Consider the following 110,278-nt stretch of genomic DNA (forward strand, 5'->3'; position numbering starts at 1 on the left):
TTTATTTCCGCGTTTTTCAATATCCGCCAGAATAAGCTCCACCGTTTCCCTTATTTGTCGCTGTGCATCCTGACGTTCCTGAACCGGTTTACTGGTTTTAAGCATATAAGCCACAATATCGTCCTCGCATAGTTAAGATGATGACTGTCCTCCCGGCAGGCCGGGATAAATGTATGGGTGTTTAAAAATTACTGGTCGCGCGCGGGCGCGAGTGGACCGTTAATAGATAATTCCGCAGACGCAGGCATTTTACGGTTATTCACCCAGCGCACGGAGAGCGGGGTGACAATCGCCGCCACAACCGACAGGCCAGCAATAAACAGATAGCCGGACGAGAGGTTAATGTGCTGCATCATCACCCCCATGATCACCGGCCCGGCAAACATCCCGCAGGAGTAGATGGTCTGGAACAGACCCATGCGCGTGGATTGCTCATCGGAGGTGGTGTTGACCACGCTCAGGGACATAAAGGCCGCAAACGCCATCCCGAAGGAGAAGCCGGCCAGCGCCTGCAGCAGATAGATGACATACAGATTGCTGGTGAAGGGGATGCCAAAGGTCGACACCACCTGCAGCACAATGCCCAGCACCGCCGTCTTCAACAGCCCCAGGCGCGGGTAAAAGAGGCTGCTGCACAGGGCGATGGCCAGGGCGTAGAAGATGAGATGGATGTTGCTCAGCAACGTTAAGATCCCGGCACGCCCGCCTAACTGCTCGGCGTAGATCGGCGTCAGCGTATCGCGGGTGGCAAAAGGCACCAGGATGACGAGGGTCGCCAGAATACCAATCAGCCACACCGAGCGGTCGGCCAACTGCTGGCGGGCCCCGGCGATACAGGCTTTCAGGGTCGGGGCTTTCACCGGGTCATGCACATCCCGGATGCGGGTGGTGAGGAACAGCGCCACCAGCGCCGAGACGCAGGAGACGAAAAATGCGATGTTGTTCTCAAAATAGTGAATCAACAGACCGCCGATGCAGTTGCCGAGAAATACCCCAAGCGGGCCCGCCAGCGCCAGGAAGGCCACCGCGGCTGGGGCGTCTTTGCGGTCAAAGTAGCGCATAAACAGGATGTTGTAGAGCACCCAGGTGGCGGCGGTGACGCCGTCAGCCGCTTTGGCCAGGTACAGGGTGATGGCATTCGGCTCCAGCCAGGCCAGCGGCCAGGCGATAATCGGCAGCACCAGCGCGGCCTGGATAAAGATTTTTCGACTCTTCACCACGTCGGAAATAATCCCCAGCGGGAAGCGGATCAGCAGGGTGGCGAGGCCGCTGGCCCCCATGATGATCCCCATCACCTGCGGCTCCATCCCCTGATTGATCATCATCGGGGCCAGAAACGCATCAATGCTGTGAATACAGATAAAAAACAACACGCTGATGATAAAAAACAGCCGGGCTTCAGGTCGGCGTAACAGTGCTCGAAACATGGTTGTGAACCTCTTAAGAATTAATGGGTTATAACCAGCCAAGTACAACGTTTACCGGCTCAATCCTTTTGGATACTGCCCAATCTGCCCGGTACAATTGACGGTGTGAAAACTGCGCTGCATACGTATTCAAAAATTGAAGTTACGAAAAGGTTTCAATTTTGTAAAGGTCGTTTGTCACCATTGTGAAAAAAATAATTTAGGCTGTTGCATACGCATGCAAACATGGTGTAAGTATAAAAAGTACCCGCTTCCTGCGGCGCGGTGACAGGGGAATGACCTGCCACAGACGCCGGTTCGGGAAGCGTCAGGGATAAGGAACACGGGTAATGAAACGTAAGACTTTTACAGCGGTGACCTCGCAACAGGTGGCACAGCTGGCGGGAGTATCACAGTCGGCGGTGTCCCGCACCTTCACGCCGGGCGCCAGCATCTCACCGGCAACGCGTGAGAAGGTGCTGAAGGCTGCGCGGGAGCTGGGCTACCGACCCAACGCCATCGCCCGCTCGCTCAACACGGCCCGATCCCGCATCATCGGGGTGGTGATCTCCTATTTTGATAACCAGTTTTACCCGCAGGTGCTTGAGGCGCTGGCGCAAAAGCTGGATACCCTTAACTATCACCTGCTGCTGTTCGTGGGCGATCGTGACGGCAATGTGGATCGCATTTTCGACCAGATCATGCAGTACCGGGTGGACGGCATCGTGCTTGCCTCGGTCACGCTGTCGCTGGATCTCTCCCAGGAGTGCCTGGCCGCCGGGATCCCGGTGGTGCTGTTTAACCGCAGCGAAGAGAGCGGAATGGCCTCGAGCGTCAACAGCAATAACGAAGCGGCCTCCCGCCAGATTGCCGAGTTTTTACTGGCGGCAGGGCATAAGCGTTTTGCCTACGTGGGCGGCGTGGCGGACTCGTCGGTGAATATTGCCCGCCAGCGCGGGTATCAGCAGGCCCTGCAGGAGCAGGGGATCGACGATATTCGGGTGGTGAACGGCAACTACGATGCCCAGGAAACTGCCCGCGCGGCCTACGCGCTCTTCTCCACGTCGCCCGCGCCGGACGCCATTTTTGTCGCCAATGACCATATGGCGGTGATCGTTATGGACGTGGCGCGCTACGAGTTTGGCCTGCGCATCCCGGAGGATGTCTCGGTGGTGGGATACGACGATATCGGCCCGTCCGGCTGGGCCTCCTACGCCCTAACCTCCGCGTCGCAGCCGGTTGAAGAGATGGTCAGCGCTACGGTGGAGTTACTGATGAAGCAGATCGACAGCGGCACTATCGAACCTGAACAAATTACCGTGCCGGGCAAGCTGGTGGTACGCCACTCTGCGCGCCGACCGCATACGGGTGCCCTCGACGCAGAGGGTTATGACATGTTCCAGACGCAGGAGGACAAATGAGCAGATTGCCGGGCTTCAGCCCCCAGTTCGATTCCATTCAACAGTTTATTCTCACCCTGACTCATGTGGTCTGGGAGCAAAAAGATATCGGCCAGCTCGCCGACTTTTACGCCTCGCCGGTGGTCTTTATCACCCCGGAAAAGCAACTGACCGACCTGCAGCAGTTTATGCGCCTGACCCTCGAGGCGATGCACAGCTTTCCCCAGCGCACCGTGCTGACGGAAGACATTCTGGCGACCGAGAATCCAGGCAATGAGTACTACGCCGCCCAGCGCACCATCGCCTGCATCCGCCACATGGGCGAAGGCTTTTTCGGTGCCCCCAGCGGCAAAACCCTCTGGGTGCGCACCTGGGCCGACCGCATCTGCGCCGACGGCGCGGTGCGCCAGGAGTGGCTCCTGCAGGACCGGGCGGCGATTGTCGCCCAGCTCGGCTTAAACGTGCAGGCGTTCGCGCGCAATCTGGCGGTGATGCAGGAGCAGCTCGGCATTACCCCTGCCACCGCAGAAACGCTCGACGCCCGCTGGGCGGGTGGCCCGGACGGGGATGACGTTGAGGGGCCGATTGCCGGGGTGGTGGAGCGCTATCTGACCATGTGGGCCGGGGGCAACAGCGGCACCGTGCCGGGGCTGTACCATCCTGCCGCCACCCTCTATGCTCCGGGCCACTGCAGCGGCACGGGAGAGCAGGAGATCGCCGCGCTGCTGTCGGGCTACCGGGCGTCATTCGCCGACAGCGAAGTGCAGCTGCACCACCTGATCGTGCGTCGGGATCCTGGCGAGCCGGTGCGCATCTCCCTGCGCTGGTCGCTCCTGACCTGGCACGACGGCTACGGTAAATTTGGCGTGCCGACCCGTAAACCGGTGTCGATTACCGGTATCAGCCAGCTTGAACTGCGCGATGGGTTAATTATTCGCGAATATCTTGGTATTGATGAATTAGCTATCTGGTCGCAAATCGTGAATTAAGCGGAGGTTCGCCTCCGTTATATTTTTTCTCTGAAACGTTTTTAAATCCGCCGCAATAAATATTGCGGCTCCATTCTCCATCCATTCCGGGTGCGGGATCGTATTGTCTGAAAACAGAAGCAGGGGTTCATATGTCTTCCACTGAAGCAACGAATAAAGCACCAGCCGTACCTGAAAAAAACAATAAGCCCACCCGTGATGAACCGGTATTACAGGTTGAACGTCGCGACTTTATTGATTTAGTGCCGGAGAAACGTCCCCGCGCGCAATCATTACGCGGGTTCGATGAGTGTTATACCGATATTGTCGATTATATCGTTCGCTGCACCCATAAAATATGGGATGAACGCGACGTGGGATTAATTTACACCCACTATACCCACAACTGCGTTTTATATAACGCGCTCGGCACGCTCTATACCCGCGAGCAGGTGGTGCAGGATACGCTCCAGCGTCTGGTGGCCTTCCCGGAACGTCGCGGCATGGCAACGCAGGTGATCTGGAACGGTAACGACGTGGACGGTTTCTATACCTCGCACCTGGTGACCGGCAGCGGGCGTCACACCCAGTTCAGCCACCTTGGCAAACCGACCAACCGCACCTTTGTCACCCGCACCGTGGCTGACTGCATGATCCACGAGAACAAGATCTACCGTGAGTGGGTGGTGAGCGACAACATGTCCCTGATGAAGCAGCTGGGGCTGAACACCGACGAAATCGCTTACAACATGGCGAAAGAGCAGTTCGACAAGGGTTTTCGCGTCACCGACATCGGCGAAAACGGCCGCATGCTGGGCCAGTATCCGCCGGAGATGGTCTGCGATGTCTCCATTGCCCATACCGACACCGAAGAGCAGTGCCTGCGCTGGATGCACGAAATCTACAACCGCCGCATGCTCGGCAAAATCAAGGAAGTGTACGCGCCAAACGTCCAGTGGCACGGTCCGCTGATGAAAGAGCTGTACGGCACGGCGTCGGTGACCCACCAGACGCTGGCCCTGATCGGCATGATCCCCGATGGCGCCTGGCTGCCGCAGCATATCTGCTCCAATCCGTGCGAGGAAGGCGGCACCAAGGTGGCGATTCGCTGGATCATCGAGGGCCATCATCTGGGCTACGGCGAGCTGGGTAAACCGACCGGGGAACGCCTGTTCGTGATGGGGATGTCTCACTACCACATTATCAACGGCAAAATTGTCGACGAGTGGGTGATTTACGATCATCTGGCGCTGCTGGCACAAATCAAACTGGGTCAAATGGAGGAAGCATAATGTCTGTACAGTCAATCGTGGACCAGGTGAGCTGGATCAAACGTCCCCAGGGGCAGAACGCGCAGGCCGACAAATCGTTAACCGATAAGGTCAGCGCCATTATCGAGCGCGTGAAGGGCGAGGGCGATGCCGCCCTGAGAGACTTCTCGCAGCAGTTTGATAAGGTGGTCCCGGCGCAGTTCGAAGTCACCCCTGAGGAGATCGAAACCGCGCTGCGCGAGATGGACCCGCAGACCCGCCGCGACAGCGAGTTTGCCATCGCTCAGGTGCGTCGCTTTGCCGAAGCCCAGCTCGCCACCATGCAGCCGCTGGAGGTGGAAACCCTGCCTGGCGTGCATCTGGGGCACCGGATCATTCCGGTCCAGACGGTGGGCTGCTACGTCCCGGGCGGGCGCTACCCGATCCTCTCCGCGCCGGTGATGTCCATCGTGCCCGCCACGGTGGCCGGATGCGAACAGATTATCGCCTGCCTGCCGCCCGCGGCGCACCCGTCGATGATTGCGGTCTGTCACCTGGCCGGGGCCCATCGCATCTTTAAAATCGGCGGCGCTCAGGCGGTGGCGGCGATGGCCTGGGGCACTGAGAGCGTCCCGGCGGTGGATAAAATTGTCGGGCCGGGCAACGCCTTTGTGAACGAGGCCAAGCGCCAGGTGTTCGGCAAGGTGGGGATTGACGCCCTGGCGGGACCGAGCGAAATCTTCACCATCGCCGACGACAGCGCCGATGCGCGCATTATTGCCGCCGACCTGCTGGCGCAGGCCGAACATGACGTTCATACCCGCGTCGGGCTGGCGACCACCAGCCGGGCGATTGCCGAGGGAACCCTGGCCGAGATCGAACGCCAGCTGACCACGCTGCCGACCGCCGCGACGGCGGGTGAAGCCTGGCGTCGCCAGGGGGAGATCGTGGTGTGCGACAGCGAAGAGCAGCTGATCGCCTTCGCTGATTACATGGCCACCGAGCATCTGCAGGTCCATACCCGGGATCCGCACGGCACCGCGGCGAAAATTCGCAATTACGGCTCGCTGTTTATCGGCCAGAACGCCAGCGTGGTGTTCTCGGATAAATGCTGCGGCACCAACCACACCCTGCCCACCATGGCGGCGGCGCGCTACACCGGCGGGCTGTGGGTGGGAGCCTACGTTAAAATCTGTACCCATCAGTGGATCGACGAGCAGGGCATCGCCGCCATTGCGGAACCGGCGATCCGCCAGAGCCGTACCGAGGGGATGCAGGGCCACCGCCGTGCGGCGGAGATCCGTCTGCGCCCGGAAGCGCTGGACGCCATCACCTCCGGGCTGCGCGACTAACGGCGACGGGAGGCCGGGCGCAGGCCTGGCCTCCGGCATGATAAGGGATGGTATGAAAAAACAACGGCTGATTCCCCCCAGGGACTGCGTTGAGGAAATAGCCCGGCGGCTGGCGATTATCGCTGCCCAGCCGCAGCTGAACGCCATACTTGGGGTAAACCCGGACGCGCTGGCCGAGGCGGAACAGTGCCAGGCGCTGCGCCGTCGCGGCCAGCTGCTGGGGCCCCTGCACGGCGTGCCGCTGATCGTCAAAGATAATATTGCCTGCGCCGGACAACCGCTCACGGCAGGGTGCGAGGCGCTGGCCGCGCTTCGACCTACCACCGACGCGCTGGTGGTGCAAAGATTACGCGCCGCCGGGGCGATTATTCTGGCCCGGGCCAATATGTCCGAGTTTGCTTTTGACGTCCGCTCCCGCAGCTCACTCGGCGGGGACGTGCATCACCCATTGTTTCCGGGCATCACCGCGGGCGGCTCCAGCGGGGGCAGCGCGGCGGCGGTGGCTGCCGGTATGGCGGAAGGCGCCCTCGGCACTGATACCGGCGGCTCGATCCGCATCCCGTGCAGCTACACCGGGCTGGTGGGGCTAAGACCCCGCCTGCGCCGGGCCATGATGGAGGGGATTGCGCCGCTCTCCCTGAGTAAAGATACGGTGGGACCGATGGTCCACAGCGTGCAGGATGCGGCTCTGCTGCACGGGATACTCCACGGCCACAGGCCGCGCGCCGTTGAGCCGGTGTCGCTGAAAGGGGTGCGCTTTGGAACAATCCGCGCCCTGGAGGGCGTTGATGCTCAGCAGCATGAGGTGTGGCACGCCGCCCTTGCGCGGCTGACGCGTCACGGCGCGACGCTTGTTGAAACAGACCTGCCGATCCTGGGGGAAATTGAGGTGGCAACCTGCCTGAGCCTGTATGAATTTCGGGTGGGGTTGGACGCCTGGCTAAAACAGCATCCGGGCGCGCCCGGCGATCTGCGGGGGATTGTCGCTTCAGGACGATTTTTGCCAGAGTTTTTACCGTTGCTGACGCAGATGCTCGCCAGCGACAGGCTGAAAACTCCGGCATGGCTCGCCGGACGGCAGCTGCGTCGTCGGCTGCGTCAGGCTCTGGCACAACGAGCGGAGCAGGAACGTTTAGACGGTTTTCTTTACCCGACGGTGAGCCGGATCCCGGAGAGCCTGGAGAAAATGCCCCCCGGCTGCGCGCCGGAGCTTGCAGCAATCAGCGGATTCGCCGCCATCACGCTGCCCTGCGGCAGAACGCGGAGCGGCTTTCCGGTGGGGCTGGAAATTCTTTCGCCAGCGGCGGATGAAGCCCCGCTGCTGGCGCTGGCCGCCGCCTGCGAAACCGCGTTTACTCGTCCGTAAACTCCAGCCGTCTGCGCACCCGCGAGGCGGGCTGGACGGCGGCTTTCGCTATCGCCTCGCCGATCTCGGCACAGACCACCAGACCCTGGACAAAGGGGCGATCGTGCATCAGATACGGCAGCGCGCCGAAGGCGATGCGCCCGCGCAGATACTCCGGTGCCAGCAGGGTGTAATCGTCCCCCACGTCGGGGATCTCCTCTCCGGCGGATTCCAGCTGGTGGCGCAGCACCGGGAACGGCAGGTCTTTGGTCTTGAGCGGTTTCTGCCCGCGCGCATCGATAAAGACATCGAAATACGCGACCTCGCCCCGGGCCTCGATCACCGTCCGGTCCTCTTTTACCGCCATCTCATAGTCGTCACCCAGCGTCAGAATGCTGATGATGCCCGCCTCGCGCAGGGCCAGCAGTCGGCGGATGGACTGAGACGGGATCGCCGCATAGTTGTCGATAAAAACGCGCGCCAGCCCGACCTTAAAGCGCTCCCGGTCCTTTTTCGTCAGATGGGGAACAATCTTCTCAACGGCCTCGTGCAGCCGCAGGATCGTATAGCGCCACGGCACCGTGCGTTTGTCGCGCTTGTTGCGTTCCACTTCATTAAGGTTAGAGACCGCCCAACGGAACGGGCCATGTTTCTCGCGGTCGGCAAACCAAGCGTCGCGAATGGTGTCGGCCGTCAGGGTCTCTAACGCTACCGCGTCACTCCACTGGGGATCGGCATGCTTGAGCTCGGCAACGACAAGTTCAAAGATGCGGTCGAGCAAGCCCTCTGAACCCTGCTCGATGGCCGCGTCAATCGCCTGTTCCGTGGCGATAGTTAACGGCTCATAGGGGATCGGACAATAAAAATCGGCTTCGGGAAGGATGCCCGAGCGGGACATCAGCACAATCTTCAGCGTCTCGCTGTCCTCATCCAGTTGGAAATGAATCTGTTCATCATCGGTCTCGATAAACTTGCCATGCTGAATGGCCACGGCCATCGCCGCATCCAGCCCGCTTAACGATGTGCCAAGAATGCCGACGTTACAGGCCGGGATTTTGGCCTCCATCAGCCCGGACCAGGGGCTCGGGAAGAAGGAGCGCGAGGCGGCATCTTCGTCAGGCCAGACGTGTCCGGTGGCGATAACGGCCAGATCGAACGGCTCAGGCTCGATTTCACCCTCGGCCCATACATTGACCCCGTCAGGCGTAGCCTCCACGTCGGTGACCTGACAGGACTCGAGGACGTTAACCTCAAAGCCCTGTTTTCTTGCCTGCCCGATAAGCGCCAGGAACTGATCGCGGAAATACTGGCCCAGCAGAATACGCGGCAGGAACTGCCGGTCGTGCAGGGCGGATTTTTGCACGCCGTAGCGCGCCAGATGGGCGTCGCTCTGGGTGCGCAGCCACTCGAGATAGGTCGAAAACAGGGGCGGGATCTCGATGCTGGCGATATTGGCCAGCATCATGCGCGAGTTATCTTCATCGCTGTAGGGCATCCCGACGCCTGCCTCTTCGGCCTGCTCATAGACGTTGACGCAGAGCGGTGTGTTCAGTTTCAGAAGCGAGAAGAGGGTATAAATACCGGTGGGGCCAGCCCCGACAATGGCGATCTTTTTCATTGTGTCCACCTGCTGTTTTTTACCGAATCCATGGGAATAATGCCATGCAGGATAAGTGTGGTAGAAAACGGGTGATGAGCAACTCAGAAACGAGGCTGAAAGCGATAAATCAGATAAGAAGAGGAGTTGCACCATTTCAGGACTGAAATGGTGCGTCCGAGTGGACTCGAACCACCGACCCCCACCATGTCAAGGTGGTGCTCTAACCAACTGAGCTACGGACGCAGAATGGTGCGTTCAATTGGACTCGAACCAACGACCCCCACCATGTCAAGGTGGTGCTCTAACCAACTGAGCTATGAACGCAATGTTGTGTGTGACAACGGGGACGGATATTAGCGGCAGTGGCCGCACGAGGCAAGAGGCAAACTGCAAATTTCTTTCAGATTTCACGCGATTGCTGTATTCCCGCGCAAAATGAAGAGAAAGTAGCCGCCCGCAGGCGGCTGGTGGGTATTTAACGCGCGGCGCGTTGCAATATCACGCTGGAGGGCTGGCGCTGCAAATACCGCATGCGCAGCATCATCATGATCGCGGCAGAGGTTAAGCCGATAATAAAGCCCATCCAGAAACCGGCCGGGCCCATGCGATCCACCACCAGATCGGTGAGCGCCAGGATATAACCGCTCGGCAGGCCCAGCACCCAGTAGGCGATAAAGGTAATAAAGAAGATCGAACGCGTATCTTTATAGCCACGCAGCACGCCGCTGCCGATCACCTGGATGGAGTCGGAGATCTGATACACCGCCGCCAGCATCATCAGCTGGGAGGCGAGGAGCACCACCTCCGGGTTGTCGTTATAGAGCAGGGCGATCTGCTCCCGCAGCGTGACGGTAAACAGCGCGGTGCAGACCGCCATGCAGATCCCTACGCCAATCCCGGTGCGGGCCGCGATCTGCGCTTCCAGCGTGGAGCCCTGACCGAGGCGATAGCCCACGCGAATGGTTACCGCGGCGGCGAGCGACAGCGGCAGAACGAACATCAGCGAGCTGAAGTTCAGGGCGATCTGGTGCCCGGCCACGTTCACGATCCCCAGCGGTGAGACCAGCAGCGCGACCACGGCGAACAGCGTCACTTCGAAGAACAGCGCCAGGGCAATAGGCAGGCCGAGCTGCACCAGGCGTTTCACCACCTCCATGTCCGGCTTGTTGAAACCCGGCTCGCTGCGGATATCGCGCATCGAGCGGGCGCGCTTCACGTAAGAGAGCATGCCGAAGAACATCACCCAGTAGACCGCCGCGGTAGCGACGCCGCAGCCGACACCGCCGAGTTCCGGCATGCCGAAATGACCATAAATAAAGATGTAGTTCACCGGAATATTGACCAGCAGGCCGATAAAGCCCATCACCATGCCCGGTTTGGTTTTCGCCAGGCCTTCACACTGATTACGCATCACCTGGAAGAATAAATATCCCGGCGTACCCCAGAGCAGGGCGCGTAAATAGCCGACGGCGGTATCCGCCAGGGCCGGATCGATATTGTGCATGGCGTGAATAATATAGCCGGCGTTCCACAGCACGATCATGATTAACACCGAAACAAAGCCTGCCAGCCAGAAGCCCTGGCGGATCTGATGGGCGATACGTTCGCGACGCCCGGAGCCGTTCAACTGGGCGATAACCGGCGTCAGCGCCAGCAGCAGGCCGTGGCCGAAGAGAATAGCCGGGAGCCAGATAGAGGTGCCGATAGCCACCGCCGCCATGTCGGTGGCGCTGTAGCCACCCGCCATTACGGTATCAACGAATCCCATTGCGGTCTGGGCGATTTGCGCGAGTATCACCGGGATTGCCAGAGCTAATAACTGACGCGCTTCACTCATGTACTTCTGCACGTGAACACCTTTGATATTGTTGTTATTTGAAAGAATAAAAGTCGCTGTGAGAAAACAGCAAAAAGAAGATGCGGGGAAGTCCAGCTATTGTAGCGGGGATAAGCTATTTATCTAGTGAAAAAATCGCCAGAAAAGGTGGGTACTGGCAACCTCTTTTTTCAACTGTTATTGTGGTGGGATTAAACGGTGTTATCACCGAAAGAACAAACAGGAGTCGTAAGCATGTTTACTGGTATTGTGCAGGGCACCGCGAAGCTGGTGTCCATTGATGAAAAACCCAACTTCCGCACCCACGTCGTCGCCCTGCCGGATGAGATGCTCGATGGGCTGGAGACCGGGGCATCGGTTGCGCACAACGGCTGTTGCCTGACGGTAACCGAAATTAACGGTAACTTGATCAGCTTCGATTTGATGAAAGAGACGCTGCGTATCACCAATCTTGGTGACCTGGCTGAAGGCGATATTGTTAACGTTGAGCGCGCCGCGAAATTCAGCGACGAAATTGGCGGACATTTAATGTCGGGCCATATTATGACTACCGCAGAAATTGCCAAAATCCTGACTTCGGAAAATAACCGCCAGATCTGGTTTAAGGTTCAGGATCCGTCATTAATGAAATACATCCTTTATAAAGGCTTTATTGGCGTGGACGGCATCAGCCTGACCGTCGGTGAAGTGACGCCGACCCGCTTCTGCGTGCACCTGATCCCGGAGACGCTGCAGCGCACGACGCTCGGCAGCAAAAAACTGGGTCACAGGGTGAATATCGAAATCGATCCGCAAACCCAGGCGGTGGTGGATACCGTCGAGCGCGTGCTGGCGGCAAAAGAGGCCGCCGCCATCCAGCAGACGCTCAACGACGCGTGATAATAAAATACCCCGGCATGCCGGGGTATTTTATTTAGCGGGCTACCCGCAGGCCGTGCTCCACGCCGCGGCTGAATACCACCTGCCACAGCTGAATATCACGGGCGCGAAACGCCCCGGCGCAGGCGTTCAGATAGTAGCTGAACATCCGTTTAAATCGTTCAGAATAGTTGTCGGCGATCTCCGGCCAGCTGGCAATAAAGCGCTCATGCCAGGCCATCAGCGTCGTATCGTAGTCAGCGCCAAAGTTATGCCAGTCCTCCATCACAAAATGGGGTTCGCTGGCATTCGCAATCTGGCGTACTGACGGTAAACAGCCATTCGGAAAGATGTACTTATCTATCCAGGGATCGACGCGATGGTCGGTTTTTCGGGAGCCGATGGTGTGCAGCAGGAACAGGCCGTCGGGCTTCAGGTTGCGATCCACCACCTCAAAGTAGGTCGGGTAGTTTTTCGGCCCCACGTGTTCGAACATCCCCACCGAGACAATGCGATCGAACTGGTCGTTGAGATCCCGGTAATCCTGCAACAGAATAGCGACATCCAGACTGGCGCAGCGCGCCTGCGCCATGCGCTGCTGTTCCGCTGAAATGGTAACGCCCACCACGCTGACGCCATAGTGCCGTGCCATAAACTCCGCCAGACCACCCCAGCCGCAGCCGATATCCAGTACCCTCATGCCGGGTTCCAGCTGCAGTTTTTCGCAGATAAGGCGCAGTTTATCCTGCTGCGCCTGCTCAAGGCTGGTCGCCTGTTTCCAGTAACCGCAGGAGTACTGCATGGCCGGGTCGAGCATGCGGCTGAACAGATCGTTGCCGAGATCGTAATGCTCTTTGCCGACAATCCAGGCGCGCTTTTTACTTTGCAGATTGAACAGGCGGGCAGCGGCAATACGCAGGGTATCCTTCAGGTGGTTGGGCAGTTGCTGCTCCAGGCCCGCCCGCAGGACGTTATTGAAAAAAATATCGAGGCGCTCGCACTCCCACCAGCCGTCCATATAGCTTTCGCCAAGGCCAAGCGACCCTTCCTGCAGGACGCGTTTAAAAAAGTCGGGGTGTTTGACCTGCAAATCGAAGGATGCCGGGCCGTTGATGGTGATCCCTGCACGGCTCAGCATTTCATTGATTATCCGGTACCAGTTATCTTTGCGAACGCTGACTTCTTCCAGACACGATGAACTCATAGCTTCTCCACCACATGATGTGATCAGAACCCTTAAACAGCGTAGCCGCTCTTTATGGTTTGTGAGAAATCTCACGGTGTGACCCGCGAGGCTAATATCCGACGTAGAACAGAGGAAGGGAGATAACCCTTGCCGAAAGGCCATCCATGCTAAAACGGGAGCACTCCGGCTCCCGTTAATACTTAATAATTTTCGTATTTATCAGAATGCGCTAATAAGTATAGGCCTGATAAATGGGTGCTTCAACAGAAAATCGTTAGCACCCTAATCAGTTACGCCATCAGGCGCGAGAGGACTCCGCCTGCATCTCGTCATGCTGCTGGCGGGCAGGGAGGTACTGCATCCGGTAGCCCAGCGCGGCCAGTATCACGGTGGCGACCATCACGCTGGTGGTGGTCAGCAGCGGGGTGGCAATCAGCCATGAGACCAGCAGGCTGGCAAGGAAGCAGAGGCCCAGCTGCAGGGTGTTCTGCAACGCGGCCGCGCTGCCGGTGGCCTGCGGGAAGGGACGCAGCGCCTGCGCGACGACGATAGGGTAGATCGCGCCGTTCGCCACCGCCATCAGGCAGAAGGGTATCAGCAGCTCCGCCAGGCTCACGCCCGGAATAAACCCTACCGCCCAGGTGCCTATCACGCTGAGCGCAAACAGGCCCAGCAGCCACGGCAGCATCTGGTGACCCTGCCATTTTTGCAGCGCAGCGCGACAGCCGTAGCCACCAATCAGGAAGGCGATGGTCTGCGGCACGTAGCTCAGGCCGATCGCTGCCGGGCTGTAGCCCATCTCGCTGAGGATAAACGGCGAGCCGGTCAGCCAGGCGAAGAAGCTGGCGGAACAGGCGGCGTAGATCAGCACGTTACCGCGATAAACACGCGAGCGGAGCAGGGTGAAGAAGGTGACGCGGGACTCAGGCCGATCCGCTTTTGCCGCGACCGGTTTCAGGAAAAAGGCCGGGATCATCAGCACCAGGGTGATGGCAAACAGCACGGCAAAAATGGCCTGCCAGCTGAAATGGGCGAGGATCCAGCTGCCGAGCAGCGGTGCCAGGGCCGGTGACAGCCCCACCAGCGGCATGATGGTGGCGAAAATCCGGTTGGTCCGCGTCGCCGGGTAGTAGTCCGTCACCAGCGCCTGCCAGGTGACCGCCGCCGCGCAGACGCCTACCGCCTGGATAAAGCGCAGCACCAGCAGCCAGGTGGCATCGCGTACCCACAGCATGCCCAGACAGCCCAGCGCGAAGATGGCTAAACCGGTCAGCAGAACCGGCTTACGCCCGAAGCGGTCGGACATCGGTCCCCACAGCAGCTGCGCGAAAGCAAAGCCCGCAAGGAAGAGGCTCAGGCTGGCGCTGATGGCGGCCGCCGGGGTTTGCAGATCTTCCTGCATGATCGAGAAGGCAGGCAGATACATATCGGTGGCGAGGAAGCCCAGTACGCTCAGGCCGCCAAGCCAGACTAAAAATCCTTTCCTGGGTTGCATTGTTTTATTGTCCTTATGGGTGCAGGTTTAGGTAGCCGCTGAGTGTAGGCAGTGCAATCCCGCTTGTGAAACGCTAATATTTGGCGGTTGCATTCAAATTTTTTGCAGGCAGAAAATGTGGTCTGAATATTCCCTTGAAGTGGTGGACGCCGTGGCGCGTAACGGCAGTTTCAGCGGCGCGGCCCAGGAGCTGCACCGCGTTCCCTCGGCGATCAGCTATACGGTGCGTCAGCTTGAGGAGTGGCTGGCGGTGCCGCTGTTTGAACGGCGCCATCGCGACGTGGAGCTCACCCCGGCCGGCATGTGGTTTCTGAAGGAGGGGCGCTCTGTTATCAAAAAAATGCAGATCACCCGCGAACAGTGCCAGCAGATCGCCAACGGCTGGCGCGGGCACATCTCCATTGCGGTGGACAACATCGTTCGCCCCGAGCGCACCCGCCAGATGATTGTCGATTTTTACCGTCACTTCTCTGACGTCGAGCTGCGGGTCTCCCAGGAGGTCTTTAACGGCGTGTGGGATGCGCTGGCGGACGGCAGGGTGGAGATGGCCATCGGCGCGACCCAGGCGATCCCGGTGGGGGGACGCTACGCTTTTCGCGATATGGGCATGCTGAGCTGGATCTGCGTGGTGGCGAGCCATCATCCGCTGGCCGCGCTTCCCGACCCGCTCAGCGATGATACCCTGCGCAACTGGCCGTCGCTGGTGCGGGAAGACACCTCCCGCTCGCTGCCAAAACGCATCACCTGGCTGCTGGACAACCAGCGGCGGATCGTCACCCCGGACTGGGAGTCGGCGGCAACCTGCCTCTCGGCCGGACTGTGCGTGGGGATGGTGCCGGTGCATTTTGCCCGCCCGTGGATCGACAGCGGCAAATGGGTGGAACTGACGCTGGAGAACCCGTTCCCGGATGCGGCCTGCTGCCTGACCTGGCAACAAAACGATATGTCACCGGCGCTGGCGTGGCTGCTGGATTATCTGGGGGACAGTGAAACGATGAACAGGGAGTGGCTGCGGGAGCCAGAGGTGCTGGCTCCCTGAGGGGATCAACGGCGGTAGTCGCGGAACGGGCCATCGGCGACGGAGCGGCGTTCGATCAAACGCGGATGCACTTCAATGGACTGCGACTCTTCGCGCTTGTTGACGATACGGTCGAGCAGCATGTTGAAGGCCGTCTCCCCCAGCGAATCTTTTGGCTGGTGGATAGTGGTCAGCGCCGGGGTGAAGAACCGGGCGTTGCGCACGTTATCATAGCCGATCAGCGAAACGTCCTGCGGCACGCGCAGACCCATTTCATCGGCGGCGCACAGGGCGCCCATCGCCATAATGTCGCCGCCGCAGAAAATAGCGGTCGGACGCGGGCTCTGGGAGAGGATCTGCTGCATGGCGCGATAGCCGGACTCTGGCTCAAAGTCGCCCTGCACGATCCAGTTTTCCGGCACCGTGATTAACGCTTCTTCCATCGCTTTCATAAAACCGGCCAGACGCCCGGCACCGGTATTGCGCTCCAGCGCCCCCGGAATAACGCCGATGTCGCGGTGACCGCGTTCAATCAGATAACGTCCGGCCATATAGCCGCCTTCAAAGGCGTTATCGATCACCGAGTCGGTGAAGTCGGCTTTCGCTTCGCCCCAGTCCATCACCACCATCGGAATATTGCGATACTCTTCCAGCATCGTCAGCAGGGGCTCCGGATATTCGGAGCACATCACCAGCAGGCCGTCGACACGCTTTTGCGCCATCATTGACAGGTAGGCCCGCTGCTTCTCGAGGCTGTTCCAGGCGTTGCCGAGGATCAGGGTATAGCCTTTCTGGAAGCAGTTTTTCTCTACCGCTTCAATAATTTCTGCGAAGTAGGGGGCTTCGCTGCTGGTCGCCAGCAGGCCGATCGATTTGGTGTGATTCACCTTCAGACTGCGGGCCACGGCGCTGGGAGAGTAGTGCAGCTCTTTGATCGCTGCCCAGACGTTGTTACGCGTCTCTTCCGCCACAAAGCGGGTTTTGTTAATAACATGTGATACGGTTGTAGTGGAAACGTTTGCGCGTTTCGCTACGTCTTTAATTGTTGCCATCAGATGTCACTCCAGACCATATCTAAGCTCCTGAAAAACCAATAGGTAAACGTTTGCCTTCACTCGCCCTAATTGCGCAATTTGAATTGCGGTACGCCGGGAAAACGACACAGGACGTCAGGAGGGGGTCAATGGCCGGTACGCTAATAAATTTAGCGTGGAATTTTGTCTGATCTTGACCAAAAGGGGAAGAGTAAAAATGGATATCAACCTAATTCCCGCAAGATTTTTACCCTGAACTGTGCAAAAATGAGCAAGCTCACTCTTCATGGGGTGATTAAAAGGAGAAAAATTGATGAGTACCGATCTTAAGTTTTCGCTGGTTACCACCATTATTGTTCTGGGTCTGATCGTAGCAAGCGGTCTGACTGCTGCGCTGCACTGATCCTCGCGAGGGAGTCACCGCTCCCTCGTCTCCCTTCCTTTATTGTTACGCTCCCTGCAAAAATCTTTTGCCAAATTGTTAACTTCTCATTTTTTGTGATTGATGTCATGCTTTCGCCTTCATTGTTCTGTGTCGCCTGACGACACGGTGTCTGGAGTTGAAGTATGAGAATCAATTTTCCGCTGCTGGCCCTGGCCATTGGTGCGTTTGGTATCGGCACCACCGAGTTTTCCCCGATGGGGCTGTTACCGGTGATTGCCCGGGGTGTGGATGTTTCTATTCCCGCGGCAGGCATGCTGATCAGCGCCTACGCCATCGGCGTGATGGTGGGGGCGCCGCTGATGACCCTGCTGCTGTCGCACCGCGGTCGCCGTAACGCGCTGATCTTCCTGATGGCGATCTTTACCGTCGGTAACGTTCTCTCGGCGCTCTCCCCGGATTACACCACCCTGCTGCTGTCGCGCATTCTGACCAGCCTCAACCACGGCGCCTTCTTTGGCCTCGGGTCTGTGGTGGCCGCAAGCGTGGTGCCGAAGCACAAACAGGCCAGCGCCGTGGCAACCATGTTTATGGGGCTGACCATCGCCAACATCGGCGGCGTCCCTGCCGCGACCTGGATGGGCGAAGCGATCGGCTGGCGCATGTCATTCCTCGCAACCGCGCTGCTCGGCGTGGTCTCGATGATCGCACTGTTCTTCTCTCTGCCAGCGGGCGGGGCGGGCGAAAAGCCGGAAGTGCGCAAAGAGCTGGCGGTGCTGATGCGCCCGCAGGTGCTCTCGGCCTTGCTGACTACCGTGCTCGGTGCCGGGGCGATGTTTACGCTCTACACCTACATTGCACCGGTCCTGCATGACATTAACAACGCCACGCCTGCCTTTGTCACCGCGATGCTGGTGCTGATTGGCGTCGGTTTCTCGCTTGGCAACTTCCTCGGCGGCAAGCTGGCGGACCGCTCCGTGAGCGGCACCCTGAAGGGGTTTTTACTGCTGCTGATCGTCATCATGCTGGCGATCCCGTGGCTGGCGCGTAACGAAGTGGGCGCGGCATTTGCGATGGTGGTGTGGGGAATGGCGACCTTTGCGGTAGTACCACCGCTGCAGATGCGCGTGATGCGTGTAGCGAGCGATGCGCCGGGGTTATCCTCTTCCGTGAATATCGGGGCGTTTAACCTCGGGAATGCGCTGGGGGCGGCGGCCGGTGGGGCGGTGATCTCGGGCGGACTGGGTTACAGCTTCGTTCCGGTGATGGGGGCCATCATTGCGGCGCTGGGGCTTCTGCTGGTGCTGACTGCTGACAGAAAACAACCTGATCCGGTGTGTGCTACCGAATAAAACAGAAAAGCAGAAGGCCGGGCCTTCTGCTTTTTTTGTTACGCCGCGAAGTTCTTCGCAACAAACGCCCAGTTTACCAGCGCCCAGAAGTGCTCAAGATAGTTCGGGCGCGCATTGCGGTAATCGATGTAGTACGCGTGCTCCCAAACATCCACCGTTAACAGCGGGGTGGCGTTGCTGGTCAACGGCGTGCCCGCGTTGGAAGTAGAAACGATGGCCAGTTTGCCGTCCGCCTCTTTTACCAGCCAGGTCCAGCCTGCGCCAAAGTTCTTCACCGCCGCGTCGGTAAACTTCGCCTTAAACTCTGCAAAGCTGCCGAAGGTAGCGGTGATGGCATCTGCCAGTTCACCGGTCGGTTCGCCACCGGCCTGTGGTGCCAGGCAGTGCCAGTAGAAGGTGTGGTTCCATACCTGTGCGGCGTTGTTGAATACGCCGCCCTCGGAGCTGCGCACGATCTCTTCCAGGGTTTTCCCTTCAAAGGCGGTACCGGCGATAAGGTTGTTCAGGTTGGTAACGTAGGTCTGGTGGTGTTTGCCGTAGTGGTATTCCAGGGTCTCCGCAGAAATATGCGGGGCCAGGGCGTCTTTTGCATACGGTAATGCAGGTAATTCAAACGACATTGCTTCTCTCCTTATTATAGTGATCCATTCAATAACCATATTGAATGTAAGGGTAGAGTAGCAAATTGAAAGGGTATGCAAAAGAGGAACTTACCCCGCTGGCGTGCCAGCGGGGTAGGGGAGATTAACGCAGGGTGTTGGCCTTCATCACGCGGCGCGCGCCGACGTAATGGCGCTGCCAGTAGTCTTCGCTCAGGGAGGTGATCTGAATGTCCTGGCCGGTACGCGGGGACTGGATAAATTTGCCGTTGCCCACGTAAACGCCCACGTGGTCGGCGGTGCCGCGCCCACGGGTGCGGAAGAACACCAGATCGCCGCTTTCGAGCTCGCCGCGATCGACCGGAGAGGCGTCACGCAGGTGGTACATTTCGTTCGCGGTGCGCGGAATACGGAATTTAACCAGGTCTTTATAGGCGTAATAAACCAGGCCGCTGCAGTCGAAACCGGTACGCGGCGAGGAACCGCCCCAGCGATAGGGTTTACCAATCTGGCCCATTAGTTTATTTAACGCCGTTTTTTGCGCCTTTTGCACCCGGACTTTATGCGCTTCAGCAAGGGTCGTGGTTTTGCTGGTTTTGACGCACTGCGTTTTGCGTCCTTTACGGGTGGTGCATTTTTCTGTCACAACGCGGGAGGCGGTTTGCGTGGTGCGGGTCGCGCTGCGGGAGGAAGTTTTGCTTTTCTTGCTGGAGGTGGCTGGCTGTGTTTTAGCGAGGCTACTTTTTTTGCTGCTGCTCTTTTTGCTGGTAGTGCTTTTTTTCGTGCTCTCTTTTTTGCTGGTTTTACTGGTGCTGCTTTTTTTCTTAGGTTCGGTTGCTTTCGCCAGATGCGTTTTATGGGCGGCAGAAGGCCGCGCCTGCTCTGAGGCGTTTGCCACCGGCGTGAAGGTGAGAGATGAAAACAGCAAAGCACAGAGCGTGATCGAGAATTTATTTATTCGCGCCACTGGGCATTCCCCTGGTAATCGCAGGATATAAATAACCCTGCGTATGATTTACAAAACTCGTCGATTCTAATCTATAAAAAGGCCCGACGTTAATAAACTTTTTGCATCTAAAACTGTGTTTCGTTAGCAAGTGCAAAAATATCAGAATTTCACAGGGGCATTCTGTACATTAGCTGTGCAAAACCGCAGCTAATCTCGCGATAAGGTATGTTGTGAATGCATCTTTAAAGGACGCGCGGTAAAATCATAAAGGTGACGAAAATGTTATTTTCCGTAGTCGGCCTGAAACGCTACAATGTCAGACTATTGCCGTAACAGAAGTAAAAGGAAGCAAAACATGAGCACTACTATTGAAAAAATTCAGCAACAAATCGCTGAAAACCCGATCCTGCTGTACATGAAAGGTTCTCCGAAACTGCCAAGCTGTGGTTTCTCCGCTCAGGCGGTCCAGGCGCTGTCTGCCTGTGGCGAACGTTTTGCTTACGTTGATATTCTGCAGAACCCGGATATCCGCGCTGAGCTGCCAAAATACGCTAACTGGCCGACCTTCCCGCAGCTGTGGGTTGACGGTGAACTGGTTGGCGGTTGCGACATCCTGATTGAGATGTATCAGCGTGGCGAACTGCAACAGCTGATCAAAGAGACGGCTGCGAAATACAAATCAGAAGAGCCAGGCGCCGAATAATTCCGCGTCCCGGTAAATAAAAAAGCGACCCTGAGGTCGCTTTTTTTATGCGTTGTTCTCGGCGTCCGGCAGCGGCCAGCCGCCGAGGCGTTTCCAGCGGTTAACGATTTCACAAAACAACTCCGCCGTGCGCTCGGTGTCATAAAGCGCCGAATGCGCCTGGGTACCGTCAAAATCGATACCGGCGGTAATACAGGCTTTAGAGAGGACGGTCTGCCCCAGCGCCAGTCCGCTTAAGGCGGCGGTATCGAAGGTCACAAACGGATGGAACGGGTTGCGCTTGAGCGATGCGCGCTCGGCGGCAGCCATCATAAAACTGTGATCGAAGGTAGCATTGTGCGCCACCATGATCGCGCGGTTACAGTTCTGGTCTTTCATTCCCTTGCGCACCATTTTGAAGATGGCATGCAGCGCGTCATATTCACTCACTGCCCCACGCAGCGGGTTATGGGGATCGATGCCATTAAACGCCAGCGCCTCAGGCTGCAGGTTCGCCCCTTCGAAAGGTTCGACGTGAAAGTGCAGCGTGGAGTCCTGCAGCAAATTGCCCTGTTCATCCATTTTCAACGTGATGGCGGCAATTTCCAGCAGCGCATCGGTTTTGGCATTAAATCCAGCGGTTTCGACATCTATCACAACAGGATAAAAACCACGAAAACGGTCGCACAGACCGGTAAGTTGAGCGTTATCGGACATCTGGATCTCTTACAAGGGGAAAAAAGCAGTGCGCATTATGGCAAATTTCGCAATGAGATGCAGTAAAACAACGGGCGCATTGCGCGCCCGTTACAATCAGTTGCCCAGACCGCGACCGGCGTCTTTGGCTTCAATCAGTTCGATTTTGTAACCGTCCGGATCTTCAACGAAGGCAATCACCGTGGTGCCGCCCTTAACCGGACCCGCTTCACGGGTGACGTTGCCGCCGTTGCTGCGAATGCGCTCGCAGGCTTCTGCGGCGTTATCCACTTCCAGCGCAATGTGACCGTAGGCGGTACCCAGCTCGTAGCTATCCACACCCCAGTTGTAGGTGAGTTCGATAACCGCTTCTTCGCTCTCTTCGCCGTAACCCACGAAGGCGAGGGAGTATTTGTACTCCGGGTTTTCGCTGGTGCGCAGCAGGGACATGCCCAGCACGTTGGTGTAAAACTCGATGGAACGTTGCAGATCGCCAACGCGCAGCATGGTGTGAAGTAGGCGCATATTATCCTCTTAGCTTTTTATCATCTTGAACAGAAACGATGTTTTAGTATAGCGGCGAATTGTCGCCGCTATCAATGAAGGGATTATAAAGAGGGATAATCGGTATAACCTTCTGCGCCGCCACCGTAGAAGCTCTCCGGACGCTGCGGGTTCAGCTCGGCTTTGTGCTTCAGGCGGGCCACCAGATCCGGGTTGGCGATGTAGGCGCGGCCAAAGGCCACGGCATCAATCAGCCCTTTGTTGATCAGATCTTCGGCTTTCTCCGGCGTGTACGCGCCCGCGCCGATAATCACGCCCGGGAAGCGGTCACGCACTTTCTGACGGAAGGCATCAGAATACGGTTCACCGCCGGCCCAGTCTGGCTCGGACATGTGCAGATAGGCGATGCCGCGTTTGGCCAGCTCTTCGATCAGGTACAGGGCGTCGGCTTCTTCGTTCGGGCCGTTATCCACGTTCTGGAAAGAGCCAATCGGCGAGACGCGGATCCCGATGCGATCTGCGCTCCACTCTTTCGAGACGGCATCAACCACTTCCAGCACCAGACGGGCGCGGTTCTCAACGCTGCCGCCGTACTGGTCGTTACGCTGGTTAGAAGACGGCGACAGGAACTGGTGCAGCAGATAGCCGTGGGCAGAGTGCAGCTCAACCAGGTCGAAACCGGCTTCGCGGGCATTGGCTACCGCCTGGCGGAAATCGTTAACGATCCCCGGGATTTCGTCCAGCTCCAGTGCGCGCGGGGTGGTGGTATCCGCACGGGTCGCATTGCCGTTTTCGTCACGCAGAGAGGTGCGGGTACCGGCGTTCAGGGCAGAGGCAGACACCGGCGCCTGACCGCCAGGCTGAAGGCTGCTGTGGGAGATGCGGCCGGTGTGCCACAGTTGCACCGCGATGCGGCCATCTTCGGCATGCACGCCGTCGGTAATTTTCTTCCAGGCGGCGATCTGCTCCGGGCTGTGCAGACCAGGTGCGCCAGCATAGCCTTTGGCCTGGGCAGAGATCTGCGTGGCTTCAGAGATGATCAGGCCCGCGCTGACGCGCTGACGATAGTATTCACCCATCAGCGGGGTCGGGATATCGCCCGGCTCAATGCTGCGCAGACGGGTGAGGGGGGCCATAAAGACACGGTTGGGTGCTTCGATCGCGCCCACTTTGAGCGAGGTAAATAATTTTTCGGCTGACATAGTGACTCCTGAGTAGACCGGTCGTCTAGTGATTCGATAAATAAAAACGCCTGTTAATTGCCAGGCGTAGCAATGATGTTCTTAACATGATCCAGCGCGCTCTCCAGCGGCAGCGCGCTGCGGGACATTTTGGCCTGCAGGTTGGCGCCCAGCCACAGGGAATAAAGTACCTGCGCCTGGGTGAGCGGTTCGCCGATGAAGGTCAGGGATTTTTCTTCCCGCCCCTTCGCCAGCGCCTGCGCCAGCAGGGTGATAACACCCGTGGCCCCTTTATCCATCGCCGTGCGCATATCTTCAGAGAGATCGCACACTTCGGCAGAAAGTTTTACCGTCAGGCAGCCGCTGATAATGCCCTGCGCGCAGAACTGGGTCAGCGTCTCCTGATAATAAGCCAGAACACGATCGCGACAGTTGCCCTTGCCGCTGGCGAAATGGCTGGCCAGACGCTGATGGTAGCCCGCATAGTGGCGCTCCAGCAGGGCCACGCCAAACGCCTCTTTGGAGCGGAAGTAGTGATAAAACGACCCCTTCGGCACATCGGCGGTTTTCAGCAGCTCGCTCAGACCCATCCCGGTAAACCCGCGGTGCATGCAAAGACGCTCGCCGGTCGCAAGGAGATGTTCGCGTGTATCGTGTTCAGTATGCTTGTTCATGTCGTCAATGTAGTAGACCAATCGGTCTAATGCAAGCCTTATGTTCGACGACAGTGGGTAAGCAGATCCATTTGCGACTGATAAACCGAGGTCTGGATATTCATCATCCCCAGCACCGTGGAGAAGAGGTTGTCCTGCGACACCGCCTCTTTCGCCGCCTGGTCGCGCAGGCACTGCTCGTCCACGCCAAAGTTCTTTTTATAATCCTGCGACAGCCAGAACATAAACGGAATGTGCGTCTGCTGTTCCGGGGCCAGCATGTACGGCGTGCCGTGCAGATAGAGTCCGTTTTCCCCCAGCGATTCGCCGTGATCCGAGAGATAGACCAGCGCCGTATTCATCGTCGCCTGACGCGCTTTCAGGGCGTCGATGGTTTTACTCAGCACGCTGTCGGTGTACAGAATGGTGTTGTCATAGGTGTTTATTAGCGCCTGATGATCGCAGTCCTGGATCTGGTTTGTGTCGCAGGTTGGGGTGAATTTGCGGTACTGCTCCGGATAGCGCTCGTAGTAGGCCGGACCGTGGCTGCCCATCAGGTGGATCACCAGCACCGTATCCTGCTTCAGGCCATCAAGCGTGTCGTTCAGCCGATAGAGGTTAACGTCGTCAATGCAGGATTTGTCCTTACAGAACTGATCCAGCTTCCACTGCGTCATGTCGGTGTGCGGGATGCGGTTGCAGGCACCTTTACACCCGCCGTCGTTATCCCGCCACAGCAGGTTGACCCCGGCGTGGCCCAGCACATCCAGCAGCCCTTCCTGATGATGGGCAAGGTCGGCATCGTATTTTTTGCGCGGCATGCCCGAGAACATGCAGGGCACGGAGACGGCGGTTTCGGTACCGCAGGAGGAGGCCTGCGGGAAGTTAATCACGTTCTGCTTTTCAAGTTCAGGATTGGTATCGCGACCATAGCCGTTAAGGGAGTAGTTTTCCGCCCTGGAGGCTTCACCGACCACCAGCACCAGCACGGTCTTTTTCTGCTGCGCCATCAGCACCGGGCCTTTACGCGCGTCTTCACCGAGACGGATTAAGGTCTGGTCGCCTGCGAACCAGCGCGCCTTGCTGTACTTGGCGATGGCGCTGACGTAGTTGGCTGGCGTCACCATTTTGACGATGCCTTTGTTATTGCGAAACAGCGAGGCGTAGTCTTTATAGAAGACCGCCGCCACCAGAATAATCACCACCAGGCTTGCGAGGATAGCCGCCACGCGCATCAACAACGTCTGCCACCACTTACCTGGACGGATGCGGATCATCGCCAGCACGACGGCAGGCACCAGACCGGCGACGGCCAGCCACAGCAGCAGCTGAGGCGTGATCAGCGCCGTCGCTTCCTGGGAGTTGGTCTCGAAGACGTTGACCATCATATTCTGGTCAATCACCGCCCCGTAGGTAAACATAAACCAGGTCGCCGCCGCGCAGCCGAGGGTAAGCACCACCAGCAGCGGTTTGCGGATCAACGGGATGTTCAGAATGCTGAAAACGATAACCCAGCCGCAGAACAGCACCAGCGGCACGGTAAGGGCGAAAAGAAAATCATGCAGCCGGGCCGGGGAGATCACCTGCCAGCTGCGGTGAATAAAGAGGGCGTTTAACAGGGTAAACAGCAGTGCGCAGCCCAGCGTAAATTTCGTGTCGTTACACTGTAACTTTTTGAGGGTCAGCATCATCATTAAAACCAGGGATTATTTTGATGAGGCGAGTATAAAGAGCGAAGATTAGTGAAACCTTAATGCCACAATTCTGTGGTTGACCTCTTGCGTAACCCCGGCTTAAGGTCTTCACTTTACTAAATCTTGGGTCCGGGGAGGTACGTGTGGCTGAACAACTGGAGTTCTTTCCTGTCCAGAGCCCGTGCCGGGGTATTTGCCAGTCGGACGAGCGCGGATTTTGTCGCGGCTGTATGCGCAGCCGGGAAGAGCGCTTTAACTGGCAGTCCATGAGCGACGCCCAGAAACAGGAGATCCTGCGCCTGTGCCGCCAGCGTCTTTTGCGCAAATTGCGCGCAAACAAGCCCCCCGAAGCCGAAGAACCGCAGCAGCCCTCACTGTTTTAGCCCCGTAAACGCGTATACTCTCCGCAGATTTTTTTAAAGGAAATAACTATGGTTCAGCGTATTACCCTTGCCCCGCAGGGCCCGGAGTTTTCCCGTTTTGTGATGGGCTACTGGCGTCTGATGGACTGGAACATGTCCGCCCAACAGCTGGCGAGCTTTATTGAAGAGCATCTGGATCTGGGGATCACTACCGTCGATCACGCCGATATTTATGGCGGCTACCAGTGTGAAGCGGCCTTCGGCGAGGCGATGAAGCTCTCCCCGGCGCTGCGCCAGCGGATGGAGATCGTCACCAAGTGCGGGATCGCCACCACCGCGAAGTCAGAGCATGCCCTCGGCCACTATATTACCGACCGCGACCACATTGTTCGCAGCGCCGAGCAGTCTCTCACCCATCTGGCGACCGATTACCTTGACCTGCTGCTGATCCACCGTCCCGACCCGCTGATGGATGCCGATGAGGTTGCTGAAGCCTTCCTCGCCCTGCATCAGAGCGGCAAGGTGCGCCACTTTGGCGTTTCTAACTTTACCCCGGCCCAGTTCGCGCTGCTGCAGTCGCGTCTGCCGTTTACGCTCGCGACCAACCAGGTTGAGATTTCGCCGGTTTATCAGCCGCTGCTGCTGGACGGCACCCTCGATCAGCTGCAGCAGCTGCGCATCCGCCCGATGGCCTGGTCCTGCCTCGGCGGTGGACGTCTGTTCAACGATGAATCCTTCCAGCCGCTGCGCGATGAGCTGGCGCAGGTGGCTCAGGAGCTGAACGCCGAAACCATCGAGCAGGTGGTATATGCGTGGATTTTACGCCTGCCATCCCAGCCGCTGCCGATCATCGGTTCCGGCAAAATCGAGCGCGTGCGTTCGGCGCTGGCGGCAGAGCAGCTGAACATGACCCGTCAGCAGTGGTTCCGCATCCGTAAAGCCGCGCTGGGTTACGACGTGCCGTAATTCTCTATTTATCTGACTTTCCGGTTAAAACCTTGCCCCTGGTATAAACTTAAGGGGCAAAAAATAACCAAGGAGGTCATATGAAGCGATTTACTCTGGCAGTGTTGACGCTGGTGGTGTGCGCAGGTGCGCAGGCCGCCAGCGAAGAAGTCAAGATGAACCTCGTCACCTCTCAGGGGATCGGCCAGTCCATCGGGACGGTGAAAATCACCGAAACCGATAAAGGCCTGGAGTTTTCCCCGGATCTCAAAGCCCTCCCGCCGGGCGAACACGGTTATCACGTTCACGCCAAAGGCTCCTGCGAACCCGCCATGAAGGACGGCAAACCCTCCGCCGCTGAGGCCGCAGGCGGCCACCTCGATCCTCATAACACCGGTAAACATGAAGGGCCGGAGGGCATGGGCCACTTAGGCGATCTCCCCGCGCTGGTGGTGAATAACGACGGTAAAGCCACCGACCCGGTCGTCGCCCCGCGCCTCAAAAAGCTGGATGAGGTGAAGGGCAAGGCACTGATGATCCACGTCGGCGGCGATAATATGTCGGATCAGCCAAAACCGCTTGGCGGTGGCGGGGCGCGTTACGCCTGCGGGGTGATCTGATCGCTCAGGGTGCCCGGCGCGGGCGCCTGTTCCAGCTGGGATAGCGAGCAGTGCAGTCGCCAGATCAGGGCTGCCAGCTCCTGCCCGGCCGGTTGCGGATGATGGGCCAGGGCATCACAGATGCGCTGAAGCTCGTCCAGGGTGGTGGCAAGGGGGCGCTGCTGGACGCCGCGCTCGCTCATGATGTCACGCAGCAGCGATACCGCGACGTCACGCACCCGGGAGAGCGGATCTGAGCGTGTCTCCCAGTCGCGAAGCTGCCAGACCACGTGGCTGCAGTTGAGCAATACCACGCCCCAGCGCAGCAGCCAGCGTCGCGCGAGCGCATCCTGGCTGCTGTTCAGCTGGTTCACATGGTGATAGACCAGCGATTCGTATCCATTCTCGCTCAGCCGCGGCCTGCGGCTGAGCTGATCGACAAATCCCCGCCGCAGCTCCCGGATGTGACGACGGCTTTTCCGCGCGTCCGATCCCGGGCGCAGCACCGCAAAGGCCAGCCACGTCAGCCCCACGCCCAGAATTTTTGCCAGATCGTCATTGAGGAAATCGGCAAAGTCATACACCGGCGGGTTGGTCACCGAAATAAATGACCCCATAAACACAATCAGCTGACCCCACAGACCGGCCATGGCGGGCATCTGCTGCTTCAGCAGCTGCATGGTGGTCAGGAGCGGGAACAGAAACAGCAGGAACAGCCACAGATCCGAGATCTGCACCATCAGGCCAAACTTAACCACAAAGCTGAACAGCGACAGCAGAACCAGGGTACGCAGCAGCAGGGTGAGCGAGTTAAACGGCGAGGCCGCCACCGAATAGAGCACGCTGCTGATCGCCGCCAGGGTCAGAGCCGCTCCCCCGGCATCCCACTGGGCGGCAATGGTCCAGGCCCCCACCAGACTCAGGGCGCAGAAGGTGCGAAAGCCACTCCACAGCGCTTCAAGATTATCGGTATGGCGCGCCAGCGCCGGACTGCGGGGCACCGCAAACTCGGTAATCGGGGTGGCCATTTCCACAGCTTTAATCCAGCGGCTGCTGCGCAAATAGAGGCGGCTAAAGTAAATCAACCGCTGCCAGAAGGCGCGATGGCGATAATCGGCGCTATTTTCCGGCCTGAGCGGGGCGATAATCCGCGCCACGGTATAGAAGTCGGACTCTGGTCGGGCAAGGGCGGCGAGCAGCTGGTCGATGACCTCACGGGTGTGGGCGGGCGGGTTGGGCCAGTTCAACAGCATGCGGCGCAGGCTTGAGATGGCGCTGGTCATCCGCAGCTGCTGGTGAAGAAGATAGTTGAGCAGGGCATTCTGGCGGCGAAAACGGTAGTGGCTCCAGAAGGCCTGAATGCGCAGCAGGTTCATGGTCAGGATCTGGGCGATCACCTTCTCATGGGCCAGGCGAATGGCATCGTTGCTCTCGGGCTGCCACAGCAGGCTGGCGTGCTCCAGAAGCCTGCTGTGCATGGTTTTCAGCGCGGTAATCAGGGCGGTGCCGTCGGAGGTGCTGGGGAGGATCATCATCATCACCCCGCCGCTGAGAATACCGATAATAACTTCGCACACCCGGGCCTGGGCGATATCCCACAGCTGGGTGGTGTCGAGGATATCGATGACCGGGAAGGCGATGATCGCCGCGGTATAACCGGCAAGCTGGAAGGCGTAGGCGACGTTGTTGGTGAAATGGGCGCAGGCCCAGGTACAGACGGCGAGCCAGGCAGCCATGCTGAACAGAAACAGCCAGGGATCGTTGAGCGTATGCCCGGCAATAATCAGCGCCGCCGTTGCGCCAAGCAGGCTGCCCGCCACGCGGCCGAGACTTTTACTGATTACGCCGCCCACGGTCGGGAAGCTGACCACCGCCGCCGAGGTCATCGCCCAGTAGGGTTCATCCAGGTTGAGACAGTAGGCGACGGTCAGGGCCAGGCACATCGCTATCCCGTTGCGCAGGGCATAGCGCCACTGCGCCGGGGACGCTTTAATCCACGGCAGGTTGTGCCAGTTCACGGCGCGGTGCCGATGGAAACGGTGCAGGTGGTGCCGGAGACCAGGTTCAGGTCCGCTGGCAGCTGGTCAAAAGCGATGCGCACCGGGATGCGCTGCGCCAGCCGCACCCACGGGATATTAGGCTTAACGTCCGGCACCAGGCCAGAGTCGGTCTCCACGCTCTGATCGTAGATGGCGCGACCGATACTGGATACGTGACCCTGTAACCTTTGCGAACCGCTGTAGAGGACAATCTGCGCTGGCGCACCCTCACGGATATGCCGGAGCTTGGTCTCTTCGAAATAGCCCACCACGTAAAAGGAGTGGCTATCGACCAGGGCAAACACCGGCTAGCCGGTGGTGGCATAATCGCCCACGCGGGTGGAGAGATTGGTCACCCAGCCGTCTACCGGGGCTTTAACCACCGTCTGGGTCAGCTGCCACTGGGCCTGTTTGAGGGTTGCTTCGGCTACCGCCACGCTGGCCTGCATCGCCTTGACGTTAATGTTGGCGGTATCCAGATCTTCTGCGGAGATATACTTTTGCGACAGATGGCGGCGACGGTTGGCTTCGTTATTGGCTTTTGCCAGGTCGGACTGGGCTTTTGCCAGCTGGGCTTCGGCGTTCAGCACCGCAATATGGTAAGGCGTCTCATCAATCTGAAACAGCACCTCACCCGCATGCACAAACTGATTATCTTTAATCTTAAGAGTGGTAATGGTGCCGGAGACCTGGGGCGTTACGCTGACCTGTTCGGCGCGCACTTTTCCGTCCCGGGTCCAGGGTGACTGCATGTAATAGTTCCAGAGCCACCAGCCGGCAATCAGCGCCAGGGCCAGAACCAGCAATGATGAAAAATACTTAATTGTTTTCATAATGTTAGTCACCACACAATCAACAGAACCAGTCCCAGGCATACTGCCAGGACAAACAGTGAAAGATCCATCAGCATGGGATGCCAGATTTCACCGGAATAGATCCAGTCGCGCAGCAAGCGGTGGGTGACAAGCCAGAGAACAAAACCCAGCATCACCGCTTTAAACAGGGGAGGAAAGTAAACCGAGGCACCCACTATCAGATCCTGAAGCGGTAACCCCGTGGCGTTAAGCGTGAAATTCACGTGCCGGTTCCTTTGCAAATGGGGTAGTGGCCAAAAAGCGCGGCCGCATAACGCGCTGGGGCGTCATAACAAAGTGTAAAACAGACTGTCGTCAAGGTTGAATGCAGTATTGCATTTGTTTTGGCAATATAAATGCTGCACACTATTCTAAAATCAGTATAATAACTTAGCAAGCTAATTATAAGGAGATGAAATTGGAATCGCCATTAGGTTCTGATCTGGCCAGGTTAGTACGCATCTGGCGTGCTCTGATTGACCATCGCCTGAAACCTCTGGAATTGACACAGACGCATTGGGTCACGCTGCATAACATTCATCAGCTGCCGCCCGACCAGTCACAGATCCAACTGGCAAAAGCGATAGGCATCGAGCAGCCTTCACTGGTACGTACGCTCGATCAACTGGAAGAGAAGGGGCTGATTTCACGCCAGACCTGTGCCAGCGATCGTCGTGCCAAGCGGATTAAACTCACTGAAAAAGCGACCCCCATCATCACAGAGATGGAGGCGGTCATCAGCAAAACGCGCAGTGAAATCCTCAGTGGGATCTCACCTGCTGAACTGGAACTGCTGATCGCGCTGGTTGCCCGGCTCGAGCACAATATCAATGAGCTACAGTCCCGCGACTGACCTTTAAAAAAGCCTTGCTGATGCAAGGCTTTTTCTTTACCCAAACACCACCACCCGGTTACGCCCGGTCTCTTTCGCCTCGTACATCGCCTTGTCTGCGTACCCGACGCACTCTTCAGCGCTGATTTTCGACGTGGCGGTAAACACCCCCATACTGATGGTGATGGGCTCGGGAAGCTGCCCGTCGGTACTGGCTTTATCAAAGCTGCTCAGTTTTAAGCGGATCCGCTCTGCCACCTGGCGTGCCGCCTCGGGAGGCGTATGGGTTAACAGCAGGACAAACTCCTCTCCGCCGATGCGTGCCGCAACGTCCTGCGGCCGAACCGAATCCATCAGCAGCTGGGCGACAAACTGCAACACCTTATCTCCCTGCAGATGCCCGTAGCAGTCGTTGATGCGCTTAAAACGATCGAGATCGCTGACGATAACCGAGACCGGCTCCGTCGGTTTTACCGTGCGCAGGGCATGATTGAGGGTGTCATAAAAATAGCTGCGATTATAAAGCCGCGTCAGCGGATCGCGAATGGAGTTCTGATAAGACTGCTGATACTTCAGATGCGACTCGCGATAAAGATTAAAGACGTCATACAGCAGAACGAAAATAATCAGCAGCGTGGCGACGGCTTCAAATAACCGGGCGCGATACCAGGAGAGATCTTCCGCGTGCCCACCTAAAAACAGCATCGCAAGCGTGGCGATATAACAGATACATAAGAAGTTACCGCCAATCCAGAACAGGTTACGCACCCGCGTAATACTCATCAGAGTTGCTAATGAAATAACCCAGAGCGCAATAAGCGTGATGTTCGTTGGCTTTTTCCACAGCAACATATATTGCCGGGTTTCATTGTCAACCAGGTCTAATGTTAATAAAGGCGAGTTGCTGGAATAGAGCCAGGCCAGGATCAATATCAGAGCCGTGAAAATAAACATCCCGGAAATGACTGCCACATGGAAAGTGCGTGACAGCGAACGGTTGCGGAGAGCGAAAAGCACGGCCGAGACGATAAACAGCACGGCCATCAGCAGATGGCGGAACGTAAAGTAGATCATGGCGTCGTTGTAGTTAACGACGTCAAACTGATATAGATCCAGCCAGGCCGGGTAGCTGGAGAGTGTGCCCACCATCAGCAGAGCCGAACCGGCGAAGGCGAATGAAAAGGCCATCAGATATAACCGCATCCTGTCACACCAGTATTTCATCGCCATAAAACTGGCAATGAAAAGGTGGAACACCAGTAAAAAGATGGTGAGCATGGGAAACAAAAGCGGTGAAAACGAGGGGATCTTTTCCACCAGTTCATTAAACAGAGAATGTAAGATCCCGATGACAATAAAACAGCCCACAAAGAACTGAACATACTTGTTCTTAATATAATGATTTATCGCAAGCATATATAACTTTAAAATTAAAAATATCGAAGGATTTGCGAATAGTCTCATATGCGCAGGTGTAATACTTTGCGCAGGAACAAGAGATGGAAGTATTAAATATAAGTGCGGTGAATGTATTAAGTGAATATATTCACGTGAGTGCTACTAGAAGAGAACGGACGTGGTCAGGAGACCACGTCCATAACGTTATTAACGCGGAGAAACGGTAACCTGGCTGCCGTTGCTGGCCAGGACTACGCGTTGACCTGCCGCGAATCGGGTGTTGCCCTGCTTCTGGACCACCATAATGGTGCTACCGTCGTCCTTGCGGATCTCCAGCTCAACGCCCTGGGATTTGTTCATCGCACCCTGGACGCCCTGACCTGCAACACCACCGGCTACGGCACCCGCAGCGGTTGCCAGAGAACGGCCTGTGCCGCCACCGACGGTGTTACCGAGGAAACCACCCAGTACCGCACCACCCAGTGCGCCGATCACGTTGTTCTCGTCACCGCCCTGAATCTGTACCGGGCGCGTGTTCACGATGGTGCCATAAGTGACATTCTGAACCTGTTTCGCCTCAGAGGCACTGTACACATCCCCGGAAAGGGAACTGTCATTCACACAGCCAGCCAGAGTAAATCCAACCAACGAAACGGCCAGTACACGTAAAATCATTTGAATCTCCTGTTCACCAAAAACGCTCTTTGAGCATCCGTTATGGCTAAATTATATGGCATCAATAGCCATAAATCCTATCTTTGCTCAAACACAATCAGAATGATACTCGAAACTCAATCAACCATAGCTATACAAGCGACGATATCACCCTGCGGGCGATGCGGATAATTCCTGGAATGATGCCCGGCGCCAGCTATTGTTAAAAAGTATTAGTCCGCCGTAGCATTGATAATCGGTTTATGGTGGAGTGAGTCATCAGCCCATACGGATAAAGGAAAACGGATGAAATCGGGTCGCTACATTGGCGTAATGTCAGGAACCAGTCTGGATGGTGTGGATGTCGTTCTTGCGGCAATAGATGAGAATATGGTGGCGCAGCAGGCAAGCCTCAGCTGGCCTATTCCTCAGCACATGAAACAAGCGATCCTGAATATCTGTCAGGGCCAACAGCTGACGCTGTCGCAGCTGGGGCAGCTGGATACGCAGCTGGGACGCCTGTTCGGTGATGCCGTGCAGGCGTTGATGGATCAGGAGAACCTGCGCCCTCAGGATGTCGTGGCGATCGGCTGTCACGGGCAAACGGTCTGGCATGAGCCGGGCGGCGAGGCCCCGCATACCCTGCAGATTGGCGATAACAACCAGATCGTCGCCAAAACCGGCGTCACGGTGGTAGGGGATTTCCGCCGCCGCGACATCGCGCTTGGCGGGCAGGGCGCACCGCTGGTTCCCGCGTTCCACCATGCGCTGCTGGCGCATCCGACGGAGCGCCGCATGGTGCTGAACATCGGCGGCATCGCCAATCTCTCCTTATTGATCCCCGGCCAGCCGGTGCGCGGTTTCGACACCGGGCCGGGCAATATGCTGATGGACGCCTGGATCTGGCGTCAGGCGGGCAAACCCTACGATAAAGATGCCCAGTGGGCCTGCAGTGGCAAGGTCATTATCCCGCTGCTGCAAAGCATGCTGTGCGATCCCTATTTTGCCGCACCGGCGCCGAAAAGCACCGGCCGCGAATACTTCAACTACGGCTGGCTCGAACGTCAGCTGGCGAACTTCCCGGGCCTGGCTCCTGAGGACGTGCAGGCCACGCTGGCGGAGCTCACTGCCGTTTCGGTGTCGGAACAGGTGTTGCTCAGCGGTGGCTGCGAGCGTCTGCTGGTGTGCGGCGGCGGCGGTCGTAACCCACTGGTGATGACGCGCCTCGCCGGTCTGCTGCCGGGTACGGAAGTGACCACCACCGACAAGGCGGGGATCAGCGGTGACGATATGGAAGCGCTGGCCTTCGCCTGGCTGGCGTGGCGCACGGTGGCGGGCCTGCCGGGAAACTTACCCTCAGTGACCGGTGCCCGTGAAGCCAGCGTCTTAGGTGCTGTTTTTCCAGCGAATCCGCGGCAAAATCAGAGTTAACCGAATTTCGCTTAAGCACGCCGTGGGTAAAAATACCGAAAAAAACGGGAGGGCGTTCGCGCTCTCCGGGACCAAAAAGTCTTCGGAATTTACCCATGAAAAAACTGCTTCTTGCTTTTACCCCCTTCCTGCTGGCGAGCTGTAGCGTCTACAACCAGTTCGTCGAGCGCATGCAAACCGACACCCTGGCCTATCAGTGTGAAGAAAAACCGCTCACCGTTAAGCTCAATAATCCGCGCCAGGAAGTCAGCTTCGTCTATGACAATAAGCTGCTGACGCTGAAGCAGGGGATGTCGGCCTCCGGTACCCGTTACAGCGACGGCGTGTATGTCTTCTGGTCGAAAGGTGACAGTGCGACGGTTTACAAGCGCGATCGCATTGTGCTGAACAATTGTCAGATCGAAAATCCGAAGCGTTGAGATTTTGCAGGGGGCGGCGCACAATAGCGTCACCCATTGTCAACGTCAGCTAACGCCATGTCAGATAACGATGAATTGCAGAAAATCGCGCACCTCCGGCGCGAATACACCAAAGGCGGCCTGCGTCGCCAGGATCTCCCCGCCGAGCCGCTGGTGCTGTTTGAACACTGGCTGAAACAGGCCTGTGAAGCAAAACTGGCCGATCCGACCGCCATGGTGGTCGCCACCGTCGATGAAAAGGGTCAACCCTACCAGCGCATTGTCCTGCTCAAGCATTACGACGATAAAGGACTGGTGTTTTACACCAACCTCGGCAGCCGCAAAGCGCAGCACCTCGAACACAACCCGCGTATCAGTCTGCTCTTCCCGTGGCATATGCTGGAGCGCCAGGTGATGGTCACTGGCACCGTTGAGCGTCTCTCCACGCTTGAGGTGGTGAAGTATTTCCACAGCCGACCGCGCGACAGCCAGATTGGCGCCTGGGTCTCTAAACAGTCCAGCCGCATCTCTGCCCGCGGCGTGCTGGAAAGCAAGTTCCTCGAGCTGAAACAGAAATTCCAGCAGGGCGAAGTGCCGCTGCCGAGCTTCTGGGGCGGTTTCCGCGTCCAGGTCCAGCAGATGGAGTTCTGGCAGGGCGGTGAACATCGACTCCACGACCGCTTTTTATACCAGCGCGATAACGATGCCTGGAAAATCGATCGACTGGCACCTTAATCCCCGAAATTTGTTCTCTTAAGCGCTGGTACAACGAGTGTCAGCGCTTTATTCTATGTACCTTTCGCGTCTGGCGAAAAGTCGTGTACCGGCAAAGGTGCAGTCGTTTTATACATGGAGAATTTGATGGCAAGCAGTAACTTGATTAAACAATTGCAAGAGCGGGGGCTGGTAGCCCAGGTGACGGACGAGGAAGCGTTAGCAGAGCGACTGGCGCAAGGCCCGATCGCGCTCTATTGCGGCTTCGATCCTACCGCTGACAGCTTGCATTTGGGGCATCTGGTTCCTTTGTTATGCCTGAAACGCTTCCAGCTGGCAGGCCATAAGCCTGTGGCACTGGTCGGCGGCGCAACGGGTCTGATTGGCGACCCGAGCTTCAAAGCCGCTGAGCGTAAACTGAATACGGCAGACACCGTGCAGGAGTGGGTGGCAAAAATCCGCAAACAGGTTGCCCCATTCCTCGACTTCGACTGTGGTGAGAACTCAGCGATTGCCGCGAACAACTACGACTGGTTTGGCGGCATGAACGTGCTGACCTTCCTGCGTGATATCGGCAAGCACTTCTCCGTTAACCAGATGATCAACAAAGAAGCGGTGAAGCAGCGTCTGAACCGTGACGATCAGGGCATCTCCTTTACCGAGTTCTCCTACAACCTGCTGCAGGGTTATGACTTCGCCTGCCTGAACGAGCTGCACGGCGTTGCCCTGCAGATTGGCGGCTCTGACCAGTGGGGTAACATCACCTCCGGTATCGATCTGACCCGTCGTCTGCACCAGAATCAGGTCTTTGGTCTCACCGTTCCGCTGATCACCAAAGCAGACGGCACCAAATTCGGTAAAACTGAAGGCGGCGCGGTATGGCTCGATCCGAAGAAAACCAGCCCGTACAAGTTCTACCAGTTCTGGATCAACACCGCGGATGCTGACGTCTATCGCTTCCTGAAGTTCTTCACCTTTATGGACATCGACGCGATCAATGCCCTGGAAGAAGAAGACAAGAACAGCGGCAAAGCCCCACGCGCCCAGTACGTGCTGGCAGATGAAGTGACGAAGCTGGTTCACGGTGAAGAGGGCCTGGCAGCGGCGAAGCGTATCACTGCCAGCCTGTTTAACGGCACCTTAAGCGATCTGAGCGAAGAAGACTTCGAACAGCTGGCGCAGGATGGTGTGCCGATGGTTGAGATGGACAAAGGCGCCGATCTGATGCAGGCCCTGGTGGATTCTGAGCTGCAGCCGTCCCGCGGTCAGGCACGTAAAACCATCGCCTCGAACGCCATCACCATTAACGGTGAAAAACAGTCTGACCCGGAGTACATCTTCACCGACAGTGATCGTCTGTTTGGTCTTTATACCTTACTGCGTCGCGGCAAGAAGAATTACTGTCTGGTTTGCTGGAAATAATCATAAAAGCACAGGGGCGTGGGAAACCACGCCCCTTTATTTTTTCAGGGTTGTGGTAAGAACATGAAGAATATCCTCGCCATCCAGTCCCACGTTGTCTTTGGGCATGCTGGCAACAGCGCCGCTGAGTTTCCGATGCGTCGTCTCGGGGCCAACGTCTGGCCGTTAAACACCGTTCAGTTTTCCAACCATACGCAATACGGCAAGTGGACCGGTTGCGTGATGCCGCCCGCTCATCTTACGGAGATTGTTCAGGGCATCGCCGATATCGACAAACTGAAAACCTGCGATGCCGTGCTGAGCGGCTACCTGGGTTCTGCAGAGCAGGGCGAGCATATTCTCGGTATCGTCCGCCAGGTGAAGGCGGCGAACCCGGCGGCGAAATACTTCTGTGACCCGGTGATGGGCCATCCGGAAAAGGGCTGTATCGTGGCGCCGGGCGTGGCGGAGTTCCACGTGCGTCACGCTTTACCGGCCAGCGACATTATCGCCCCGAACCTTATCGAGCTGGAGATCCTCTGCGAGCACCCGGTGAACAGCGTGGAAGAGGCCGTGGCGGCGTCCCGCGAACTGATTGCGATGGGGCCTGAGATCGTGCTGGTGAAGCATCTGGCCCGCGCCGGATTAAGCCCGGATCGCTTTGAAATGCTGCTGGTAACCAAAGATGAAGCCTGGCACATCAGCCGTCCGCTGGTGGATTTCGGCAGCCGCCAGCCGGTAGGCGTAGGCGATGTCACCAGCGGTCTGCTGCTGGTGAAACTGCTGCAGGGTGCAACGGTGCGTGATGCGCTGGAGCACGTCACGGCGGCGGTGTATGAGATTATGATCGCCACAAAAGAGATGCAGGAGTACGAACTGCAGGTGGTGGCCGCCCAGGATCGTATCGCGAAGCCAGAACACGTCTTTAGCGCGACCCAGCTCTGACAAAAAAAGCCGGGTGGCGCTTCGCTAACCCGGCCTACGGAATCTGTAGGCCCGGCAAGCGAAGCGCCGCCGGGCAAAAAAATCCTCTTACTTCAACCCTTCCGCTTCCAGCGCTGCCGCCACGGCAGGACGCTCCGCCATACGCTGCATATAAGCGTCAATATGGCTTAACCCTTCCATGTTCAGCTTCACGGCGCGTGCCCAGCGCAGGACGGTAAACAGATACGCATCGGCGATGGTAAAGCGCTGACCGCAGATCCACTGCTCATCTTTCAGTGATTCGTTGACGTACTGCAGCTTTTTCTCCAGCAGGGCGCGGACGGTCGGCTTGTACTCTTCCGGAGTATCCGGGCGGAACAGCGGGGTAAAGCCCTTGTGCAGTTCGGTGGCGATGTAGTTCATCCACTCGATGGTCTTATAGCGGGCAATGCTGCCGGTAGGGGCCAGCAGCTGGCGGTCTGCCACGCTGTCGGCGAGGTATTGCATGATGGCAACCCCTTCGGTCAGCAGGGTACCGTCTTCCAGCAGCAGGGCCGGAACCTGGCCTTTAGGATTCACCGCGAAAAAATCATCGCCGTTTTCCAGACGCTTTTTCATCAGATCAACACCGTTAAGGGTGAAGTCTTTACCGCTCTCGCGCAGCGTAATGTGGGAGGCAAGAGAGCAGGCGCCTGGTTTATAGAACAGTTTCATCGGTCACTCCTGTTTACGTAGGTTTACTCTATGTTAGTGCGCCACAAGGTAAAAAAAAAGCCGCTAACGCACAGTTAGCGGCTTCCGTTCAGTCGTTTCCCGATGACATTACGCGGTGGCGGTTTTGCTCGCTTTAGCGGTAGTGTCGTCGTCCTGAGTCATGCGGTTCAGTTTCGGCGCAGTCAGCATCATCAGCGCAGCGATGACCGCGGTGGCGATACCAATCTGCAGGAACACGTCGCCGTAGACATGCAGGGACTGCAGCGGATCGGTCACGTCAGATGGCACGGCCATCAGGTTCGCGATTTTACCGGCGATGATGGCAGCACCGGCAGTGGTCAGGAACCAGCTACCCATGATGAAGCCCATCAGACGCTGTGGAACCAGCTGTGCAACCATCGCGAGGCCCAGACCGGAGATCATCAGCTCACCGATAGACTGCAGCGCGTAGCTCAGGATCAGCCAGTTAACGGAGACGATACCCGCGTCGCTGGCGAACTTCGCACCCAGCGGCAGCACGAGGAACGCACCAGAGCACAGCACCATACCGACAGCAAACTTGTGCGGCATTGGCAGGCGGTCGCCCATCTTGTTGTAGATAGCAGCCAGAATCGGGCTACCAATCATGATCCAGAACGGGTTCAGGGCCTGGAACTGCTCAGGTTCGAACGCGATACCCAGGATAGAGTGCTCAACGTTACGGATCGCGAAGAAGTTCAGAGAAGTCGGCATCTGGCTGTAGAGCACGAAGAAGACAATGGCTTCAACCATCAGGATGAAGGCAACGATCATCTTACGGCGCGCTGCGCCCTGCATAGAGAAAGCTTCTTTCGCGAAGATGCAGACGATACCCAGCGCAACCACGCCCAGCACCGCACGGGCGATACCCTGGTTGTGCAGCAGCCAGGTCGCAATAGCAACCAGCACCACAACACCGACGATAGTTGCCAGCAGTTTGCCTTTCTGCACCGGGGCAAAGTCAGGTTTTGAACCGTAGTCTTTAACCCAGCTGCGGCAGAACAGGAAGTTCACCACGGTAATCAGCATACCGACGAAGCTCAGGGCAAACGCCACGCTCCAGCCGAATTTCGCTGCCAGCCACGGGGTTGCCAGCATAGAGAAGAAGGAACCGATGTTGATGGACATGTAGTACATGGTGAATGCACCGTCCAGACGTGGGTCATCTTTCTTATAGCAGGTAGAAAGCAGGGAAGACGGGTTCGCTTTGAACAGGCCGTTACCGACCGCGATGGTCGCCATACCCATATACACTACGCCGGCATCGTGACCGGACCATGCCACCAGACCATAACCGATAGCCAGAACGATGGCGCCCAGCAGGATGACACGTTTGGTACCCAGCACTTTATCGCCCAGCCAGCCGCCAATCGCGACCAGACCGTACACCAGAGCACTGAAGGAAGAGAACAGCGTGATGGAATCGGCTTCGGACATACCCAGTTGTTTAACCAGGTAAACCGCCATGATCCCTTGCAGACCGTAGTAACCAAAACGCTCCCACAGCTCAATAGAGAAAATGAGATAGAACGATTTCGGTTGTTTGAAAGCGTTAAGACTTACGCTCTCTTCAGCTGGTTTATTGTTTGCAGTAGACACATATACCTCTTTTTTTACATCCCATATTAACGGGGGTGTTCACAGCGTGATGACCGTAGTCCATCCGCTTTATAGTTATAGTGGGAGGGGAAACGGCGGGTAATGTTCACTATCCTGACCCATCTGGCAAGGTGTTTGTAATAGTCTGTTACATTTAACTCTTGCCCTATAATGCGCCAGAAACCTAAATGTTATTTAGCGTTAAATTTTACCGTTGCGTTGAAACTGGTTTTTTTCACTGTCAGTAAGGGGAAAAAATCGCCATGTGGCGATATGTTCTGCTGTAAAAGGTGTTAAGCAGTGATATGGCCTGCATTCTGAAAAATACCCGGACATATCTACGGGCATAAAGGGGATAATTATTGATGCTGTAAGGCCTTGATAGCCTTTTTGACACATAAAATTAACAGCGTGTGAACAGGGTGATCTCGATCACATTTATATAGAAAATTTCGCTGACGAAAAAACAATTAACCTGTTTGATTGTTATATAGCCGCACAATGCGCGAAGCATGCACTTTAGCTCAGCTGGAAAAACTGCAAAAGGCGAGGGAAAAAGATAGTCATGCTTAGTGTAAGGGATTTACATCATGAAAAAACCGTCGGATGACGGTTTCAGGCATCGGTTTTCTCTTTATATTCACAGAGATCTTCAATAATACAGGAGCCGCAGCGGGGCTTACGCGCAATGCAGGTGTAACGCCCGTGCAGGATCAGCCAGTGGTGGCAGTCGACCTTAAACTCCGCCGGAACCACCTTCAGCAGCTTATCTTCAACCTGCTCCACGTTTTTGCCCGGGGCGAAATTCGTCCGGTTGCAGACGCGGAAGATGTGGGTATCCACGGCAATGGTCGGCCAGCCAAAGGCGGTATTCAGCACCACGTTGGCGGTTTTGCGGCCCACGCCGGGCAGGGCTTCCAGCGCAGCGCGATCTTCCGGTACTTCGCCACCGTGCAGTTCTATCAGCATCCGGCAGGTTTTAATCACGTTCTCGGCTTTGCTGTTAAACAGGCCGATGGTCTTGATGTACGACTTTACCCCCTCGACGCCCAGCTCCAGCATCGCCTGGGGCGTGTTGGCTACGGGATAGAGCTTGGCGGTGGCTTTGTTCACGCTCACGTCCGTAGCCTGCGCGGAGAGCAGGACCGCGATCAGCAGCTCAAACGGCGAGGTGAAGTTCAGTTCGGTCGTCGGGTGCGGGTTGTTATCCCGCAGGCGCTGCAAAATAGTTAAACGCTTCTCTTTGTTCATCAGGCCTTCTCAGGGATCCCTTCCTCTGCGCTGCGAGCGGCAGCGCGGCGTTTGCGCTTCTCATCAATCAGGTATTTCACCGCCAGCATCATGCCGAGGCCAATAAACGCGCCAGGGGGCAGCATCGCCAGCAGGAACGGCGTATCGGTGTGGAACACTTCAATGCGCAGGGCTTTGGCCCAGCCGCCCAGCAGCGCGTCCGCGCCGTCGAACAGGGTGCCGTTGCCGAGGATTTCGCGCATCGAGCCCAGCACGAACATCGCTCCGGTTGCCCCCATCCCGATGGCAAAGCCATCAAGGGCGGAAATGAGCGGATCGTTTTTCACCGCAAAGGCTTCGGCGCGTCCCACCACAATACAGTTGGTCACGATCAGCGGGATAAAAATCCCCAGCGACTGATAAAGACCAAAGGCGTAAGCGTTGATCAGCATCTGCACGACGCTTACCACCGAGGCGATGATCATCACGTAGATCGGAATACGAATTTCTGACGGCGTCCAGCGACGCAGGGCAGAGATCGACAGATTGGTCAGGGTCAGCACCAGCGTAGTGGCAAGGCCCAGACCCAGGGCGTTGGTGGCGGTCGAAGTGACGGCCAGCAGCGGACACATCCCCAGCAGCTGCACCAGGGCGGAGTTGTTCTTCCACAGCCCCTGGACAATAACCTCTTTAACCTGGCTCATGATCACTCCTCACAGGCGGGCAGATTGTTAATTTGCGCAGGCAGCGTTTGCGCGTAGACGCCCGCGCGCTTAACGGCATTCACCACCGCTCGCGGGGTGATGGTCGCACCGGTAAACTGATCGAATTCGCCGCCATCTTTTTTCACTGCAAACGCCGGATCGTCAATACCGTGGATGGTTTTACCAGCGAAATGCAAAATCCAGTCGCTTAAGCGGGTTTCGATTTTATCCCCAAGCCCTGGCGTTTCGTGATGCTGAGTCACGCGCGTGCCCAGCACGGTGCCGGAGAAATCGGTGCCGACCAGCAGTTGAATAGCGCCAGAGTAACCGTCCGGGGCCGTCGCTTCCATCACCACGCCGACCGGGGTATCGCCTTTACGGGCAATATAGATACGGTGAGTACCTTTGCCCAGCGCCGGAGCCTGAACAAGGTAGCAGCTCTTCTGCAGTTCGTTGTCGTACAAATCGGCCGGAATAACCTGGTCAAACAGTGCCTTCTGCTGACGGGCCGCCTGTTCATCAATGGTGGATTTGGTTAACCCGTTGACCAGTGCGGTCAGGCCGGTCAGCACAGCGGCAAAGAGCGCCAGGGTCATGCCGTGTTTTTGCATCGTTTTTAACATGACGTATTCCTTAGCGATGGCCGTACACGCGCGGACGAGTGTAGTAGTCGATGAGCGGTACGGTAATGTTCGCCAGCAGCACGGCGAAGGCCACGCCGTCCGGATAACCGCCAAAGCTGCGGATCAGCCATACCAGCAGACCGGCCAGCGCACCAAAAATCAGGCGACCACGGTTCGTGGTGGAGGCCGTCACCGGGTCGGTCAGAATAAAGAATGCGCCCAGCATGGTGGCACCAGAGAGCAGATGGATCTGCGGCGATGCCAGCGACTCCGGCGAGAACGCCCAGCCCAGCCCGGAACAGACCGCCAGAGTGACCAGGAAGCTCACCGGGATATGCCAGCGGATTGCTTTCTGCCACAGCAGAAACAGCCCGCCCGCCAGATAAGCGAGGTTAACCCACTGCCAGCCTGCGCCCGCCAGCACACCGCTGTAAATCGGGTACTGCAGGATCTGCTCCACGCTATGACCCGCGTGCAGGGAGGTTTTGAAGGTATCGAGCGGTGTTGCCTGGCTGATGCCGTCCACGCCCATGCGCAGGCTGTTCATATCAGCGCCGCTGGCGGTATGGCCAGAGAAGATCACCTGCACGGCATCCAGTAAACCTGGCACCGTTGCGGCGATGTCATGCGGCGGCAGCCAACTGGTCATCTGCACCGGGAAGGAGATCAGCAGCACCACGTAGCCAATCATCGCCGGGTTAAAGGGGTTGTGCCCCAGGCCGCCATACAGCTGCTTGGCGATGATCACCGCAAATACGGTGCCGAGCACCACCATCCACCAGGGGGCGAAGGGGGGAATACTGATAGCCAGCAGCAGACCGGTAAGCAGGGCGGAGTTGTCCGCCAGAATTTTGCTTACCGCCATTTTACGCAGCTTAAGCACCAGCGCTTCAGCCGCCAGGGCGCTGACACAGCCGAGGATAATTTGCAGCAGCGTACCCCAGCCGAAAAACCAGAACTGAACGGCAATGCCCGGCAGCGCGGCCAGGCAAACCAGCATCATAATGCGCGATGTCTGGCGCTGGTTATGGGTATAAGGGGAGCTTGCGATTCTGAAAACCATTTAATCCTCGTTAACTGCCTGCTGTGCGGCTTTCTTCGCCTGAACGCGCGCGATGGCGGCAGCAACTGCCGCCTTGCGTGGATCGTCATTGGCTGCCGGTTCTTCTTCCTGCTGCGCCGCCTTGCGTGCTTTGGCACGAGCGATGGCCGCCTCGACCGCGGCTTTACGCGGATCGACAGGGGATTTTTCTTCCGGGGTCGTTTCCGGCTGCGCCGCTTTACGGGCTTTGGCGCGGGCAATGGCCGCTTCGACCGCGGCTTTGCGTGGGTCGACCGGCGTCTGTTCGATCTGAATGTCGTCCGGCTGCGCCGCTTTGCGGGCTTTCGCGCGGGCAATCGCCGCTTCGACGGCGGCTTTACGTGGATCGACCGGAGCCGGTTCGGCCTGGCTTTCTTCCGGCTGGGCCGCTTTACGGGCTTTGGCGCGGGCAATCGCCGCTTCCACCGCCGCTTTACGCGGATCGGCTTCCGGCTGCGCTGCGGCTGCCTGGGCTTTTTCTGCCTGCCGCGCCCGGGCCTCGGCTTTACGCGCTTCGCGGGCGGCAATCATCTCGCTGTTATCCGGGCGCTGACCTGCCGGGATCACCACATCTTCGGTAGCAGTGGCTTTCTTCTCGCGCACGCGGGCCAGGGCGGCGTTGATGGCGTCCTGATCTTTCGCCGCAGGCTGAACCGCGGCTTTCTTGTGGCGCTCCTCGCGGGCGGCTTTCTCACGCTCAAGACGCTGCTGGCGCGCTTCAAAACGTGCTTTGGCTTCGGCAGCACGCTTCTCTTCCTGGGCGATGGCGTAAATTTCGGCTTTCTCGACGCGGAAATACTGCACCAGCGGAATATTGCTCGGACAAACCCAGGCGCAGGCACCGCACTCGATACAGTCGGCGAGGTTGTGGGATTTTGCTTTGTCGTGGATCTGCCCTTTGCTGTACCAGTACAGCTGCTGGGGCAGCAGATCTGCCGGACAGGCGTCGGCGCAGGCGCTACAGCGAATGCAGCCTTTCTCTTCCTGCTCTTCGCCCATTTCGCTGGCGGACGGTGCCAGCAGGCAGTTGGTAATTTTTACGACCGGGACATCGAGCCACGGCAGGGTAAAGCCCATCAGCGGCCCGCCCATGATCACCATCTGCTCAGCGCTCGGGCAGAAACCGGCCTGATCGAGCAGGTGGCGGACAGGAGTGCCGAGACGCGCCCAGACGTTGCCCGGACGGCTGACGGCTTCACCGGTGAGGGTAACGACGCGCTCGGTGAGCGGTTCGCCGTCAATGACCGCACGTTTCACGGCATAGGCGGTGCCGACGTTCTGCATCAGCACGCCGATATCAGACGAACGACCGCCGTGGGGAACCTGCTTGCCGGTTAAGATCTGGGTCAGCTGCTTCGCACCGCCCGAAGGGTATTTGGTCGGGATCACGCGCAGGCCGATGTCGTGGCTACCCGCCAGCACCGCACGCAGCATGGAGATGGCCTGCGGCTTGTTATCTTCGATGCCGATCAGGACTTCCTGCGGCTGCAGAATGTGCGCGAGGATACGAATACCCTCGACGATTTGCGCCGCGCAGTCCTGCATCAGACGATCGTCCGCTGTAATGTAGGGTTCGCACTCGGCGGCGTTGATGATCAGGGTCTTAATCTTATCGCCGCCGCCCTGCAGTTTGTTGCCGGTCGGGAAGCCTGCGCCGCCCAGACCGGCGACGCCGGACTGATGGATGCGGGCGATCAGCTCTTCCCGGCTGTGGCTGCGGTAGTCGCTCCAGCCGTCGCGCTCGATCCAGCGATCTTCGCCATCGGCTTCAATCACGATGCACATTTCAGACAGCGCGGAAGGGTGGGCCACCGTATGGGGGGCAATCGCCACCACGGTGCCGGAGGTCGGGGCATGTACAGGCAGCATACGCCCGCGCCCGAAGGTCAGGGGCTGGCCGCGTAACACGCTGTCGCCGGGCTTCACGCACAGCTCACCCTCAGCGCCGATGTGCTGTTTCAGAGGGATAATAAAACGGTTGGCCAGCGGTATCTGGCGCAGCGGCGTGCCGCTGGACTGGGTTTTCATCTCCGGCGGGTGAATACCGCCGTCGAAATCCCAGATCTTCTCTTTTCTGAAGGCAGAAAATAACTTAAGCATGTCGTTCCACAGGAATAATGCGCACCGGAATGGTCTGAAGATCCCATTTCCAGCTGTCAGTTGTGGTTGCTACCGGGCGTAACTCAATGCACTGGGTCGGGCAGGGGGCAACACAGAGGTTACAGCCGGTACACAGATCTTCCATCACGGTATGCATGGCGCGCGTGGCGCCCACGATGGCATCCACCGGGCAGGCCTGAATACATTTGGTGCAGCCGATGCAGTTGGGCTCATCAATCACCGCCAGCATGCGCACCGGCTCCTGGGCGCTTTCGTCACCGTCGACCGGCTGGGGTTCCACGTTCAGCAGTCCGGCAATTTTGAGCATTACCGCTTCGCCGCCAGGGGCACAGCGGTTAATTTTCTCGCCGCCGGTGCCCACCGCCTCGGCGTAAGGGCGACAGCCAGGGTAGCCGCACTGCCCGCACTGGCTTTGCGGCAGCAGCTCATCAATTTTCTCGACAACCGGATCGTCCTCCACCGCAAAGCGGCGTGAGGCGTAACCGAGAATAACGCCAAACAGCAGCCCCAGAACGCCGAGGACAGCAATGGCAATCCAGATTGCATTCATTACAACTTCACCAGACCACTAAAGCCCATAAAGGCCAGAGACATAAGACCGGCGGTAACCAGCGCGATAGCGTTACCGCGAAACGGTGCCGGGATATCGGCCGCGACCAGGCGTTCGCGGATCGCCGCAAACAGTACCATCACCAGCGAGAAGCCGACCGCTGCGGAAAAGCCGTACAGCGCCGACTGCAGGAAATTGTGCCCAAGGTTAATGTTGAGCAGCGCCACGCCGAGCACAGCACAGTTGGTGGTGATCAGCGGCAGGAAGATGCCGAGCAGGCGGTAGAGCGCCGGGCTGGTTTTACGCACCACCATTTCGGTGAACTGCACCACCACAGCGATAACCAGAATAAAGGCCAGCGTGCGCAGATAGGTCAGACCAAGGGGGATTAAGATCCAGGTATCTACCCACCAGGCGCAGATCGAGGCCAGGGTCAGCACGAAGGTGGTTGCCAGCCCCATCCCCATCGCCGTTTCCAGCTTTTTGGAGACGCCCATAAACGGGCACAGGCCAAGGAACTTCACGAGAACGAAGTTGTTTACCAGCACCGTGCCGACAAAGAGCAGTAAGTAATCGGTCATTATTTAGCCTGACATAAAAAAGCCGCCTATTATCGGATAAACCGCCGCAGGCGACAACAGGTTAACTGTATGGTTATTACGGGTTCACAAAGGTGTTCTTCACGCGTGCCGAGCGCTTAAAGTAGGGCACAAACAGCGCGGTCACCAGCAGTGGGAAGAGAAGTTGTCTCAGCGCCAGCGCATCGGAGACCGGCGAAAAAGCGAAGGCCTTCACGGCCAGCAATACGGAGACAAGCAGCCAGATAATATAGTGCTTAGGCACACTGCGGCGGCGTTTGAAAAACGCAATGGTCAGCCACAGCGTGTAGTACCACATGGCAATCGCGAAGGCGAAGGAAATAAACCACATGACAATAGCAGTCGTATTTTGCGCACCAAGCGTCTTTAACGCGTGCGGCGTAATTAACGCAGTAGAGTAAAGTACCAGGGCCAGCGAGGCACTTAATAATGCAACCAGCAGCCAGGCAAGCGGAGCAAGTAACCAGCCGCCAATTCTTTCTCCAGCCGTAGTGGTCATGTTCTCTCCCGAAGTCATTAAAGCGCGAACCGCAAATTAGCAGGGGCGAGAGTATATAACATTTCCGGGGAATGAGTATCCTTTTAGAGCACGTAACGCCACACTGACTTAGGCACTTCGCCGACGTTGAACAGGCGTCCACCAGAGACCAGCTCTGCGCGACGGTGATCGGCGGCGCGGTACATGCTGATAATCTCCTGATTATCATTCAGGGTATAATTCAGATGATCAAAGAGCTTTTCCAGACTTTCAAGGGAATTAATTTTGCGAAACTTTAATAAATAGTCCTGAACTGTCATTTTAATAATTTTCCATATACGAGTGAGTAATACCAAAGGAGTAATTCGGTCGAATAATAAACGGTTCAAATAAGACGTAAACATTTTGCAGAAACGCATCGGCAAAATTAAGAATATTCTTTGCTGACGAAATCAGGCGTCGGCCGACGCCTGGCGAAGAAGGGTAACGCTGTTCATGACGGCTGGCAATAAGCAACTGACATCATATGTCACTATTTTTGATCAGTGCATGAGGCTTGGCTTGATTGACCGTATTCACCGGTTCTGGCGGCTGGTAGTTATCAATATGGCTGGCAATGCCCAGCAATATCACCGACACGCCCAGCACAATCCACCCTGCTAACTCGATAATTCGATTAATTATTGTCGTCATGATTCGTTATTTGTTTTATCCATAAATACAGATCCAGAATTTTACAGCGCGCTATGCCTTCCGGCAAGCGCTTTGCATTGATGTTTTACGATTGTATTCAGCGAGTTATAAATGTTAATCAGAAATTACTGATTGCTTGTGTTGCTTTAAAGCGAGGAGTGCCAGATTAATCTATTGTGAGGTGAGAAGAGATAGTGTGAAATATGAGTGTCAAAAGATGAGAGGCGATTTCATGAGCGACAAAATCCGTGTTGGATTAATAGGTTATGGTTATGCGAGTAAAACGTTTCACGCCCCGCTGATTGATGGCACTCCGGGGATGGAGCTGGCAGCAATTTCCAGCAGCGATGCGACAAAAGTCCACGCCGACTGGCCAAACGTGCCGGTGGTTTCCGAGCCGAAGCATCTTTTTAACGATCCGACTATCGATCTGATCGTCATCCCGACGCCGAACGACACCCACTTCCCGCTGGCGAAAGCGGCCCTGGAAGCAGGCAAGCATGTGGTCGTGGACAAACCGTTCACCGTGACGTTGTCACAGGCGCGCGAGCTGGATGCGCTGGCGAAAAGCCTGGGTAAACTGCTCTCCGTGTTCCACAACCGTCGTTGGGACAGCGATTTCCTCACCGTTAAGGCATTGATTGCCGACGGCTCCCTCGGGGAAGTGGCATTCTTTGAATCCCATTTCGACCGTTTCCGTCCCCAGGTGCGTAACCGCTGGCGTGAGCAGGCGGGCCCGGGCAGCGGCATCTGGTACGATCTGGCCCCGCATCTTCTCGACCAGGCCGTTAACCTGTTTGGTCTGCCGGTGAGCCTGAACGTCGATCTGGCCCAGCTGCGTCCTGGCGCGCAGGCGACGGACTATTTCCATGCGGTGCTGAGCTACCCGCAGCGTCGCGTTGTGCTGCACGGCACCATGGTGGCCGCGGCGGAATCCGCGCGTTACATCGTCCACGGCACCCGCGGCAGCTATGTGAAGTTTGGTCTCGACCCGCAGGAAGATCGTCTGAAGAACGGCGAACGTCTGCCGCAGGAGGACTGGGGTTACGACATGCGTGATGGTGTGCTGACCCGCGTCGAAGGCGAAGAACTCGTGGAAGAGACCTGGCTGACGCTGCCGGGCAACTATCCGGCCTATTACGCCGGTATTCGCGATGCGCTGAACGGCGACGGGGAAAACCCGGTTCCGGCCAGTCAGGCGATTCAGATTATGGAGCTGATTGAGCTGGGTATCGAGTCGGCGAAACATCGCGCGACTCTCTGTCTGGCATAAAAAACAACGCCCGGCAGTGCCGGGCGTTTTCTTATCCGCGTGCGACCTTGTCGCGCAGCGCCTGCTTCTCGGCCGGCGTTAAAAATGCCATCTCCAGCCCGTTGATCTGCGCCTGGCGGATCTGCTCCCGGCTCAGTCCTGCCAGCGAGGCAGCCACGTTGTACTCATGAATGATATCCACACCCTGAACCGCCGGATCGTCGGTGTTCAAGGACGCCAGTACCCCATGCTCGAGGAAGGTTTTCAGCGGATGGTGCGCCAGCGTCGCCACGGTGCTGGTCTGAATGTTGGAGGTTAAACAGGATTCGATCCCGATGCGCTGTTCGGCGAGGAAATCCATCAGAGCCCTGTCTTCCACCGCCTTCACGCCGTGACCGATTCGCTCGGCACCCAGCTCACGAATAGCCTGCCAGATGCTCTCCGGACCCGCCGCTTCACCGGCATGCACGGTGATGTGCCAGCCAGCATCGCGGGCGCGGTTGAAGTGGGAAAGGAACAGGCTGCCCGGGAAGCCCAGCTCATCGCCGGCCAGATCCACCGCGGTAATACCGTCCCGGTGCGCCAGCAGGGCTTCAAGCTCCTGCAGGCAGGCGGCTTCGCCGAAGGTGCGGCTCATGATCCCGATCAGACGCGCTTCAACGTTAAAGGTTTTGCACCCTTCGCGAACCCCTGCGATCACCGCTTCTACTACACCGTCGACCGGCAAGTTATGGGTCATCGCCATATAGCCTGGGGAGAAACGCAGCTCGACGTAGTGCAGACCGTTGCGCGCGGCATCTTCGATATTTTCAAAGGCGACGCGACGGCAGGCGTCCAGCGAGGCGAGAACTTTTACCCCCCAGTCGAGTTTGCTCAAAAAGCTGACCAGATCCGGCTCGTTTTCCGTAACCTGCACATGCGGGATCAGTGTCTCCAGGGTTTGTGCGGGCAGGGTTAAATTATACTGACGACCAAGGTCCAGAATGGTCTGGGCGCGGATGTTGCCGTCAAGGTGGCGGTGAACGTCAGTTAGCGGGAGGGTGGTATCAATCATGGTCGCACTCTTTATTAGTAGAAGTGCGACACATTATAAAAACAAAACCGATGAAAAAGCTATTTGCGCAAGATAAATATCCGTTGCGCAACAAAATCACCGCAGGGCGTTGATCCCGGCAATCAGGCGTTCGACGCCTTGCTCCAGCTTGCTGCGCGGGCATCCGGCGTTAAGGCGGATAAAACCGTTACCCTCTTCGCCGTAAGTATAGCCCGGCATAATCGCAACCTTTTGCTGCTCAATCAGCACCTTTTGCAGCGCCTTGTCATCAATGTTGAGCGGGCGGAGATCGACCCACGCCAGATAGGTCGCTTCCGGCGGCTGCCAGTTTAACGCGGGGAAGGCGGCGTTGAGCCTGTCGGCCACATACTGCAAATTAGCCTCCAGATACCCGCGCAGCGCATCCAGCCAGGCCTCACCCTGCTCATAAGCGGCAATGTGCGCCACCAGCGCCAGTACCGACGGCGAAGAGAGCCCGTCGCGCCCCTTCAGCGCCTGAAGATAGGCCGTGCGGCTGGCCTCGTCGCCGATAAGCCCGTAAGCCCCGGTGAGGGCGGGAATGTTAAAGCTCTTGGAGCCGGAGGTCAGCAGGGCCCATTTGCTGCGGGCCACCTCGCACCACGGGGTATGCCGGTGGTTGCCCCAGACCATATCCATATGGATCTCATCGCTGATCACCGCTACGCCGTAACGCGCGCACAGATCCGCCATGGTGTTCAGCTCATCCCGGGTCCAGACCTTGCCGGTGGGGTTGTGCGGGCTGCAAAGCAGTAAAACAGTGTTCTGCGGCTGGGCCAGCACCGCTTCCAGTTCCGCCATGTCGCACTGCCATCCCGCAGGCGCTTTATGCAGGCCAACGGAGACCACCTGACGCTGATTGCCCGCCACGGCATTGTAAAACGCGTCGTAGGCCGGGGTGTGGATCACCACGCCGTCGCCGGGCGCTGACCACTGGCGGATCAGCTCCGACACCATATAGATCACCGACGGGCCGTAGACGATGGCGTTGGTGTCGATGGTGCTGTTAAAGCGCTGGCGGAACCAGTGTGCCACCGCGGCAAGGAATTCGTCGTTTTTCCAGCGGCTGTAGCCAAACACCCCGTGGCCGATGCGCGATTGCAGGGCCTCGATGATGCAGGGGGCGGTGGCGAAGTCCATATCCGAGATGGTAAAGGGCAGCAGATCGGCGGCGCCGAAGCGGTCCGCAATGTAATCCCACTGGGTACACCAGGTGCCGTGACGATCCACGACGGCTGAAAAATCAAACATAACGTGTCCTTAAAAGAAAACCCCCTCAGGTGAGGGGGCTGAGGCATCAGGCTTCTACTGTACGCATCAGGGTCGCCAGCTCATCTTTCACTGACTGTACCTGCGGGCCGATCACCACCTGCAAATTGTGCTGGTTAAGCTGCACTACGCCGATGGCGCGGTTGGCCTTCAGGGCGTTGGTATCCACTTTGGACATGTCCGCCACCGACAGACGCAGACGGGTGATGCAGTTGTCCAGCGAGGTAATGTTATCCGCACCGCCCAGCGCCGCGAGGATTGCCGGGGTATTGTAGCCAGATTTGCCGGTGACGCCTGCCACGGCCTGTTCCACGCTTGCCGCGTTATCGATATCGCGTCCCGGCGTTTTAAGGTTAAAGCGGGTGATGGCGAAGCGGAAGATGCCGTAGTACACCGCAAACCAGATAGCGGCCACTACCGGTACCAGATACCACTTGGTCGACAGACCGTGCAGAATACCGAACACCACGAAGTCGATCACGTTGCCGTCGGTGTTGCCGATGGTTACGCCCAGCACCGCCATGGTGGTGAAGCCCAGACCGGTCAGCACGGCGTGAATCAGATACAGCACCGGCGCCACGAACAGGAACAGGAACTCGATCGGCTCGGTGGTGCCGCCAACCACGCAGGCAATAACGCCGGAGATCAGCAGGCCTTTAATCTTATGACGGTTTTCCGGACGGGCGCAGTGGTACATTGCCAGTGCGGCACCCGGCAAGCCACCGAGGAAGGCAGGCATTTTACCCTGGGAGAGGAAGCGGGTGGCGCTCTCCGAGAAGCCGTGGGTGGTCGGGCAGCTCAGCTGAGCCTGGAAGATGGTCAGCGCGCCGCTCACATCGTGACCGCATACGTCCATGGTGCCGCCCGCTTCGGTGAAGCGGATCAGGGCGACAAGAATATGCTGGAGTCCAAACGGCAGCAGCAGGCGTTCCCCGGTGCCGAAGATCATCGGACCGAAATCCCCCGCGCTGTTAATGATACGGCCAATGCCGGTAATGCCCATGGCAAAGACAGGCCAAATCAGCGGAATGATCAGACCAAACAGACCCATTACCACGAGGGTGATAATCGGCACAAAGCGGGTACCGCCGAAGAAGGCCAGCGCGTCCGGCAGGCGGATATTGTGGAAACGCTCGTGCAGCATCCAGATGATCACGCCCGCGATCACCGCCCCGAGGATCCCGGTATCAATAGACTGAATACCAATCACGCTCTGGATGTTATTGGCTTTGAGTACCGCCGCGTCGGTGGTCGGCAGAATACCTTTCGCGGTCAGCCAGAAGTTGACCGCCAGGTTCATCACCGCATAGCCAACGAAACCGGCAAACGCCGCCACGCCCTTGTTTTCACGGGCCAGCCCCAGCGGGATAGCGATACAGAACATCACCGGCAGGAAGCTAAAGGCAAAGGAGCCGACCTTGCTCATCCAGATGAATCACGATTGAAGTGATATTGATATGTTAAATCAGATAGTTAAGGTTATGCGGTTTTTCTATGGGGCATCAGTGGGGCATTTTGAGTAAATGATGCGTTCAAAATGCCCACCTGGTCATGGTTATTCTCGGTCATCCATTTGCCGTAAACCGTGAATAGCATTTGCGCTGACGAATGGCCCATCTGGTGCGCAACGAAATTTGGGTTCGCTCCGGCGACCAGTGCCCAGCACGCATATGTGTTTCTTGTTTCATAAGACCGTCTTTGCCGGACGCCTGCACGACGCAGGGCAGTGCGCCAGGCTGAATTAATGGATCCAGGAACGTAGCACATCGTCTTCTTACCATTCATTGAAGTAATGGACGGCGAGAATATAAAGGTGCATTCATCGGTTCTCTTTTTTTTGTATTCCCGTAGGCTGACGCTTACCTTGTGGGATGCCATCATTCTGGTCAGTGGCATTTGCGCCTTGAGGGCATCAATTGCTGGCTGGGTAAGCTGTATGGTTCGAATTCCGGCGTTGGTTTTTGGCAGGGTGAAGTTACCCTTCAGGGAATAGTTCCGTGACACCGTAACAGTCCAGTTAACAGTATCCACATCCTCCCAGGCTAACGCGCTTAGTTCGCCGTGCCTGACGCCTGTATTTACCGCAAAGATAACCATATTCTGAAACTGCAGCGTTGGGCAGGCCGCAACCACTCGCTGATACTCATCAGAAGTAAGTGGATCTGGAACGGGCCTTTCTTTTGCAAGTGGGGTGATGCCTGCCATCAGATCGGTTTTCAGATAGCCACTTTTGAAAGCAAAGCCCAGCATCCCGCCAAGACATGCCATATAGCTATTAACTGTAGGAACGCTTCTTCCCTTTTTTGGTGGATGATTTAGGCCATGTCTGGTCTTCTGCCAGCCGTTCAGTAGCTCCTTCCTGGCACTAAGGATATCTTCAGTGTTCAGGCTACCGATGTACCTGTTCTCACCAATTGTTTCGATAGTGGTTGTGAGGTGGCAATCGTAACGCCTCAACGTCCCGAGACTAAGCTCCATCTCCTTAAGCCCAAGCCATTTCGATTTCAGTTCAAGTAGTGAGATTTGCTTTCTGACGGTACTGAATTTCTCTGAGTTCGATGAATCCGGGAATTGTGAGGCATAGTTGAATGTGCCTGTCTTTATCGCAAAGCAGACCGAAGCCCGAAGCTCACCTGCCATTTTCCTGTTTTTCGGCGTGTCAGGAACGCCGAGATTTTCCCTGACACGCTTCCCCTGATATATGAACCATATGCGTAACGATTCTCCATGAACCTCTACGCCTGTTGGGTATGCTGCCATAATCATTCCTCGTTTGATGTGCCAAAGGACATTTAAGCAGATATTCTCCGGCGTTTCGCTGGGCTTTGGTGCTCGATCCAGTGGTTTATCTCATCGCGGTTATACATGATTGGGCTGTTTTGCTTGGGTGCCATATCAGGTGAAACATGACGATAATGCTTTCCCTCCATCCAGGTTGACCGGCGGGCATGCTGAATCATGTGCTTTGACATGCCGGTTGTCGCAGTTAAAAGTTCCTCTGTGACCCATTTATTCGGTACCAGCTGAATAATGTCGCTCATGGTTTTCTCCAGGCAAAAGAACCCGGCACTATGGCCGGGAAAGGGGGATAACGTGGCAGTGCATTCGCACCCAATAGCCAGCTCATAACTGGCTATCAGTTGCGTCATGTGGCCGGTGGCTCAGGTAGTGGCTGCCAGTGGGTGATGTTCTGGATATCATCGAAGAAATCACCATCATCCCAGGTCATCGCTCTGTTCAGCGCCGCGATGTATCGGCTTCCATCGTCAGAACAAACCAGCACCTCGACATACTGATCTGGCATCCTGTCGCTACACTTAATCCAGTCCATAATCTCTCCTCAATGCATCTGCATGGCTCTCAGCCGTTTAATGTGCTCGCTCGTCTCCAGTTCGGCGCGGATCTGCTCCGCCTCCCGGTGGTCGAGCGGTTCGAAATCGTTATTAAGTCGGTAGATTGATGCGTAACCAATCCTGCCGTTTCTTCTGTAGCGCACGACATCATTCCTGACCCCTTCAATGATGACGGGCCACCCATGACGATCAGCGAATATCTGGCCGCGCTGGATTAGTTTGAACATTGGCTGACTCCAGATGCTGATGGTTAGCGTCAAAAACCGCTCTGGCAAATCCGCGAGGCGTGAGGGAGCGGAGTTGCTTGGTTTTAGGTGAGTTGCCGCCTAATGACTTCCACCCCCAAAAACAACCGATGTTTATCGGGCCTGGCCTTCTCTCAGGCATGACAAAACCACCTCCGGCCCAAATGCACGTTTTCTTTGTGTAACCGTCACAGACTGGCATTTTCGGATGATAAGATCCCTCGGCGGGGTGAAGATGTGCCCCGTATTCGTGTGGGTCAAAGTAATAATCCGGCTTGCGCCAGTGGGTCGACATTTTTCCCACCGGATTCTCCACCATCCACGCTGCGCCAAACCCCTCAGCCATTTTCTCCACCATCTGCGCATGCTCCACTGACGCCAGTGACGTATGCCCCTCATGCTTTGCGCCCGACACGGCTAAATCCGTGCAATCAGGGAAGGCGAAAATCATCTGCGGCTTGGGGATTCCTGTCAGCTCTGGCTTATATGGGAAATTCTGGCTAATCCAGCAATTCACGTAGCGCAGATTTTCATGCTTCATTTTGACGTGATAAGCACCGTGATTCCCCTCGTCAGCGTTAAAGCAGTAAACCGTATGCCCTGCCTCAGCCCATGGCAGGCCCATGATTCCAGAGCCGTCAAACAGTGACCAGATAACCATCATCCCGCCCTCTGCTTATTCCGCAATTCCTGCTCACCATGACAATCAACGCACATCGTGCATCCCGGATACGCTTTCCGGCGAGCCTCCGGCGAGCCTCCGGCAACTCTTCTTCGCACTCAACACAGTGCGTTGCCGATACCGCATCACGGTTAATCCGGTGAGCACTCAACGCAGCATTACGCTGCAACTCTTCGACGGCTGATGCGTCGTCTGCAAAATCTGCCATGGTCAGCGCTCCCTGAACTGTTCATTGATGCGGCTGACGGCAAACGCCAGCAATAAAAAAGGCCGCATTAGCGACCCGGTGATTTGTGCTGTCATGCGGCTCGATCCTCTTCCTGGTAGATGACCTGCAACTCCAGTTTCTCAGCTAGTGCCTTTTCCGCTCTGGCTCCGGGCGAAGATTCCCATCCCTTAAGCAGGTAGATAACATCAGCGCAACGCAGCATTGCCAGGCAGATGTCCATGTATTCGGCCTGTGAAAGCCCGTCAGGCAGGATTGCTGGGTTAAGTGCCACATGCCCACGGCCGGTAAGCTTTGCCGCGGTGAACAAGAAGGCCGGGCGGTTAAATTCGACCAGGCCGCTCATTGGACCGGCGATGTAAATTTTCATGACTCCACTCCATATCGACCCTGCATGCGGCCAATTTTGCTGATGAATCCAAGCTTATCGATGCCGATGGCGGCTATCTTCTGATAGTGCTTGTCGAGGATGGCTGGAACCACGGCGTTCCATTTTGGTTTTGGTCTGAACTTCATCGCCTGGCGGATTTCAGCCACGCATTTTTTGCACTGTGACCGGATAGCGTTTTCATCTTCTGGCTTCATGCCGCCTCCGTTTTCATCACGTCGATCGCGCAGCCTGGCAGCAACTGAACAGCCGATGTTGGGCATTGATTGCCCCAATGATCCCACCCCGGCGCACCGCAGCGGCTGAACAACTCGATGCGCGGCACGTCGCCATACAGCAACTCAAGCCGGTGGCGAACTTCCCACGGCTTTTCACTGTGGGCACCGAGCGGGCTGTAAACCACCTGCTTGATACCGGCATTCATCCTCTCAAGTCCCGCACCGCGGGTGGCGATCAGCAGATCTTCCGTGTTCGCCCGGGTGTGATTGCCTCCGTTCATGCGCGTTTCGGCGTTCAGCAGGTCGAGGAAGTCGTAGAAGTCAGTGACCTCACCATCGGCCAGCGCCGTGTTGATGCGACCCTCTGCCAGCTGGTTCAGCTTGACCCACGTAAAACCATTCATGGTGCGCACCGTAAATCCCCACGCCTCAGCCAGCTCAATGGCCTCCTGGTTGTGGGTGCCGGTGTACCACATCGCCAGCACGGAGTTTTCAGCGGCCAAATCCCATACTGCCAGGCGCTTGATGTCGATCAGCTTCATGGTGCCGTAATGGTTTTCCGCAGCGCCGTTGCTGATCGTGTTTCCGTAAGACCATGGCGGATCGGCGTAGATAAGAGAATATTTGCCGGTCATGCCGCCTCCCACTTAGTCGCCGCGCCGGGGTCTTCCCTATCCCACCCGTTGCGCTCCAGATTTGCCTGCAGGCGACGATCTCCTACCTCTTTGATGCTACGACCAGTAATTTCCGCAACTTCCTCGTTGCTGTGGCGCCATAACAGCGCCAGTTCCTCAGCCGTCCATTCACGCATAATCTTTCCTCCTGACGCGCGGGTCAGTGATTTGATCTTCCATCGCACTGAGGCCAGGGATCGGCCTGTCGCCTGAGCTATCTCTTGCGGACTGAATCGCCCCAGGAGGAATAGCTCTGCCTGCGTCCATTCACGACCGCGCGGCCTGACCATTAGCGGTATCTTCAACAGGTGGGCCATGCTGATGATGGCCTTCTCGGTGCGCTCCAACTTCTCTGCGATGACCGGGATCGGCATGGTGCTGCCGACCTCGTACAGGAACAGCTTCTCCCATGACTCCCACAGGGTGTATTTCATTTCGACCCCGCGGCTATTTGATGATGAGAGAGGGTTTGCCAATCTTGATGCGCGCGCCGGGGATATCGATTCCGGCGTCGAGCTTATGCTTGATAGCCAACTTGTCCGCTTTGATGGTGGTTTCATATTCGACATATTCAGCGGGTAGGGCGGCGGCATCGGTAATCTCAACTGACTTCGACGGCGCCCGGATGGTTACCTGGTGGATGCCAGCTTTGATGGTAGTCTTGCCTGCAGTATCGAGAGACCGGGCAACATACTCCTTCATGCTAACCACTCGGTTCTCTGCAGCCTTTGCACGCTCAGCCAGTTTGCGGGACTCCTCCTTAAGAGTCTCCGCATAGGCCTGCTCGTTTTTGCAGGCCGCCAGGATCTGCTCCACTTTCGCTTCAAGCTCCCATTCGATGCCGTCCAGGGTATCTGCGATTAGTTCCGGGTCCATATCGGCGTCGGTCAGCTTGGCGAAGTCATTCGCTATCTGGTAGAGAGCAGTCATTGCGCCACCTCCTCAAGCTTCATTTTGCACTCGGCATAGATGGCCTGTACGTTCTGCTGCAGCTTCATGCCGGCCGTCATTCTGTAGGCCGCCTGGAAGTGCATTTTCAGGTCGTGCATGGTTTCAGCGCGTTCCATTTCATCGCACAGCGCCGACACCTTGTCGTGAAGTTCTTGCTTTCTCTGCTCTTCAGACAGGATTACTTCGCTTTCTGGCGTGTGGGTCATAACCGGCTCCTGGTGGATTCCCTCATCTTCGTTGATGACGTGGATCGCGTTATCCAGACGCTCAGCGCGGGGCCAGTATTTGCTGGCGCGCTTAACGATGGTCTTGCGCGCCATTTCCTCCCAGAAGTTCTTCCATGGGCCATTCTTGGCCTTACTGGTAGCTTCCGTCGCCTTAATCTCAGCCAGGCTCATTTCTTCCGTCAGGTAGTCACCATCCGGGGTTTTCACTGTGCAGTAGCCACCAACCACCGCGCCTCGGTCACCGAAGGCGTTATATTTGTGGGTCGGCGCAGTATCGAGGCCATTCGACTCGTAAGTGTCGTTTGAGTAGACCAGTTTGCACTGGCCCCACTTAATGGATCCGGTAGCCTGTGCGAGATGAAGCAGGCCCATATAGCTGATATCGAGACACACCATGCCGTCGCGCGGCACCAGATAAGCCAGTTTGCTCGCCGGGTTCAGCGTGATGCCGATGGCGGCCACGTTGATGATCGCGTTCTGCGCGCTGGCCGGGTTGCTGATTGCCGTTGTAGCAAGCCTGTCGTTTCGCTGAAATGCCTGAATTGCGAACTGGCTTTCTTTCGCCCACGTTACGGACTGATCGGTGACCGCCCCGGCAAAGAGCGGCTCCTGCTGTTTAACGAACTCAACGATGCTGAAGCTCATCATTTACTCCTGATAATTTGTTTTCAGAACGGGCAGCCTGTGCGGTGCTCCCAGTCGTGCTCCGCCTGGGCGTAGGCCACTGCCGAAACGAAGTCGTTGTATTCCTCGGCAGCTTTATCGCTGCGAAGTCCTTCGTATGGGCTGGAGTCGATCGGTACGGAGAAGTGGAAGAGGCCGGACGGCTCTTTTGGCATCATGTCGATGATTTCCTGCGCCCGGTCGTCGATCCACTTCTCTTTCTCGTCGGTTAACTGCTGCTCGACCCAGCGACGATCCTCTATGTGGTCGTATGCGCGATATGCGGCCATGGTTAACTCCTGAAATCTGCTTGTGCGACACCCGGCACCGATTGGCTGCCAGATGTGAAATGGGGTGGGGTATTACTGGATTTCGCGGACTACTTCGAAAGCACCGCATCGGGAATTTCCTGATGCGTCCTCACTGGTTACCGGAGCGCGTACAAGAAATGCGCCCATATCTCCCCAGTCTCGCTGCAGGCTCTTTTTCGACGGTTCTTTTTGGCCCAGCGCTTCGAACACTGCGGCTCGCTCAAGGTCATATTGAGCACGACCATCCATCACGAAATATTCAAACTTCTGCATAATCACCTCAGTGCTGAATTGGTTGGCCGGTGCCGTCGAGCAGCACGTCGATCACACGATCGTTAACACGGATGATTTCTGCGTCGGTGTGCAGATACACCCATTTGCGTTCGTGGATGACAGCTGACACACGGTAGGTGCGGCCTTCATGCAGCGCCATCATTCCAGGCTCGATACACTGGCGAATGATGGGGGTGGTGCCGTAGTGGGCAATCATGATTGTTTCTCCACCTGCTCAAGTAACCCGGCAAACGCCATCTGCGCCCGGTCTAACGTGATTGACTCGCGAGGTTTATCGACCGATGAGAGTTTCCACTCGTTCTCGTTTAACTTCGATGCGGTGTACTGCTTGCCGTTGTGGGTGACTGTCATGAGGCCTCCCGGTTGCGACTCTCGGAATCCTGCTGGAATGCAGTTCGCATAAACTCTTCGCTGAACTCCATTTCGGGAGCCTGGACGAAGGCGATATACGCCTCTTCCTGGCAGTTGGTGCAATAACCGGAGCGGATAGCACATCCGCAATTTTCACAATGTCTGGACATAATCATCTCCGCGCTTAAGCCGCGCCGCTGAACGTAAAAACCCCTGCGCCTGGATGCGCGAAAACTTACGGGTGGCGGTGGATGGCCGCCGTCTCATAACTGAGTCGCCTACTTGAAGCGACTGAGGTATGAAAAAAGCCGCTGGTTAGGCGGCTTCGCGATGATTGGTGCCGGGATGTTTAGCCACGCCCGGCGCGTGATTTCCTTTACTTTCCACAGTCAAAGGAATGCCGTAGACTGCTGTTTCCACAGTCAAAACAAGGAAATAAAATGTCAGATACAATTGCCCCTAGCACCAATCGCTCTGGTGCCGCGCAACAGGTTATTATCGAGCTGATCCGCGCTGGTAAAATTACATTTTACGATGCCGAAACCACCGCAAAAGAAATCAACGAGCTCTATTCGAAGCTGCTTGACGGGTACCGTGAAAAACACAACAGCTAATCACTGAATAGTGACTCAAACGCCTCCCGGACGGTTTCTGCTACTTGCTTTGCCGACTCCGTCCGGTCATCCGCCATCAGATTTACCCTTTCCCGTAAGGCCGTAGCCAGCGACTCAGCTGCAACCGCCTGCACACTTTCGTGCATATCAATTAATTTCATACCCACCTCTCTGTTTGTTTACCGTCAGCCTCTGGGGAGCTGGTTGAAATGCTGACGCCGTGCATCGCGTATCTTCTCCAGCTCGCAGTTCTTCGCTGACTGGTGATACTTGCTGATGTGGCAGACCGGTGTGCGTGGATCGAAGTCTCTACCGCATACCGGGCACTTGATGATGTTCTTCATGGGCCACCTCACTATCAGGTTTGAATTACGCATCGCTCTCGCAAAAGCGATCTGTAATTCGCTTGTGAGCAGCATTGCCGTTCATCCTGAACCCGCCGCGCTCCCGACGCAGGATTTACTGTCGCGCCGTTCGACTGACCGAAACGCTGTGTTGTTTCGATGGGCTTATTAAAAACCATAGTTGTTTTATCGTCAACAACAATAGTTGTATTTAATGGCGCATTGGTTTTATTTGGTTGTTTTAAAACGGAATTTATTTTTCATTTCAGTGGTGGTATGTTTAAAAAAACATCAGAAGGGGTGAACCATGAACATCAACGAAGATAATGCTGGCCTGATTCTCAACGCCTTAGGGCTGGCGGTGGTGGATCTGATAATTAGCGGCACCCCGATCAGCAGGGATAACCTGGTGGAGAGGCTGGAGCGTACCCGGCATGAAACCAGCAATGTGATAGGAAAGGGGGCGAACAGGGATGCGGCAGAGTTGGTGCGGAAAGGGCAATAAAAAAGCCCGCACGGGCGGGCAGGTAGTGTTGCGATAGTTATTATTATCAGCTTCAGGCTGGATAGTTATCGGCAGAATGGGGGGATAGCTTTATGGGTGGGCAATAAAAACCCGGCTCGGTGGCCGGGTAAGAGGGATTCAGAATTTATGCAGCCATTCCTGCGGCCGTAAGCATATGTTCGAAGTAAACAGACATTTCCTCATTACTGAGTAAGTTAAACATTCTATCTGCATAATTATCAACAAGGGCTAGTTGTTGCGAGTGCATGCGCACTTGAGACATATCAGCAGCATAAACAAGGAATGTATTTACTTGCCCGCTCCAGATAGTCTTGGCCGTGCTCATTGTTATCGCCTTGAATGCGCTATCACCAATTTTTTGTTTTGCATTTGTAGTCCTGAGATCTAGCGTTTCAGTAAGATGATAAACACCATTTTTCAGTAAAAGTTCGGCATACAAACCCTGTTGAGCAGAGAGAGGGTACCCCTGAACAACCTTGTGATCGTTAAGGTCATCAAATCCTTTCCCCATAATCCCATAGTGAGAAAACTGATTCTTTAGCTCAGTGATTATTCTCTTCTGGGTAATCGGCTCCTTTTTGTTAGATCTCTCAGGTGTTATGTAGGTTTTGTTCAAGAATTCTACATTACTTTCATACTCGTATTCAGTATTTGCTGAAAAATTACCTGTATTAGAAAGGCTTATGCTTCCCTGGAAAAAACTAACAGCCTCTTCAAGCGTTAATTTTTCGGTTAGTAGGAATTCTAATCTTGACTTTAGATCCTCAAGATTTTCCATGCTAAACGTTTTAGTTATCGCTTTTATCTTTGTAGATGTTTCAAGGACCCGGATGTCTGGGCCGCCTGGTGTAGCTACAACAAGACCAATATTGATAGATTCTGCTCGAACTGGATTTGGGGTAATCCTTATGATGCTGTAGTTATATACTGTCATCTCAACACCTCTTTCCGAACAACATCTATTCGCGTTTGCCTATTGTTACTCGCCCACCATGACGTTAAAGCCGATTTTTGAAGGGGGTTGAGCCAGGATTCTGGCATATCATTACATATGGACTCAATCGTTCCTGGCTGAATTCTTGAAAGCTTATCAAGTATAGCTAGGCCTGATTCTCTACAGGAAGGATGATCTCCTGTCAACTTTCTAATGCTTACCCACTTATCGGTTGTCGGGCACCCATAAGGCAGCAGCGCGTCACCAGTTCTATTTGGCCACCCCATCACCAGTGAGGAAAAACCAAAATCAAAAGGCTGGACGATCACATGTCCATCACGACCAACAGAATACAGATAGTTCGACAAGTTCCTATCGACATTGAATATAAACTGATCAAATGCGTAGATAGCCCAAACCTGATTCTTAAGAGCTGTCGACGTACACAAATGCTCTGCAAAGGTTATTTCATCCATCGGAGTGGAGGTAGCAGACAAATCATATCTCGACCCAAAGTAATCAACTCCAGTGCTCTCATCATGAATTATTTTGCAGTGCGGAGTTGCTATACCACACATGTCAGCAAGTTTAGTGCATAGCCATTCGCTTGCCGGTACTAGCATTGGGTTGTGGGCAATCTTGGCTAGGGAATCGGCTCCATCTTGGCAGCATTTAACTGCATATTCCCATCCATCAGTTGCAATCACAGTGTGTCTAAGATGAGCGGTCCTTTTTCCTAAAACAGGACGCATACTTACTACATCTAAGCCAAATAAATTATCTTGGTCAGTAATCTGTCCTTCACTCTGATGATCGTCCTGCATCATTTCCTCGTGAATGCAATTAATAGGTAGCTTACCTTTTCGCCTAGATCTTGATGTTCGCAATCGCAGTTGCTACCAGCTATGCGCCGACCAGAACACCTTGCCGAAGCCCCAGCCTCAAAGCTTGTTGTAAGCAATGGACTCATGGATCAGCGCCTTACCCATGATGTACAGCTGGTCCTGATTTTCTTCTGTCACATACCAGTCTTTGTACGCCGGGTTATCGGAAAGTACAGCCAGCTGCAGGCCCTGCATTTGCAGGCGCTTGACGTGGAAGTGCTGCCCGAAGACAAACGCATACACCCCGTCAACCTTGAAGTTCCTCACTGAAACGTCGAAGAAGAGGCGATCGCCAGACTGTATTGTCGGGCACATGCTGTCGCCATCAACAGTCATTACCTTCACATCATGCTGAGTGCGGTTTCCAAAGAGGGATCGCGCGTGCTCAGTAGTGAACTCAATGGCGTGCAGAACTTCTACAAATTCCGAAATCATGAAAGAGCCTGGCCCCGCACTAACAGTCAGGTCGAGAACGTCGACGCGGAAAACGTCAGAGGCCGGATGTGCTGTTAAAGCGGCCACTGGGTATTTTGCGCCGTTATGCATAGATCCTTCGCCTGAGCTAAGCCAGTCAGGCATTACCCCAAGAGCGTTAGCAATATCAACAAGCTTGGTGGTCTGATTGGCCTTGCCAGTTTCAATCTTCTGAATGGCCGCTTGGCTAACCCCAACCAGATCCCCGAGAGCCTTTTGAGTAAGCCCCCGCGCAGATCGCGCTTCTTTAAGTCTTTCAGCAAGTGTCGTTTTCATAATTTCAAATGTACAACCGTGGTTTTAATCCATCAAACGAAAATGGTTGTTGACTAAATACAACCATAGTTTTATTCTTCTTTCATATTCACTACGGAGGTTGTTATGAACCCAGTAATTAAAACCGCGATCAGTATCGTTGGTTCTCAGAAAAAACTGGGCGATGCCTGCGAAGTATCACAGCAGGCCGTTTACAAGTGGCTGCACAACAAAGCAAAGGTCTCCCCTGAGCACGTTGGGAGCATTGTAAGCGCCACCGGTGGGGCGATTAAGGCTCACCAGATTCGCCCAGACCTGCCGACTCTCTTCCCGAAGGTCGAGCAGTCAGCAGCTTAATACCCAAAGCATTAACCGAACGGCCCGGTATATGGTCGGGTGCCCGGCGTGGTCAAGGTTGACTGTCAATGGTGCACGATAAACAACACCAATAAACATTAACTATTTCAAACAAATGGAACGTATATGCACTCACTTACTTATCAACAGAGTATCGGATTTTCTCCGGGCGTGATGATAAATCGCGCTCAGCAAAAACAAGAAGATAACCACGACGCGATCCGCAATGCGATCCGCTCATGGGCAGCGTCTCAGGGTCAGGACGTGGTGACGATGCTGATCGTCAATGAGTACCGGGAGCAGGGCGGGGTGGATATCACATTCCCCAAAGATGTAAGCAGGCAGCGCCAGAAGCTGTTCCGCTTCCTCGATAACCGCTTCGACTCCGAGCAGTACCGCGAGAACGTGCGCCAGCTGACACCGGCAATCATGGCCGTTCTGCCTATCGAGTACCGCACAAAGCTGATTGGCGCTGACTGCAAACTGGTCAGGCTGGCTGAGGCTGAGAAGGAAATATCGGAAGCGAAGCAGGCCGTCATGCTGGACGCACCAGAGCATCAGAAGCTGAAAGAGGTAAGCGAGGGTATAGCTGCACTGTTCAGGCTCATGCCGGACCAGGTAGGCCCGCTGATGACGATGGTCACATCAATGCTGGGAGTTATGTGATGGGAAGTATCAAAAAAGCGAAAGCCCTTGAAGCGGTCACTTCAAAGGCCTTCTCAACACTGTGTTACGTCAACACATCCAACAGGAGTCAGTTTAATGGTTAAGCGCAGAAAGTACCAGGAAAAAGAGGAACGACGCCATCCAGATTCACCAGACGGTCTTATCGTAGCAGCGTCCAAGAACCAGGCATTCGCAGAGCGCCTGATTGGAGTTATCCGCATCGCAATGGCTAAGTCAGGGGTGAAGCATGGGCGTCGTTAAGTTAGCGGACTACAGGCCGTCTGAATCGGCCGTGGAGCGTCAGGTGGCAGATCTCGATGATGGGTATACCCGCATCGCTAACGAGCTGCTGGAAGCGGTTATGGCTGCCGATTTAACGGCTCGCCAGCTGAAGGTTGTTCTGGCGGTGATTCGCAAAACCTACGGGTTCGGTAAGAAGTTCGACCGCATCACCAATACCCAGATCGCGATGATGACCGGTATACACCACACCCACGTATGCAAAGCCAAAAACGAGATGATCGCCATGAGCATCATCGTGACAAACGGCCATGCAATTGGCGTGAACAAGATAATTTCTGAGTGGAATTTCGAGGTTAGCCAAGTTAGCGAATCATTAGCTAAAACGGCTAACAAAACATTAGCCAAGTTAGCTAATGGGTATAAGCCAACTCAGCTAAACACAAAAGAAACTATTCAAAAGAAAGAAAAGAAAGAAACCCCCTTACCCCCTGACGGGGGCGACGCTGGAAGTGAAAAACTTACAGCCAGAACCAAAGTCAGCATCGACTACGAATCCTTCCTGGCAGCCTACAACACCGAAGTTGGCGAAAGGCTCCCACACGCGGTTACGGTCAACGAGAAACGCAAGCGTCGTCTGAAGAAAATCATCCCCCAGCTCAAGACGCCAAACGTCGAAGGGTTCAGGGCGTACGTCCGGGCGTTCGTGCATCAGGCCAAGCCGTTTTACTTCGGGGATAACAACACAGGCTGGACAGCAGACTTCGATTTTCTGCTGAGAGACGACACGCTTACCGGAGTTCGGGAAGCAAAATTCGCTGACAGGGGGATGGCATGAGACAGGATATCGAAGCAAGTGTGATTGGCGGGTTACTCCTCGGCGGCCTGACCCCGTCCGCAAGTGACGTTCTCGCCCGGATGGAAGCGGACGCTTTCACAATACCGGTCTACCGGAAAGCCTTTGAGGTGATCCGCAAGCAGGCCCGGAACCGCAAACTGATTGACGCCCTGATGGTTGCCGAAGAGTGCGGTGACGCGCATTTCGCTGACATCATGGAAACGGCCAGATCATGCCCCAGCGCCGCCAACCTGCGCGGATACGCCGGGATGCTTAGCGATCAGCATCAGCGCCGCATGTTCCTGAGCGCAATCGACGAGCTGCGAGGCGACGTGAGCAACGGAACGCTGGATAACGCAGCCTCGGCAATGGACGAGCTTATGCGTCGCCTGAGCATCATCAGGAAGCCCAAAACTGAGGTTGCCCCGGTACGGCTCGGTGATGTGCTGGACGACTACACCGACACGCTGGAGAACCGGCTGAAGAACGGCGATGAGTCCGACACCCTGAAAACCGGAATCGACGAGCTGGACGCCATCACTGGCGGGATGAATGCGGAAGACCTGGTGATTATCGCGGCTCGCCCGGGCATGGGTAAGACCGAGCTGGCGCTGAAGATTGCGGAAGGGGTGGCAAGCCGTCCTATGCCTGGCACCGACAGTCTGCGTGGTGTGCTGATTTTCAGCATGGAGATGAGCAACCTGCAAATTGCCGAGCGCAGCATTGCCGGACGGGAAAATATGTCCGTCAGCGTTCTGCGTAACCCGTCAAACATGGACGACGAAGGCTGGGCGCGGGTTTATAACGCCATCTGCCACCTGAAAGACCTCGATGTCTGGATGGTCGATGCGTCGAAACTGACCGTTGAAGAGATCCGCAGCATTGCCGAACGGCACAAGCAGGAACATCCGTCACTGTCGCTTATCCTGGTTGACTATCTCGGCCTGATATCCAAGCCGAAAGCCGACCGTAACGACCTGGCGATCGCCCATATCTCCGGCAGCCTGAAAGCAATGGCGAAGGATTTAAAGTGTCCGGTCATCTCTCTGAGCCAGCTTTCCCGTTACGTTGAGAAGCGCCCAAACAAGCGCCCGACCAACGCCGACCTGCGCGACTCCGGCAGCATTGAGCAGGACGCAGACAGCATCATCATGCTCTACCGCGAGGCTGTGTACGACGAGCATTCTCCGGCAGCGCCATATGCCGAGGTCATCGTGACCAAAAACCGCTTCGGTACGCTCGGCACCGTTTACCAGAAATTCGTGAACGGTCACTTCATGCCATGCGATCAGGACGAAGTTCGCCGTATCTCAACCAGCAAGCCATCTACCAGCAAGCGCTACACGAAAGGGGCTGACGTATGAACACAGCAATGCAAATCATCATGAACTCAGATTATCGCGAGTTCCCTGAAACCCTCCTGACGCTGGAGTTATGCCGCGCCACTGCCCGTGCTGACGGTCGCAAGATTGGCGAATCACTCCGGGCCTGCGCAAAGGTGAAGGCTCGCCAGGCGAAGAACCGCAATCTCTACAACACGCTGATCGAGATGTCCCGCAGCCAGTTCCCGGAAGTGCAGATGACCCGCATCCGCGGCTGCGTAGACCGGATGGAGAAGGCGCTGAGCCGTGAAGTCGGCAACATGACCCTGACCGAGGATAACTTGCGCGAACTGCGCGGGGAGGCTGCATGAAACACTCCAGCCAATACGCTGAAATCATCCAGTACATAACCAAACACCCCGGCTGCTACATGTCTGATATCCGTCGCGACACATCCATCCAGAAAGGGGCGATAGCTTCGGCGTTATGTGAACTCACCAGGGTTAAGACTCTGCGTCGCGAGGGCTTCGAGAAGCGATACCGCTACTTCATTGCTCGCCCGGAAAGCCTGCCAATTATCGGGCCGAAGCGGATTCCAAAGCAGCCAAACCGTGACACAGCCAACCCTTTAACCAACCTATTCAATCAGTGCCTGGCATCAGTCAGGGGCGGGAGAGCAGAAGTATGAGCGTGAAACGTTATAATGTTGAGCAGGCGGCGCCGCAGTAACAACAACAGGCCTCTCCGGAGGCCTTTTTCTCGCGTTGATAATTCAATATCAGTGAGCGATAATAACAACGCACCGGCCTGAACACCCGGTGTCCCCTGCGCATATAATGGGGACGTTATATGCGACCACAATCTGAACATCTTCACCTGTCACCGATGCATAAATGCACCGGCGATTTTCTGCATTCTGCGTTACCTCTCGGGGGTGGCGTATGAAGCAGCCAATTTTCTACCTCCGCGACGAACGCGTTCGCAATAACCTCATCGACTACATCAGGAAGCTGCCCGTTAACGACGCTATGCCGCTCGTGGTGAAGTTTTCTGAGGCTGACCGCACTCTCGCCCAAAACGACCTCTTCCACGCTCTCTGCGGCGATACAGCGAAGCAATTGCAGTGGGCTGGCAAGTCACGCGACCTCGCTTCCTGGAAAGTCCTGTACGTCTCAGGCCATGCCATTGCTACCGGAAAGCCGGGCGAAGTAGTGCCGGGTCTGGAAGGGGAGTTCTGCGCCATCCGTGAAAGCACCGCTAAGATGGGCATCCGCCGCATGACCAGCCTCATCGAATACAGCCAGGCGTTTGCCGTGCAGAACGGCGTGCAGCTCCGCGAGGTTCGCTACTCAGGTGATTACTTCGGGAGGGTTGCGTAATGGCTAGTCCTCTCGCTCGCATCATCACCAATGAAATCTACCGAGTCCGGACACGCCGCAAGCGTAAGCCGGAACTCAAACCATCCGAAATCCCAACCCTCAGGGGCTACACCGCCCGTCTCGTCGATCAGAAATGGCTGCGCCTGGCAGCAAGGAGGAATCATGCGTAAGCCAGCCCGCCGCAAGTGCAAAGTATGCGGAGAGAAATTCATCCCGCAATACGACAACATCCGTTGGTGCTGCCCGGCTCACGGCGCTATCTACGCGCTGGAGCTGCGAGCTAAGGAGAAGATTAAGGCTGAGGCGAAGCACATCAGGGAGAAGCATCAGGCTGAGAAAGAAAGCCGGGATCGGCAGGCCAAAAAACGCCTCGAGGTTAAGCCGCTAAGTTACTTCGCAAAGCAGGCGCAGCAAGCGTTCAACGAGTTTATCCGGTACCGGGATCGGCATCTGCCGTGCATCAGCTGCGGTCGCCACCATGACGGGCAATACCACGCAGGACATTACCGCACGACAGGCGCTAACCCTGAGTTGCGCTTCAATGAGGATAACTGCCATCGCCAGTGCGCCCCCTGCAATAACCACCTCTCCGGTAACCTGACGGCATATCGCCCAGCGCTGATCGCCAAAATTGGTCAGGCCCGTTTTGAGGCCCTCATGGGCCCGCACGAATTACCGAAATGGAAGCGTGACGACTACATCCGGATCCGCGATGAGTATCGCGCAAAACTCAAAGAACTTAAGCAGCAGGAGGCAGCATGAGCACAGAAACCGAAATAGAACTGGGTAAGGTTGTCGCATTCCCGACAAAGAATAACGACCTGCAGGATGGGTTGGTAATTCAGCGTGAAGGCCAAAAGGTGATGTGCATGCATTCCGCTGTTTGGGTGAACGAAAAGGACAGGACGCTACGCTGCCGTAAGTGCGAAACGTTAATTGACCCCTTTGACTACCTGATGACGCTCTGCGACCAGGAGTCTCGCTACTGGGAAAGCGTTAAGTATCTTCGCCGGGAAGAAAAGCAGCGCCGCCAGAATATCGAGAAGCTGATTCAGATCGAGAAGAACGCCAAATCACGGATCCGCCGCGCTGGTGAGAAGTCACCGCTACCGCTCTGGCAGAACGAGAGGGTAGAGGAATGACCCGTGACCAGATAGCCCGATACCAGGCCGAAAGCGTCATGCGCGCCAAACAGCCGCCAGTAGCAAAGCACAGCCAGACCGAAACCAAACAGCCGATTAAGGAAGCCGCATGAACCTTGAAAGCACAGTGAAATTCCATTCTCCTAAATCGCCGCAGCTGTCGGACTCTCCAAGGGCTACCGCGTCTGATGCGCTAACAGGTACTGATGTCATGGCGGCGTTCGGAATGGTTCAAAGCCGCTCTCCCCTTGGATTCAGTGCTTTTAGCGGAAAGATGGATCTGAGCGATGCCGATAAAAAGAAAGCCGTTCAGCTGCTAATGCAATACGGGCTGAAGCACTGCGATAAGGTTGCTGCCTTCCGAAAGATCGAAGCCAATGTTAAGGGCAAGGTTCTGCAAACGCTCGCAACTTTTGCGTACCAGGATTATTGCCGCTCGGCCGCAAGTGAAGTCGCCTGCTCATGCTGTAAAGGGCGTGGCGTAATCAGGAAAGAGGCGTTGGTGGTTAAGCATCCCGGCTGCGGAGAGAAAACACCGGCAAAAACAGCTAATGAACAGGTAGAAGAGACGTGCACCAAATGCAGAGGGCGCGGAGTCATATCAACATCCTGCGTTAAGTGCAGAGGAAGGGGTGTTGCAATGGATCGCAAGAAGTCAGAGGAGCAGGGCGTGCCAGTTATGAGCGCATGCCGCCAATGCTCAGGAAGAGGTTACGAGCGCCTTCCTGCGTCGTCCTGCTACCGAGCCATCTGTCAATTTACTGATGCCATATCACCTGGTGTATGGGACAAGGCCGTTAAGCCATTCTATGAGGCTCTGATTGCCGAGATTGAAAAAGCGGAATCCTCAGCAAATGCGATTTTATCGAAAGTTACCAGCAAAGTTTGATTCCGATAACGATTGCAGCTTGCACAATGACGAAAGTTAGAATATCATCGCCCTAACACTATAAATCCGTGAATTGTTACGGTAAAGAATTCAAGCCTGAGGTTAACGCCTCGGGCTTTTTATTTGCCTGTAGCTCAGTGGAAAGAGCAACCGCCTTCTAAGCGGTTGGTCGCTGGTTCGAATCCAGCCAGGCGAACCAGAACCCACTACCTGGGACTATAAGCGCATAGCGCAACGCAGCACCCATCGATTGGCGTACCAGAACCCGCCTTTTTTATTCAGGCCGCAGGCAATCACCCTCAAATGCCACGTAGCCCTCGTGTCTGACGGCCTTCTCTACACATGGACCACCTATGTCTGAACCTCTAACCATTGCTGGCGGTGTAACGTCCGCAACAATCGGAGTGACGTTCGCATCTCTGTTCCCCGAGGCAACGCCCGGCGTAATGCTGTGCGCGCTGGCTGGCGCAGCAATGTACGTTCTGACATCCGATCCACACCAACTGTGGAAGCAGTTCCTGTTCGCCGTCATCAGCTTTGTCGGCGGGGTATTCTTCTCGGTGCCTATGGCGAAGATACTGGCCGGGGTGATTAACACCGCCCTTGGCCTGTTGCAGCCACCAGTAAGCATCGAAGTATCCCCGAACATTGGCGCGCTGGTTTCCGCTTCCATCTCTGTCGCAGTCCTGCTTCGCATCCTCGCAAAATCAAAACGGGGGAAAATGCCGGGACTGGAGGAGGAAGGTAAATGACATGGCAAGCCATCGTTCTTGATGTAAACGCCATTATCTGCGCACTGATCGCCATCAGGCTGATGTTCTTCAGTAAGAGTGGGAAGAGACACCGTCCTGCTGTGGCATGGATGGCGTACATGATGATCCTCGCAGCTGGATTTACGGCGTTCCGCATCCTCTACGGCAAATATCTGCAGGTTGACCCGGGCGAGCTGATGCTGAACATCGCTATCTGCATCGCCGTGTGGCGCTCCCGCGGCAATCTCGCAAAAGTATTCCAGAAGGCCGGGCAATGACTAAAAATTTCAAATTCTCTCAGCGCAGCGAGAACAACCTTAAAGGCGTTAACCCGACCCTGGTGAAAGTGATCCGCCGCGCGCTGGAAATCACACCGGTAGACTTCATCGTTATTGAAGGTCTGAGAACGCAGGCCCGACAGAAAGAACTGGTCGCCACCGGGAAATCTCAGACGATGAACAGCCGTCACCTGACCGGTCATGCCGTCGACATCATCCCGGTTAACACCACCTGGAAGATTGAAGAGTTCAAGCCTTTGCTCAAAGCGGTTAAGCAGGCAGCTGACGAACAGGGCCTGAAACTCCGCTTCGGCATCAACTGGAAAAATGACCCGGCGCTGCCCATCGAAACCAAATTCATCGACGCGCCTCACGTTGAGATCCCCGCATGAACATCAGCCTGAAGTCGCTGATTGTGCCGGGAGTGATTCTCCTGCTGGCGCTGGCGTCGTGGCTTTCGTATGCCAGCTACAAGAGCGAGAGGAAGCGCGCTAATGACGCCGAGCAAAGCCTCTCACTGGCTACCGCCACCATCACCGACATGCAAACCCGTCAGCGTGATGTCGCTGCACTGGATGCCAAATACACGAAGGAGCTAGCTGATGCGCAAAACACCATTAGCGATCTGCGTCGGGATGTCGATTCTGGCGCTAAACGGCTGCGTGTCGCCGCAACCTGCACTGGAGTGCATCAAGCCGCCACCGCCTCCGGCATGGATGCTCTTGCCGAGCCCGAACTTACTGGAGCCGCTCGACGGGATTATTTCACCCTCAGAGAGCGAATCGCCAGCGTCACAAAGCAACTGACCGGCCTGCAGGAATATGTCCGGACTCAGTGCCTGAAATAATACGGAGGTGAGCATGTATTCGTATGGCGAAAGACCGCCTACGCATTCCCCACTGCAATGCCGGGGTCATGCATCCGTTACCACATGAATAACCAAGCCTCGCAATAGCGGGGCTTTTTTATGCCTGCAGCAAACCCGCGCATCTCACGCGCATTCCATCACGAGAGCCTTTCAGTAAGCGAGCCTGAGAACAGCCGTTATAGGTGGCGACCTCTCTCGGGCGGCTTTTCTGTGAGACAGGCTCACTTTCTAAAAGGTAAAAACGCTATGAATAATCCGTCAGTTATTCCGGCCTTCGACTTCCGCGAAATGGTTATGCCATCTAACGGGAAGGTCATCACTACATCTGTGAAGATTGCCCGCTATTTCGGGAAGGCGCATAAGAACGTTCTGCGCACTATCAAGCGGCTAGAGACTGATTGCACATCTGAATTTAACCGGCTCAATTTTGAGCCCGTTGAATACCTCGATAAAAAAGGCGAGATGCGGCTGATGTACAACATCACGAAAGACGGATGGATGATGCTTGTGATGGGCTTCACCGGGAAGGCGGCGACCGCGATTAAAGAGCAATACATCGCCGCTTTTAACTGGATGGCTGAGCGGTTGAGTCGGCGCATGGCGATGGGTGAAGAAATGCAGCACCGCTACGCCATCAAAGAAACCCGCTCAAAGCTGAAAGGTACGATCGGCAGCCGATTGATGAACGAGCGGAAGAAAGAGAAGCGAGTTCTGGCCGTTGAGCATGAGCACATCATGCAGGTGACTCAACCAGACCTGCTGATCGGGTAAGCCATTCCAAAGCTCATCTCTGGGTGGGCTTGATAATGGCTATAGCGGATAAATCGGGGATAGGCCCTATAGGGGATAAATCACAGCCTCCGCACGCGGGGCTTTTTATTGGAGCCAACAATATGCCAGCAGCTATCCCGCGCGCCTGCCGTAAACGCGGGTGCTCCGGCACTACCACAGACCGTTCCGGCTACTGTGATGACCATCGCAACGAAGGCTGGCAGCAACATCAGCGCGGGCAGAGCCGACATCAGCGCGGCTACGGCAGTAAGTGGGACATCATCAGAGCCCGCATCCTGACGCGTGATCGACACATCTGCCAGCAGTGCCTGCGCAACAGCAGACCACGCCCAGCGGAAACGGTCGACCACGTTATCCCGAAAGCTCACGGCGGCACCGATGAAGATCGGAATCTGGAGTCTCTTTGTTACTCCTGCCACTACCGTAAGACAGCCAAAGAACGGCTGAACCGCCAGTAATCAAAGGTAAATTAAAATGACTGAGTCGTTAAATGATTCAGGGCTGCCGCGCGCCTGTCTTAAAGACATTCCCGGCTACCCAGGGTATCAGGCGAGCGATGACGGATTTATTTACTCTCTTCGCTCAGGCAAGCCTCGGCAACTCTCAATGCGGCTACATAACGGCTACTGGCATGTGAATGTTAATACCGGCTTTAGCCGAGCGACGAAAGTTAAAAAGCAAGTGCATCAGTTGGTGTTGTTTGCATTCGCCGGAGTTAAACCATCGGACATACATGTTACTCGTCATCTTGATGGCAACCCGCTAAATAACAACAGGTCAAATCTTGCATGGGGAACACCCAAAGAGAACGCCGCCGATAGTCTTAACCACGGCACGGCTGTATGCCTCAGAAGAGGACAGAGCGCCTCGGCCACAAAGTTAGCACCAGCGACCATCGTGAGCATTGAGCGAGACGCGAAGGCTGGAATGAAACTGGTCGATGTTGCAAAGCGCTATGGCGTCACACATACGCACGTACGCCGCATCAGGGATCATGAATGCCACCCTGACATGTGGTCAAGGGGATAGGGCGGGTGAAAACTTCAGGGCATTTGCCCCAAAGGACCGCCGCCTAACCTCTTTTCACATCGCCGCAGGTTAGAAACCTTTTTTATGGGTGCCCCCAAAGTACCATTTTACTGGAGTTTTCCCAATGTCCGGACCACCGAAAACCCCGTCACACCTGGTTTTGGTGAGGGGGAACCCATCCAAGCGCCCGATAAACCAGAATGAGCCTAAGCCGGAGAAAGGGATACCCAATACTCCGAAGCACCTCGACAAGATGGGTAAATACTGGTTCCAGCAAATAGCGCAGGAGCTGGACAATATCGGCGTACTGACGCAGCTTGATGCGAAGGCGCTGGAGCTGCTGATTGAAGCCTATACCGAATACCGGCGCCACTGCGAAACGCTCGATACGGAAGGTTATACGTACCGGGTGGAGACACAAACCGGTGACGTAATGATAAAAGCGCATCCGGCAGCCGCGATGAAGGCCGATGCCTGGAAGCGAATTCGCGCCATGCTGTCAGAGTTCGGTATGACCCCTGCCTCGCGCAGCAAAGTTAACGCTGGCGGTCCTGATAAGGTAGATCCGCTGGAAGAATTCCTGAAAGCGAGGGACTGATGGCTAAAGTGGCAGACGGAATCCGCTATGCCGAGCGCGTGGTCGGCGGAGAAATTGTTGCGTGCAAATATGTGAAGCAGGCCTGCGCCCGTTTCCTTGATGACCTGCAGGAAGGGGAGAAGCGCAACATTTTCTTTAGCGAGAGTCGCGCGCAGCACATCCTGAATTTCTACAAGTTCGTGCCGCATGTTAAAGGCGACCTGGCCGGTAAGCCGATTGAGCTGATGGACTGGCACATCTTCATCCTGATTAATATTTTTGGCTTCGTTGTTCCGCTGGTAAACGAGCAAACCGGGGAGCAGGTGCTGAGCGACAAAGGCCGCCCGGTAATGGTAAGGCGTTTCCGTACGGCTTATAACGAGGTGGCGCGTAAGAACGCCAAATCAACGCTCTCATCTGGCATCGGACTGTATATGGCCGGCGCTGATGGTGAAGGCGGCGCTGAGGTTTACTCAGCTGCAACGACCCGCGACCAGGCCCGCATCGTATTCAACGACGCAGTAAACATGATTAAGCAGTCACGCGCCGCGCTGGGCAGGCTGTTTGACTACAATAAGCTCGCGATCTTCCAGGAGCGCACGGCCTCCAAGTTTGAGCCGCTTTCCAGCGACGCCAACAACCTGGATGGCCTGAATATCCACTGCGCGATCGTGGATGAGCTGCACGCGCACCGCACCCGTGACGTGTGGGATGTTCTGGAGACCGCGACCGGCGCCCGTTCGCAATCCCTGCTGTTCGCCATTACCACGGCAGGCTTTAACCGTGAAGGTATCTGCTATGAGCTGCGTGATTACGCAGTAAAGGTGCTGAGTGGCGTGGTAGAGGATGACACTTTTTTTGGAATTATCTTCACGCTCGATGAGGGAGACGAGCCGTTCGACGAAAAGGTGTGGCAGAAAGCCAATCCGGGGCTGGGTATATGTAAGCGCTGGGATGACCTTCGCCGCCTGGCGAAAAAGGCGCAGGAGCAGGTCTCAGCCCGCAATAACTTCTTTACCAAGCACCTGAATATCTGGGTAAGTGCCGAATCGGCCTGGATGGATATGATGAAGTGGGAGTCCTGTGAGCCTCTGGCGCCAGTTCATGAGCTGAAAACCTATCCAATGTGGGCAGGTGTTGACCTGGCGAACAAAATCGATATCTGTGCGGCGGTAAAAGTCTGGCGCGCGCCCGCCGGCCATGTACATGCGGATTTTAAATTCTGGCTGCCGGAAGGTCGCCTGGAGCGCTGCTCACGGCAGATGGCTGAGTTGTACCAGAAATGGAGTGACAGCGGACACCTGACGCTGACCGATGGCGACGTGGTGGATCACGCTGTTATCAAAGAAGACCTTCTGGCGTGGATTGCTGGTGAAAACCTGCGTGAAATTGGATTCGACCCATGGGGCGCGACGCAATTCAGCCTTTCTCTGGCAGAAGAGGGCGTGCCGATGGTGGAGGTGGCGCAGACGGTCCGTAACCTGTCAGAAGCGATGAAGGAAACTGAGGCACTGGCTTACGCCGGGCGCCTGCATCATAACAATCACCCGGTAATGACCTGGATGATGAGCAACGTCACCGCAAAGGTGGATAAAAACGACAACATCTTCCCCAACAAATCGACGCCGGAGGCGAAGATAGACGGCCCGGTTGCCATGTTTACCGGGCTCAGTCGTCTAATCCTCAACGGCGGAGAAGAGCCGCAGGATTTAAGCGGCTTCTTTGATAATCCGATAATGGTAGGTTTCTGATGAAAGAGAACAAACAGCCCGGCAGGGTCAAAAGCGCGCTGCTGAACTGGCTGGGCGTGCCGATCGGACTGACGACGGGAACCTTCTGGCAGGAATGGATGGGCATGAGCAGTAGTGGAAAGGTGGTGTCGGCTGATAAAGCGATCCACCTTTCTGCCGTCTGGGCCTGTGTCAGGCTGCTGAGTGAGTCTGTATCCACGCTGCCGCTAAAGATTTACGCACGGCAGCCGGACGGATCACGCAAGCCCGCCACTGACCATCCGGCATACCAGGTTCTTTGTCGCCGGCCAAACCTCGAAATGACACCATCCCGTTTCATGCTGATGCTGGTCGCCAGTATCTGCCTGCGCGGTAATGCCTTTGTCGAAAAGAAGATGATCGGTAATCGCCTGGTGGCACTGGTTCCGCTGTTGCCTCAGAACATGGTGGTTAAGCGACTGGATAACGGCAGCCTGGAATACACCTATACCGAAGTGGCAACGCAACGCGTTATCCCGGTAAAAAACATTATGCATATTCGCGGGTTTGGCCTGGATGGCATCTGCGGCATGATGCCGATGATGGCCGGGCGCGATGTGATCGGTTCGGCTATGGCGGTCGAAGAATCGGCAGCGAAGATATTTGAGAATGGGCTGCAAAGCTCGGGCTTTTTATCAGCAGAGGCAGCGCTGGATGCAGAGCAGCGTGAACGGTTGCGTGGTTATATGCAGGCATTCACTGGCTCACGCAATGCTGGACGGATTATGGTCCTGGAAGGCGGTCTGAAATATCAGAACGTCACCATGAACCCCGAAGCGGCTCAGATGCTGGAGTCCCGCGCGTTCAGCATTGAGGAAATCTGCCGCTGGTTTCGCGTGCCGCCGTTTATGGTTGGCCATGCTGATAAACAGAGTAGCTGGGCGTCGAGCGTTGAGGGAATGAACCTGCAGTTCCTGACAAACACGCTGCGTCCGTTGCTGGTAAACATCGAGCAGGAGATTTCCCGCTGCCTGCTGGATGGTGATGATGACCTGTTTGCTGAATTCTCCGTTGAAGGGTTGCTTCGTGCTGACAGTGCCGGACGGGCCGCTTACTACACCACGGCGCTTCAGAACGGCTGGATGTCCCGCAATGATGTCCGGCGTCTGGAGAACATGCCGCCGATTGAAGGCGGTGAGCTTTATACCGTTCAGCTGAACCTGACGCCGCTGGAAGATTTGAAGCAGAACAGCAAGGCAGCACAGGCCGCACAGATGCGTAAGCTGCACAGCTACCTTTTCCCTGACGTACCTTTCGAGCAATCCCCGCTGAAACAGGCGGCTTAGGAGCTATCCCCATGACACTGAAAAGCCTTCCGGAAGCACCGGCGGGGCGGCCTTCTGCACTCTCAAAACGGGATTTGCCGTCCGCCACCATGGAGCGCTGGAACGGCGGCATCAAAGCCGCAAACACTGATGAAAACAGCATCTCTATTTTTGACGTTATCGGTGCCGATTACTGGGGTGAAGGCGTAACGGCCAGTCGTATCGCCGGTGCGCTCCGCTCAATGAATGGCGCTGACGTGACGGTGAATATCAACTCGCCGGGCGGCGACATGTTTGAAGGCCTGGCCATCTACAACCTTTTGCGCGAGTACAAAGGCAAAGTCACCGTGAAGGTGCTGGGGCTGGCAGCATCTGCTGCCTCCATCATTGCCATGGCCGGAGACGACGTGCAAATCGGACGTGGTGCCTTCCTGATGATTCATAACTGTTGGGTCTATGCGATGGGCAACCGTCATGACCTGGCGCAAATCGCCGCAGACATGGAGCCTTTCGATAAAGCGATGGGTGACATCTACTCTGCGCGAACGGGACTCAGTAAGGAAGAGGTGGCCACGATGATGGATGGCGAAACCTATATCGGCGGCAGTGATGCGGTTGATAAAGGTTTTGCCGATCGCCTGCTTTCCGCTGATGAAATTTCTGATGACGACGACAGTCCGGCGGCAGCATTGCGCAAGCTCGACGCGTTGCTGGCGAAAGCGGATACCCCGCGCTCTGAGCGTCGCAAACTTCTGAAAGCTTTAACCGGCAGCAAGCCAGGCGCTGCTGCCGATCATGATGGTACGCCGGGCGCTACCGAAGAAATCAACCCTGAAAATATTGCACAACTTGAAAACGCCCTGGCGGCGTTCGGCAAATAAGGAAAAACCATGTCTGAAGTTAACGATTTACTGAAAAAAGTCTCCGCTAAGCTGGAAGAAGTGTCCGGCACCTTCAGCCAGAAGGCCGAGGATGCGCTGAAAGAGGCTAAAAACTCCGGCCAGCTGTCTGCGCAGACCAAAGAAGCGGTGGATAAAATCGCTACCGAATTCAACGCTCTGACTGAAGCCAATAAGTCTCTGAAAGCGTCTCTGGGCGAACTGGAGCAGCACGTTGCCAGCATGCCGCTGAACAACGCTAAAAAGGTGATCGAGACCGTTGGCCAGACCGTTATCAGCAGTGAAGCGCTGAAAGCGTTCGCGGCAAGCGTTGAAGGCGGGAAGCGCGTCAGCGTTCCGGTGAATGCTGCGCTGATCTCCACTGACGTGGCAACCGGCGTGGTTGAGCCGCAGCGCCTGCCGGGTATTGATACCGCGCCGAAGCAGCGCCTCTTCATCCGGGATCTGATTGCGCCGGGCCGCACCTCTGCACCGGCCATCTTCTGGGTGCAGCAGACCGGATTCACCAATGCGGCGAAAGTCGTGCCGGAAGGTACCGCCAAACCGTACAGTGATATTCAGTTCGCCACGCAGATCACTCCGGTGACCACCATCGCGCACATGTTCAAGGCGTCCAAACAGATCCTGGATGATTTTGCACAGCTGCAGTCCACTATCGACGCTGAAATGCGTTACGGCCTGAAATATGTCGAAGAGCAGGAGATTCTCTTCGGCGATGGTACCGGCGCGCACCTGAAAGGCATCGTCCCACAGGCATCTGCTTATGACGCTGCCTTTACCGTTGAGCAGCAGAACGGCATCGATGATCTCCGCCTCGCAATGCTGCAGGCGCAGCTGGCGCGCTTCCCGGCTTCCGGCCACGTCCTGCACTTCATCGACTGGGCGAAGATTGAACTCACCAAAGACACGCTGGGCCGCTATATCCTGGCGAACCCGGCGGCCCTGACCGGGCCTACCCTGTGGGGCCTTCCTGTGGTGGCGACCGAAGCTGCAGCATTCCAGGGCAAATTCCTGACCGGTGCATTCAACGCCGCTGCCCAGCTGTTCGACCGTGAAGATGCCAACGTGGTGATCTCCACCGAGAACGCCGACGACTTCGAGAAGAACATGATCTCGATTCGCTGCGAAGAGCGCCTGGCGCTGGCGGTGAAACGCCCGGAAGCTTTCATCTACGGATCCTTCACTGCGCCTGCTGCTGGTGGCGGCGCGTAATCCTTAACGGCGGCCTGCGGGCCGCTTTTCGTTTTCCTTTAAGGAGACAGCCATGAAGCTGATCGCTATCAAGCCCATTTACTTTGAAGGCAATGTACTTACTGAAGGTACTGAGTTCGAAACGCTGGAGCAGCATGGTCGCGAGCTGGTGGCACGCGGTTATGCCTCAGAGCCCGGTGCCAAAAAAACGGAACCGGATAAAGACCCCGATCCAAAAGGAAAGAGCAAAGGTAAGTAAGGAGCGCGCATGCTTACTAAAGAGCAGGTGAAGCATCACTGCAATATCGAACAGGACTTCACGGAAGACGACGCCTGGATCGATACGGGCATAAAAGCTGCGGAACGCTACGTTGAAAAATGGACCCGCCGTCGGCTTTATGAAAAAGCTGATGATCCGCTTTTTATGGCCGATCCCGACGCGCTGCTTTATGGCGAGGATGTTGAAATGGCTATGTTGATGCTGATTGCCCACTGGTACACCAACCGTGAAACGGTCAGCACCGGCAGCACGACATCTGCGCTGGCTTTCTCTACTGAAGCACTCCTTCAGCCCTACCGGATTTATGGCCTATGAAAGCGGGACGTCTGCGGCACAGGGTAATCCTTCAGAAACCGGCAACCGGGCGATTACCGTCCGGACAGCCTGCAACCGGCTGGGTGGATGTTGCTTCGGTTCGGGCAGAAGTCGCGGATGTATCGGGCCGGGAGATGATGGACGGCGGCGCAGAGTTGAGCAGCACCACAACCCGGATCTGGATGCGTCGTTATCCAGGCATTCCCGTAACCACGGGATGGCGAGCCGTTCATCTGCCGCCAACCGGAGGCGGTGAGATATATGACATCAAGTCGGCTATCTCAGCAGAGAACGGCACCAGGCTCGAATTGCTTTGCGAGAAGGGGGTGAAACAGTGATTTCAACGAGTCTTGATTTTTCCGGTCTGGCCGATATCGCGAAGGATCTGGAGACGCTCAGCAGGGCTGAAAATAATAAGGTTCTGCGCGATGCCACACGTGCTGGTGCAGAAGTTCTGCGACAGGAGGTAGAAGATCGTGCGCCCGTCCTTACCGGGAAACTGAAAAAAAACGTGGTGGTGGTGACCAAAAAGGGTCGCCGCCGCGGCGAAATCGCTTCCGGCGTGCATATCCGGGGCGTTAACCCGGACACCGGCAACAGCGACAACAAAATGAAGGCCAGCAATCCGCGCAACGCTTTTTACTGGCGCTTCGTTGAGCTCGGTACATCGAATATGCCTGCGCACCCCTTTGTTCGTCCTGCGTTTGACGCCCGGCAGGAAGAGGCTACGCAGGCAGCGCTGGCCCGCATGAATCAGGCCATTGATGAGGTGCTGGCGAAATGACAGAGGCTGACATTTATCAGCGGCTCAGAGCGCTGGCAGGCGGAAATGTTTTTCCGTACGTTACGCCGCAGGGTACCACGGCGCCGTGGGTGATTTATCTGCTCCCGGGTTCAGTCAGCGAGGATGTTTTCTGCGGTCCGGCAGAAACAGCAAGCACGGTTCAGGTTGATGCCTGGGCCTCGTCGATTGATGATGCCCGGGCGCTACGTGATCAGGTTAAAGCGGCTCTGGCCGATCTGCATCCTGTCGGACTAAACGAGATTAACGACTACGAGCCGGATACCGGGCTTTACCGGGCCACGCTTGAAGTTCAGATCTGGCAATAAATCATCATCACATTAACTCTGCCGCCTCCAGGCGGCTTTTTTATATCCGGAGATCACTATGTCCTCTAAGTATGAAAAAACGCAGGGTACGAAAATTAACATTTCGGAAAATCCTGCAACCGAACCAAACCCCACTGGCGCCACCTGGCAATCCATCAACTGCTCGACCAAGGAGCTTAGCTACACCGGTGGGCAAAAGTCAGACATCGACACCACCACGCTATGTTCCACCGAGCAGGAAATGACAAACGGCCTGGCCGCGCCAGGTGAAATGACGGTTTCCGGGAACTGGTCTGCTGATGAAGAGGGGCAGAACACATTACGCACCGCTTACGACACTGATGCGTTGCACGCTTTTCAGGTGATCTTCCCATCCGGCAACGGTTATGCATTCCTGGCTGAAGTTCGTCAGAACAGCTGGAGCCTGGGCACTGCCGGGGTGGTGACCGCATCGTTTACGCTGCGCATCAAAGGTAAGCCCGTCCCGATCGTTCCGGCACCTTCTGCAGGCTAATAACAGCGGCGAAAGCCGCTATTCCTGATTACAAACTGAGAAAAAATGAAATGGGAAAACAGGTTTCACAGAGTTCACTTCGCTCGCTCGCGTTGGCACCTATGGCAGGCTTTCGCACAAAAATCGTCACCGTTCCGGAGTGGGAAAACGCCAGGGTAAAACTGCGTGAGCCATCAGCGCAGGCCTGGCTTGAATGGCAGCAGGTGCTTAATCCGATGCAGGGAGAAAGCGAGCCAGAAAATCTGACGGCGGCAGAACGTGCGCTGCGCAACAAGAGCGCTGATGTGGTGCTGTTTATTGATGTGCTACTGGAAGAAGATGGCACGCAGGTCTTCAGCGAAGAGGATAAGCCGCAGGTCGAGCAGTTTTACGGCCCGGTGCATTCCCGTCTTCTCAAGCAGGCGCTCGACCTGACCACTTCGGCGGCCGAGGTGGAAAAGCTGTAAGCCAGCCCGGCACGTTCTTCCTGATGACGCTGGCGCTCCGTCTGGGGCGCACTCTGCATGAACTGAAGCAAACCCTGACGGCCAGGGAGTTGCGCATGTGGATCGAATTTGACCGAATCAATCCAATTAGCGATCGGCGCGGCGATATTCAGGCGGCGCAGATTTCCGCTGCCGTGCTTAACTCGCAGGGTGCCAAGGTCAGCATGGATGATGTGATCCTTCAGTGGAGCGCTGAGGAACAGGAAGAGGAAGGCGCCGGGCTGGAGGGGTTCTTTGCGGGACTTGCGGGTTAATAGACATTATTGGTGTGAGGCGCTTTATTTGTTTAACCTCGCGCTCCTGAGAACTTTTGCATAATTCACAATAGTTAACAGTGAAAACATAAACCCGCTTTGGCGGGTTTTTTATTGGGTGAAATATGGCTACTCTGCGCGAACTGATAATTAAAATTTCAGCTAACTCACAGTCATTCCAGACTGAAATAGCTCGTGCTTCGCGCATGGGGCAAGACTACTACCGCACTATGCAAAGCGGTAGCAGACAGGCTACAGCTGCAGCAAAAGAGAGCGAGAAAGCTTTATCTGATTTAACAGATGGATTTGCTTCGGCAGGAAGAGCCGCTGCTACCGCTACGGCAGCATTTGCTACTGGCAAGATTATCCAGATTGCCGACGAGTGGAATTCTGTAAACGCTCGTCTTAAGCAGGCATCATCCTCTGCTGATGATTTTGCTGCATCTCAGCGCCAGTTAATGGAAATCAGCCAAAGAACTGGCACGGCATTTTCCGACAACGCAAACCTTTTTTCACGCGCAGCTGCTTCAATGCGTGAATATGGGTATAGCTCTGACGAAGTTCTGAAAATTACCGAAGCTGTTTCTACCGGCCTCAAACTTTCGGGGGCTAATACTCAGGAAGCGAGTTCTGTTATCACCCAATTCAGCCAGGCTCTGGCGCAGGGCGTTCTTCGCGGTGAAGAATTTAACGCCGTTAACGAAGCAGGTGATCGCGTCATCCGCGCACTTGCCGCCGGAATGGGCGTGGCCCGCAAAGACCTGAAGAGCATGGCTGACCAGGGGCAACTTACGATTGATAAGGTTGTTCCTGCATTAATGAGCCAGTTGGGCTCATTGCAGGGTGAGTTTGCCAGCATGCCGCAAACAGTTTCCGGATCCCTGCAAAAAGTCACCAACTCGTTCATGGCATGGGTTGGAGGTATCAACCAGGCTACTGGTGCTACTGATGCGCTATCTGGTGGTCTGGACGGAGTTGCCCAGACGCTTGATTCTTTGACCTCTTCGGCAGTAAGTGGCGCGCTGAGTGATGTTGCAGACAATATGTCCACGATCACAACGGTGGCGGGAGCGCTTGTTGGCGTCGGGCTGGCAAGATACCTCAGCGGAGTGGTAACCAGTGCCACGAGTGCAACAGGTGCACTAATTTCAGCTGCGAAATCTGAGGTTGCTCTCGCTGTTGCACAGGACAAAGCTGCTCAGTCTGCTGTTGCAGCTTCAAGGGCTGAAGTTTATCGAGCCCAGCAAGCTGTTCAGCGAGCGCGAAGTGCGGATGTGCAAGCCGCTCAGCATGAAAAAATCGCGGCAGCTGAGGCAAAAGTCACCGCAGCCCAGACCAGGCTCACTGCCGCTCTTGCAAGTGGCACCGCTACAGAAAAAGTCAGGGCCAGAACAGCGCTTGATCGTGCGCAGGCAGGGCTGGTGGCTGCAAAAAATGCCGATGTCCAGACTATTGCTGAAAGACGACTGGCTTCTGCTGAGGCTGCCAGAGACCGGAACCTCGCAAATCGTGTTACCACCCAAAGCAATCTCAATAGTGTGACATCTGTGGGTACTCGCCTTATGGGCGGTGCCCTCGGGCTTATTGGCGGCGTGCCGGGGCTGGTTATGCTGGGGGCTGGGGCCTGGTATGCGATGTATCAAAATCAGGAGCAGGCTCGCCGTTCTGCTCAGGAATATGCCAGTACGATCGATGAAGTTAGTAAAAAGTCGAGGGCAATGACTCTGCCTGAAGCTTCAGATAATGCAGAGAAAACTCGTGCCGCTCTGAATGAACAGAACAGGCTGATTGATGAACAAAAAAGCAAGATTGAAAGCCTGAAAGAGGAGATAGCTGGTTATCAGTCAGTGATCAGTAACCCTGGTCCGACTACCAGCGGTGGTTTCATGATTAACCACCTGACATCTTTGGATACTGTGACTCGTGGGCTGGCTACGGCTACAGAGCAGTTATCTGTTGAGCAAGAAAGGCTTGCTCAGATGCAGGAAAAATCCGCTTCTATTCAGCAGGTTCTTGAGGGGCTTGAGCATCGACGGGTGGCACTCATCCGAGAAGAGGCGGCCAATCAAAACCGGGCTTATCAATCTCTCCTGCTGATGAATGGGCAGCATGACGAATTTAACCGTTTGCTGGGGCTGGGTAATCAACTTCTTATGGCCCGTCAGGGGCTGGCGAACGTTCCAGTAAGGCTTCCTCAGGCAGATCTCGATAAAAAGCAAACCGACGCTCTTGAAAAGAGTCGCCGGGATCTGGAGCTGTCACGACTGAAGGGTGAGGCTAAGGAGCGCTTACGGCTGAGTTATGCCGCAGACGATCTGGGTTTAACCAGTGACCCGCAATTCCAGACTGCCCGTCAGGAGTTGATTAATAACGGTCTTGCGGAATGGCGCAATAACGAGGCCAATAAACCTAAGGCGAAAGGGGTTAAAACCGAAGGCGAAAAAACAGAGGATGTGTATAAGCGCCTTATAAAGCAGCAAAAAGAGCAGATCGCGTTACAGGGTCAGAATACCGAACTGGCGAAGATTAGATATCAGGTTAGCCAGGGCGAACTTGCTTCACTGACCGAGGCTCAGAAAAAGACTGTATTACAAAACGCCGCACTAATTGACCAGGTCAAATTGCGTGAGCAATTACGAAATTACGAAGCAAACCTTGCAGACAATAACGCCAGCGCCCGCGCAGCCAATGATGCACAGCTTCTTGGTTACGGGCAGGGCAGCCGATTTCGCGAGAGGCTTAAGGAGCAATTCAACCTGCGCAAGGAGTTCGAGCAGAAGAATACCGATCTTCTCCGCCAGCGTCAGGCTGGTGAAATCGACGAAACCTTCTATCAGCAGGGCCTGACACTTAATAAGCGCTATCTTGAAGAACGCCTGCGTGACCAAAATGGATATTTCGCAGCTTCAGATGCGCAGCGTGACGACTGGATGACAGGCATGTCCGAAGGTTATGCGAACTGGGTGGACGAAGCCACGGATTATTCTTCCATGGCCGCTGACGGCATGAAGCAGGCAATGGGCGGGGCGGTGACCACTATTACCGATATGCTCAACGGCAACGTTGATAGCTGGAAAGACTGGGGCGTTAGCGTGCTGAAGATTATCCAGAACGTTCTGGTCAACATGGCTGTTGCTAATGCCGTCAGCTCAATCGGATCGCTGTTCAGTTTTGGTGCTTCGTCAGCCGCTACCGCTACTGGCGGTACCGCAATTCAGAGCGCAGGTGCGAACTTCGCTTTCAACGCGAAAGGCGGAGTTTACGACTCTCCTTCGCTCAGCGCGTTCAGCAACAGCATTGTCGATACGCCGACTTTCTTCGCGTTTGCTAAAGGAGCTGGCGTCATGGGCGAGGCGGGGCCGGAGGCGATCATGCCGCTGACCCGCGCTGCTGATGGGTCGCTGGGCGTACGTGCTGTGAGAAATGGCGGCGTAACACCTGGCGGCGGCGGTGCGCCGCAGGTCAATATCCATATCGATGGCAACGGCAATACCCAGACTCAGGCGAGTGGGGGTTATGAGCAGTTCGGGCGTGAAGTGGGCAACTTTGTCGATCGACGTTATCGCGAGCTGATTGGGCGTGATATGTCCCCGGGTGGCGCGCTCTGGAATCTGGCAAAAGGAGGTCGCTGATGGCTCTTGAAACGTTCAGCTGGTGTCCACGAATCAATGCGGAACAGGAGGTAAATTTTCGCCGTCGTACCGCGCAGTTTGGAGATGGGTACCAGCAGGTGTCCGGGGACGGGATTAATCCCCGGTCGCAAAAGTGGAATCTTCAGTTCACCGGTACCGAAGCGTACATCGCGGCGATTAAAGCCTTTCTCGATCGCCATCAGGGTGTGAAAGCATTTCAGTGGCACCCGCCACTTGAGTCAATGGGGTTATATCGTTGCGACACCTACACTCCGACTTCGTTGGGCGCCGGACTCTTCAACCTTTCCGCAACTTTTGAGCAGGCTTATAAACCATGAGCTTAAACAGTGATTACCAGAAACTTGAGCCAGGCAATGAGGTCCGGCTTTTTTCTGTAGATGGCACGGCGTTCGGTACCGGAGAAGTGCTGCGTTTCCACAGCTACAACGTTCCGCATACTGAAGCAGAGATTGTGACGGCTGGTGGTGATGAATCGAAACTACCTGCCAAAAGCATCTGGTGGCAGGGGCAGGAATATAAAGCGTGGCCCTGTCAGATTGAGGGGATTGAGGCTTCCACCAGTGGGAGTAGCGCTCAACCGAAATTATCGGTAGCGAACCTCGACAGTTCCATCACGGCGCTGTGTCTGGCCTATGACGATATGCTGCAGGCGAAGGTGACTATCCATGACACGCTGGGTAAATATCTTGACGCGAAAAACTTCACTGGCGGCAATACGACGGCCGATCCGACACAGGAAAAGCTGAAGGTTTTTTATATCGACGCAAAGAGCAGTGAAACGAATGAGGTTGTAGAGTTCACGCTTTCTAGCCCGATGGATCTGCAGGGGCTGATGATACCGACGCGCCAGCTCCATTCTCTTTGCACCTGGTGCATTCGTAATAAATACCGTACTGGTGATGGTTGCGATTACGCCGGTTCGCGCTATTTCGACAAAAACAACAATCCGGTCAGTGATCCTTCTCTGGACGAATGCAATGGCACTCTGTCTGCCTGCAAACTTCGGTTCGGTGAAAATAACGAACTCTCGTTTGGTGGTTTTCCGGGCACATCTTTGATCAGGAGCTGATATGCGCCAGAAAACCATCGATGCCATCATGGCGCATGCTGCAGCTGACTATCCTCGCGAGTGTTGCGGCGTGGTGGCGCAAAAAAGCCGCGTTGAACGTTATTTCCCGTGCCGGAATCTTGCCGCTGCGCCGGAGGACAATTTTGTCCTTTGCCCCGAAGACTACGCAGCTGCTGAGGACTGGGGAACGGTGATCGCCATCGTTCACAGTCACCCTGACGCCACAACGCAACCGAGCGAACTGGATAAAGCGCAATGCGACGCAACGCTTTTACCCTGGCATATTGTGAGCTGGCCGGAGGGGGATTTACGCACCATCCAGCCGCGCGGAGAACTGCCGCTGCTGGAGCGTCCGTTTGTGCTTGGACACTTCGACTGCTGGGGGCTGGTAATGAGCTATTTCCGGCAGACCCACGGTATCGAGCTCCACGATTACCGGGTTGATTATCCCTGGTGGGAAAACGACTATCCGGACAACTTCTATCAGGATTGCTGGTATGAGTGCGGATTCCGTGAATTCGACGGACCACCGAAACCCGGCGATATGGTGATCATGCAGGTCCAGGCTGATAAGTGGAACCACGCAGGGATTCTGCTGGAAGGTAATATGCTGCTGCACCATCTTTATGGACACCTGAGCCAGCGCGTTCCATATGGAGGCTATTGGCAGGAACGGACAATGAAGGTTCTGCGTTACAAATCTCTGTGCTAATCTTTCGAAAAACGAAAGGAGATAGGGATATGAAAAAGGCTGTGCTGCTTCTATTCGCTTTAGGCATTGCTGGCTGCTCAACCACGGCGGTTAATTCTAATACCGCCAGGCAGGTACCATCGGAACGTATCTTGATGCAAGGGGCTGGTGACTCAGTTATAAGCATTACACGCGATAAAGGATGGTTTGCTGGTGGCGGGTGCTTTGTCGAAGTAATTATTGATGGAAAATCTTATGCCAGAATTGATACGGGTGAAACAATAGATATTAAAGTCGCTCCCGGTCGCCATATTCTAGGAATATCCGGTGACTCAAAAGGCAAGGGGTTATGCGCAATGCAAGTGGGTCAGCCAATAAAAGAAAGCTCTACTCAAATTAACAGTAAAGAGCACCAAAGATTTAGAATTACTGGTGATACCAACTCCGGTTTAGATATCAGACCAACGATGCTCTAAACCTTCCTAGTTAATGATTAGCCACCTCCGGGTGGCTTTTTTTATGGGTGAATACATGCAAGAAATCATGGCGAGAATTGAGCTTAGCGGTGTATTAGGCAAACAATTTGGTAAAATTCACGAAAGGTTAGTCACTACAAGTTCAGAAATTATTAAGGCGCTTTGCTGCACAATCGATGGCTTTGAAAAATATCTAAATACTAGTAAACAGCGCGGTTTGACGTATGCCATATTTCGTGGAAAGAAAAATATTGGTTTAGATGATTTGGGCTTTCCAGTAACAGAAGATGTTTTCCGCATAGTGCCGGTTGTAATTGGCAGTAAAAAAGCAGGTCTGCTGCAAACTATCTTAGGCGCTGTCTTGGTAGTTGCTGGATATGCACTGTCTGGTTTTACTGGAGGGGCCAGTATGGCTTTAGTTGCTCCAGGTGTTGCATTAATGGCTGGTGGTGTGATTCAGATGCTTTCGCCTCAACCTACAGGCCTGGCCAGCAAACAGGATGCCGATAATCGGGCCTCTTATGCCTTCGGTGGCGTAACGAACACCGCCGCACAGGGTTACCCGGTCCCTTTGCTTTACGGTAAACGCCGAATCGGCGGCGCGATTATTTCTGCCGGGATTTATGTCGAAGATCAACAGTAAATCAATTAACTTATTAGCTGAGAGACAGGAGAAAACTATGACTTTAGAAAGACGAGTTGAAGCGCTGGCAACAACCGTTGCACAACAGCAGGCGACTATTGTGCAGATGCAGGTAGTGATCGCAGATATGCAGGGAACGTCAGGAGCCGGTTGGCGCTTACGGGCAAATGGGGACGTATCTCTGGGTGATGCAGGAGTTTTCGGTGGAACGGTAACAGCGGCCCCGAATGAGGCCGCTAAAACTCATGAAGAAATATTCAATGAAAAGCTCGATTTAATTATTTCTTTGATGCCACCTCTAAAACTTTAAGGATGCGCGTGAACGCATCAATTGTGTGCGGATCATTACGTGCAGCTGATTCTGGGATTTTTGCTTGCCCTGCCTGATAGTTTTTAGTCAGGGCATCGAGTGCGCCTGGCCGGGCAATGTCCAGTAATTTCACAATGTCCGATAGAATCAGGCCAGTTGCAATTTCATGCGTAAGCAGCTTTTGTTTAAGCTCTGCCACTTCTTTTTCCAGTTCTAACATCGAACCCATTTACTTCTCCTTTTTCCAGAGGTAATCAGCCATTCCACCTGTTATGAGTTCACCAGTGTCCCACCACTGACGGGCTGAACCCACAACATAACCAGGTATTTAGATTTGTAACATCCTGATATTCGATCAGTAGCCACCTCCGGGTGGCTTTTTTTATGGGCGCAATATGGCAACAGCAACCGCAATAAAAGGCCGCAAAGGTGGTGGCTCTAAATCCCGCACGCCTACTGAACAGCCTGATGACCTTCAGTCTGTAGCGAAGGCCAAAATTCTGATAGCTCTGGGTGAGGGAGAGTTCTCCGGCCAGCTCACCGGTAAAAATATTTATCTGGATGGCACCGCACTGGAGAACGCAGACGGATCGCCAAACTTTAGCGGGGTGGTGTGGGAGTTTCGCCCGGGTAACCAGGCTCAGAGTTATATCCAGGGGATACCGGGTACAGAAAACGAAATCACCGTCGGTACCGAAGTATCAAGTGCCACAGCCTGGACGCGCACGTTTACCAATGCCCAGCTCTCGGCTGTTCGTCTTCGCCTGAAATGGCCCTCGCTGTTCAAACAGGAGAACGACGGCGATCTGGTCGGTAACTCTGTTAACTATGCGATTGACCTGCAGACCGACGGCGGAGCCTGGCAGACGGTGCTGAATAACAGCGTGACCGGTAAAACCACATCCGGCTATGAGCGCAGCCACCGTATCGATCTGCCTCAGGCGGGCAGCACCTGGACTATTCGCCTGCGCAAGCTGACCGCTGATGCAAACAGCGCGAAGATCGGCGACACGATGACACTTCAGAGCTTCACTGAGGTGATCGACGCCAAACTGCGCTACCCGAACACCGCGCTGCTTTACATCGAATTCGACTCAAGCCAGTTCAACGGCTCTATCCCGCAGATCTCCTGCGAGCCGCGCGGGCGCGTGATCCGCGTACCTGACACCTACAACCCGGAAACCCGCACTTACACCGGCACCTGGACCGGGGCGTTTAAGTGGGCGTGGACTGATAACCCGGCGTGGATTTTTTACGACCTGGTGGTTTCCGACCGGTTCGGCCTGGGTCACCGGCTCACCGCGGCGAATATCGACAAATGGACGCTGTACCAGGTGGCCCAGTATTGCGATCAGCCGGTACCGGACGGGAAGGGCGGCAGCGGTACCGAGCCGCGGTACATCTGCAACGTGTACATTCAGGACCGGAACGACGCCTATACCGTTCTCCGTGACTTTGCGGCCATATTCCGGGGTATGACTTACTGGGGAGGCGATCAGATTGTTGCCCTGGCGGATATGCCCCGGGATGTGGATTACAGCTATACCCGCGCCAACGTCATTGATGGCCGCTTTACCTACGCCAGCAGTACCACGAAAACGCGTTATACCACGGCGCTGGTGTCCTGGTCCGATCCCGCTAACGCCTACGCTGACGCGATGGAACCGGTATTCGAGCAGGCGCTGGTGGCGCGCTATGGGTTTAACCAGCTGGAAATGACGGCCATCGGCTGCACCCGGCAGTCAGAGGCGAACCGCAAAGGCCGCTGGGGCATTCTCACCAACAACAAGGATCGCGTCGTTTCGTTTGACGTTGGTCTGGATGGCAACATACCTCAACCCGGGTACATCATCGCCGTCGCTGATGAGATGCTGTCCGGTAAGGTCACCGGCGGGCGTATCAGCACGGTGAATGGCCGGGTGATCACCCTTGACCGCGCGCCGGATGCTAAGGCAGGTCACCGCCTTATTCTCAACCTTCCGTCAGGCGCATCTCAGGCTCGTACAATCCAGGCAGTGAACGGAAAAGCAGTAACGGTCAGCACCGCCTACAGCGAAACGCCGCAGGCGGAAAGTGTCTGGGTGGCGGAATCCGATGAGCTGTATGCCCAACAGTACCGGGTGATTAGCATCAGCGACAATAACGACGGAACGTTTACTGTTACCGGCGCGGCTCACGATCCGGATAAGTATGCCCGCATCGATACTGGCGCCATCATTGACCAGCGTCCGGTAAGCGTGATCCCTCCCGGTAATCAGTTCGCGCCAGGAAATATAATTATCAGCTCCTACTCGATGGTGAATCAGGGCATCAGCATCGAAACCATGCGCGCCAGTTGGGACCCGGCTCCGAACGCGATCGCCTACGAGGCTCAGTGGCGTCGCAATGACGGGAACTGGGTAAACGTACCGCGCAGCTCTACCACCTCGTTTGAAGTTCCGGCGATTTATGCCGGGCGTTATCTGGTGCGCGTCCGCGCCATTAATGCTGCTGAAATTTCTTCGAAGTGGGCCACTTCGCTTGAAGTAACGTTAAAAGGGAAGGTTGGCGCCCCGCCGGTACCTGTCAACTTCAGGACGACACCCTTACTTTGGGGTGTGCAACTGGACTGGGATTTTCCTGCAAATACAGCGGATACCCTGCAGACCGAGATTCAGTATTCCACGGATGCTGCCGGCACGAATGCGATGTTGCTTACGGACGTGCCTTATCCGCAGCACATGTATCAGCAGCTGGGCCTGAAAGCCGGGGTGGGATTCTGGTACCGCGCGCGCCTTATCGACCGTACCGGTAACCAGTCGGCCTGGACTGACTTCATCCAGGGCAGCAGCAGCTCGGTTGCAGCTGATTACCTGGTGGATATCGACAACCAGATCAAACAGACCGACGCCTACAAAAACGTCGTAAAAGAAATAACTGACCTGGGTGATGACCTTCAGTCAGCGCGCGACGACATCACCGCAGTCACGACAGAGTCGGCTGCCACAAAATCGGGTCTGGCGCAGGAGGTCACGGACCGTAAGAAAGCCATTGCCGACGAGGCAGCGGCGCGCGGTCAGGCGCTGCTGACAGAGAAGAACGAGCGCGTCGCGGATATCAGTAACGTTAACCAGACAATTCAGACCACCTCCGACTCGCTGGCGCAACAGATCGCGCAGATTTCGGCGGGCACCGGCTCCCAGTTCGACCCGGCCAAAATCTGGTATTTCGATTCTTCAGTAGAGGGCTGGACCGGGAACGGGGCGCCGACAATCGTTGACGGGTGGATCCGCCCGGCGAACCATGCCACCGATCCGTGGGTGGCGTCGCCAGGCTCACTGGCCATCAACTCCTCTTCCTATCGCTTCATTAAGCTGCGTATCAGGAAATTCGGTGCGCCGGGCTGGGCGGGCCAGCTGCGGTGGCGTGGCACTGGTGGCTTCAGTGACACCAATGTGTTCACCGTCGCCGAGCCTGCCTATGACGCAAATGGTATCGCCACGGTGGAGTTTGACAACATCCCCTGGCTGACCGAAACCACGATGAATCAGTTCAGACTGGATCTGTCCACTAAACAGGATGCGACGAACTATTATCTGATTGACTGGGTAGCGGTCGGGCGGCCAACGCCGGGGGCCGGGATGGCGGCGCTGCAGCAGGAAACGGCGGCGCGCGTTGCTGGCGACCAGGCGGAAGCCACAGCGCGCGAGACGCTGGCGACGCAGATCCGGGGAGGTTACACCGGGGATGACCCGTCGAAGCTAGTCTCGGGCCTGCTCTACACCGAACGCCAGGCGCGCATCACCGCTCAGGAAGCAGAGGTGACGGAGCGGAAGAAGCTGGAATCGACCGTAAACGATAACCGCGCAGCCGTTACTCAGGAGCTGGCGACGCTGACGACTGAGCAGGAGGCTCAGGCCACCACGCTTTCGGGACTGCAGGTTACCGTCGGCAAAAACACCGCAGATATCACTACGGTTACCAAAACCGTAGCTGATAACAACAAGGCGCAGACCACCGCGCTGGCTGCGGTGAAAGCCACGACTGACCAGAACACAGCGGATATCAGCACGGAAACCACGGCCCGTACGGATGGAGACAGCGCGCTGGGCCGCCGTATCGACAGTCTGAAGGTTGACGTGGACGGCAACACGGCCAGCAGGGATGCCGGTATTGTTGGCAACGTCACCAATGCGCTCGCCAACTTCATGGCTTTCTCTGATCAGCGCGTCACGTTTGCCGTTGGCGAAACGAAAACGATGGCCGAGATCACCGAGGCCCGGAAGACTGCCGCGGATGCAACCAGCGCTGTGGCCGAACAGGTCACGACGCTTAAGGCCACGGTTGAGCAAAACGGCCAGACCAACGCCGCAGCCATCACGCGCATTGATAAAGCCGTTACGGATCTGGAGAGCGCCACGGCGACCAGTATCCAGCAGGTGACTGCGTCGATTGGGCAAACCAACGCTAACGTCCAGACGACCAGTCAGGCTGTTGCTGACATCAACGGTAAGCTGAACGCGCAATGGGGCGTTAAAGTCCAGGTGGAAGCGAACGGTGTTAAACGCATCGCGGGTATCCAGCTGGGCATTGACGGCGCAGGGGCCTCAAACTTCCTGATTTCTGCCGATACGTTTGCGGTTTATAACCCGACGACGAACGGGCAGGAGCTGGTTTTTGCTTCGACCGGCGGCCAGATGTTCATGCGTTCGGTATTCATCCAGGACGGTTCTATCGACAACGGCAAGATCGGCAATTACATCCAGTCCAGTAACTGGGACGGGACCGGTAATGTCGGCTGGCATATCAATAAATCCGGGTATGCCACGTTTAACGGCGTGACCGTGCGCGGAACTGTCTATGCCACTAACGGGAGTTTTAAAGGAAGCATTGAGGCGACAAGTGGGAGCTTCAGGGGCACAGTTGAGGCGACGTCTTTTATTGGTGACGTGGCGAACGTGGGCATTGCGCCGGACGCTGCTGTTTCAGGTGCTGGCGCAGCATCAAGCTCGATAACCTTTACTGATTCTTCCTCTTCTCCGCTGGATAAATCAGCCCTTCTCGAGGCGATGGTTTTTGTATCATCCACCTCTGGCACCACGACGGTCGCCATCACCCTGAACATCAACGGTAATGTCCGTGACATGGGTTCTATCAGCGTGCCGTCAGGGACTGGAGGCCTATGGATAGCAGTGCGTCACGCTGTACGGAATCTTACTGCCAACGTGATTACAGGGACCATTACGGTTACTGGCACCGGCACGGCAAGTAAGCGCATTGCCGCTCCAACACTGACCATAACCCGGGGCACCGGATCCTTCTCCTGACCCTCATAACCTCAGACCATCAAACCCGGCTCCGGCCGGGTTTTTCATTTTAAGGACATCACGAATGGCAACGATTGATGACGATTTAGCTAAATCCGTCACGGAAGGTTTTCGCCAGGCGCAAATTGATATCGTCAACCAGGACCTGATTTTATCGGGCACCGGTGACGTCACCGTAACCCTTGCAGACGGTTCGAAAAAAACGGGGCCGAGCTGGTCGAAGCTGATCACCGCAGCTAACGCGGCAGGAACCAGCGCCGCCGCAGCCAAAACCAGCGAAACAAACGCTCTTGCTTCAAAAAACGCAGCAGCACAAAGCGCCACGAACGCGGCAACGTCTGAGGGTAGCGCACTCGCATCGAAGAATGCCGCCAAGACCTCAGAAACCAACGCGAAAACGTCTGAGACTAATTCCAAAACCTCAGAAACCAACGCCAAAACCAGCGAAACAAACGCCGCAGCATCACTTGCCGCCGCGCAGCAACTGACGTCAGTTCCTTATGAGGAGGCGCCATATCCTGACGTCTGGGCACCGCTCTCTGATGATCTGCGCCTGCTGGCGGGGTCTGCTCCTTATGACACGCTGACTATTTCAGGAAAAGTTCTTGAGCTTCCGTCAAAGTCGATGACATTTACCCGGTCAACGACCGCAACGTATTTCGATAAGTCTGGTGTTCTCAAAACGGCAGCGATTGACGAGCCTCGGTTTGAGAAAGAGGGGCTGCTGGTTGAAGGGCAGAGCACTAATCAAGTACTTAACAGTGAAGACCCGACTAAGTGGGCAATGACCGGTGGCATGACAACCTCAGTTATTACAGATGGAACCGCACAGGCTATCACTTTACGAGCATCACCAACTGTTTTAGCTCCCGAGCAGTCTTTAGCTAGCTCCGCCAGCCTCGCGCTGGCTGTGGGAGATACGCTAACACTTTCTTGCAGGTTTAAAGGAACAGACGCGCGTTTTCGCTTTAGATTTTTATTAGAAGGCGCGGTTTTTGGTGATGTTTCTTTCGATTGTATTTCTGGTGAAATAGCCTCACAACCAACGGCAGGAATAACAGCTACAACTACATTGGCGGGAGGTGATGGATATACGTATGCTACTGCCACGTTAACGGTAACGACTGCTGGCAATTACATTGGACAGTTCCGAAGTTATTATAAGGCGGGAGCCCTAGGCAATAACATACCATTAGGTACTACTTTTTATTTACAAACAGTACAGGCTGAAAAAAATGCGGTGGCAACCAGTTATATTCCAACAGGAGCAGCGGCAGTTACGAGAGCGGCAGATAGTGTAACTCTGCAAGCATCGGGAAATTGCGGGCTCAGGCTAACAAGCGATTTAATTCAACGTAGTGTTTCTTTCGAATTGACTGTTAATAGCTGCGGCCTAACAAGTGGCATTCTGGATGTACTCGAAACGTATGGAGCAGCTTATGACAAGATTTTGCGACTTTCGATTGCAGGAAGTTATGCGCTGGCAACTCACCGCTCAGGCACACTCACTGCCATTTCTGGAACCTATCCTTTTTATCGTAAAACCGTAGCGCATACATTGGACGGTAACGCAGTAGCTATTTATTTTGACGGTAAAAGTGCCCGCCGCGATGCGGCACCATACTCACCTACAGCTGCCGCTCAATACCTAAAAATTTCGTCCAATTCTGCGGTTGTTTACCACATACGTAACCTGCGTATCTGGCATCGCGTCTTAACTCCAAATCAAATTAATGGACTCCGCTGATGAGAGATTTATATCTGCGCTTTAATGACGCCGACGAAATGCGCACGCAATTAATCGCGGCGGGGTTTGTGGATGATGAGGGGCAGGGTGGTTTACATCACCCCGATATCAGCCTGGATATCGTAGGTGTTATCAATGTTCCTGCTGAAGTTATCAATCCCGGTGAAGAAAACGAAGTTATCAATTACACCACCGAACCCGGCTATCACGTCAATTTGCGGGTCATGAATGACTCGCTCGATTTATCCGGGCTGAACAACTTTGTGGTTAACCCGAAAACACCGGCTCGCGTGTGGGCATAAGGAGATAATAAATGGCTCTGAGAAATGACAGCATTAATCTTACTTCAGCGGAAGTGTCAGGGTTAGGGAATAGCGCCACACGGAATGTTGGGTCAACCTCCGGAACTGTTGCCGCTGGTGATGATACACGTCTGAATACGGTTGAGGGTAAGTCTGGTGGTAGCATAAGTGGCAACGTAAAAATTACTGGTCACATAACGATTGATAGCCCTACTACTCAAGGGGCTAGCAATTTTCGTTTCACTGATACTGGTGGGTCATTACAGCTCAACTCAAACGTAGACCAAACAGAGAATGGGCCCCGAAGAATATACCGTGTTACTTCACCTGAAAATAAGGTTTTTCTGGAGGTTAATGGTGCATTCCGGTGCAGGCCTGGTATCGATTCTTCGGGATCAAATCCAAATAATGGGTTTAACATCAATTGGGTAAGTGGTAGTGGTGCTCATTTGTGGATTGATGGATCAAATACGGGCGCAATTAATACGACTCCAGTATCTGACAAATTCTTGAAGAAGAATATTCAGTACAGAAATGATACTGAAAGAGCACTGGAGGAAGTAAGCCGCTGGAAGGTGGCAACATTTAAATATAAAGCCCGCGGAATCATGCCGGAAAGCGACAATAAGCTTGGGTTTATCGCTCAAGATCTTGCTGAGGTCAGTCCTGAGACTGTAGATGGTGAAGGCTTGGAGTCCGATGATTATGACGATAATGATCCTAAAGGGGCTTATAGTCTTGATCAGGTGGCGCTGATAGCAAAACTTACGCAAGCGGTGCAGGCTCTTACGCAGCGAGTGAAGGATTTGGAGTTATCAAAAGAGGAGTGATGCGCAGGAAGCGGGGGGCCAATTTAGCATTTCATTAGGTCAGAGATGACCGTCGGCTGATCAGCAGCCATCATTGATAGGTGCCGCCGCATTGATCTGCACTCCCTTTAAAACTACTGTATATAAAAACAGTTAAAGGAGTGCAAACCATGGGGTTCCCCTCACCGGCTGGCGATTACGTAGAGCAGCGATTTTCGCCGGCCAGCATGTGCATGACGAACGAAAGTCGCATTCTCGAAACATCATCGGGTTATGCGGTCATCGAACCGGTTACCCGGTTAGTGCAAGGTCAGGTTCTGCTGATTTTGTCCGGCGACAGGACGCAGTTTGCGAAACTCAGGGGCAGGGCATTAATCACGGATGATGGTGAAGCGATAGAGGGGGAAGCGGCGGAGGAAGTTGAAGTGCTGGGGCGCGTGACGTTCTTCATCAACAGCGTGATGCAAGATGACAGGGTGGTGTGATGGGGCATGGGTGGGGCATAAAGTTACCGCGAAACGACGTTAGTTCATTGCACATGACAAATCGTATCGCGGCAACATAGCAGAAGTTACCGCACTTCAATCCAACATCAATCCACTTCGTTAAAATACTTAATAGTCTCCAGATGAAGATCGCCTGCAGCACGGGGTTCCCTAGCGCCGGGATCAGGGTAACGACATCGTGACTGCTGAGCGAACTGCCGATCCCCAGCATGATCCCGCAGAAGGAGAGCAGAGCCACGGGCAGCATAAAGGTTTTACCCAGTTGCTGGAAAAACTCCCACAGCGAGATTTTTTGTGCTGCTTTCGCCGTCATAAAACGACTCCTTTATTGTTAAAATAGATTTACCTGCCTCAGTGCTGCGAGAAGATAAAACGTTTTATCAAAGTTTAGTGCGCGCTAAATCACATTCTCAGGCTTTGGCAGAGAGTATAAAGATAACGTATTGATAAAACGTTTTAGCGATCTCATTATCAGGGAGTCACGCCACCACATGGCTGTAGCGAAAAAGATCACCATCAACGACGTCGCACTGGCGGCGGGGGTTTCCGTCAGCACGGTTTCACTGGTTTTGAGCGGTAAAGGACGCATCTCTCCCGCAACGGGCCAGCGCGTCAACGAGGCGGTTGAGCAACTCGGTTTTGTCCGCAACCGCCAGGCATCCGCCCTGCGGGGTGGGCAAAGCGGGGTGATTGGCCTGATCGTCCGCGACCTCACGTCGCCGTTTTATGCCGAGCTCACGGCAGGCCTGACGGAAGCGCTGGAAGCCCAGGGGCGGATGGTCTTTTTGCTGTCCGGCGGGCGCGAGGCCGACCAGCTGCTCCAGCGTCTCGACATGCTGCTGACGCAAGGGGTGGATGGCGTGATCGTCGCTGGAGCCTCCGGGGTGAGTAATGAGCTGTGCGAGCGGGCCGCACAGAAGGGCGTTCCGCTGGTGTTTGCCTCCCGCGCCAGCTATCTGGACGAAGCGGATACCCTGCGCCCGGACAACATGCAGGCGGCGCAAATGCTGACCGAACATCTTATTCATCGTGGCCATCAGCGGATTGCCTGGCTGGGCGGGCAAAGCTCCTCGCTGACCCGCGCCGAACGGGTGGGCGGCTACTGCGCGACCTTGATTAAATACGGGCTGCCGTTCCACAGCGAGTGGGTGGTGGAGTGCGGCTCCAGCCAGAAGCAGGCGGCAGAGGCGATAAATGCACTGCTGCGCGCCAGTCCGACCATCAGCGCCGTGATCTGCTACAACGACGTCATCGCCATGGGGGCCTGGTTTGGCCTGATCCGTGCCGGACGACAAAGCGGGGAAGGCGGAGTTGAAACTTTCTTTGGTCATCAGGTGGCGCTCGGCGCCTTTGCGGATGTGTCAGAGAACGCGCTGGACGATCTGCCCATCGTCTGGGCGACCACTCCCGCGCGCGAAATGGGCTACACCCTGGCAGATCGCATTATGCAGCGCATCGAGAAATCCGACGTGCAGGCCGGGCACCAGATCGTTTCAGCCCGGCTGGTGACGGTGAAATAGCGTTACGCTTATGGCGTGAGCGGGTTCATCGCCAGCCGCGCCTCAAGGGCTTCAACAAACTTACGCACCTTCACCGGGATCAGTCGCGACGTCGGGTAAACGGCCCAGACGGCCAGGGCCTCCGGTTGAGCATCCTCCAGCACGATCCGCTCAAGCTGGCCCTGCGCCAGGGCGGGCTCAACGTACCAGCGGGAGAGGTTGGCGATACCCATTCCCCCCAGACACGCCTCAAAGATCGCCTCAATGGAGTTCGCCGAAAATCGCCCGGACAACTTCTGTTTGCTGCGCTGCCCGCCCTGGTCAAACGCCCAGTGGGTGGTATCGGAGGTGGTTAAGCAGCTGTGCGTCGCCAGATCGCTGAGGGTTTTCGGATAGCCGTTCGCCGCCAGATATTCAGCGCTGGCGCACAAATCGCGGGGGTTATCGCACAGGCGATGCGCCACCAGACGGTTGTCCCGCAGCGGGGCGATACGTAACGCCACGTCGATTCCTCTGGCGACAATATCGACCTGCTCATCGGTGGCGAGCAGATCCACCTGCAGGGCAGGATGCTGGCGCATAAAGTCGGGCAGCATCGGGGCGATGATCTTCCGCCCAAACGCCGCCGAGGCGGTGATGCGCAGCCGCCCGGTAAGGTGGGTGCCGTCAGGAAACAGATCGGCAAGAGCATTGGTTTTGTCCTCCAGCAGCGCCTGGGCATGGGGCAAAAAAACCGCGCCGTCGCTGGTGGGGGAAAGGGAGCGCGTGGTGCGATGCACCAGCCGGACTCCAAGCTCCGCCTCCAGATTATTGAGGCACCGCGAAGCCGCCATGGCGCTCATCGAGAGCCGACGCGCCGCCCCCGCCAGGCTGCCCGCTTTGATCGCTTCCACGAACACTTCCACCTCTTCCAGTTTCATTATCTCGCTTCTCGTTATACTGGCCTATCAAATTACACATCTACACTAATTGTCGTTATAGCGCCATAGTCACTTCACGTTCAGATTAACGGTGAATTCGGAGTGAAGATGAAAAAGATGACCGCAGTTTTAGCCCTCAGCAGCCTGTTTGTGGCGAGCGCCGTCCTGGCTGATGCGCTCGCCCAGATTAAACAGCAGGTGCCGGGATATTACCGCCTGGCTGTCGGAGCCTATGAAGTCACGGCGCTGTTCGACGGCTACAACGATCTCTCGCCCTCCTTATTAAAAGGGCTGTCGGCCAGCAAAATACGCGAGCTGCTGGCGCAACATAAGATTGATGCCGAGCGCATGCCCACCTCCTTTAACGCTTTTCTGATCAATACCGGGAAACATCTGGTGATGATTGACAGCGGGGCGGGCCACTGTGTGCCGCAAACCGCTGGACAGCTGATCCCCAATATGACGGCGTCCGGGTATCGCCCCGAGCAGGTTGACACCATCTTCCTGACCCACCTTCATCTGGATCATGTGTGCGGTCTGAGCGATGCCGCCGGTAAAGCGCTGTTCCCCAATGCCACGGTTTACGTGCCGCAGGGGGAAGCCGACTACTGGCTGGATCCGGCGAAAGAAGCCAGCGCACCGGCGAATGCGAAGGAGTATTTCGCCATCGCCCGGGATGCCCTGGCAGCCTATAAAGCGGCCGGACGGCTGAAAACCTTCGTACCGCCCGCCTCGCCCATTCCGGAGGTCCAGACCGCCTATGCCACCGGCCACACTCCTGGCAGCACCCTCTACCGCTTTGCCTCTGAAGGGAAGGCCGTTAACTTCATTGGCGATCTGATCCATGCGCCCGCCGTGCAGTTTCCGCACCCTGAAGTGACGATTCGCTTTGACGTGGACGCGAAGAAAGCCTTCTTGTCCCGTGAAAAAGAATTTAACGCCCTGGCGAAAGATGGCGAGTGGCTGGCGGCGGCGCATCTGGCCTTCCCGGGGATCGGCCAGATCTCCGCAAGCCCGCAGGGTTACAGCTGGAATCCGGCGAACTACGGCCCGTACCAGCGTGCGGCCGATGTGCCACTGTTGAAATAAGGCGAGGGAATAAAGATGAAAAGTTATACCGTTATGGCAAATGGCATCCGTCAGTTTGTGGTTGAGGAGGGGGAAGGCGCGCCGGTTATCCTGCTGCACGGTTTTCCGGAAACCCACTACGCCTGGCGCTATCAGATCCCTGTTCTGTCAAAACACTACCGGGTAATCGCTCCGGATTTGCGCGGGTACGGGGAAACCGATAAACCCGCCTCCGGCTACGATAAACGCAATATGGCGCGGGATATCCGGGAGCTGATGCGCGCGCTGGGGCTGGAAAAAGTGGTGCTGGTGGGGCACGACCGTGGGGCGCGGGTCGCAACCCGCTTTGCGAAAGATTATCCGGAACTGGTGGATCGTCTGGTGGTGATGGACAACGTCCCGACGCGTATCGTTGCGCGCGATCTAAATGCCTCCATTGCCCGGGCGTACTGGTTCTTCCTGTTCCACCTCGTGCCCGATCTGCCGGAAGCCCTGATTGTCGGTCGGGAGCATATCTGGCTGCGCCACTTCTTCTCGGACTGGACGTTTGATCCGTCAACCATCAGCCGCGAGGCATTTGATACCTATGTCCGGGCTTATCAGGCCCCCGGAGCCGTGCGCGGGGCCATGGCGGATTATCGCGCTAACGCGGAGGATGTGGCGCAGGATCTTGCCGACGCTGACGTCAAAATTGCCTGCCCGGTGATGTCGCTGTGGGGCAATGATTTCCACGCCGTCGGAAAGCTGTTCGATATGCAAAGCGTCTGGGCGGAAATGGCGGACGATCTCAGGGGGTATGCCATTGAGGAGTGTGGTCATCTGCCGCAGGAAGAGCAGCCGGAGAAGGTCAATGCCCTGCTGCTGGATTTCCTTACCGGCTGGAAAGGATAAGCGGCAATAAAAAACCCCTCCGAAGAGGGGTTAAACCGTTACTGCTGAGGAACCGCAGGTGCTGCCGGAGCGGCCGGAGCTGGTGGTACTGCTGGTGCCGCAGGCTCGGCCGGTGGCGCCAGGTTCAGGGCCGGTACGCCGAACATGCCAACGAATTCCTCCAGCGGCATTTTCTGACCGTTCAGCGTCACCTGACCATTGCTGTACTGCAGGCTGGTGCTGATGACGTTATCTTCCACGGTGGTGATGCGGAACATCTGTCCCATCGCCGCCAGGCCTTTCACCTGCTGGCTGGCCAGCTTCCCGGCGTCATCCTCGTTGTAGCCTTCCAGCTTCGCAATCTGGGTCATGAACTCGGTCGCCATGTCCATTGGGATGGTCAGCTTGCTCTCCAGCGATTTCACGCTGCGATCCACTTCCTGGGCCAGGGTCTGGGCTTCACCCGTCGCGGTAGCCGGATCTTTCATGAACAGCGACAGATTGAAGTTGGTTTCGCCTTTGCTGTTTTTCCAGCTCAGCGGGGCGAGAGTGATTACCGGCTCGCCTTTGAGCAGGATCGGCAGATTGCCGAAGAACGCCTCGGCCACTTTCTGCTGGTAGAGCGCCGGGTTATTGGTCATCAGCTCTTTATCTGCCAGCAGCGCCTGGCTCTGGGCGCGGTACTGTTGGCTGAACTGGTGCCACGCCTGACCGTCGATATTGCCGATTTTCAGCGTCAGCTTGCCGGTACCCAGGTCCTGATTCTGCACTTTCAGGCTCTTCAGGCTGTAATCCAGCTGGCTGTTGATGCTCTTGCCATCTTTAGACAGATCCGCAGTCGCTTTCAAATCCGTGCCTTCCAGCACCGCCATCTCTTTGCCTTCGATGGCGATAGCCATTTTATCAAGGGTCAGTTTCTGATCGCCGATGCGTTCATCAAAGCTGGTCAGACGGCTGTTGCCATCGATGTTCAGGTTATTGAAGGTCAGCTGGACTTTCTGATCGTACTCGTTCACCGCGTGGACCAGGCCGCTTGCCGCTTCGCCTTTCAGCGTGACGTTTTTGCCGTCGCGATCGGCATCAAGCTGGAAGTTGCCGCCGCTGAACGCCACTTTCTCGTCGCCATTCTCGTAATTCAGCGCTTTCAGGGCGATATCGGAACGGGTATCACCGGCATAGCTGATGCGGGTATTGATTTCGAACGGCGACTCATTCTTAGCCAGATCGAACAGCGGCTTAGAGGCTTCGTTGTTGACCAGGGTCGATTTCACCGAGGCCATAGAAGGGATCAGGTTGAACTTTTTCAGCTGGGCCAGCGGGAACGGGCCGTGGTCAACTTCTTCGTTCAGCACCAGGTTTTGACCCGGCTGCAGCCACGGATTTGTGCTGCCAGCAACCGGCTTAACGACCATCTGCAAATGGCTGCTGAACACGCCGCGCTGATAATCCTGATAGCTCAGCTCCAGCCCGGCTTCCGGTGCGGTACGCTTAAGCTCACCGTTCGCCTGCGCCACCATCTCTGACAGACGACTCTCCAGCTGTTTCCCTGTGTACCAGGCCGCGCCCGTCCAGACCAGCCCTAAAGCAACAATAACGCCTGCAGCTACAACCGATTTTTTCATCGTGATTATCCCTAAAATGAAACCGAGCGGTGAAAACCGCCCGGTGAGGTCATAAGATTACCAATAGCTTAGCAATAATTGTTAAAAAATTCAGCGGTTCACTAAAGCTTGTTGAAAACCCGCGCCAGACGACCCACGCCGCTGACGCTGACCGGAGAGTCATTCGCCGCAATAAAGGCTGACTCGCCAGGCTTCAGCACCAGGCGCTCGTCACCCTTGCTCAGCACGGCTTCGCCCTCAACGCAGAACAGAATGGCCGCGCTCTGCTGGGCGATACGGGTCTCGTCGCTGCCGAGGTCATGCAGCGAGAAAGCAAAGTCATCCACCGGAATCGGGAAGTCCAGCTCTGCGCCGTTTTTCACCGGTTGGGTAAGCAACTCAGCGGCCGGTTTGGCGACGAATTTGACGTTAGCCACCAGTTCAGGAATGTCGATGTATTTTGGCGTCAGCCCCGCACGCAGGACGTTATCGGAGTTCGCCATCACCTCCAGTGCCACGCCTTTAAGATAGGCGTGCGGCGTTTCGGCAAACAGGAACATCGCTTCGCCCGGCTCCAGTTTCACCACGTTCAGCAGCAGCGGAGAGAAGAGACCGCTGTCGTCCGGGTAAAATTCTGAAATGACGCGAATAGTCTCCCAGGGTTCCCCTTTCTGGCTGTTGAGGGCCGCTTTCAGCACCGCCAGGGCGCGGGATTTTTCGTCGCCCTGCATATTGAGCAGGCTGGCGAAAAGGTGGCTCAGGCGATCGGCATCCGGTTTTTCGAGGAAGTGGGCGATGGCGCTGTGCGCCCCGGCGACCGGCTGCAGCAGGGAGACGATCTCAGAGAACTCGCGGAAGGCGTTCATTGCCAGGAACGGAGTCAGGGCAAAAACCAGTTCCGGTTTGTGGTTGGGATCTTTGTAGTTACGTTCGGCGGCATCCAGCGGAATACCGGCCGCGTTCTCTTTCGCAAAGCCCTCTTCGGAGGCCTGCTTGTTCGGGTGAACCTGAATGGAGAGCGGTTGATCGGCGCAAAGCACCTTGAAGAGGAATGGCAGTTCGCCAAAACGTTCGGCGACGGCACCGCCCAACAGCGTGGTTTTATCGGCATCAATAACCTCACGCAGGGAACGCACGCCCCGGGCATCTTCAATTTTTGAGCTGCTCTTCGGGTGCGCCCCCATCCACAATTCTGCCATCGGCAGGTTGTCCGGGTTGGCGATACCGTAGAGATCCGTTAACGCAGTTTTACTTCCCCAGGCGTAGTTCTGCACTGAGTTGATGAGTTTTTGCATTATCAAGCCCTGTTTCATATGTGGAATTATCTGCCCGTATTAAAGCAATAAACCGCACGGATGTAACCTGCACGCGGAAAAAGTCGTACTAGTCTCAGTTTTTGTTAAAAAATTGTGTAGGATAGGCTAACTCGCTTTTAAGCAGGGCAGCGGAACATCTGCTCTAAATAAACAGACCGAAGCAGTAAGTGAGAGATCAATGTCGAATAAACCCTTCCATTACCAGGATCCTTTCCCGCTGGCCAAGGATCAGACCGAATATTACCTGTTAACCCGCGACCACGTTTCTGTCTCCGAGTTTGAAGGACAGGAGATCCTGAAAGTTGAGCCGCAGGCGCTGACCTTACTGGCGCAGCAGGCTTTCCACGACGCCTCGTTTATGCTGCGCCCGGCGCACCAGCAGCAGGTCGCGGATATCCTCAGCGATCCGCAGGCCAGTGAAAACGACAAGTACGTGGCCCTGCAGTTCCTGCGTAACTCCGATATCGCGGCGAAAGGCATTCTGCCGACCTGCCAGGATACCGGCACCGCGATTATTACCGGCAAAAAAGGCCAGCGCGTCTGGACCGGCGGCGGCGATGAAGCTGCCCTGGCGCACGGCGTGTACAACACCTATATCGAAGACAACCTGCGCTATTCGCAAAACGCCGCACTGGATATGTACAAAGAGGTCAATACCGGCACTAACCTGCCCGCGCAGATCGACCTCTACAGCGTGGATGGCGACGAATACAAATTCCTGTGCATCGCCAAGGGTGGCGGTTCCGCCAACAAAACCTACCTCTATCAGGAGACCAAAGCGCTCCTGACTCCAGGCAAGCTGAAGAACTACCTGGTGGAGAAGATGCGCACCCTCGGCACCGCCGCCTGTCCGCCGTACCATATTGCGTTTGTCATCGGTGGCACCTCGGCAGAAAGCACCCTCAAAACCGTGAAGCTGGCCTCTACCAAATATTACGATGGCCTGCCGACCGAAGGTAACGAGCACGGCCAGGCGTTCCGCGACGTACAGCTGGAGCAGGAGCTGCTGGTGGAAGCGCAGAACCTCGGCCTCGGCGCGCAGTTCGGCGGCAAATATTTCGCCCACGACATTCGCGTGATCCGTCTCCCGCGTCACGGCGCTTCCTGCCCGGTGGGCATGGGCGTCTCCTGCTCGGCGGACCGCAACATCAAAGCCAAAATCAACCGCGACGGGATCTGGATTGAAAAGCTGGAAAACAACCCGGGCAAGTATATCCCTGAAGAGCTGCGTAAAGCGGGCGAGGGCGAGGCGGTACACGTCGACCTGAACCGTCCGATGAACGAGATCCTGGCCCAGCTTTCTCAGTACCCGGTCTCTACCCGTCTGTCGCTGAACGGCACCATCATCGTGGGCCGCGATATCGCCCACGCGAAGCTGAAAGAGCGTCTGGATAACGGCGAAGGGCTGCCGCAGTACGTTAAGGATCACCCGATCTACTACGCAGGCCCGGCCAAAACGCCGGACGGTTATGCGTCTGGCTCCCTGGGCCCGACCACAGCCGGTCGTATGGACTCCTACGTCGACCAGCTGCAGGCCAACGGCGGAAGCATGATCATGCTGGCGAAGGGTAACCGCAGCCAGCAGGTGACCGACGCCTGCCACAAACACGGCGGTTTCTACCTCGGCAGTATTGGCGGCCCGGCTGCGGTACTGGCGCAGGGCAGTATCAAGAGCCTGGAGTGCGTTGAGTACCCGGAACTGGGTATGGAGGCTATCTGGAAAATTGAAGTGGAAGACTTCCCGGCGTTTATCCTTGTGGATGACAAAGGTAACGACTTCTTCAAGCAGATCCAGTCGTCCCAGTGTTCGGCGTGCGTGAAGTAGTTTGAAAAACCTGCCGGGTGGCGGCTTCGCCTTACCCGGCCTACTGAACATGTAGGCCGGGTAAGCGCAGCGCCACCCGGCACAAGCCCGGCAACAAAAAGAGCGCACAAAGCGCCATACCCTTTTCCCGATCTCATCAATACTTGTTTCTTTGAGCTGTGAGCAACCCACTTCGTTGTTATCAAGGAGAAAGTATGACCACCTCACGCAGTGAGAAAGATTCGATGGGTGCCATCGACGTCCCGCAGGACAAACTCTGGGGCGCACAAACCCAGCGTTCGCTGGAACATTTCCGTATCTCCACTGAAAAAATGCCGGTCTCGTTGATCCAGGCCCTGGCGCTGACCAAACGCGCCGCGGCGAAGGTCAACCAGGATTTAGGCCTGCTGGCGGCGGAAAAAGCCACCGCCATCATCACCGCCGCCGATGAAGTGCTGGCCGGTAAACATCCCGATGAGTTCCCGCTCGCCATCTGGCAGACCGGCTCCGGCACCCAGAGCAACATGAACATGAACGAGGTGCTGGCGAACCGCGGGAGCGAACTGCTCGGCGGGGTGCGCGGCATGGAGCGCAAGATCCACCCGAATGACGACGTCAACAAAAGCCAGAGCTCCAACGACGTCTTCCCGACGGCGATGCACGTGGCGGCGCTGATCGCCCTGCGCGAGCAGCTGATCCCGCAGCTGAACGTGCTGAAGCAGACCCTCCACGACAAATCCCAGGCCTTTTCCGATATCGTCAAAATTGGCCGTACCCATCTGCAGGATGCCACGCCGCTGACCCTCGGCCAGGAGATTTCCGGCTGGGTAGCGATGCTCGAGCACAACCTGCGGCACATCGACCACAGCCTGCCGCATCTGGCGGAGCTGGCGCTGGGCGGTACGGCGGTGGGGACCGGGCTTAACACCCATCCCGAGTACGCGGTGCGCGTGGCTAAAGAGCTGGCCTCCATCACCGGGCAGCCGTTTGTCACCGCACCGAATAAGTTCGAAGCGCTGGCCACCTGTGACGCGCTGGTACATGCCCACGGGGTGCTGAAAGGGCTGGCGGCCTCGCTGATGAAAATCTCCAACGACGTGCGCTGGCTGGCCTCCGGCCCGCGCTGCGGCATCGGCGAGATCAGCATCCCCGAGAATGAGCCGGGCAGCTCCATCATGCCGGGTAAGGTCAACCCGACCCAGTGCGAAGCCATGACCATGCTCTGCTGTCAGGTGATGGGCAACGACGTGGCGGTGAATATGGGCGGCGCGTCGGGCAACTTTGAGCTTAACGTCTACCGTCCGATGGTCATCCATAACTTCCTGCAGTCGGTGCGTCTACTTGCTGACGGAATGGAGAGCTTTAACGAGCACTGCGCGGTGGGCATTGAGCCTAACCGCGAGCGGATCAGCCAGCTGCTCAATGAGTCGCTAATGCTGGTGACGGCGCTCAACACCCACATCGGCTACGACAAGGCGGCAGAAATCGCCAAAAAAGCGCACAAAGAGGGGCTGACCCTGAAAGCCTCCGCGCTGGCGCTGGGGTATCTCACCGAGGCCGAGTTCGACAGCTGGGTTCGCCCACAAGAGATGGTCGGCAGCCTGAAATAGTCACTCCGCCACGTACAGGTGCAGCCGCGGAATGATTAAGCGCAGCGGCTGCGCCTGGGGTTTATAACGATGCTGAACGTTGTCAGCATCGTAATTCAGCAGCTCGCCGATATCCGGGATCACCGCCCCCTGATCCGCATCGTACAGGGCGATCAGCGGCGTCGGGCAGGCGTACTGCACCTGCTTTTGCTGCCCGGTATACCAGACGCGGGCAATGGGCTGCACCTTTACCGGCCGTTTGATCTTGAGCCGGGCATC

129 protein-coding genes, 3 tRNA genes and 3 pseudogenes (2 of these 135 only partly in view) are annotated in these 110,278 nt (G+C 55.9%); 72 read left to right on the plus strand and 63 right to left on the minus strand.

The features are described 5' to 3' along the window. Both hisD (FHN83_RS21465) and FHN83_RS21470 read right to left on the minus strand, forming a co-directional pair. A protein-coding gene (gene hisD / locus FHN83_RS21465; protein ID WP_139564870.1) for a histidinol dehydrogenase crosses the window boundary here: on the minus strand, nt 1-114 show its start. Its footprint begins 1,209 nt before the window's first position; the window shows 114 of its 1,323 coding nt (coding positions 1-114); it begins with the start codon at nt 112-114; its stop codon lies beyond the left edge, outside the window. A 74-nt stretch (nt 115-188) separates the two neighbouring features. Beyond that, entirely contained in the window at nt 189-1,427 is a 1,239-nt protein-coding gene (locus tag FHN83_RS21470; protein WP_039029125.1) for an MFS transporter, read from the minus strand. Nucleotides 1,428-1,756: 329 nt separating this feature from the next. Between FHN83_RS21470 and FHN83_RS21475 the strand changes: the two genes are divergently transcribed. The 5 genes from FHN83_RS21475 to FHN83_RS21495 all read left to right on the plus strand — a co-directional run bounded on the left by FHN83_RS21475 (nt 1,757) and on the right by FHN83_RS21495 (nt 7,742). Continuing rightward, nucleotides 1,757-2,827, plus strand: a complete 1,071-nt coding sequence (locus tag FHN83_RS21475) for a LacI family DNA-binding transcriptional regulator (protein WP_139564871.1) — start codon at nt 1,757-1,759, stop codon at nt 2,825-2,827. Further along, nucleotides 2,824-3,795: a nuclear transport factor 2 family protein gene (locus tag FHN83_RS21480; RefSeq protein WP_138368822.1), complete on the plus strand. Its 972-nt coding sequence runs from the start codon at nt 2,824-2,826 to the stop codon at nt 3,793-3,795. The genes FHN83_RS21475 and FHN83_RS21480 overlap by 4 nt, the downstream gene beginning before the upstream one ends. A gap of 131 nt (nt 3,796-3,926) precedes the next feature. After that, nucleotides 3,927-5,066 carry an ester cyclase gene (locus tag FHN83_RS21485; RefSeq protein ID WP_139564872.1) on the plus strand — a complete coding sequence of 380 codons (1,140 nt, stop codon included), beginning with the start codon at nt 3,927-3,929 and terminating at the stop codon, nt 5,064-5,066. Continuing rightward, a complete protein-coding gene (gene hisD, locus FHN83_RS21490; RefSeq protein ID WP_176556512.1) occupies nt 5,066-6,376 on the plus strand; it encodes a histidinol dehydrogenase in 1,311 nt (436 codons plus the stop codon). Before FHN83_RS21485 ends, hisD (FHN83_RS21490) begins: the two co-directional genes overlap by 1 nt. A gap of 52 nt (nt 6,377-6,428) precedes the next feature. Continuing rightward, nucleotides 6,429-7,742, plus strand: a complete 1,314-nt coding sequence (locus FHN83_RS21495) for an amidase family protein (RefSeq protein WP_139564873.1) — start codon at nt 6,429-6,431, stop codon at nt 7,740-7,742. On the opposite strand, the gene FHN83_RS21500 is transcribed toward FHN83_RS21495, so the two are convergent. The 4 genes from FHN83_RS21500 to mdtK all read right to left on the minus strand — a co-directional run bounded on the left by FHN83_RS21500 (nt 7,729) and on the right by mdtK (nt 11,170). After that, a complete protein-coding gene (locus FHN83_RS21500) occupies nt 7,729-9,339 on the minus strand; it encodes an FAD-NAD(P)-binding protein (protein WP_139564874.1) in 1,611 nt (536 codons plus the stop codon). The genes FHN83_RS21495 and FHN83_RS21500 overlap by 14 nt on opposite strands. Nucleotides 9,340-9,487: 148 nt before the next feature. Then, nucleotides 9,488-9,564: transfer RNA gene (locus tag FHN83_RS21505), tRNA-Val, on the minus strand. 4 nt (nt 9,565-9,568) lie between these two features. Then, a tRNA-Val gene (locus tag FHN83_RS21510) sits at nt 9,569-9,645 on the minus strand. Nucleotides 9,646-9,796: 151 nt separating this feature from the next. Continuing rightward, nucleotides 9,797-11,170 carry an MdtK family multidrug efflux MATE transporter gene (gene mdtK, locus FHN83_RS21515; protein ID WP_039029132.1) on the minus strand — a complete coding sequence of 458 codons (1,374 nt, stop codon included), beginning with the start codon at nt 11,168-11,170 and terminating at the stop codon, nt 9,797-9,799. Between the two features lie 222 nt (nt 11,171-11,392). On the opposite strand from mdtK, the gene FHN83_RS21520 reads away from it, so the two are divergent. Then, entirely contained in the window at nt 11,393-12,037 is a 645-nt protein-coding gene (locus FHN83_RS21520) for a riboflavin synthase (protein WP_039029133.1), read from the plus strand. Nucleotides 12,038-12,071: 34 nt separating this feature from the next. Here the strand turns inward: FHN83_RS21520 and cfa are convergent, their stop codons facing one another. Beyond that, nucleotides 12,072-13,220, minus strand: coding sequence for a cyclopropane fatty acyl phospholipid synthase (gene cfa / locus FHN83_RS21525; protein ID WP_139564875.1), 1,149 nt, complete (start codon nt 13,218-13,220; stop codon nt 12,072-12,074). A gap of 280 nt (nt 13,221-13,500) precedes the next feature. After that, nucleotides 13,501-14,697, minus strand: a complete 1,197-nt coding sequence (gene punC / locus FHN83_RS21530; protein ID WP_139564876.1) for a purine nucleoside transporter PunC — start codon at nt 14,695-14,697, stop codon at nt 13,501-13,503. 115 nt (nt 14,698-14,812) lie between these two features. Here punC and punR point away from each other — a divergent pair, with 115 nt between their 5' ends. Then, the gene (gene punR, locus FHN83_RS21535; RefSeq protein ID WP_139564877.1) at nt 14,813-15,736 is read left to right on the plus strand and encodes a DNA-binding transcriptional activator PunR; all 924 of its coding nucleotides are present in this window, start codon (nt 14,813-14,815) and stop codon (nt 15,734-15,736) included. A gap of 5 nt (nt 15,737-15,741) precedes the next feature. On the opposite strand, the gene purR is transcribed toward punR, so the two are convergent. Further along, nucleotides 15,742-16,767, minus strand: a complete 1,026-nt coding sequence (purR, locus tag FHN83_RS21540; protein ID WP_039029137.1) for an HTH-type transcriptional repressor PurR — start codon at nt 16,765-16,767, stop codon at nt 15,742-15,744. 295 nt (nt 16,768-17,062) lie between these two features. Between purR and cydH the strand changes: the two genes are divergently transcribed. Beyond that, nucleotides 17,063-17,152 (plus strand): cytochrome bd-I accessory subunit CydH, encoded by a 90-nt coding sequence (gene cydH, locus FHN83_RS21545; RefSeq protein ID WP_072036634.1) that lies wholly within the window; start codon nt 17,063-17,065, stop codon nt 17,150-17,152. Between the two features lie 164 nt (nt 17,153-17,316). Further along, nucleotides 17,317-18,483 carry an MFS transporter gene (locus tag FHN83_RS21550; RefSeq protein WP_138368827.1) on the plus strand — a complete coding sequence of 389 codons (1,167 nt, stop codon included), beginning with the start codon at nt 17,317-17,319 and terminating at the stop codon, nt 18,481-18,483. A gap of 38 nt (nt 18,484-18,521) precedes the next feature. On the opposite strand, the gene sodB is transcribed toward FHN83_RS21550, so the two are convergent. Both sodB and FHN83_RS21560 read right to left on the minus strand, forming a co-directional pair. Next, the gene (sodB, locus tag FHN83_RS21555; RefSeq protein WP_039029139.1) at nt 18,522-19,103 is read right to left on the minus strand and encodes a superoxide dismutase [Fe]; all 582 of its coding nucleotides are present in this window, start codon (nt 19,101-19,103) and stop codon (nt 18,522-18,524) included. A 124-nt stretch (nt 19,104-19,227) separates the two neighbouring features. Further along, nucleotides 19,228-20,049, minus strand: coding sequence for a C40 family peptidase (locus tag FHN83_RS21560; protein WP_139564878.1), 822 nt, complete (start codon nt 20,047-20,049; stop codon nt 19,228-19,230). A 337-nt stretch (nt 20,050-20,386) separates the two neighbouring features. Between FHN83_RS21560 and grxD the strand changes: the two genes are divergently transcribed. Next, complete coding sequence (gene grxD, locus FHN83_RS21565; RefSeq protein WP_032617810.1) at nt 20,387-20,734, plus strand: monothiol glutaredoxin 4; 348 nt, start codon at nt 20,387-20,389, stop codon at nt 20,732-20,734. Between the two features lie 45 nt (nt 20,735-20,779). On the opposite strand, the gene rnt is transcribed toward grxD, so the two are convergent. The 5 genes from rnt to eptA form a co-directional block, all read right to left on the minus strand. Next, complete coding sequence (gene rnt, locus FHN83_RS21570; RefSeq protein ID WP_138368829.1) at nt 20,780-21,430, minus strand: ribonuclease T; 651 nt, start codon at nt 21,428-21,430, stop codon at nt 20,780-20,782. 96 nt (nt 21,431-21,526) lie between these two features. Beyond that, nucleotides 21,527-21,934 (minus strand): lactoylglutathione lyase, encoded by a 408-nt coding sequence (gene gloA, locus FHN83_RS21575; protein ID WP_138368830.1) that lies wholly within the window; start codon nt 21,932-21,934, stop codon nt 21,527-21,529. 83 nt (nt 21,935-22,017) lie between these two features. Then, complete coding sequence (locus tag FHN83_RS21580; RefSeq protein WP_139564879.1) at nt 22,018-23,115, minus strand: alkene reductase; 1,098 nt, start codon at nt 23,113-23,115, stop codon at nt 22,018-22,020. 53 nt (nt 23,116-23,168) lie between these two features. After that, nucleotides 23,169-23,768, minus strand: a complete 600-nt coding sequence (locus FHN83_RS21585; RefSeq protein WP_039029296.1) for a TetR/AcrR family transcriptional regulator — start codon at nt 23,766-23,768, stop codon at nt 23,169-23,171. A 38-nt stretch (nt 23,769-23,806) separates the two neighbouring features. Beyond that, complete coding sequence (gene eptA / locus FHN83_RS21590) at nt 23,807-25,435, minus strand: phosphoethanolamine transferase EptA (protein WP_139565469.1); 1,629 nt, start codon at nt 25,433-25,435, stop codon at nt 23,807-23,809. 149 nt (nt 25,436-25,584) lie between these two features. Here eptA and FHN83_RS21595 point away from each other — a divergent pair, with 149 nt between their 5' ends. The 3 genes from FHN83_RS21595 (at nt 25,585) to sodC (ending at nt 27,368) form a co-directional block, all read left to right on the plus strand. Further along, the gene (locus FHN83_RS21595; protein WP_103179366.1) at nt 25,585-25,824 is read left to right on the plus strand and encodes a DUF1289 domain-containing protein; all 240 of its coding nucleotides are present in this window, start codon (nt 25,585-25,587) and stop codon (nt 25,822-25,824) included. Nucleotides 25,825-25,872: 48 nt separating this feature from the next. Next, a complete protein-coding gene (locus FHN83_RS21600) occupies nt 25,873-26,769 on the plus strand; it encodes an aldo/keto reductase (protein ID WP_139564880.1) in 897 nt (298 codons plus the stop codon). Nucleotides 26,770-26,849: 80 nt separating this feature from the next. Next, entirely contained in the window at nt 26,850-27,368 is a 519-nt protein-coding gene (gene sodC / locus FHN83_RS21605; RefSeq protein ID WP_139564881.1) for a superoxide dismutase [Cu-Zn] SodC, read from the plus strand. On the opposite strand, the gene FHN83_RS21610 is transcribed toward sodC, so the two are convergent. The 3 genes and pseudogenes from FHN83_RS21610 to FHN83_RS21620 all read right to left on the minus strand — a co-directional run bounded on the left by FHN83_RS21610 (nt 27,347) and on the right by FHN83_RS21620 (nt 30,464). Beyond that, a complete protein-coding gene (locus tag FHN83_RS21610) occupies nt 27,347-29,365 on the minus strand; it encodes an FUSC family protein (RefSeq protein WP_139564882.1) in 2,019 nt (672 codons plus the stop codon). The two genes, sodC and FHN83_RS21610, sit on opposite strands and share 22 nt — an antisense overlap. After that, nucleotides 29,362-30,219, minus strand: a pseudogene (locus FHN83_RS21615) (efflux RND transporter periplasmic adaptor subunit). Before FHN83_RS21615 ends, FHN83_RS21610 begins: the two are co-directional and overlap by 4 nt. An 8-nt stretch (nt 30,220-30,227) precedes the next feature. After that, nucleotides 30,228-30,464, minus strand: a complete 237-nt coding sequence (locus tag FHN83_RS21620) for a DUF1656 domain-containing protein (protein ID WP_039029149.1) — start codon at nt 30,462-30,464, stop codon at nt 30,228-30,230. A 188-nt stretch (nt 30,465-30,652) separates the two neighbouring features. Between FHN83_RS21620 and slyA the strand changes: the two genes are divergently transcribed. Then, on the plus strand, nt 30,653-31,093 hold the full coding sequence (slyA, locus tag FHN83_RS21625) for a transcriptional regulator SlyA (protein ID WP_139564883.1): 441 nt from the start codon (nt 30,653-30,655) through the stop codon (nt 31,091-31,093). Nucleotides 31,094-31,129: 36 nt separating this feature from the next. On the opposite strand, the gene FHN83_RS21630 is transcribed toward slyA, so the two are convergent. After that, entirely contained in the window at nt 31,130-32,488 is a 1,359-nt protein-coding gene (locus FHN83_RS21630; RefSeq protein WP_039029151.1) for a GGDEF domain-containing protein, read from the minus strand. Between the two features lie 189 nt (nt 32,489-32,677). After that, nucleotides 32,678-33,145: an outer membrane lipoprotein SlyB gene (gene slyB, locus FHN83_RS21635; RefSeq protein ID WP_039029152.1), complete on the minus strand. Its 468-nt coding sequence runs from the start codon at nt 33,143-33,145 to the stop codon at nt 32,678-32,680. A gap of 285 nt (nt 33,146-33,430) precedes the next feature. Between slyB and anmK the strand changes: the two genes are divergently transcribed. The 5 genes from anmK (at nt 33,431) to pdxY (ending at nt 38,013) form a co-directional block, all read left to right on the plus strand. After that, the gene (gene anmK / locus FHN83_RS21640) at nt 33,431-34,555 is read left to right on the plus strand and encodes an anhydro-N-acetylmuramic acid kinase (protein WP_139564884.1); all 1,125 of its coding nucleotides are present in this window, start codon (nt 33,431-33,433) and stop codon (nt 34,553-34,555) included. 95 nt (nt 34,556-34,650) lie between these two features. Then, on the plus strand, nt 34,651-34,974 hold the full coding sequence (gene mliC, locus FHN83_RS21645) for a C-type lysozyme inhibitor (protein WP_039029154.1): 324 nt from the start codon (nt 34,651-34,653) through the stop codon (nt 34,972-34,974). Nucleotides 34,975-35,031: 57 nt separating this feature from the next. Beyond that, nucleotides 35,032-35,688, plus strand: coding sequence for a pyridoxamine 5'-phosphate oxidase (gene pdxH / locus FHN83_RS21650; RefSeq protein ID WP_039029155.1), 657 nt, complete (start codon nt 35,032-35,034; stop codon nt 35,686-35,688). A gap of 126 nt (nt 35,689-35,814) precedes the next feature. Then, a complete protein-coding gene (gene tyrS / locus FHN83_RS21655) occupies nt 35,815-37,089 on the plus strand; it encodes a tyrosine--tRNA ligase (protein ID WP_139564885.1) in 1,275 nt (424 codons plus the stop codon). Nucleotides 37,090-37,152: 63 nt separating this feature from the next. Continuing rightward, entirely contained in the window at nt 37,153-38,013 is an 861-nt protein-coding gene (pdxY, locus tag FHN83_RS21660) for a pyridoxal kinase PdxY (RefSeq protein WP_139564886.1), read from the plus strand. A gap of 87 nt (nt 38,014-38,100) precedes the next feature. Here the strand turns inward: pdxY and gstA are convergent, their stop codons facing one another. The 12 genes from gstA to blr form a co-directional block, all read right to left on the minus strand. After that, nucleotides 38,101-38,706 carry a glutathione transferase GstA gene (gene gstA / locus FHN83_RS21665; RefSeq protein ID WP_039029158.1) on the minus strand — a complete coding sequence of 202 codons (606 nt, stop codon included), beginning with the start codon at nt 38,704-38,706 and terminating at the stop codon, nt 38,101-38,103. A gap of 108 nt (nt 38,707-38,814) precedes the next feature. Next, complete coding sequence (dtpA, locus tag FHN83_RS21670) at nt 38,815-40,323, minus strand: dipeptide/tripeptide permease DtpA (protein WP_039029159.1); 1,509 nt, start codon at nt 40,321-40,323, stop codon at nt 38,815-38,817. 615 nt (nt 40,324-40,938) lie between these two features. Further along, complete coding sequence (nth, locus tag FHN83_RS21675) at nt 40,939-41,574, minus strand: endonuclease III (protein WP_039029160.1); 636 nt, start codon at nt 41,572-41,574, stop codon at nt 40,939-40,941. Further along, nucleotides 41,574-42,257: an electron transport complex subunit E gene (locus tag FHN83_RS21680; RefSeq protein ID WP_039029161.1), complete on the minus strand. Its 684-nt coding sequence runs from the start codon at nt 42,255-42,257 to the stop codon at nt 41,574-41,576. Before FHN83_RS21680 ends, nth begins: the two co-directional genes overlap by 1 nt. A 2-nt stretch (nt 42,258-42,259) precedes the next feature. After that, complete coding sequence (gene rsxG, locus FHN83_RS21685) at nt 42,260-42,880, minus strand: electron transport complex subunit RsxG (protein WP_139564887.1); 621 nt, start codon at nt 42,878-42,880, stop codon at nt 42,260-42,262. A gap of 10 nt (nt 42,881-42,890) precedes the next feature. After that, on the minus strand, nt 42,891-43,943 hold the full coding sequence (gene rsxD / locus FHN83_RS21690) for an electron transport complex subunit RsxD (RefSeq protein WP_139564888.1): 1,053 nt from the start codon (nt 43,941-43,943) through the stop codon (nt 42,891-42,893). Next, nucleotides 43,944-46,061 (minus strand): electron transport complex subunit RsxC, encoded by a 2,118-nt coding sequence (rsxC, locus tag FHN83_RS21695; protein WP_039029164.1) that lies wholly within the window; start codon nt 46,059-46,061, stop codon nt 43,944-43,946. After that, the gene (rsxB, locus tag FHN83_RS21700) at nt 46,054-46,632 is read right to left on the minus strand and encodes an electron transport complex subunit RsxB (protein ID WP_139564889.1); all 579 of its coding nucleotides are present in this window, start codon (nt 46,630-46,632) and stop codon (nt 46,054-46,056) included. The genes rsxC and rsxB overlap by 8 nt, the downstream gene beginning before the upstream one ends. Further along, entirely contained in the window at nt 46,632-47,213 is a 582-nt protein-coding gene (gene rsxA, locus FHN83_RS21705; protein WP_039029166.1) for an electron transport complex subunit RsxA, read from the minus strand. The genes rsxB and rsxA overlap by 1 nt, the downstream gene beginning before the upstream one ends. Nucleotides 47,214-47,289: 76 nt before the next feature. After that, a complete protein-coding gene (locus FHN83_RS21710; RefSeq protein ID WP_039029167.1) occupies nt 47,290-47,730 on the minus strand; it encodes a DUF2569 domain-containing protein in 441 nt (146 codons plus the stop codon). An 83-nt stretch (nt 47,731-47,813) separates the two neighbouring features. Further along, nucleotides 47,814-48,029, minus strand: coding sequence for a transcription modulator YdgT (ydgT, locus tag FHN83_RS21715; RefSeq protein WP_039029168.1), 216 nt, complete (start codon nt 48,027-48,029; stop codon nt 47,814-47,816). Between the two features lie 202 nt (nt 48,030-48,231). Beyond that, on the minus strand, nt 48,232-48,390 hold the full coding sequence (gene blr / locus FHN83_RS21720) for a division septum protein Blr (protein WP_171029932.1): 159 nt from the start codon (nt 48,388-48,390) through the stop codon (nt 48,232-48,234). A 244-nt stretch (nt 48,391-48,634) separates the two neighbouring features. Here blr and FHN83_RS21725 point away from each other — a divergent pair, with 244 nt between their 5' ends. Further along, nucleotides 48,635-49,675 (plus strand): oxidoreductase, encoded by a 1,041-nt coding sequence (locus FHN83_RS21725; protein WP_138368844.1) that lies wholly within the window; start codon nt 48,635-48,637, stop codon nt 49,673-49,675. A 31-nt stretch (nt 49,676-49,706) separates the two neighbouring features. Here the strand turns inward: FHN83_RS21725 and add are convergent, their stop codons facing one another. The 20 genes and pseudogenes from add to FHN83_RS28285 all read right to left on the minus strand — a co-directional run bounded on the left by add (nt 49,707) and on the right by FHN83_RS28285 (nt 60,748). Next, entirely contained in the window at nt 49,707-50,708 is a 1,002-nt protein-coding gene (gene add / locus FHN83_RS21730; protein ID WP_138368845.1) for an adenosine deaminase, read from the minus strand. Between the two features lie 96 nt (nt 50,709-50,804). Beyond that, on the minus strand, nt 50,805-51,977 hold the full coding sequence (locus FHN83_RS21735; protein WP_139564890.1) for a MalY/PatB family protein: 1,173 nt from the start codon (nt 51,975-51,977) through the stop codon (nt 50,805-50,807). A gap of 46 nt (nt 51,978-52,023) precedes the next feature. Beyond that, nucleotides 52,024-53,430: pseudogene (malX, locus tag FHN83_RS21740) on the minus strand (maltose/glucose-specific PTS transporter subunit IIBC); the annotation flags it as partial. Between the two features lie 44 nt (nt 53,431-53,474). After that, nucleotides 53,475-54,755, minus strand: a complete 1,281-nt coding sequence (locus FHN83_RS21745; protein ID WP_139564891.1) for a site-specific integrase — start codon at nt 54,753-54,755, stop codon at nt 53,475-53,477. A gap of 32 nt (nt 54,756-54,787) precedes the next feature. Further along, entirely contained in the window at nt 54,788-55,036 is a 249-nt protein-coding gene (locus FHN83_RS21750) for an excisionase family protein (protein WP_054830143.1), read from the minus strand. Nucleotides 55,037-55,140: 104 nt separating this feature from the next. Next, the gene (locus FHN83_RS21755) at nt 55,141-55,326 is read right to left on the minus strand and encodes a DUF551 domain-containing protein (protein ID WP_139564892.1); all 186 of its coding nucleotides are present in this window, start codon (nt 55,324-55,326) and stop codon (nt 55,141-55,143) included. Nucleotides 55,327-55,335: 9 nt separating this feature from the next. Continuing rightward, the gene (locus tag FHN83_RS21760) at nt 55,336-55,575 is read right to left on the minus strand and encodes a DUF4222 domain-containing protein (protein ID WP_139564893.1); all 240 of its coding nucleotides are present in this window, start codon (nt 55,573-55,575) and stop codon (nt 55,336-55,338) included. Beyond that, entirely contained in the window at nt 55,538-56,257 is a 720-nt protein-coding gene (locus FHN83_RS21765) for a DNA cytosine methyltransferase (protein WP_139564894.1), read from the minus strand. The genes FHN83_RS21760 and FHN83_RS21765 overlap by 38 nt, the downstream gene beginning before the upstream one ends. After that, complete coding sequence (locus FHN83_RS29025) at nt 56,254-56,373, minus strand: TraR/DksA C4-type zinc finger protein (protein WP_419146396.1); 120 nt, start codon at nt 56,371-56,373, stop codon at nt 56,254-56,256. Before FHN83_RS29025 ends, FHN83_RS21765 begins: the two co-directional genes overlap by 4 nt. 201 nt (nt 56,374-56,574) lie before the next feature. Then, a complete protein-coding gene (locus FHN83_RS21775) occupies nt 56,575-56,871 on the minus strand; it encodes a DUF4406 domain-containing protein (protein ID WP_139564895.1) in 297 nt (98 codons plus the stop codon). After that, entirely contained in the window at nt 56,868-57,086 is a 219-nt protein-coding gene (locus FHN83_RS21780; RefSeq protein ID WP_139564896.1) for a hypothetical protein, read from the minus strand. Before FHN83_RS21780 ends, FHN83_RS21775 begins: the two co-directional genes overlap by 4 nt. Then, nucleotides 57,083-57,742 (minus strand): MT-A70 family methyltransferase, encoded by a 660-nt coding sequence (locus tag FHN83_RS21785; protein WP_139564897.1) that lies wholly within the window; start codon nt 57,740-57,742, stop codon nt 57,083-57,085. Before FHN83_RS21785 ends, FHN83_RS21780 begins: the two co-directional genes overlap by 4 nt. After that, the gene (locus tag FHN83_RS28850; RefSeq protein WP_327062096.1) at nt 57,739-58,215 is read right to left on the minus strand and encodes a hypothetical protein; all 477 of its coding nucleotides are present in this window, start codon (nt 58,213-58,215) and stop codon (nt 57,739-57,741) included. Before FHN83_RS28850 ends, FHN83_RS21785 begins: the two co-directional genes overlap by 4 nt. 13 nt (nt 58,216-58,228) lie before the next feature. After that, entirely contained in the window at nt 58,229-58,711 is a 483-nt protein-coding gene (locus tag FHN83_RS21800) for a siphovirus Gp157 family protein (protein WP_139564898.1), read from the minus strand. Further along, nucleotides 58,708-59,604, minus strand: a complete 897-nt coding sequence (locus FHN83_RS21805; protein WP_139564899.1) for a recombinase RecT — start codon at nt 59,602-59,604, stop codon at nt 58,708-58,710. The genes FHN83_RS21800 and FHN83_RS21805 overlap by 4 nt, the downstream gene beginning before the upstream one ends. Before the next feature lie 23 nt (nt 59,605-59,627). Further along, nucleotides 59,628-59,912, minus strand: a complete 285-nt coding sequence (gene gamL / locus FHN83_RS21810) for a host nuclease inhibitor GamL (protein ID WP_139564900.1) — start codon at nt 59,910-59,912, stop codon at nt 59,628-59,630. A gap of 72 nt (nt 59,913-59,984) precedes the next feature. Continuing rightward, a complete protein-coding gene (locus FHN83_RS21815) occupies nt 59,985-60,206 on the minus strand; it encodes a hypothetical protein (protein WP_226078986.1) in 222 nt (73 codons plus the stop codon). A gap of 7 nt (nt 60,207-60,213) precedes the next feature. Beyond that, nucleotides 60,214-60,423, minus strand: a complete 210-nt coding sequence (locus tag FHN83_RS21820) for a cell division protein FtsZ (RefSeq protein ID WP_032612224.1) — start codon at nt 60,421-60,423, stop codon at nt 60,214-60,216. Further along, nucleotides 60,420-60,578, minus strand: coding sequence for a hypothetical protein (locus tag FHN83_RS28280; RefSeq protein ID WP_176556513.1), 159 nt, complete (start codon nt 60,576-60,578; stop codon nt 60,420-60,422). The genes FHN83_RS21820 and FHN83_RS28280 overlap by 4 nt, the downstream gene beginning before the upstream one ends. Continuing rightward, nucleotides 60,575-60,748, minus strand: coding sequence for a hypothetical protein (locus FHN83_RS28285; protein ID WP_176556514.1), 174 nt, complete (start codon nt 60,746-60,748; stop codon nt 60,575-60,577). The genes FHN83_RS28280 and FHN83_RS28285 overlap by 4 nt, the downstream gene beginning before the upstream one ends. A gap of 270 nt (nt 60,749-61,018) precedes the next feature. On the opposite strand from FHN83_RS28285, the gene FHN83_RS28290 reads away from it, so the two are divergent. Further along, nucleotides 61,019-61,192, plus strand: a complete 174-nt coding sequence (locus FHN83_RS28290; protein ID WP_164539904.1) for a hypothetical protein — start codon at nt 61,019-61,021, stop codon at nt 61,190-61,192. On the opposite strand, the gene FHN83_RS28295 is transcribed toward FHN83_RS28290, so the two are convergent. Then, entirely contained in the window at nt 61,189-61,353 is a 165-nt protein-coding gene (locus FHN83_RS28295; protein WP_164539905.1) for a hypothetical protein, read from the minus strand. The two genes, FHN83_RS28290 and FHN83_RS28295, sit on opposite strands and share 4 nt — an antisense overlap. Nucleotides 61,354-61,843: 490 nt before the next feature. Between FHN83_RS28295 and FHN83_RS21825 the strand changes: the two genes are divergently transcribed. After that, nucleotides 61,844-62,041 (plus strand): hypothetical protein, encoded by a 198-nt coding sequence (locus tag FHN83_RS21825; RefSeq protein ID WP_139564901.1) that lies wholly within the window; start codon nt 61,844-61,846, stop codon nt 62,039-62,041. 145 nt (nt 62,042-62,186) lie between these two features. Here the strand turns inward: FHN83_RS21825 and FHN83_RS21830 are convergent, their stop codons facing one another. The 3 genes from FHN83_RS21830 to FHN83_RS21840 form a co-directional block, all read right to left on the minus strand. Next, on the minus strand, nt 62,187-62,996 hold the full coding sequence (locus FHN83_RS21830) for a DUF3037 domain-containing protein (protein WP_139564902.1): 810 nt from the start codon (nt 62,994-62,996) through the stop codon (nt 62,187-62,189). Next, a complete protein-coding gene (locus tag FHN83_RS21835; protein ID WP_255296455.1) occupies nt 62,993-63,823 on the minus strand; it encodes a hypothetical protein in 831 nt (276 codons plus the stop codon). Before FHN83_RS21835 ends, FHN83_RS21830 begins: the two co-directional genes overlap by 4 nt. A gap of 114 nt (nt 63,824-63,937) precedes the next feature. Next, nucleotides 63,938-64,630, minus strand: coding sequence for an XRE family transcriptional regulator (locus FHN83_RS21840; RefSeq protein ID WP_139564903.1), 693 nt, complete (start codon nt 64,628-64,630; stop codon nt 63,938-63,940). A 105-nt stretch (nt 64,631-64,735) separates the two neighbouring features. Here FHN83_RS21840 and FHN83_RS21845 point away from each other — a divergent pair, with 105 nt between their 5' ends. The 40 genes from FHN83_RS21845 to FHN83_RS22040 all read left to right on the plus strand — a co-directional run bounded on the left by FHN83_RS21845 (nt 64,736) and on the right by FHN83_RS22040 (nt 90,662). Beyond that, entirely contained in the window at nt 64,736-64,966 is a 231-nt protein-coding gene (locus FHN83_RS21845; protein WP_062937898.1) for a transcriptional regulator, read from the plus strand. Nucleotides 64,967-65,092: 126 nt separating this feature from the next. After that, nucleotides 65,093-65,632, plus strand: a complete 540-nt coding sequence (locus FHN83_RS21850; protein WP_139564904.1) for a toxin YdaT domain-containing protein — start codon at nt 65,093-65,095, stop codon at nt 65,630-65,632. A 247-nt stretch (nt 65,633-65,879) separates the two neighbouring features. Continuing rightward, nucleotides 65,880-66,710 (plus strand): replication protein, encoded by an 831-nt coding sequence (locus FHN83_RS21855; protein ID WP_139564905.1) that lies wholly within the window; start codon nt 65,880-65,882, stop codon nt 66,708-66,710. Beyond that, complete coding sequence (locus tag FHN83_RS21860; RefSeq protein WP_139564906.1) at nt 66,707-68,074, plus strand: replicative DNA helicase; 1,368 nt, start codon at nt 66,707-66,709, stop codon at nt 68,072-68,074. Before FHN83_RS21855 ends, FHN83_RS21860 begins: the two co-directional genes overlap by 4 nt. Further along, on the plus strand, nt 68,071-68,403 hold the full coding sequence (locus FHN83_RS21865) for a hypothetical protein (RefSeq protein ID WP_139564907.1): 333 nt from the start codon (nt 68,071-68,073) through the stop codon (nt 68,401-68,403). Before FHN83_RS21860 ends, FHN83_RS21865 begins: the two co-directional genes overlap by 4 nt. Further along, nucleotides 68,400-68,720, plus strand: a complete 321-nt coding sequence (locus tag FHN83_RS21870; RefSeq protein WP_139564908.1) for a hypothetical protein — start codon at nt 68,400-68,402, stop codon at nt 68,718-68,720. The genes FHN83_RS21865 and FHN83_RS21870 overlap by 4 nt, the downstream gene beginning before the upstream one ends. A gap of 253 nt (nt 68,721-68,973) precedes the next feature. Next, complete coding sequence (locus tag FHN83_RS21875; RefSeq protein ID WP_139564909.1) at nt 68,974-69,411, plus strand: recombination protein NinB; 438 nt, start codon at nt 68,974-68,976, stop codon at nt 69,409-69,411. After that, on the plus strand, nt 69,411-69,581 hold the full coding sequence (locus FHN83_RS21880) for a NinE family protein (RefSeq protein ID WP_139564910.1): 171 nt from the start codon (nt 69,411-69,413) through the stop codon (nt 69,579-69,581). Before FHN83_RS21875 ends, FHN83_RS21880 begins: the two co-directional genes overlap by 1 nt. Next, nucleotides 69,571-70,173 carry a recombination protein NinG gene (locus FHN83_RS21885; protein WP_419146425.1) on the plus strand — a complete coding sequence of 201 codons (603 nt, stop codon included), beginning with the start codon at nt 69,571-69,573 and terminating at the stop codon, nt 70,171-70,173. The genes FHN83_RS21880 and FHN83_RS21885 overlap by 11 nt, the downstream gene beginning before the upstream one ends. Beyond that, nucleotides 70,170-70,553: a hypothetical protein gene (locus tag FHN83_RS21890; protein WP_139564912.1), complete on the plus strand. Its 384-nt coding sequence runs from the start codon at nt 70,170-70,172 to the stop codon at nt 70,551-70,553. Before FHN83_RS21885 ends, FHN83_RS21890 begins: the two co-directional genes overlap by 4 nt. Continuing rightward, on the plus strand, nt 70,550-70,666 hold the full coding sequence (locus tag FHN83_RS21895) for a hypothetical protein (protein WP_139564913.1): 117 nt from the start codon (nt 70,550-70,552) through the stop codon (nt 70,664-70,666). Before FHN83_RS21890 ends, FHN83_RS21895 begins: the two co-directional genes overlap by 4 nt. Further along, nucleotides 70,663-71,442 carry an antitermination protein gene (locus FHN83_RS21900; protein WP_139564914.1) on the plus strand — a complete coding sequence of 260 codons (780 nt, stop codon included), beginning with the start codon at nt 70,663-70,665 and terminating at the stop codon, nt 71,440-71,442. The genes FHN83_RS21895 and FHN83_RS21900 overlap by 4 nt, the downstream gene beginning before the upstream one ends. A 123-nt stretch (nt 71,443-71,565) precedes the next feature. Further along, nucleotides 71,566-71,641, plus strand: a tRNA-Arg gene (locus FHN83_RS21905). 154 nt (nt 71,642-71,795) lie between these two features. Next, a complete protein-coding gene (locus FHN83_RS21910) occupies nt 71,796-72,194 on the plus strand; it encodes a putative holin (RefSeq protein WP_061353777.1) in 399 nt (132 codons plus the stop codon). After that, entirely contained in the window at nt 72,191-72,472 is a 282-nt protein-coding gene (locus FHN83_RS21915; protein WP_113382985.1) for a phage holin family protein, read from the plus strand. Before FHN83_RS21910 ends, FHN83_RS21915 begins: the two co-directional genes overlap by 4 nt. After that, nucleotides 72,469-72,864 carry a M15 family metallopeptidase gene (locus FHN83_RS21920; RefSeq protein ID WP_139564915.1) on the plus strand — a complete coding sequence of 132 codons (396 nt, stop codon included), beginning with the start codon at nt 72,469-72,471 and terminating at the stop codon, nt 72,862-72,864. The genes FHN83_RS21915 and FHN83_RS21920 overlap by 4 nt, the downstream gene beginning before the upstream one ends. Further along, the gene (locus FHN83_RS21925) at nt 72,861-73,319 is read left to right on the plus strand and encodes a lysis protein (RefSeq protein ID WP_139564916.1); all 459 of its coding nucleotides are present in this window, start codon (nt 72,861-72,863) and stop codon (nt 73,317-73,319) included. Before FHN83_RS21920 ends, FHN83_RS21925 begins: the two co-directional genes overlap by 4 nt. A 267-nt stretch (nt 73,320-73,586) precedes the next feature. Continuing rightward, a complete protein-coding gene (locus FHN83_RS21930; RefSeq protein WP_139564917.1) occupies nt 73,587-74,111 on the plus strand; it encodes a Rha family transcriptional regulator in 525 nt (174 codons plus the stop codon). Between the two features lie 122 nt (nt 74,112-74,233). Beyond that, on the plus strand, nt 74,234-74,590 hold the full coding sequence (locus FHN83_RS21935) for an HNH endonuclease (protein WP_139564918.1): 357 nt from the start codon (nt 74,234-74,236) through the stop codon (nt 74,588-74,590). 16 nt (nt 74,591-74,606) lie between these two features. Then, nucleotides 74,607-75,161: an HNH endonuclease gene (locus FHN83_RS21940; protein ID WP_139564919.1), complete on the plus strand. Its 555-nt coding sequence runs from the start codon at nt 74,607-74,609 to the stop codon at nt 75,159-75,161. A gap of 124 nt (nt 75,162-75,285) precedes the next feature. Beyond that, a complete protein-coding gene (locus tag FHN83_RS21945; protein WP_139564920.1) occupies nt 75,286-75,759 on the plus strand; it encodes a phage terminase small subunit P27 family in 474 nt (157 codons plus the stop codon). Next, entirely contained in the window at nt 75,759-77,489 is a 1,731-nt protein-coding gene (locus FHN83_RS21950; RefSeq protein WP_139564921.1) for a terminase large subunit, read from the plus strand. Before FHN83_RS21945 ends, FHN83_RS21950 begins: the two co-directional genes overlap by 1 nt. After that, on the plus strand, nt 77,489-78,793 hold the full coding sequence (locus tag FHN83_RS21955) for a phage portal protein (protein ID WP_139564922.1): 1,305 nt from the start codon (nt 77,489-77,491) through the stop codon (nt 78,791-78,793). The genes FHN83_RS21950 and FHN83_RS21955 overlap by 1 nt, the downstream gene beginning before the upstream one ends. Nucleotides 78,794-78,804: 11 nt before the next feature. Beyond that, nucleotides 78,805-79,653: a head maturation protease, ClpP-related gene (locus FHN83_RS21960; protein ID WP_139564923.1), complete on the plus strand. Its 849-nt coding sequence runs from the start codon at nt 78,805-78,807 to the stop codon at nt 79,651-79,653. 9 nt (nt 79,654-79,662) lie between these two features. After that, the gene (locus FHN83_RS21965; RefSeq protein WP_139564924.1) at nt 79,663-80,883 is read left to right on the plus strand and encodes a phage major capsid protein; all 1,221 of its coding nucleotides are present in this window, start codon (nt 79,663-79,665) and stop codon (nt 80,881-80,883) included. A gap of 52 nt (nt 80,884-80,935) precedes the next feature. After that, complete coding sequence (locus FHN83_RS21970) at nt 80,936-81,121, plus strand: hypothetical protein (RefSeq protein WP_139564925.1); 186 nt, start codon at nt 80,936-80,938, stop codon at nt 81,119-81,121. A 9-nt stretch (nt 81,122-81,130) separates the two neighbouring features. Next, nucleotides 81,131-81,457, plus strand: a complete 327-nt coding sequence (locus FHN83_RS21975) for a head-tail connector protein (RefSeq protein ID WP_139564926.1) — start codon at nt 81,131-81,133, stop codon at nt 81,455-81,457. Then, nucleotides 81,454-81,795 carry a phage head closure protein gene (locus FHN83_RS21980; RefSeq protein WP_012124231.1) on the plus strand — a complete coding sequence of 114 codons (342 nt, stop codon included), beginning with the start codon at nt 81,454-81,456 and terminating at the stop codon, nt 81,793-81,795. The genes FHN83_RS21975 and FHN83_RS21980 overlap by 4 nt, the downstream gene beginning before the upstream one ends. After that, nucleotides 81,792-82,241, plus strand: coding sequence for an HK97-gp10 family putative phage morphogenesis protein (locus tag FHN83_RS21985; RefSeq protein WP_139564927.1), 450 nt, complete (start codon nt 81,792-81,794; stop codon nt 82,239-82,241). Before FHN83_RS21980 ends, FHN83_RS21985 begins: the two co-directional genes overlap by 4 nt. Continuing rightward, entirely contained in the window at nt 82,238-82,567 is a 330-nt protein-coding gene (locus FHN83_RS21990) for a DUF3168 domain-containing protein (RefSeq protein ID WP_139564928.1), read from the plus strand. The genes FHN83_RS21985 and FHN83_RS21990 overlap by 4 nt, the downstream gene beginning before the upstream one ends. Nucleotides 82,568-82,625: 58 nt before the next feature. Next, a complete protein-coding gene (locus tag FHN83_RS21995) occupies nt 82,626-83,081 on the plus strand; it encodes a phage tail tube protein (RefSeq protein WP_015386561.1) in 456 nt (151 codons plus the stop codon). A 50-nt stretch (nt 83,082-83,131) separates the two neighbouring features. Further along, on the plus strand, nt 83,132-83,527 hold the full coding sequence (locus FHN83_RS22000; RefSeq protein ID WP_103826542.1) for a phage tail assembly chaperone: 396 nt from the start codon (nt 83,132-83,134) through the stop codon (nt 83,525-83,527). A gap of 23 nt (nt 83,528-83,550) precedes the next feature. Next, entirely contained in the window at nt 83,551-83,820 is a 270-nt protein-coding gene (locus tag FHN83_RS22005; RefSeq protein ID WP_103826543.1) for a phage tail assembly protein T, read from the plus strand. Nucleotides 83,821-83,945: 125 nt separating this feature from the next. Beyond that, nucleotides 83,946-87,452, plus strand: a complete 3,507-nt coding sequence (locus tag FHN83_RS22010) for a phage tail tape measure protein (RefSeq protein ID WP_139564929.1) — start codon at nt 83,946-83,948, stop codon at nt 87,450-87,452. Further along, nucleotides 87,452-87,790 carry a phage tail protein gene (locus FHN83_RS22015; RefSeq protein WP_103826545.1) on the plus strand — a complete coding sequence of 113 codons (339 nt, stop codon included), beginning with the start codon at nt 87,452-87,454 and terminating at the stop codon, nt 87,788-87,790. Before FHN83_RS22010 ends, FHN83_RS22015 begins: the two co-directional genes overlap by 1 nt. Next, the gene (locus FHN83_RS22020; RefSeq protein WP_139564930.1) at nt 87,787-88,542 is read left to right on the plus strand and encodes a phage minor tail protein L; all 756 of its coding nucleotides are present in this window, start codon (nt 87,787-87,789) and stop codon (nt 88,540-88,542) included. The genes FHN83_RS22015 and FHN83_RS22020 overlap by 4 nt, the downstream gene beginning before the upstream one ends. Nucleotide 88,543: 1 nt before the next feature. Then, the gene (locus FHN83_RS22025) at nt 88,544-89,254 is read left to right on the plus strand and encodes a C40 family peptidase (RefSeq protein WP_139564931.1); all 711 of its coding nucleotides are present in this window, start codon (nt 88,544-88,546) and stop codon (nt 89,252-89,254) included. Between the two features lie 29 nt (nt 89,255-89,283). After that, nucleotides 89,284-89,709: a hypothetical protein gene (locus FHN83_RS22030; RefSeq protein WP_139564932.1), complete on the plus strand. Its 426-nt coding sequence runs from the start codon at nt 89,284-89,286 to the stop codon at nt 89,707-89,709. A gap of 55 nt (nt 89,710-89,764) precedes the next feature. After that, nucleotides 89,765-90,352 carry a tail assembly protein gene (locus FHN83_RS22035; RefSeq protein ID WP_139564933.1) on the plus strand — a complete coding sequence of 196 codons (588 nt, stop codon included), beginning with the start codon at nt 89,765-89,767 and terminating at the stop codon, nt 90,350-90,352. A gap of 37 nt (nt 90,353-90,389) precedes the next feature. Further along, nucleotides 90,390-90,662, plus strand: a complete 273-nt coding sequence (locus FHN83_RS22040) for a hypothetical protein (protein ID WP_139564934.1) — start codon at nt 90,390-90,392, stop codon at nt 90,660-90,662. On the opposite strand, the gene FHN83_RS22045 is transcribed toward FHN83_RS22040, so the two are convergent. After that, on the minus strand, nt 90,631-90,891 hold the full coding sequence (locus tag FHN83_RS22045) for a hypothetical protein (RefSeq protein ID WP_008323354.1): 261 nt from the start codon (nt 90,889-90,891) through the stop codon (nt 90,631-90,633). The genes FHN83_RS22040 and FHN83_RS22045 overlap by 32 nt on opposite strands. A gap of 166 nt (nt 90,892-91,057) precedes the next feature. Here FHN83_RS22045 and gpJ point away from each other — a divergent pair, with 166 nt between their 5' ends. The 5 genes from gpJ to FHN83_RS22070 all read left to right on the plus strand — a co-directional run bounded on the left by gpJ (nt 91,058) and on the right by FHN83_RS22070 (nt 99,311). After that, complete coding sequence (gene gpJ, locus FHN83_RS28855) at nt 91,058-95,968, plus strand: TipJ family phage tail tip protein (RefSeq protein WP_139564935.1); 4,911 nt, start codon at nt 91,058-91,060, stop codon at nt 95,966-95,968. Between the two features lie 64 nt (nt 95,969-96,032). Further along, nucleotides 96,033-97,715 (plus strand): phage head spike fiber domain-containing protein, encoded by a 1,683-nt coding sequence (locus FHN83_RS28300; protein WP_176556515.1) that lies wholly within the window; start codon nt 96,033-96,035, stop codon nt 97,713-97,715. Further along, nucleotides 97,715-98,017, plus strand: a complete 303-nt coding sequence (locus tag FHN83_RS22060) for a hypothetical protein (protein ID WP_139564936.1) — start codon at nt 97,715-97,717, stop codon at nt 98,015-98,017. The genes FHN83_RS28300 and FHN83_RS22060 overlap by 1 nt, the downstream gene beginning before the upstream one ends. 11 nt (nt 98,018-98,028) lie before the next feature. Beyond that, nucleotides 98,029-98,847, plus strand: a complete 819-nt coding sequence (locus FHN83_RS22065) for a tail fiber domain-containing protein (protein WP_139564937.1) — start codon at nt 98,029-98,031, stop codon at nt 98,845-98,847. A 149-nt stretch (nt 98,848-98,996) separates the two neighbouring features. Further along, the gene (locus FHN83_RS22070) at nt 98,997-99,311 is read left to right on the plus strand and encodes a hypothetical protein (RefSeq protein WP_139564938.1); all 315 of its coding nucleotides are present in this window, start codon (nt 98,997-98,999) and stop codon (nt 99,309-99,311) included. A 139-nt stretch (nt 99,312-99,450) separates the two neighbouring features. Here the strand turns inward: FHN83_RS22070 and FHN83_RS22075 are convergent. Next, nucleotides 99,451-99,645, minus strand: a pseudogene (locus FHN83_RS22075) (PTS sugar transporter subunit IIBC); the annotation flags it as partial. 178 nt (nt 99,646-99,823) lie between these two features. On the opposite strand from FHN83_RS22075, the gene FHN83_RS22080 reads away from it, so the two are divergent. Further along, entirely contained in the window at nt 99,824-100,852 is a 1,029-nt protein-coding gene (locus FHN83_RS22080) for a Mal regulon transcriptional regulator MalI (protein ID WP_139564939.1), read from the plus strand. 8 nt (nt 100,853-100,860) lie between these two features. Here the strand turns inward: FHN83_RS22080 and FHN83_RS22085 are convergent, their stop codons facing one another. Beyond that, complete coding sequence (locus tag FHN83_RS22085; RefSeq protein WP_139564940.1) at nt 100,861-101,751, minus strand: LysR family transcriptional regulator; 891 nt, start codon at nt 101,749-101,751, stop codon at nt 100,861-100,863. A gap of 117 nt (nt 101,752-101,868) precedes the next feature. Here FHN83_RS22085 and FHN83_RS22090 point away from each other — a divergent pair, with 117 nt between their 5' ends. Both FHN83_RS22090 and FHN83_RS22095 read left to right on the plus strand, forming a co-directional pair. Then, nucleotides 101,869-102,840, plus strand: a complete 972-nt coding sequence (locus FHN83_RS22090) for an MBL fold metallo-hydrolase (protein ID WP_255296456.1) — start codon at nt 101,869-101,871, stop codon at nt 102,838-102,840. A 15-nt stretch (nt 102,841-102,855) separates the two neighbouring features. Further along, a complete protein-coding gene (locus FHN83_RS22095; RefSeq protein WP_139564942.1) occupies nt 102,856-103,710 on the plus strand; it encodes an alpha/beta fold hydrolase in 855 nt (284 codons plus the stop codon). 38 nt (nt 103,711-103,748) lie between these two features. Here FHN83_RS22095 and FHN83_RS22100 read toward each other — a convergent pair whose 3' ends face one another. Further along, nucleotides 103,749-105,311 (minus strand): YdgA family protein, encoded by a 1,563-nt coding sequence (locus FHN83_RS22100; protein ID WP_139564943.1) that lies wholly within the window; start codon nt 105,309-105,311, stop codon nt 103,749-103,751. Between the two features lie 101 nt (nt 105,312-105,412). Beyond that, nucleotides 105,413-106,585, minus strand: coding sequence for a mannose-6-phosphate isomerase (manA, locus tag FHN83_RS22105; RefSeq protein ID WP_039029179.1), 1,173 nt, complete (start codon nt 106,583-106,585; stop codon nt 105,413-105,415). 199 nt (nt 106,586-106,784) lie between these two features. Between manA and fumA the strand changes: the two genes are divergently transcribed. Both fumA and fumC read left to right on the plus strand, forming a co-directional pair. Then, entirely contained in the window at nt 106,785-108,431 is a 1,647-nt protein-coding gene (gene fumA / locus FHN83_RS22110; protein WP_139564944.1) for a class I fumarate hydratase FumA, read from the plus strand. 194 nt (nt 108,432-108,625) lie between these two features. After that, the gene (gene fumC, locus FHN83_RS22120) at nt 108,626-110,020 is read left to right on the plus strand and encodes a class II fumarate hydratase (RefSeq protein WP_139564945.1); all 1,395 of its coding nucleotides are present in this window, start codon (nt 108,626-108,628) and stop codon (nt 110,018-110,020) included. Here fumC and tus read toward each other — a convergent pair whose 3' ends face one another. After that, nucleotides 110,021-110,278: the end of a DNA replication terminus site-binding protein gene (gene tus, locus FHN83_RS22125; protein ID WP_039029182.1), read on the minus strand. 672 nt of this gene lie beyond the right edge of the window; the window shows 258 of its 930 coding nt (coding positions 673-930); its start codon lies off the right edge, out of view — the gene reads right to left on this strand; the stop codon is at nt 110,021-110,023.

It is taken from the genome of Leclercia adecarboxylata (assembly GCF_006171285.1).
Lineage (GTDB): Bacteria > Pseudomonadota > Gammaproteobacteria > Enterobacterales > Enterobacteriaceae > Enterobacter > Enterobacter barmai.

Coding starts and splice junctions, on each gene's coding strand:
- FHN83_RS21895 (WP_139564913.1), top strand. CDS start 70,550: ATGACCCGTGACCAGATAGCCCGATACCAGGCCGAAAGCGTCATGCGC.
- FHN83_RS21805 (WP_139564899.1), bottom strand. CDS start 59,604: ATGAGCTTCAGCATCGTTGAGTTCGTTAAACAGCAGGAGCCGCTCTTT.
- FHN83_RS21945 (WP_139564920.1), top strand. CDS start 75,286: ATGTCCGGACCACCGAAAACCCCGTCACACCTGGTTTTGGTGAGGGGG.
- FHN83_RS21475 (WP_139564871.1), top strand. CDS start 1,757: ATGAAACGTAAGACTTTTACAGCGGTGACCTCGCAACAGGTGGCACAG.
- FHN83_RS22015 (WP_103826545.1), top strand. CDS start 87,452: ATGGCTCTTGAAACGTTCAGCTGGTGTCCACGAATCAATGCGGAACAG.
- FHN83_RS21990 (WP_139564928.1), top strand. CDS start 82,238: ATGACAGAGGCTGACATTTATCAGCGGCTCAGAGCGCTGGCAGGCGGA.
- FHN83_RS28850 (WP_327062096.1), bottom strand. CDS start 58,215: ATGAAATACACCCTGTGGGAGTCATGGGAGAAGCTGTTCCTGTACGAG.
- gpJ (WP_139564935.1), top strand. CDS start 91,058: ATGGCAACAGCAACCGCAATAAAAGGCCGCAAAGGTGGTGGCTCTAAA.
- FHN83_RS21925 (WP_139564916.1), top strand. CDS start 72,861: ATGAACATCAGCCTGAAGTCGCTGATTGTGCCGGGAGTGATTCTCCTG.
- FHN83_RS22000 (WP_103826542.1), top strand. CDS start 83,132: ATGGGAAAACAGGTTTCACAGAGTTCACTTCGCTCGCTCGCGTTGGCA.
- slyB (WP_039029152.1), bottom strand. CDS start 33,145: ATGATTTTACGTGTACTGGCCGTTTCGTTGGTTGGATTTACTCTGGCT.
- FHN83_RS22090 (WP_255296456.1), top strand. CDS start 101,869: ATGACCGCAGTTTTAGCCCTCAGCAGCCTGTTTGTGGCGAGCGCCGTC.
- FHN83_RS21965 (WP_139564924.1), top strand. CDS start 79,663: ATGTCTGAAGTTAACGATTTACTGAAAAAAGTCTCCGCTAAGCTGGAA.
- cydH (WP_072036634.1), top strand. CDS start 17,063: ATGAGTACCGATCTTAAGTTTTCGCTGGTTACCACCATTATTGTTCTG.
- FHN83_RS21735 (WP_139564890.1), bottom strand. CDS start 51,977: ATGTTTGATTTTTCAGCCGTCGTGGATCGTCACGGCACCTGGTGTACC.
- FHN83_RS22095 (WP_139564942.1), top strand. CDS start 102,856: ATGAAAAGTTATACCGTTATGGCAAATGGCATCCGTCAGTTTGTGGTT.
- FHN83_RS21845 (WP_062937898.1), top strand. CDS start 64,736: ATGAACCCAGTAATTAAAACCGCGATCAGTATCGTTGGTTCTCAGAAA.
- FHN83_RS22030 (WP_139564932.1), top strand. CDS start 89,284: ATGAAAAAGGCTGTGCTGCTTCTATTCGCTTTAGGCATTGCTGGCTGC.
- FHN83_RS21755 (WP_139564892.1), bottom strand. CDS start 55,326: ATGGACTGGATTAAGTGTAGCGACAGGATGCCAGATCAGTATGTCGAG.
- FHN83_RS21935 (WP_139564918.1), top strand. CDS start 74,234: ATGCCAGCAGCTATCCCGCGCGCCTGCCGTAAACGCGGGTGCTCCGGC.
- FHN83_RS21820 (WP_032612224.1), bottom strand. CDS start 60,423: ATGATTGCCCACTACGGCACCACCCCCATCATTCGCCAGTGTATCGAG.
- FHN83_RS21480 (WP_138368822.1), top strand. CDS start 2,824: ATGAGCAGATTGCCGGGCTTCAGCCCCCAGTTCGATTCCATTCAACAG.
- FHN83_RS21855 (WP_139564905.1), top strand. CDS start 65,880: ATGGGCGTCGTTAAGTTAGCGGACTACAGGCCGTCTGAATCGGCCGTG.
- FHN83_RS22025 (WP_139564931.1), top strand. CDS start 88,544: ATGCGCCAGAAAACCATCGATGCCATCATGGCGCATGCTGCAGCTGAC.
- slyA (WP_139564883.1), top strand. CDS start 30,653: ATGAAATTGGAATCGCCATTAGGTTCTGATCTGGCCAGGTTAGTACGC.
- gloA (WP_138368830.1), bottom strand. CDS start 21,934: ATGCGCCTACTTCACACCATGCTGCGCGTTGGCGATCTGCAACGTTCC.
- FHN83_RS21960 (WP_139564923.1), top strand. CDS start 78,805: ATGACACTGAAAAGCCTTCCGGAAGCACCGGCGGGGCGGCCTTCTGCA.
- FHN83_RS21630 (WP_039029151.1), bottom strand. CDS start 32,488: ATGCTTGCGATAAATCATTATATTAAGAACAAGTATGTTCAGTTCTTT.
- FHN83_RS21710 (WP_039029167.1), bottom strand. CDS start 47,730: ATGACCACTACGGCTGGAGAAAGAATTGGCGGCTGGTTACTTGCTCCG.
- rnt (WP_138368829.1), bottom strand. CDS start 21,430: ATGTCCGATAACGCTCAACTTACCGGTCTGTGCGACCGTTTTCGTGGT.
- FHN83_RS21995 (WP_015386561.1), top strand. CDS start 82,626: ATGTCCTCTAAGTATGAAAAAACGCAGGGTACGAAAATTAACATTTCG.
- FHN83_RS21850 (WP_139564904.1), top strand. CDS start 65,093: ATGCACTCACTTACTTATCAACAGAGTATCGGATTTTCTCCGGGCGTG.
- FHN83_RS22020 (WP_139564930.1), top strand. CDS start 87,787: ATGAGCTTAAACAGTGATTACCAGAAACTTGAGCCAGGCAATGAGGTC.
- FHN83_RS21920 (WP_139564915.1), top strand. CDS start 72,469: ATGACTAAAAATTTCAAATTCTCTCAGCGCAGCGAGAACAACCTTAAA.
- pdxY (WP_139564886.1), top strand. CDS start 37,153: ATGAAGAATATCCTCGCCATCCAGTCCCACGTTGTCTTTGGGCATGCT.
- FHN83_RS22060 (WP_139564936.1), top strand. CDS start 97,715: ATGAGAGATTTATATCTGCGCTTTAATGACGCCGACGAAATGCGCACG.
- tyrS (WP_139564885.1), top strand. CDS start 35,815: ATGGCAAGCAGTAACTTGATTAAACAATTGCAAGAGCGGGGGCTGGTA.
- FHN83_RS22085 (WP_139564940.1), bottom strand. CDS start 101,751: ATGAAACTGGAAGAGGTGGAAGTGTTCGTGGAAGCGATCAAAGCGGGC.
- pdxH (WP_039029155.1), top strand. CDS start 35,032: ATGTCAGATAACGATGAATTGCAGAAAATCGCGCACCTCCGGCGCGAA.
- FHN83_RS21970 (WP_139564925.1), top strand. CDS start 80,936: ATGAAGCTGATCGCTATCAAGCCCATTTACTTTGAAGGCAATGTACTT.
- punR (WP_139564877.1), top strand. CDS start 14,813: ATGTGGTCTGAATATTCCCTTGAAGTGGTGGACGCCGTGGCGCGTAAC.
- FHN83_RS21860 (WP_139564906.1), top strand. CDS start 66,707: ATGAGACAGGATATCGAAGCAAGTGTGATTGGCGGGTTACTCCTCGGC.
- FHN83_RS22040 (WP_139564934.1), top strand. CDS start 90,390: ATGACTTTAGAAAGACGAGTTGAAGCGCTGGCAACAACCGTTGCACAA.
- FHN83_RS22070 (WP_139564938.1), top strand. CDS start 98,997: ATGGGGTTCCCCTCACCGGCTGGCGATTACGTAGAGCAGCGATTTTCG.
- FHN83_RS22065 (WP_139564937.1), top strand. CDS start 98,029: ATGGCTCTGAGAAATGACAGCATTAATCTTACTTCAGCGGAAGTGTCA.
- fumC (WP_139564945.1), top strand. CDS start 108,626: ATGACCACCTCACGCAGTGAGAAAGATTCGATGGGTGCCATCGACGTC.
- FHN83_RS22045 (WP_008323354.1), bottom strand. CDS start 90,891: ATGGGTTCGATGTTAGAACTGGAAAAAGAAGTGGCAGAGCTTAAACAA.
- mliC (WP_039029154.1), top strand. CDS start 34,651: ATGAAAAAACTGCTTCTTGCTTTTACCCCCTTCCTGCTGGCGAGCTGT.
- FHN83_RS28300 (WP_176556515.1), top strand. CDS start 96,033: ATGGCAACGATTGATGACGATTTAGCTAAATCCGTCACGGAAGGTTTT.
- FHN83_RS21940 (WP_139564919.1), top strand. CDS start 74,607: ATGACTGAGTCGTTAAATGATTCAGGGCTGCCGCGCGCCTGTCTTAAA.
- FHN83_RS21900 (WP_139564914.1), top strand. CDS start 70,663: ATGAACCTTGAAAGCACAGTGAAATTCCATTCTCCTAAATCGCCGCAG.
- FHN83_RS21875 (WP_139564909.1), top strand. CDS start 68,974: ATGAAGCAGCCAATTTTCTACCTCCGCGACGAACGCGTTCGCAATAAC.
- FHN83_RS21520 (WP_039029133.1), top strand. CDS start 11,393: ATGTTTACTGGTATTGTGCAGGGCACCGCGAAGCTGGTGTCCATTGAT.
- rsxD (WP_139564888.1), bottom strand. CDS start 43,943: ATGGTTTTCAGAATCGCAAGCTCCCCTTATACCCATAACCAGCGCCAG.
- cfa (WP_139564875.1), bottom strand. CDS start 13,220: ATGAGTTCATCGTGTCTGGAAGAAGTCAGCGTTCGCAAAGATAACTGG.
- FHN83_RS21865 (WP_139564907.1), top strand. CDS start 68,071: ATGAACACAGCAATGCAAATCATCATGAACTCAGATTATCGCGAGTTC.
- FHN83_RS21585 (WP_039029296.1), bottom strand. CDS start 23,768: ATGAACAAGCATACTGAACACGATACACGCGAACATCTCCTTGCGACC.
- FHN83_RS28280 (WP_176556513.1), bottom strand. CDS start 60,578: ATGACAGTCACCCACAACGGCAAGCAGTACACCGCATCGAAGTTAAAC.
- FHN83_RS28290 (WP_164539904.1), top strand. CDS start 61,019: ATGTCAGATACAATTGCCCCTAGCACCAATCGCTCTGGTGCCGCGCAA.
- FHN83_RS21910 (WP_061353777.1), top strand. CDS start 71,796: ATGTCTGAACCTCTAACCATTGCTGGCGGTGTAACGTCCGCAACAATC.
- FHN83_RS21470 (WP_039029125.1), bottom strand. CDS start 1,427: ATGTTTCGAGCACTGTTACGCCGACCTGAAGCCCGGCTGTTTTTTATC.
- rsxA (WP_039029166.1), bottom strand. CDS start 47,213: ATGACCGATTACTTACTGCTCTTTGTCGGCACGGTGCTGGTAAACAAC.
- FHN83_RS21725 (WP_138368844.1), top strand. CDS start 48,635: ATGAGCGACAAAATCCGTGTTGGATTAATAGGTTATGGTTATGCGAGT.
- rsxB (WP_139564889.1), bottom strand. CDS start 46,632: ATGAATGCAATCTGGATTGCCATTGCTGTCCTCGGCGTTCTGGGGCTG.
- FHN83_RS21580 (WP_139564879.1), bottom strand. CDS start 23,115: ATGTCAGCCGAAAAATTATTTACCTCGCTCAAAGTGGGCGCGATCGAA.
- FHN83_RS22080 (WP_139564939.1), top strand. CDS start 99,824: ATGGCTGTAGCGAAAAAGATCACCATCAACGACGTCGCACTGGCGGCG.
- FHN83_RS28295 (WP_164539905.1), bottom strand. CDS start 61,353: ATGAAATTAATTGATATGCACGAAAGTGTGCAGGCGGTTGCAGCTGAG.
- FHN83_RS21485 (WP_139564872.1), top strand. CDS start 3,927: ATGTCTTCCACTGAAGCAACGAATAAAGCACCAGCCGTACCTGAAAAA.
- FHN83_RS21830 (WP_139564902.1), bottom strand. CDS start 62,996: ATGACAGTATATAACTACAGCATCATAAGGATTACCCCAAATCCAGTT.
- nth (WP_039029160.1), bottom strand. CDS start 41,574: ATGAACAAAGAGAAGCGTTTAACTATTTTGCAGCGCCTGCGGGATAAC.
- FHN83_RS21750 (WP_054830143.1), bottom strand. CDS start 55,036: ATGAGCGACATTATTCAGCTGGTACCGAATAAATGGGTCACAGAGGAA.
- FHN83_RS21870 (WP_139564908.1), top strand. CDS start 68,400: ATGAAACACTCCAGCCAATACGCTGAAATCATCCAGTACATAACCAAA.
- FHN83_RS21800 (WP_139564898.1), bottom strand. CDS start 58,711: ATGACTGCTCTCTACCAGATAGCGAATGACTTCGCCAAGCTGACCGAC.
- sodC (WP_139564881.1), top strand. CDS start 26,850: ATGAAGCGATTTACTCTGGCAGTGTTGACGCTGGTGGTGTGCGCAGGT.
- gamL (WP_139564900.1), bottom strand. CDS start 59,912: ATGGCCGCATATCGCGCATACGACCACATAGAGGATCGTCGCTGGGTC.
- add (WP_138368845.1), bottom strand. CDS start 50,708: ATGATTGATACCACCCTCCCGCTAACTGACGTTCACCGCCACCTTGAC.
- FHN83_RS21880 (WP_139564910.1), top strand. CDS start 69,411: ATGGCTAGTCCTCTCGCTCGCATCATCACCAATGAAATCTACCGAGTC.
- hisD (WP_176556512.1), top strand. CDS start 5,066: ATGTCTGTACAGTCAATCGTGGACCAGGTGAGCTGGATCAAACGTCCC.
- FHN83_RS21780 (WP_139564896.1), bottom strand. CDS start 57,086: ATGAAGCCAGAAGATGAAAACGCTATCCGGTCACAGTGCAAAAAATGC.
- FHN83_RS21775 (WP_139564895.1), bottom strand. CDS start 56,871: ATGAAAATTTACATCGCCGGTCCAATGAGCGGCCTGGTCGAATTTAAC.
- FHN83_RS21930 (WP_139564917.1), top strand. CDS start 73,587: ATGAATAATCCGTCAGTTATTCCGGCCTTCGACTTCCGCGAAATGGTT.
- FHN83_RS21950 (WP_139564921.1), top strand. CDS start 75,759: ATGGCTAAAGTGGCAGACGGAATCCGCTATGCCGAGCGCGTGGTCGGC.
- FHN83_RS21980 (WP_012124231.1), top strand. CDS start 81,454: ATGAAAGCGGGACGTCTGCGGCACAGGGTAATCCTTCAGAAACCGGCA.
- punC (WP_139564876.1), bottom strand. CDS start 14,697: ATGCAACCCAGGAAAGGATTTTTAGTCTGGCTTGGCGGCCTGAGCGTA.
- FHN83_RS21600 (WP_139564880.1), top strand. CDS start 25,873: ATGGTTCAGCGTATTACCCTTGCCCCGCAGGGCCCGGAGTTTTCCCGT.
- FHN83_RS21835 (WP_255296455.1), bottom strand. CDS start 63,823: ATGATGCAGGACGATCATCAGAGTGAAGGACAGATTACTGACCAAGAT.
- rsxG (WP_139564887.1), bottom strand. CDS start 42,880: ATGTTAAAAACGATGCAAAAACACGGCATGACCCTGGCGCTCTTTGCC.
- FHN83_RS21495 (WP_139564873.1), top strand. CDS start 6,429: ATGAAAAAACAACGGCTGATTCCCCCCAGGGACTGCGTTGAGGAAATA.
- rsxC (WP_039029164.1), bottom strand. CDS start 46,061: ATGCTTAAGTTATTTTCTGCCTTCAGAAAAGAGAAGATCTGGGATTTC.
- grxD (WP_032617810.1), top strand. CDS start 20,387: ATGAGCACTACTATTGAAAAAATTCAGCAACAAATCGCTGAAAACCCG.
- eptA (WP_139565469.1), bottom strand. CDS start 25,435: ATGCTGACCCTCAAAAAGTTACAGTGTAACGACACGAAATTTACGCTG.
- FHN83_RS21825 (WP_139564901.1), top strand. CDS start 61,844: ATGAACATCAACGAAGATAATGCTGGCCTGATTCTCAACGCCTTAGGG.
- FHN83_RS21680 (WP_039029161.1), bottom strand. CDS start 42,257: ATGAGCCAGGTTAAAGAGGTTATTGTCCAGGGGCTGTGGAAGAACAAC.
- FHN83_RS21550 (WP_138368827.1), top strand. CDS start 17,317: ATGAGAATCAATTTTCCGCTGCTGGCCCTGGCCATTGGTGCGTTTGGT.
- ydgT (WP_039029168.1), bottom strand. CDS start 48,029: ATGACAGTTCAGGACTATTTATTAAAGTTTCGCAAAATTAATTCCCTT.
- FHN83_RS28285 (WP_176556514.1), bottom strand. CDS start 60,748: ATGTCCAGACATTGTGAAAATTGCGGATGTGCTATCCGCTCCGGTTAT.
- FHN83_RS21745 (WP_139564891.1), bottom strand. CDS start 54,755: ATGGCAGCATACCCAACAGGCGTAGAGGTTCATGGAGAATCGTTACGC.
- FHN83_RS21890 (WP_139564912.1), top strand. CDS start 70,170: ATGAGCACAGAAACCGAAATAGAACTGGGTAAGGTTGTCGCATTCCCG.
- FHN83_RS21500 (WP_139564874.1), bottom strand. CDS start 9,339: ATGAAAAAGATCGCCATTGTCGGGGCTGGCCCCACCGGTATTTATACC.
- anmK (WP_139564884.1), top strand. CDS start 33,431: ATGAAATCGGGTCGCTACATTGGCGTAATGTCAGGAACCAGTCTGGAT.
- FHN83_RS21815 (WP_226078986.1), bottom strand. CDS start 60,206: ATGCAGAAGTTTGAATATTTCGTGATGGATGGTCGTGCTCAATATGAC.
- FHN83_RS22100 (WP_139564943.1), bottom strand. CDS start 105,311: ATGAAAAAATCGGTTGTAGCTGCAGGCGTTATTGTTGCTTTAGGGCTG.
- FHN83_RS21760 (WP_139564893.1), bottom strand. CDS start 55,575: ATGTTCAAACTAATCCAGCGCGGCCAGATATTCGCTGATCGTCATGGG.
- purR (WP_039029137.1), bottom strand. CDS start 16,767: ATGGCAACAATTAAAGACGTAGCGAAACGCGCAAACGTTTCCACTACA.
- FHN83_RS22010 (WP_139564929.1), top strand. CDS start 83,946: ATGGCTACTCTGCGCGAACTGATAATTAAAATTTCAGCTAACTCACAG.
- FHN83_RS21840 (WP_139564903.1), bottom strand. CDS start 64,630: ATGAAAACGACACTTGCTGAAAGACTTAAAGAAGCGCGATCTGCGCGG.
- FHN83_RS22005 (WP_103826543.1), top strand. CDS start 83,551: ATGACGCTGGCGCTCCGTCTGGGGCGCACTCTGCATGAACTGAAGCAA.
- sodB (WP_039029139.1), bottom strand. CDS start 19,103: ATGTCGTTTGAATTACCTGCATTACCGTATGCAAAAGACGCCCTGGCC.
- FHN83_RS21785 (WP_139564897.1), bottom strand. CDS start 57,742: ATGACCGGCAAATATTCTCTTATCTACGCCGATCCGCCATGGTCTTAC.
- FHN83_RS22035 (WP_139564933.1), top strand. CDS start 89,765: ATGCAAGAAATCATGGCGAGAATTGAGCTTAGCGGTGTATTAGGCAAA.
- manA (WP_039029179.1), bottom strand. CDS start 106,585: ATGCAAAAACTCATCAACTCAGTGCAGAACTACGCCTGGGGAAGTAAA.
- fumA (WP_139564944.1), top strand. CDS start 106,785: ATGTCGAATAAACCCTTCCATTACCAGGATCCTTTCCCGCTGGCCAAG.
- FHN83_RS21765 (WP_139564894.1), bottom strand. CDS start 56,257: ATGATGGTTATCTGGTCACTGTTTGACGGCTCTGGAATCATGGGCCTG.
- gstA (WP_039029158.1), bottom strand. CDS start 38,706: ATGAAACTGTTCTATAAACCAGGCGCCTGCTCTCTTGCCTCCCACATT.
- FHN83_RS21915 (WP_113382985.1), top strand. CDS start 72,191: ATGACATGGCAAGCCATCGTTCTTGATGTAAACGCCATTATCTGCGCA.
- FHN83_RS21975 (WP_139564926.1), top strand. CDS start 81,131: ATGCTTACTAAAGAGCAGGTGAAGCATCACTGCAATATCGAACAGGAC.
- FHN83_RS21955 (WP_139564922.1), top strand. CDS start 77,489: ATGAAAGAGAACAAACAGCCCGGCAGGGTCAAAAGCGCGCTGCTGAAC.